Source organism: Exiguobacterium sp. R-17 (assembly GCF_049913315.1).
Lineage (GTDB): Bacteria > Bacillota > Bacilli > Exiguobacteriales > Exiguobacteriaceae > Exiguobacterium_A.
In genome coordinates this window covers 1,922,096-2,037,438 of record NZ_CP184372.1, presented here as the reverse complement: position 1 = coordinate 2,037,438, position 115,343 = coordinate 1,922,096, and the positions used below count along the sequence as shown (strand labels likewise).

General features: G+C 45.6%; 120 protein-coding genes and 2 other annotated features (2 of these 122 running past the window's edge). Of the genes, 97 read left to right on the top strand and 23 right to left on the bottom strand.

Annotated features, from left to right (window positions below):
- Positions 1-1,497 carry the 3' portion of a peptide ABC transporter substrate-binding protein gene (locus ACN9MT_RS10910; RefSeq protein WP_035406580.1) on the top strand. It extends 147 nt beyond the left edge of the window, so 1,497 of the gene's 1,644 nt are visible here — the last part of the coding sequence; the start codon falls outside the window, past its left edge; its stop codon occupies positions 1,495-1,497.
- Positions 1,498-1,595: 98 nt separating this feature from the next.
- On the opposite strand, the gene trpS is transcribed toward ACN9MT_RS10910, so the two are convergent.
- Positions 1,596-2,597, bottom strand: a complete 1,002-nt coding sequence (gene trpS, locus ACN9MT_RS10905) for a tryptophan--tRNA ligase (RefSeq protein WP_056062436.1) — start codon at positions 2,595-2,597, stop codon at positions 1,596-1,598.
- 51 nt (positions 2,598-2,648) lie between these two features.
- Positions 2,649-2,855: a binding site (T-box leader), on the bottom strand.
- Positions 2,856-2,911: 56 nt separating this feature from the next.
- A complete protein-coding gene (locus ACN9MT_RS10900) occupies positions 2,912-3,292 on the bottom strand; it encodes a DUF3899 domain-containing protein (RefSeq protein ID WP_214746455.1) in 381 nt (126 codons plus the stop codon).
- 272 nt (positions 3,293-3,564) lie between these two features.
- Between ACN9MT_RS10900 and ACN9MT_RS10895 the strand changes: the two genes are divergently transcribed.
- The 5 genes from ACN9MT_RS10895 (at position 3,565) to ACN9MT_RS10875 (ending at position 9,528) form a co-directional block, all read left to right on the top strand.
- Positions 3,565-5,178, top strand: coding sequence for a peptide ABC transporter substrate-binding protein (locus tag ACN9MT_RS10895; protein ID WP_426272162.1), 1,614 nt, complete (start codon positions 3,565-3,567; stop codon positions 5,176-5,178).
- A gap of 333 nt (positions 5,179-5,511) precedes the next feature.
- Positions 5,512-6,438, top strand: a complete 927-nt coding sequence (opp3b, locus tag ACN9MT_RS10890; RefSeq protein WP_035406592.1) for an oligopeptide ABC transporter permease — start codon at positions 5,512-5,514, stop codon at positions 6,436-6,438.
- Positions 6,438-7,469 carry an oligopeptide ABC transporter permease gene (gene opp3C, locus ACN9MT_RS10885; protein ID WP_035406596.1) on the top strand — a complete coding sequence of 344 codons (1,032 nt, stop codon included), beginning with the start codon at positions 6,438-6,440 and terminating at the stop codon, positions 7,467-7,469. Before opp3b ends, opp3C begins: the two co-directional genes overlap by 1 nt.
- 32 nt (positions 7,470-7,501) lie before the next feature.
- The gene (locus tag ACN9MT_RS10880; RefSeq protein WP_035406599.1) at positions 7,502-8,575 is read left to right on the top strand and encodes an ABC transporter ATP-binding protein; all 1,074 of its coding nucleotides are present in this window, start codon (positions 7,502-7,504) and stop codon (positions 8,573-8,575) included.
- Entirely contained in the window at positions 8,575-9,528 is a 954-nt protein-coding gene (locus tag ACN9MT_RS10875; RefSeq protein ID WP_035406602.1) for an ABC transporter ATP-binding protein, read from the top strand. Before ACN9MT_RS10880 ends, ACN9MT_RS10875 begins: the two co-directional genes overlap by 1 nt.
- Before the next feature lie 46 nt (positions 9,529-9,574).
- Here ACN9MT_RS10875 and ACN9MT_RS10870 read toward each other — a convergent pair whose 3' ends face one another.
- Complete coding sequence (locus tag ACN9MT_RS10870) at positions 9,575-10,108, bottom strand: HD domain-containing protein (protein ID WP_035406605.1); 534 nt, start codon at positions 10,106-10,108, stop codon at positions 9,575-9,577.
- A 223-nt stretch (positions 10,109-10,331) separates the two neighbouring features.
- Between ACN9MT_RS10870 and ACN9MT_RS10865 the strand changes: the two genes are divergently transcribed.
- The 3 genes from ACN9MT_RS10865 to mecA all read left to right on the top strand — a co-directional run bounded on the left by ACN9MT_RS10865 (position 10,332) and on the right by mecA (position 11,838).
- A complete protein-coding gene (locus ACN9MT_RS10865) occupies positions 10,332-10,469 on the top strand; it encodes a hypothetical protein (protein ID WP_023468890.1) in 138 nt (45 codons plus the stop codon).
- A gap of 172 nt (positions 10,470-10,641) precedes the next feature.
- Positions 10,642-11,040: a transcriptional regulator SpxA gene (gene spxA / locus ACN9MT_RS10860; protein WP_012370920.1), complete on the top strand. Its 399-nt coding sequence runs from the start codon at positions 10,642-10,644 to the stop codon at positions 11,038-11,040.
- Between the two features lie 171 nt (positions 11,041-11,211).
- On the top strand, positions 11,212-11,838 hold the full coding sequence (gene mecA, locus ACN9MT_RS10855) for an adaptor protein MecA (protein WP_035406608.1): 627 nt from the start codon (positions 11,212-11,214) through the stop codon (positions 11,836-11,838).
- 62 nt (positions 11,839-11,900) lie between these two features.
- On the opposite strand, the gene ACN9MT_RS10850 is transcribed toward mecA, so the two are convergent.
- A complete protein-coding gene (locus tag ACN9MT_RS10850; protein WP_290751705.1) occupies positions 11,901-12,623 on the bottom strand; it encodes an SDR family NAD(P)-dependent oxidoreductase in 723 nt (240 codons plus the stop codon).
- A gap of 70 nt (positions 12,624-12,693) precedes the next feature.
- On the opposite strand from ACN9MT_RS10850, the gene cls reads away from it, so the two are divergent.
- The 3 genes from cls (at position 12,694) to pepF (ending at position 17,041) form a co-directional block, all read left to right on the top strand.
- On the top strand, positions 12,694-14,205 hold the full coding sequence (gene cls / locus ACN9MT_RS10845; RefSeq protein WP_035406614.1) for a cardiolipin synthase: 1,512 nt from the start codon (positions 12,694-12,696) through the stop codon (positions 14,203-14,205).
- A gap of 18 nt (positions 14,206-14,223) precedes the next feature.
- Complete coding sequence (locus tag ACN9MT_RS10840) at positions 14,224-15,174, top strand: competence protein CoiA family protein (RefSeq protein WP_290751698.1); 951 nt, start codon at positions 14,224-14,226, stop codon at positions 15,172-15,174.
- A gap of 64 nt (positions 15,175-15,238) precedes the next feature.
- Positions 15,239-17,041, top strand: coding sequence for an oligoendopeptidase F (gene pepF, locus ACN9MT_RS10835; RefSeq protein WP_035406619.1), 1,803 nt, complete (start codon positions 15,239-15,241; stop codon positions 17,039-17,041).
- Between the two features lie 212 nt (positions 17,042-17,253).
- Here the strand turns inward: pepF and ACN9MT_RS10830 are convergent, their stop codons facing one another.
- Both ACN9MT_RS10830 and ACN9MT_RS10825 read right to left on the bottom strand, forming a co-directional pair.
- On the bottom strand, positions 17,254-18,045 hold the full coding sequence (locus tag ACN9MT_RS10830; RefSeq protein WP_035406622.1) for a DsbA family protein: 792 nt from the start codon (positions 18,043-18,045) through the stop codon (positions 17,254-17,256).
- Between the two features lie 94 nt (positions 18,046-18,139).
- Positions 18,140-18,721, bottom strand: coding sequence for a CYTH domain-containing protein (locus ACN9MT_RS10825; protein ID WP_231496835.1), 582 nt, complete (start codon positions 18,719-18,721; stop codon positions 18,140-18,142).
- A 96-nt stretch (positions 18,722-18,817) separates the two neighbouring features.
- Between ACN9MT_RS10825 and ACN9MT_RS10820 the strand changes: the two genes are divergently transcribed.
- The 3 genes from ACN9MT_RS10820 to ACN9MT_RS10810 are packed head-to-tail and all read left to right on the top strand — an operon-like array spanning position 18,818 to position 21,186.
- Entirely contained in the window at positions 18,818-19,462 is a 645-nt protein-coding gene (locus tag ACN9MT_RS10820; RefSeq protein WP_035396676.1) for a GTP pyrophosphokinase, read from the top strand.
- A gap of 10 nt (positions 19,463-19,472) precedes the next feature.
- Positions 19,473-20,276: an NAD kinase gene (locus ACN9MT_RS10815; RefSeq protein WP_035406625.1), complete on the top strand. Its 804-nt coding sequence runs from the start codon at positions 19,473-19,475 to the stop codon at positions 20,274-20,276.
- Between the two features lie 25 nt (positions 20,277-20,301).
- Positions 20,302-21,186, top strand: coding sequence for an RluA family pseudouridine synthase (locus ACN9MT_RS10810; protein ID WP_035406628.1), 885 nt, complete (start codon positions 20,302-20,304; stop codon positions 21,184-21,186).
- 54 nt (positions 21,187-21,240) lie between these two features.
- Here the strand turns inward: ACN9MT_RS10810 and ACN9MT_RS10805 are convergent, their stop codons facing one another.
- The gene (locus ACN9MT_RS10805) at positions 21,241-22,410 is read right to left on the bottom strand and encodes an FtsW/RodA/SpoVE family cell cycle protein (RefSeq protein WP_035406631.1); all 1,170 of its coding nucleotides are present in this window, start codon (positions 22,408-22,410) and stop codon (positions 21,241-21,243) included.
- 144 nt (positions 22,411-22,554) lie between these two features.
- Between ACN9MT_RS10805 and fabI the strand changes: the two genes are divergently transcribed.
- Positions 22,555-23,328 carry an enoyl-ACP reductase FabI gene (gene fabI / locus ACN9MT_RS10800; protein WP_029342212.1) on the top strand — a complete coding sequence of 258 codons (774 nt, stop codon included), beginning with the start codon at positions 22,555-22,557 and terminating at the stop codon, positions 23,326-23,328.
- Positions 23,329-23,447: 119 nt separating this feature from the next.
- Positions 23,448-23,666, top strand: a complete 219-nt coding sequence (locus tag ACN9MT_RS10795; protein ID WP_035406634.1) for a hypothetical protein — start codon at positions 23,448-23,450, stop codon at positions 23,664-23,666.
- 4 nt (positions 23,667-23,670) lie between these two features.
- Here ACN9MT_RS10795 and ACN9MT_RS10790 read toward each other — a convergent pair whose 3' ends face one another.
- A complete protein-coding gene (locus tag ACN9MT_RS10790) occupies positions 23,671-24,183 on the bottom strand; it encodes a YjcG family protein (RefSeq protein ID WP_035406637.1) in 513 nt (170 codons plus the stop codon).
- A gap of 145 nt (positions 24,184-24,328) precedes the next feature.
- On the opposite strand from ACN9MT_RS10790, the gene ACN9MT_RS10785 reads away from it, so the two are divergent.
- Genes ACN9MT_RS10785 through ACN9MT_RS10775 form a run of 3 tightly spaced genes read left to right on the top strand, consistent with a single transcriptional unit; the run spans position 24,329 to position 25,988 of the window.
- Positions 24,329-24,871, top strand: coding sequence for a phosphatidylglycerophosphatase A family protein (locus ACN9MT_RS10785; RefSeq protein ID WP_035406640.1), 543 nt, complete (start codon positions 24,329-24,331; stop codon positions 24,869-24,871).
- The gene (locus ACN9MT_RS10780; protein WP_052018989.1) at positions 24,871-25,491 is read left to right on the top strand and encodes a phosphatase PAP2 family protein; all 621 of its coding nucleotides are present in this window, start codon (positions 24,871-24,873) and stop codon (positions 25,489-25,491) included. Before ACN9MT_RS10785 ends, ACN9MT_RS10780 begins: the two co-directional genes overlap by 1 nt.
- Positions 25,491-25,988 carry a hypothetical protein gene (locus tag ACN9MT_RS10775; protein WP_035406643.1) on the top strand — a complete coding sequence of 166 codons (498 nt, stop codon included), beginning with the start codon at positions 25,491-25,493 and terminating at the stop codon, positions 25,986-25,988. Before ACN9MT_RS10780 ends, ACN9MT_RS10775 begins: the two co-directional genes overlap by 1 nt.
- A 56-nt stretch (positions 25,989-26,044) precedes the next feature.
- Here the strand turns inward: ACN9MT_RS10775 and ACN9MT_RS10770 are convergent, their stop codons facing one another.
- The 4 genes from ACN9MT_RS10770 to ACN9MT_RS10755 form a co-directional block, all read right to left on the bottom strand.
- Complete coding sequence (locus ACN9MT_RS10770) at positions 26,045-26,920, bottom strand: DegV family protein (protein WP_035406645.1); 876 nt, start codon at positions 26,918-26,920, stop codon at positions 26,045-26,047.
- A 65-nt stretch (positions 26,921-26,985) separates the two neighbouring features.
- Positions 26,986-28,311: a branched-chain amino acid transport system II carrier protein gene (gene brnQ, locus ACN9MT_RS10765; RefSeq protein ID WP_035406647.1), complete on the bottom strand. Its 1,326-nt coding sequence runs from the start codon at positions 28,309-28,311 to the stop codon at positions 26,986-26,988.
- A gap of 347 nt (positions 28,312-28,658) precedes the next feature.
- Positions 28,659-28,952 (bottom strand): hypothetical protein, encoded by a 294-nt coding sequence (locus ACN9MT_RS10760; protein ID WP_035406649.1) that lies wholly within the window; start codon positions 28,950-28,952, stop codon positions 28,659-28,661.
- A gap of 247 nt (positions 28,953-29,199) precedes the next feature.
- Entirely contained in the window at positions 29,200-29,931 is a 732-nt protein-coding gene (locus ACN9MT_RS10755; RefSeq protein WP_056062405.1) for a hypothetical protein, read from the bottom strand.
- Between the two features lie 132 nt (positions 29,932-30,063).
- Here ACN9MT_RS10755 and ACN9MT_RS10750 point away from each other — a divergent pair, with 132 nt between their 5' ends.
- From ACN9MT_RS10750 to ACN9MT_RS10720, 7 genes are all read left to right on the top strand, one after another.
- Entirely contained in the window at positions 30,064-30,621 is a 558-nt protein-coding gene (locus ACN9MT_RS10750; RefSeq protein ID WP_426272161.1) for a GNAT family N-acetyltransferase, read from the top strand.
- 8 nt (positions 30,622-30,629) lie between these two features.
- Positions 30,630-31,343, top strand: a complete 714-nt coding sequence (locus ACN9MT_RS10745; protein ID WP_426272160.1) for an alpha/beta fold hydrolase — start codon at positions 30,630-30,632, stop codon at positions 31,341-31,343.
- Positions 31,344-31,429: 86 nt separating this feature from the next.
- Positions 31,430-32,521 carry a conserved virulence factor C family protein gene (locus tag ACN9MT_RS10740; protein WP_056062400.1) on the top strand — a complete coding sequence of 364 codons (1,092 nt, stop codon included), beginning with the start codon at positions 31,430-31,432 and terminating at the stop codon, positions 32,519-32,521.
- Between the two features lie 359 nt (positions 32,522-32,880).
- Complete coding sequence (locus ACN9MT_RS10735) at positions 32,881-33,093, top strand: hypothetical protein (RefSeq protein ID WP_035406663.1); 213 nt, start codon at positions 32,881-32,883, stop codon at positions 33,091-33,093.
- Between the two features lie 78 nt (positions 33,094-33,171).
- Entirely contained in the window at positions 33,172-33,618 is a 447-nt protein-coding gene (locus ACN9MT_RS10730) for a BsuPI-related putative proteinase inhibitor (RefSeq protein WP_035406667.1), read from the top strand.
- A 33-nt stretch (positions 33,619-33,651) separates the two neighbouring features.
- Positions 33,652-34,470: an ammonia-dependent NAD(+) synthetase gene (nadE, locus tag ACN9MT_RS10725; RefSeq protein WP_035406669.1), complete on the top strand. Its 819-nt coding sequence runs from the start codon at positions 33,652-33,654 to the stop codon at positions 34,468-34,470.
- Positions 34,471-34,585: 115 nt separating this feature from the next.
- Positions 34,586-35,857 carry an FAD-dependent oxidoreductase gene (locus tag ACN9MT_RS10720; RefSeq protein WP_214854658.1) on the top strand — a complete coding sequence of 424 codons (1,272 nt, stop codon included), beginning with the start codon at positions 34,586-34,588 and terminating at the stop codon, positions 35,855-35,857.
- A 69-nt stretch (positions 35,858-35,926) separates the two neighbouring features.
- Here the strand turns inward: ACN9MT_RS10720 and ACN9MT_RS10715 are convergent, their stop codons facing one another.
- Positions 35,927-36,322 carry a disulfide bond formation protein B gene (locus ACN9MT_RS10715; RefSeq protein ID WP_035406674.1) on the bottom strand — a complete coding sequence of 132 codons (396 nt, stop codon included), beginning with the start codon at positions 36,320-36,322 and terminating at the stop codon, positions 35,927-35,929.
- Between the two features lie 65 nt (positions 36,323-36,387).
- On the opposite strand from ACN9MT_RS10715, the gene ACN9MT_RS10710 reads away from it, so the two are divergent.
- From ACN9MT_RS10710 to ACN9MT_RS10690, 5 genes are all read left to right on the top strand, one after another.
- A complete protein-coding gene (locus tag ACN9MT_RS10710) occupies positions 36,388-37,278 on the top strand; it encodes a LysR family transcriptional regulator (protein WP_023468861.1) in 891 nt (296 codons plus the stop codon).
- Positions 37,262-38,374, top strand: a complete 1,113-nt coding sequence (locus ACN9MT_RS10705; RefSeq protein ID WP_214854656.1) for an N-acetyldiaminopimelate deacetylase — start codon at positions 37,262-37,264, stop codon at positions 38,372-38,374. Before ACN9MT_RS10710 ends, ACN9MT_RS10705 begins: the two co-directional genes overlap by 17 nt.
- Positions 38,375-38,608: 234 nt before the next feature.
- The gene (locus ACN9MT_RS10700) at positions 38,609-40,006 is read left to right on the top strand and encodes a cytochrome ubiquinol oxidase subunit I (RefSeq protein ID WP_035406678.1); all 1,398 of its coding nucleotides are present in this window, start codon (positions 38,609-38,611) and stop codon (positions 40,004-40,006) included.
- Positions 40,007-40,018: 12 nt separating this feature from the next.
- Positions 40,019-41,041 carry a cytochrome d ubiquinol oxidase subunit II gene (locus ACN9MT_RS10695; RefSeq protein ID WP_035406681.1) on the top strand — a complete coding sequence of 341 codons (1,023 nt, stop codon included), beginning with the start codon at positions 40,019-40,021 and terminating at the stop codon, positions 41,039-41,041.
- Positions 41,042-41,145: 104 nt separating this feature from the next.
- The gene (locus ACN9MT_RS10690) at positions 41,146-41,814 is read left to right on the top strand and encodes a potassium channel family protein (RefSeq protein WP_035406684.1); all 669 of its coding nucleotides are present in this window, start codon (positions 41,146-41,148) and stop codon (positions 41,812-41,814) included.
- A 37-nt stretch (positions 41,815-41,851) separates the two neighbouring features.
- Here ACN9MT_RS10690 and ACN9MT_RS10685 read toward each other — a convergent pair whose 3' ends face one another.
- Positions 41,852-42,628, bottom strand: a complete 777-nt coding sequence (locus ACN9MT_RS10685; protein ID WP_035406686.1) for a Cof-type HAD-IIB family hydrolase — start codon at positions 42,626-42,628, stop codon at positions 41,852-41,854.
- A 173-nt stretch (positions 42,629-42,801) separates the two neighbouring features.
- Here ACN9MT_RS10685 and ACN9MT_RS10680 point away from each other — a divergent pair, with 173 nt between their 5' ends.
- Together ACN9MT_RS10680 and rnjA are read left to right on the top strand one after the other, a co-directional pair.
- Complete coding sequence (locus tag ACN9MT_RS10680) at positions 42,802-43,017, top strand: DNA-dependent RNA polymerase subunit epsilon (RefSeq protein WP_029342182.1); 216 nt, start codon at positions 42,802-42,804, stop codon at positions 43,015-43,017.
- Entirely contained in the window at positions 43,014-44,681 is a 1,668-nt protein-coding gene (gene rnjA / locus ACN9MT_RS10675; protein WP_035406688.1) for a ribonuclease J1, read from the top strand. Before ACN9MT_RS10680 ends, rnjA begins: the two co-directional genes overlap by 4 nt.
- A gap of 46 nt (positions 44,682-44,727) precedes the next feature.
- Here rnjA and def read toward each other — a convergent pair whose 3' ends face one another.
- Positions 44,728-45,267, bottom strand: coding sequence for a peptide deformylase (gene def / locus ACN9MT_RS10670; RefSeq protein WP_023468853.1), 540 nt, complete (start codon positions 45,265-45,267; stop codon positions 44,728-44,730).
- A gap of 377 nt (positions 45,268-45,644) precedes the next feature.
- Here def and pdhA point away from each other — a divergent pair, with 377 nt between their 5' ends.
- The 5 genes from pdhA to ACN9MT_RS10645 all read left to right on the top strand — a co-directional run bounded on the left by pdhA (position 45,645) and on the right by ACN9MT_RS10645 (position 50,925).
- Complete coding sequence (pdhA, locus tag ACN9MT_RS10665; RefSeq protein WP_426272159.1) at positions 45,645-46,727, top strand: pyruvate dehydrogenase (acetyl-transferring) E1 component subunit alpha; 1,083 nt, start codon at positions 45,645-45,647, stop codon at positions 46,725-46,727.
- A 3-nt stretch (positions 46,728-46,730) separates the two neighbouring features.
- Positions 46,731-47,708 carry an alpha-ketoacid dehydrogenase subunit beta gene (locus ACN9MT_RS10660; protein ID WP_035406692.1) on the top strand — a complete coding sequence of 326 codons (978 nt, stop codon included), beginning with the start codon at positions 46,731-46,733 and terminating at the stop codon, positions 47,706-47,708.
- A gap of 101 nt (positions 47,709-47,809) precedes the next feature.
- On the top strand, positions 47,810-49,096 hold the full coding sequence (locus ACN9MT_RS10655; protein WP_035406694.1) for a dihydrolipoamide acetyltransferase family protein: 1,287 nt from the start codon (positions 47,810-47,812) through the stop codon (positions 49,094-49,096).
- Positions 49,097-49,099: 3 nt separating this feature from the next.
- Complete coding sequence (gene lpdA / locus ACN9MT_RS10650) at positions 49,100-50,512, top strand: dihydrolipoyl dehydrogenase (protein ID WP_056062389.1); 1,413 nt, start codon at positions 49,100-49,102, stop codon at positions 50,510-50,512.
- Between the two features lie 107 nt (positions 50,513-50,619).
- Positions 50,620-50,925: an SAV0927 family protein gene (locus ACN9MT_RS10645; RefSeq protein ID WP_035406699.1), complete on the top strand. Its 306-nt coding sequence runs from the start codon at positions 50,620-50,622 to the stop codon at positions 50,923-50,925.
- Between the two features lie 61 nt (positions 50,926-50,986).
- On the opposite strand, the gene ACN9MT_RS10640 is transcribed toward ACN9MT_RS10645, so the two are convergent.
- A complete protein-coding gene (locus ACN9MT_RS10640; protein ID WP_035406702.1) occupies positions 50,987-52,474 on the bottom strand; it encodes an aminotransferase class I/II-fold pyridoxal phosphate-dependent enzyme in 1,488 nt (495 codons plus the stop codon).
- 133 nt (positions 52,475-52,607) lie between these two features.
- Here ACN9MT_RS10640 and ACN9MT_RS10635 point away from each other — a divergent pair, with 133 nt between their 5' ends.
- From ACN9MT_RS10635 to ACN9MT_RS10625, 3 genes are all read left to right on the top strand, one after another.
- Positions 52,608-52,880, top strand: coding sequence for a UPF0223 family protein (locus tag ACN9MT_RS10635; RefSeq protein WP_035406705.1), 273 nt, complete (start codon positions 52,608-52,610; stop codon positions 52,878-52,880).
- 283 nt (positions 52,881-53,163) lie between these two features.
- Positions 53,164-53,352: a hypothetical protein gene (locus ACN9MT_RS10630; protein WP_023468845.1), complete on the top strand. Its 189-nt coding sequence runs from the start codon at positions 53,164-53,166 to the stop codon at positions 53,350-53,352.
- A 124-nt stretch (positions 53,353-53,476) separates the two neighbouring features.
- Positions 53,477-54,262, top strand: a complete 786-nt coding sequence (locus ACN9MT_RS10625) for an inositol monophosphatase family protein (RefSeq protein ID WP_035406708.1) — start codon at positions 53,477-53,479, stop codon at positions 54,260-54,262.
- A gap of 40 nt (positions 54,263-54,302) precedes the next feature.
- Here the strand turns inward: ACN9MT_RS10625 and ACN9MT_RS10620 are convergent, their stop codons facing one another.
- Entirely contained in the window at positions 54,303-54,473 is a 171-nt protein-coding gene (locus ACN9MT_RS10620) for a DUF5325 family protein (protein WP_162236131.1), read from the bottom strand.
- Between the two features lie 184 nt (positions 54,474-54,657).
- Here ACN9MT_RS10620 and typA point away from each other — a divergent pair, with 184 nt between their 5' ends.
- The 3 genes from typA to ACN9MT_RS10605 all read left to right on the top strand — a co-directional run bounded on the left by typA (position 54,658) and on the right by ACN9MT_RS10605 (position 58,102).
- Complete coding sequence (gene typA, locus ACN9MT_RS10615; RefSeq protein ID WP_035406711.1) at positions 54,658-56,505, top strand: translational GTPase TypA; 1,848 nt, start codon at positions 54,658-54,660, stop codon at positions 56,503-56,505.
- 26 nt (positions 56,506-56,531) lie between these two features.
- Entirely contained in the window at positions 56,532-56,885 is a 354-nt protein-coding gene (locus ACN9MT_RS10610; protein ID WP_058264776.1) for a YlaH-like family protein, read from the top strand.
- Positions 56,886-57,007: 122 nt separating this feature from the next.
- On the top strand, positions 57,008-58,102 hold the full coding sequence (locus ACN9MT_RS10605; protein ID WP_375091913.1) for a PQQ-dependent sugar dehydrogenase: 1,095 nt from the start codon (positions 57,008-57,010) through the stop codon (positions 58,100-58,102).
- Between the two features lie 43 nt (positions 58,103-58,145).
- Here ACN9MT_RS10605 and ACN9MT_RS10600 read toward each other — a convergent pair whose 3' ends face one another.
- On the bottom strand, positions 58,146-58,349 hold the full coding sequence (locus ACN9MT_RS10600; RefSeq protein ID WP_035406716.1) for a YlaI family protein: 204 nt from the start codon (positions 58,347-58,349) through the stop codon (positions 58,146-58,148).
- A 117-nt stretch (positions 58,350-58,466) separates the two neighbouring features.
- Here ACN9MT_RS10600 and ACN9MT_RS10595 point away from each other — a divergent pair, with 117 nt between their 5' ends.
- Entirely contained in the window at positions 58,467-58,919 is a 453-nt protein-coding gene (locus tag ACN9MT_RS10595; RefSeq protein ID WP_290751608.1) for a hypothetical protein, read from the top strand.
- A 40-nt stretch (positions 58,920-58,959) separates the two neighbouring features.
- On the top strand, positions 58,960-60,276 hold the full coding sequence (locus ACN9MT_RS10590; protein WP_035406722.1) for a PhoH family protein: 1,317 nt from the start codon (positions 58,960-58,962) through the stop codon (positions 60,274-60,276).
- 38 nt (positions 60,277-60,314) lie between these two features.
- Here ACN9MT_RS10590 and ACN9MT_RS10585 read toward each other — a convergent pair whose 3' ends face one another.
- Positions 60,315-60,776, bottom strand: a complete 462-nt coding sequence (locus tag ACN9MT_RS10585; protein ID WP_056062372.1) for a hypothetical protein — start codon at positions 60,774-60,776, stop codon at positions 60,315-60,317.
- Positions 60,777-60,899: 123 nt separating this feature from the next.
- On the opposite strand from ACN9MT_RS10585, the gene ACN9MT_RS10580 reads away from it, so the two are divergent.
- The 4 genes from ACN9MT_RS10580 to ACN9MT_RS10565 all read left to right on the top strand — a co-directional run bounded on the left by ACN9MT_RS10580 (position 60,900) and on the right by ACN9MT_RS10565 (position 67,379).
- Complete coding sequence (locus ACN9MT_RS10580; RefSeq protein WP_023468835.1) at positions 60,900-61,178, top strand: YlaN family protein; 279 nt, start codon at positions 60,900-60,902, stop codon at positions 61,176-61,178.
- A 71-nt stretch (positions 61,179-61,249) separates the two neighbouring features.
- Positions 61,250-62,521, top strand: a complete 1,272-nt coding sequence (locus tag ACN9MT_RS10575; RefSeq protein ID WP_035406728.1) for an FtsW/RodA/SpoVE family cell cycle protein — start codon at positions 61,250-61,252, stop codon at positions 62,519-62,521.
- Positions 62,514-65,948, top strand: a complete 3,435-nt coding sequence (locus tag ACN9MT_RS10570; protein ID WP_056062369.1) for a pyruvate carboxylase — start codon at positions 62,514-62,516, stop codon at positions 65,946-65,948. The genes ACN9MT_RS10575 and ACN9MT_RS10570 overlap by 8 nt, the downstream gene beginning before the upstream one ends.
- A 75-nt stretch (positions 65,949-66,023) precedes the next feature.
- The gene (locus tag ACN9MT_RS10565) at positions 66,024-67,379 is read left to right on the top strand and encodes a deoxyribodipyrimidine photo-lyase (protein ID WP_329468794.1); all 1,356 of its coding nucleotides are present in this window, start codon (positions 66,024-66,026) and stop codon (positions 67,377-67,379) included.
- 48 nt (positions 67,380-67,427) lie between these two features.
- On the opposite strand, the gene ACN9MT_RS10560 is transcribed toward ACN9MT_RS10565, so the two are convergent.
- A complete protein-coding gene (locus ACN9MT_RS10560) occupies positions 67,428-68,321 on the bottom strand; it encodes a COX15/CtaA family protein (RefSeq protein WP_052018990.1) in 894 nt (297 codons plus the stop codon).
- Between the two features lie 324 nt (positions 68,322-68,645).
- On the opposite strand from ACN9MT_RS10560, the gene cyoE reads away from it, so the two are divergent.
- From cyoE to ACN9MT_RS10515, 9 genes are all read left to right on the top strand, one after another.
- Positions 68,646-69,578 (top strand): heme o synthase, encoded by a 933-nt coding sequence (gene cyoE / locus ACN9MT_RS10555; RefSeq protein ID WP_035406737.1) that lies wholly within the window; start codon positions 68,646-68,648, stop codon positions 69,576-69,578.
- Positions 69,579-69,642: 64 nt separating this feature from the next.
- Positions 69,643-70,674: a cytochrome c oxidase subunit II gene (coxB, locus tag ACN9MT_RS10550; protein WP_081780348.1), complete on the top strand. Its 1,032-nt coding sequence runs from the start codon at positions 69,643-69,645 to the stop codon at positions 70,672-70,674.
- A 35-nt stretch (positions 70,675-70,709) separates the two neighbouring features.
- Positions 70,710-72,578 (top strand): cytochrome c oxidase subunit I, encoded by a 1,869-nt coding sequence (ctaD, locus tag ACN9MT_RS10545; RefSeq protein ID WP_052018991.1) that lies wholly within the window; start codon positions 70,710-70,712, stop codon positions 72,576-72,578.
- Position 72,579: 1 nt separating this feature from the next.
- A complete protein-coding gene (locus ACN9MT_RS10540; RefSeq protein ID WP_035406743.1) occupies positions 72,580-73,209 on the top strand; it encodes a cytochrome c oxidase subunit 3 in 630 nt (209 codons plus the stop codon).
- Between the two features lies 1 nt (position 73,210).
- On the top strand, positions 73,211-73,540 hold the full coding sequence (locus ACN9MT_RS10535; protein WP_035406746.1) for a cytochrome C oxidase subunit IV family protein: 330 nt from the start codon (positions 73,211-73,213) through the stop codon (positions 73,538-73,540).
- 131 nt (positions 73,541-73,671) lie between these two features.
- On the top strand, positions 73,672-74,577 hold the full coding sequence (ctaG, locus tag ACN9MT_RS10530; protein WP_035406749.1) for a cytochrome c oxidase assembly factor CtaG: 906 nt from the start codon (positions 73,672-73,674) through the stop codon (positions 74,575-74,577).
- 18 nt (positions 74,578-74,595) lie between these two features.
- Positions 74,596-75,057: a DUF420 domain-containing protein gene (locus ACN9MT_RS10525; RefSeq protein WP_290751586.1), complete on the top strand. Its 462-nt coding sequence runs from the start codon at positions 74,596-74,598 to the stop codon at positions 75,055-75,057.
- A 12-nt stretch (positions 75,058-75,069) separates the two neighbouring features.
- The gene (locus ACN9MT_RS10520; RefSeq protein ID WP_035406755.1) at positions 75,070-75,675 is read left to right on the top strand and encodes an SCO family protein; all 606 of its coding nucleotides are present in this window, start codon (positions 75,070-75,072) and stop codon (positions 75,673-75,675) included.
- A 6-nt stretch (positions 75,676-75,681) separates the two neighbouring features.
- The gene (locus ACN9MT_RS10515) at positions 75,682-75,939 is read left to right on the top strand and encodes a hypothetical protein (protein ID WP_035406757.1); all 258 of its coding nucleotides are present in this window, start codon (positions 75,682-75,684) and stop codon (positions 75,937-75,939) included.
- A 143-nt stretch (positions 75,940-76,082) separates the two neighbouring features.
- On the opposite strand, the gene ACN9MT_RS10510 is transcribed toward ACN9MT_RS10515, so the two are convergent.
- Together ACN9MT_RS10510 and ACN9MT_RS10505 are read right to left on the bottom strand one after the other, a co-directional pair.
- Positions 76,083-76,433: a YugN family protein gene (locus tag ACN9MT_RS10510; RefSeq protein ID WP_035406760.1), complete on the bottom strand. Its 351-nt coding sequence runs from the start codon at positions 76,431-76,433 to the stop codon at positions 76,083-76,085.
- A 110-nt stretch (positions 76,434-76,543) separates the two neighbouring features.
- Complete coding sequence (locus tag ACN9MT_RS10505) at positions 76,544-77,320, bottom strand: ATP-grasp domain-containing protein (protein WP_035406763.1); 777 nt, start codon at positions 77,318-77,320, stop codon at positions 76,544-76,546.
- A gap of 92 nt (positions 77,321-77,412) precedes the next feature.
- On the opposite strand from ACN9MT_RS10505, the gene ACN9MT_RS10500 reads away from it, so the two are divergent.
- The 5 genes from ACN9MT_RS10500 to ACN9MT_RS10480 are packed head-to-tail and all read left to right on the top strand — an operon-like array spanning position 77,413 to position 80,249.
- A complete protein-coding gene (locus tag ACN9MT_RS10500; protein WP_035406766.1) occupies positions 77,413-77,853 on the top strand; it encodes a YlbF family regulator in 441 nt (146 codons plus the stop codon).
- A 24-nt stretch (positions 77,854-77,877) separates the two neighbouring features.
- Positions 77,878-78,135, top strand: coding sequence for a YlbG family protein (locus ACN9MT_RS10495; RefSeq protein ID WP_035406768.1), 258 nt, complete (start codon positions 77,878-77,880; stop codon positions 78,133-78,135).
- 46 nt (positions 78,136-78,181) lie between these two features.
- A complete protein-coding gene (gene rsmD / locus ACN9MT_RS10490) occupies positions 78,182-78,763 on the top strand; it encodes a 16S rRNA (guanine(966)-N(2))-methyltransferase RsmD (RefSeq protein WP_081780349.1) in 582 nt (193 codons plus the stop codon).
- Complete coding sequence (gene coaD, locus ACN9MT_RS10485) at positions 78,760-79,254, top strand: pantetheine-phosphate adenylyltransferase (protein ID WP_056062364.1); 495 nt, start codon at positions 78,760-78,762, stop codon at positions 79,252-79,254. Before rsmD ends, coaD begins: the two co-directional genes overlap by 4 nt.
- On the top strand, positions 79,251-80,249 hold the full coding sequence (locus ACN9MT_RS10480) for a SepM family pheromone-processing serine protease (RefSeq protein WP_426272158.1): 999 nt from the start codon (positions 79,251-79,253) through the stop codon (positions 80,247-80,249). Before coaD ends, ACN9MT_RS10480 begins: the two co-directional genes overlap by 4 nt.
- Here the strand turns inward: ACN9MT_RS10480 and ACN9MT_RS10475 are convergent.
- Positions 80,222-81,373, bottom strand: a complete 1,152-nt coding sequence (locus ACN9MT_RS10475) for a tRNA(Met) cytidine acetate ligase (RefSeq protein ID WP_290751567.1) — start codon at positions 81,371-81,373, stop codon at positions 80,222-80,224. The genes ACN9MT_RS10480 and ACN9MT_RS10475 overlap by 28 nt on opposite strands.
- A 156-nt stretch (positions 81,374-81,529) precedes the next feature.
- On the opposite strand from ACN9MT_RS10475, the gene ACN9MT_RS10470 reads away from it, so the two are divergent.
- From ACN9MT_RS10470 to ACN9MT_RS10315, 32 genes are all read left to right on the top strand, one after another.
- Entirely contained in the window at positions 81,530-82,054 is a 525-nt protein-coding gene (locus tag ACN9MT_RS10470; protein WP_023468813.1) for a YceD family protein, read from the top strand.
- 46 nt (positions 82,055-82,100) lie between these two features.
- The gene (rpmF, locus tag ACN9MT_RS10465; RefSeq protein WP_012370841.1) at positions 82,101-82,274 is read left to right on the top strand and encodes a 50S ribosomal protein L32; all 174 of its coding nucleotides are present in this window, start codon (positions 82,101-82,103) and stop codon (positions 82,272-82,274) included.
- Between the two features lie 84 nt (positions 82,275-82,358).
- The gene (locus ACN9MT_RS10460; RefSeq protein WP_035409503.1) at positions 82,359-83,168 is read left to right on the top strand and encodes a ketopantoate reductase family protein; all 810 of its coding nucleotides are present in this window, start codon (positions 82,359-82,361) and stop codon (positions 83,166-83,168) included.
- Complete coding sequence (locus ACN9MT_RS10455; protein ID WP_035406782.1) at positions 83,165-83,521, top strand: DUF3397 family protein; 357 nt, start codon at positions 83,165-83,167, stop codon at positions 83,519-83,521. The genes ACN9MT_RS10460 and ACN9MT_RS10455 overlap by 4 nt, the downstream gene beginning before the upstream one ends.
- 29 nt (positions 83,522-83,550) lie before the next feature.
- Positions 83,551-85,113, top strand: a complete 1,563-nt coding sequence (gene bshC / locus ACN9MT_RS10450) for a bacillithiol biosynthesis cysteine-adding enzyme BshC (RefSeq protein ID WP_290775301.1) — start codon at positions 83,551-83,553, stop codon at positions 85,111-85,113.
- 161 nt (positions 85,114-85,274) lie between these two features.
- Complete coding sequence (gene rsmH, locus ACN9MT_RS10445) at positions 85,275-86,213, top strand: 16S rRNA (cytosine(1402)-N(4))-methyltransferase RsmH (protein ID WP_056062348.1); 939 nt, start codon at positions 85,275-85,277, stop codon at positions 86,211-86,213.
- Between the two features lie 13 nt (positions 86,214-86,226).
- Positions 86,227-86,613: a cell division protein FtsL gene (gene ftsL / locus ACN9MT_RS10440; protein ID WP_023468808.1), complete on the top strand. Its 387-nt coding sequence runs from the start codon at positions 86,227-86,229 to the stop codon at positions 86,611-86,613.
- A 122-nt stretch (positions 86,614-86,735) separates the two neighbouring features.
- Positions 86,736-88,748, top strand: a complete 2,013-nt coding sequence (locus tag ACN9MT_RS10435) for a penicillin-binding protein (RefSeq protein ID WP_231496838.1) — start codon at positions 86,736-86,738, stop codon at positions 88,746-88,748.
- A 108-nt stretch (positions 88,749-88,856) separates the two neighbouring features.
- Positions 88,857-90,176 (top strand): UDP-N-acetylmuramoyl-tripeptide--D-alanyl-D-alanine ligase, encoded by a 1,320-nt coding sequence (locus tag ACN9MT_RS10430; protein ID WP_035406794.1) that lies wholly within the window; start codon positions 88,857-88,859, stop codon positions 90,174-90,176.
- A gap of 22 nt (positions 90,177-90,198) precedes the next feature.
- On the top strand, positions 90,199-91,161 hold the full coding sequence (gene mraY, locus ACN9MT_RS10425; RefSeq protein ID WP_035406797.1) for a phospho-N-acetylmuramoyl-pentapeptide-transferase: 963 nt from the start codon (positions 90,199-90,201) through the stop codon (positions 91,159-91,161).
- 33 nt (positions 91,162-91,194) lie between these two features.
- Complete coding sequence (murD, locus tag ACN9MT_RS10420; protein ID WP_426272157.1) at positions 91,195-92,541, top strand: UDP-N-acetylmuramoyl-L-alanine--D-glutamate ligase; 1,347 nt, start codon at positions 91,195-91,197, stop codon at positions 92,539-92,541.
- Positions 92,538-93,632 (top strand): undecaprenyldiphospho-muramoylpentapeptide beta-N-acetylglucosaminyltransferase, encoded by a 1,095-nt coding sequence (gene murG, locus ACN9MT_RS10415; protein WP_035406803.1) that lies wholly within the window; start codon positions 92,538-92,540, stop codon positions 93,630-93,632. Before murD ends, murG begins: the two co-directional genes overlap by 4 nt.
- A gap of 60 nt (positions 93,633-93,692) precedes the next feature.
- Positions 93,693-94,472 carry a cell division protein FtsQ/DivIB gene (locus tag ACN9MT_RS10410; RefSeq protein ID WP_035406806.1) on the top strand — a complete coding sequence of 260 codons (780 nt, stop codon included), beginning with the start codon at positions 93,693-93,695 and terminating at the stop codon, positions 94,470-94,472.
- Positions 94,473-94,701: 229 nt separating this feature from the next.
- Complete coding sequence (gene ftsA, locus ACN9MT_RS10405; RefSeq protein ID WP_035406809.1) at positions 94,702-96,006, top strand: cell division protein FtsA; 1,305 nt, start codon at positions 94,702-94,704, stop codon at positions 96,004-96,006.
- Positions 96,007-96,054: 48 nt separating this feature from the next.
- Entirely contained in the window at positions 96,055-97,209 is a 1,155-nt protein-coding gene (gene ftsZ / locus ACN9MT_RS10400) for a cell division protein FtsZ (protein ID WP_029342137.1), read from the top strand.
- Between the two features lie 84 nt (positions 97,210-97,293).
- Positions 97,294-98,070 (top strand): peptidoglycan editing factor PgeF, encoded by a 777-nt coding sequence (gene pgeF / locus ACN9MT_RS10395; RefSeq protein ID WP_035406811.1) that lies wholly within the window; start codon positions 97,294-97,296, stop codon positions 98,068-98,070.
- On the top strand, positions 98,057-98,728 hold the full coding sequence (locus tag ACN9MT_RS10390) for a YggS family pyridoxal phosphate-dependent enzyme (RefSeq protein WP_035406814.1): 672 nt from the start codon (positions 98,057-98,059) through the stop codon (positions 98,726-98,728). The genes pgeF and ACN9MT_RS10390 overlap by 14 nt, the downstream gene beginning before the upstream one ends.
- A gap of 22 nt (positions 98,729-98,750) precedes the next feature.
- Positions 98,751-99,248 (top strand): cell division protein SepF, encoded by a 498-nt coding sequence (locus ACN9MT_RS10385; protein ID WP_035406816.1) that lies wholly within the window; start codon positions 98,751-98,753, stop codon positions 99,246-99,248.
- 2 nt (positions 99,249-99,250) lie between these two features.
- Positions 99,251-99,526: a YggT family protein gene (locus tag ACN9MT_RS10380; RefSeq protein WP_035406819.1), complete on the top strand. Its 276-nt coding sequence runs from the start codon at positions 99,251-99,253 to the stop codon at positions 99,524-99,526.
- Positions 99,523-100,293: an RNA-binding protein gene (locus ACN9MT_RS10375; RefSeq protein ID WP_035406822.1), complete on the top strand. Its 771-nt coding sequence runs from the start codon at positions 99,523-99,525 to the stop codon at positions 100,291-100,293. The genes ACN9MT_RS10380 and ACN9MT_RS10375 overlap by 4 nt, the downstream gene beginning before the upstream one ends.
- Before the next feature lie 25 nt (positions 100,294-100,318).
- Positions 100,319-100,840, top strand: a complete 522-nt coding sequence (locus ACN9MT_RS10370; RefSeq protein WP_023468794.1) for a DivIVA domain-containing protein — start codon at positions 100,319-100,321, stop codon at positions 100,838-100,840.
- Positions 100,841-101,081, top strand: a binding site (T-box leader).
- 57 nt (positions 101,082-101,138) lie between these two features.
- A complete protein-coding gene (gene ileS, locus ACN9MT_RS10365) occupies positions 101,139-103,874 on the top strand; it encodes an isoleucine--tRNA ligase (protein WP_329468790.1) in 2,736 nt (911 codons plus the stop codon).
- A 72-nt stretch (positions 103,875-103,946) separates the two neighbouring features.
- Positions 103,947-104,423 (top strand): signal peptidase II, encoded by a 477-nt coding sequence (lspA, locus tag ACN9MT_RS10360; RefSeq protein WP_056062334.1) that lies wholly within the window; start codon positions 103,947-103,949, stop codon positions 104,421-104,423.
- A complete protein-coding gene (locus ACN9MT_RS10355) occupies positions 104,420-105,343 on the top strand; it encodes an RluA family pseudouridine synthase (RefSeq protein WP_426272156.1) in 924 nt (307 codons plus the stop codon). The genes lspA and ACN9MT_RS10355 overlap by 4 nt, the downstream gene beginning before the upstream one ends.
- Positions 105,344-105,591: 248 nt before the next feature.
- The gene (gene pyrR, locus ACN9MT_RS10350) at positions 105,592-106,122 is read left to right on the top strand and encodes a bifunctional pyr operon transcriptional regulator/uracil phosphoribosyltransferase PyrR (RefSeq protein WP_035409506.1); all 531 of its coding nucleotides are present in this window, start codon (positions 105,592-105,594) and stop codon (positions 106,120-106,122) included.
- 51 nt (positions 106,123-106,173) lie between these two features.
- Positions 106,174-107,496, top strand: coding sequence for a uracil-xanthine permease family protein (locus ACN9MT_RS10345; RefSeq protein ID WP_290785182.1), 1,323 nt, complete (start codon positions 106,174-106,176; stop codon positions 107,494-107,496).
- A 120-nt stretch (positions 107,497-107,616) separates the two neighbouring features.
- Complete coding sequence (locus ACN9MT_RS10340; protein ID WP_035406837.1) at positions 107,617-108,552, top strand: aspartate carbamoyltransferase catalytic subunit; 936 nt, start codon at positions 107,617-107,619, stop codon at positions 108,550-108,552.
- Positions 108,536-109,807: a dihydroorotase gene (locus ACN9MT_RS10335; protein WP_426272155.1), complete on the top strand. Its 1,272-nt coding sequence runs from the start codon at positions 108,536-108,538 to the stop codon at positions 109,805-109,807. The genes ACN9MT_RS10340 and ACN9MT_RS10335 overlap by 17 nt, the downstream gene beginning before the upstream one ends.
- Entirely contained in the window at positions 109,800-110,888 is a 1,089-nt protein-coding gene (locus ACN9MT_RS10330) for a carbamoyl phosphate synthase small subunit (RefSeq protein ID WP_035406843.1), read from the top strand. Before ACN9MT_RS10335 ends, ACN9MT_RS10330 begins: the two co-directional genes overlap by 8 nt.
- Entirely contained in the window at positions 110,881-114,090 is a 3,210-nt protein-coding gene (gene carB, locus ACN9MT_RS10325; RefSeq protein ID WP_426272154.1) for a carbamoyl-phosphate synthase large subunit, read from the top strand. Before ACN9MT_RS10330 ends, carB begins: the two co-directional genes overlap by 8 nt.
- Complete coding sequence (locus ACN9MT_RS10320) at positions 114,087-114,818, top strand: NAD-dependent dihydroorotate dehydrogenase B electron transfer subunit (RefSeq protein ID WP_308101770.1); 732 nt, start codon at positions 114,087-114,089, stop codon at positions 114,816-114,818. The genes carB and ACN9MT_RS10320 overlap by 4 nt, the downstream gene beginning before the upstream one ends.
- Positions 114,818-115,343 carry the 5' portion of a dihydroorotate dehydrogenase gene (locus ACN9MT_RS10315; protein ID WP_426273510.1) on the top strand. Its footprint extends 404 nt past the window's final position, so only the first 526 of its 930 coding nucleotides appear in the window; it begins with the start codon at positions 114,818-114,820; its stop codon lies off the right edge, out of view. The genes ACN9MT_RS10320 and ACN9MT_RS10315 overlap by 1 nt, the downstream gene beginning before the upstream one ends.

The window sequence follows — 115,343 nt, the reverse complement described above, 5'->3', positions numbered from 1 at the left end:
GAAGGTTCGGACATCCCGACACTCAACCCGACGACTTCAACAGATGCAGTGTCTTTCAACGTGTTGAACAACACGATGGAAGGTCTTTACCGTCTTGATGACAAGCAGCAGCCGACACCAGGTATCGCTGAAAGCCACACGGTTTCAGATGACAAATTAACATACACGTTCAAATTACGTGATGCGAAATGGTCTGATGGTACACCAATCACGGCAAAAGACTTTGAATATGCATGGAAAGAAGTTCTCAACCCGGAGAACGCTTCACAGTATGCATATGTCTTCTACAATATCGAAGGTGCAGAAGAGTACAACACGAAGAAAGGTGATCGTGATGCTGTCGGCGTTAAAGCGGTTGACGACAAAACGTTTGAAGTTAAATTAAAAGCCCCTGCAGATTACTTCCTCGGACTCACTGGATTCGGACCATTCATGCCGAAATCAGAAGAACTCTCGAAGAAAATCGGGAAAGACTTTGGTTCGACTGCAGACAAATCGCTGTACAACGGACCATTCAAGTTAACAGATTGGACACGTGAGCAAGGCTGGAAAATGGTTAAAAACGATAACTACTGGGATAAAGATGCCGTTAAACTCAAAACGATCAACGTTAAGGTCGTTAAAGAAGTTGCGACAGGCGTTAACTTGTATGAAAAAGGCGACATCGACCGTACAGGTCTAACTTCTGAGTTCGTTGCCCAGTACAAAGACAATAAAGAGTTCAAAACAAAAGGTGAATCAACGATTTTCTACCTTTACCTCAACACAAAGGTGAAAGCGCTTGATAATGAAAAAATCCGTCGCGCAATCGACATGGGTTACAACAAAAAAGGAATCACGGATGTCATCCTTGCAAACGGATCACTTCCAGCGAACTACCTCGTACCAAAAGATTTCGCAAAAGATGCTGACGGAAAAGATTTCCGCGACAAGTATCCGGCATTCAACGAATACAATGCCGATGAAGCGAAAAAACTTTGGGAAGAGGGTCTCAAAGAAATCGGTCAAAAATCGGTTGATCTTGAGCTCTTGAACTACGATAGCGACGATGCTAAGAAAATCGGTGAGTTCTTGAAAGGGGAACTTGAGAAAAACCTTCCAGGTATGAAGGTTACGATCAAACAACAACCATTCAAAAACAAACTTGATCTTGAAAACAAAGGTGACTTCCAGTTCTCATTCGCTGGCTGGGGTCCTGACTACCAAGATCCAATGACGTTCCTCGATCTCTTCGTCACGGGCGGACCATACAACCGTGGTAAATGGTCGGACAAAGAGTACGATAAACTCATTAAAGATGCACAAACTCAAACAGATGCAACAAAACGTTGGTCTGAACTACAAGAAGCTGAGAAAATCCTTCTTGATTCAGCAGCGATCTCACCTGTTTATCAGCGTGGACGCGCATTCCTCGTTAAACCATACGTTAAAGGAGTCGTCGAACATAACTTCGGCGCAGACTTCTCATACAAATGGGCTTCAATCGAAGGAAAATAAGCAAAATAAAAACGGCTTCCGATTTGATTCGGAAGCCGTTTTTTATCTGTAATATAAAAAAAGACCGGGACATCCCGGTCTTTCGCGTAGAGGACGAATTATTTTTTTACTTTCGCACGTTTCCGTTGTAAGCCCATTGCCTTTTCGATCTTCGCGAGTTTTTTGGCAGCAACTGCTTCTGCGCGATCACGTCCAGCGTCGAGAATTTGATCAAGCTCTTCAGAGTCAATCAATTCATAATAGCGCTGTTGAATCGGTTCGAGTTCCGCAATGATCGCTTCTGCGACATCTGCTTTGAATGTTCCATAATTCGAGCCCTCGTATTTTGCTTCAAGAGCTGGAATCGAGATACCAGCGAGTAGGGAATAGATCTCAAGTAAATTCGACACACCTGGTTTGTTTTCACGATCGAATTTTACGATGCCTTCTGAGTCTGTGACAGCTGATTTCACTTTTTTACGAATGACATCTGGTGCGTCAAGCATCGAGATGAAGCCTTTCGGATTTTGATCAGATTTTGACATCTTTTTATCTGGCGTCGTCAAACTCATGATCCGAGCACCTGATTCCGCAATGATCGGTTCTGGTAATGTGAACGTCTCATAATAGCGGCTATTAAATCGTTGGGCTAAATCGCGCGTTAACTCAATGTGTTGTTTTTGATCGTCACCGACCGGAACGAGTTCCGCGTCGTAGAGAAGGATATCAGCTGCCATGAGCGTCGGGTAGACGAACAACCCTGCACCAATCCGCTCTTTTCCTTGTGATTTATCTTTATATTGCGTCATACGTTCTAGTTCACCCATACCGGAAAGACATGTCAACATCCAGCCGAGTTGCGCATGCGCTTTGACTTCTGATTGAACGAAAATCGTTGATTTTTCTGGGTTCAGACCACTTGCGATATAAAGAGCAGCAAGGGCGCGTGTATTGTTCATCAGTTCGACACGATCGATATCGACCGTGATGGAGTGCAGATCGACGACGCAGTAATATGCATCATGACCGTCCTGTAAGTTCACGAAGTGTTTCATGGCACCTAAGTAATTTCCGAGTGTGACCGTTCCGGTTGGTTTGATACCTGAGAAAATCGTTTTCATAATGAAATCCCTCCAAATAATAAGATCAAAATAAAAAACGCCCCTTGAAAATCAAGGGACGAGTCATCGCGTTGCCACCCAAGTTGCTATTTACATAGCCGCTCAATTTGCTGTAATGGGCAAACCCATCTGACTCTACTTGTTTTCGAATCAGCCACTCGAAAGTCCATTCACTTAGGCATCACCTGTCCATTTTCAGCACCATGGACTCTCTGAGAGGAGTGGATCTAAGTTACTACTCTTTGTCGTCGTGTTTTCTTGTTTGATTAGCTTGAGTTTACCATACCTTAGGTAGAGCGTCACGTTGATTTCGTTTAAAAATATGAGATGATCAGTGAGACGACGATGAAGATGATACCGCTTGAGACATAGGGTTTCGTCCGTGCTGAAGCACGGCGTTGCTTTTTACGAAGCACTTCTTCCTCTTCGTCCTCGTCTTCGTAATAATCTCCGTCAATCTCTCGCAACTTTGCTTCCCGCTGCTTTTTGAATCCAGCTGTCATGCCGCGGAAGAAGCCGTTAGCAGACATGTTCGAGAAGAATCCTACTGCAATTAACAAGAATCCTGCTATGAATAAACCACCAGACAGATGATACAGGATACCGTGTGTCGAATCCGTCATAGTTGCCCAAATCGTATAAAGCAGAACAAGAATGACCGCAATGATGACCGGTCGGAAATACGTCGATCGCATGAAAATCCCCCTTTACGTACATAGATATTCTTAGTATACGAAACTTTTAACGCTGTTACGAATCGGTAACAAACGAATGATGCAAAATAGCAAATAGTGTGACTATTCACTTGACGTTAATGCTATTCTCACATAAAATCAATTTATCACTTCGTTTAAGTTTTTGAAACTAGGTCAATGCATTTTGGGGAATACATTGCAGTTTCGACGGGACGTTATTGATGTCATAGGCATTATGGCAACTTGGAAATTGAAAAGGAGATGACTTACCGATGAAGAAAAAAACAGTCGGTCTCGCTTTATCAGTCATGCTTGCAGGAAGCGCTGTGCTTGCTGGATGTTCGACAGGTGGCGGAGACAAAGATTCAGGATCGACAGACGGCAAAAAAAATCTACGTTTAACGGACACTTCGGATATTACGACAGTGGACCCAGCGAAAGCTACGGATTCCGTCGCTTTCAACATGATCGGAAACACGATGGAAGGTCTTTATCGTTTAGACAAGGACGGAAAAGCGATTCCAGCACTTGCAGAAAAAACGGATATCTCAAGCGACAATTTGACGTATACGTTCACACTTCGTGATTCGAAATGGTCAGACGGTTCACCTGTCAAAGCACAAGATTTTGAATTCGCTTGGAAACGTGCTGCTGATCCAAAAACAGGTTCTAGTTACTCATACATCTTTGACACGTTAAAAAACGGCTCTGATGTTACACAAGGTAAAAAGCCTGTTGATGAACTCGGCGTTAAAGCAATCGATGATAAAACGTTAGAAGTAAAACTCGAGCGTCCAGCTCCGTATTTCCTCTCACTGACATCGTTCGGTACGTATACACCAATCAGTGAAGACTTCTACAAGAAGAATGAAAAAGACTTCTCGCTTAAACCAGATAAATTGCTTTACAACGGTCCTTTCGTTTGGGAATCTTGGAAAACGGATTCAAAACGTGTTCTGAAGAAAAACGACAACTACTGGGATAAAGATGCTGTCAAACTCGACGAAGTCACGATTAGTGTCGTTAAAGATACGTCAACAGTCGCAAACTTGTATGATTCAAACGAAATCGATTACGCAGGTCTAACTTCAGAGCAAGTTGAAGCTTATAAATCGAAACCTGAATTCAAGACAGCGCTTCGCTCTTCGATCGCTTACTTGAAATTCAACAACGAAGATAAAACGATGAAAAATGTCGATGCGCGTAAAGCAATCGCTCGTGCGATCGATCCAAAAGGGATCACGGATACGCTTCTTGCGAACGGTTCGATTCCAACAACAAGCTTCATTCCAAAAGACTTCGTCAAAGATGCATCAGGCAAAGACTACACGAGCGACATCAACTGGTTCGACCGTGACGCGAAAGAAGCAGCAGATCTTTGGAAAAAAGCAAATGGCGATAAGAAAACGACGATTGAATTGCTTTCGTTCGATAGTGAAGATGCGAAGAAAATCGGTGAGTACATGAAAGGTCAAATCGAGAAGAATCTTCCGAACGTCACGGTTTCGATCAAACAACAGCCGTTCAAGAACAAACTCGATCTTGAAACAAAAGGAGATTATCAAATCTCTTACTCACTTTGGGGTCCAGATTATCAAGATCCAATGTCTAACCTGTCCATCTTCGAATCAACGAACAGCCAAAATGACGTGAAGTACAAATCAGCTGCGTATGATAAATTATTAAACGCGGCAAACGATGAGTCAGACTTGACGAAGCGTTTAGATTTGTTCAAACAAGCTGAGGCGCAATTGATTGAAAAAGATCAAGCCATCGCACCAATCTATCAAGCGGGTTCTGCATACTTGAGCCGTCCGACGGTCAAAGATTTCAACCGTCAATTGTTCGGAGCAGATTTCCAATACAAATATGTTGATGTGAAGTAATCGAGAACGGGAGCGTCCCTAAGTCAGTTCGGGTGCGCTCCTGTTTTATACTACTTTGAATGAACGGAAACTCATTTTTAGCGGAAATGTGAAATTTTCGTAAAAAAATGGTTCTAATTACTTTGTTAGCAAAGTATAATGGAATCAAACGAAAAATTCTGACTATTGGACGACATTAAAAAAAGCGTCTGATCGAACATCGAATCAAAGCACAATTAAAAAGAATTTTAAATTTTTATAACAAAATTCTTGAATGTTCCGACAATTGTGGGTCATACTGATTTTATTGATGTTTCGAAAAAAACAGAAAATCTTTATAGGGGGTGCCATCTTATGGGCCGTTATTTAGCTCAACGCCTGGTTTACGGCGTACTGACGTTTTTACTCATCGCTTCGTTCACTTTCTTCCTGATGGATCTGCTACCAGGTTCACCATTCCAGAACCAGGAGAAACTTTCTCCTGAACAGTTGAATATCCTTCGGGATAAGTACAATTTGAATGATCCACTACCACAACGCTATGCAGCGTACATGGTTAACTTATTCCAAGGAGACCTTGGTGTATCGTTCAAATATGACAGCCGTCCAGTTACAGATTTAATTTCTGAACGAATTGGACCATCGGCTCAACTTGGAGTTCAAGCACTCGTACTTGGTGTACTCTTAGGTCTCGTACTTGGTGTAGTTGCTGCACTTCGTCACAACACAGTTGTCGACTACGGAGCAATGTTCATCTCGGTTCTCGGGATTTCAGTACCATCTTTCGTATTCGCCTCACTCCTTCAGTATTATGTCGGCGTGAAATGGGGCGCTTTGCCAGTAGCGTTCTGGGAAAGTCCGGCGCATACGATTCTACCAACGATTTCGTTGTCTCTTGGGGTCACCGCCTCGATTGCCCGATTCGTAAGGACGGAAATGCTTGAGGTTACAGGTCAGGATTACGTCACGTTAGCTAAAGCAAAAGGCCTAGATGGTCAATCAATCACTTGGAAACACATGGTTCGGAATGCATTGATTCCTGCTATTACGATTCTTGGACCTATGACTGCTGCATTGATTACAGGTACATTTGTCATCGAAAAAATCTTTGCTGTACCTGGGCTTGGTGAGTTGTTCGTATCGTCAATCACACAAAATGACTATACAGTTATCATGGGTACGACGCTGTTCTTCTCGGCAATCTTCATTCTCATGATTTTAATCGTCGACTTGCTATACGGTGTCGTTGATCCACGGATTCGTTTGGGGGGTAGTAAATAATGGCTGAACAAAATTCAAATGCAAAAGCGGAACAGTTCGATTCATCGTTATTTCAACAAGTTGAGTTCAATGAACAAGCCGGTGAACGAATTGCCGGTAAAAGCTTAAACTTTTGGCAGGATGCTTGGATGCGCTTGCGTAAAAACAAAGCAGCGATCATTTCTCTTGTCTTGATCATCGTGATTGCCATCATGTCATTAGCGGGTCCTGCAATCTCTGGTAAAGATGCTTATACCCAAACAATCACTCAAGCTAAACTTCCACCTAAAGTAACAGGATTAGAGTGGGCTGGCTTTGATGGTATGGCAACACTTGGTGAGACACCAATCGATTTTTATAAACAAAAACAAGTAAAAGAAAATTATTGGTTTGGTACGGACCACCTTGGTCGTGATCTTTGGTCACGTGTCTGGGAAGGGACTAAAATTTCACTCTTCATCGGTTTGATGGCAGCGCTTATTGACGTTCTCGTCGGTGTCACATACGGTGGTATTTCAGCTTATTACGGCGGTCGCGTCGATAATATCATGCAACGGATCGCGGAAATCCTGACAGGGGTACCGAACTTAATCCTGATCATCCTCTTCATCTTGATTCTTGAACCAGGAATCACGACGATCATCCTCGCGATGACGATTACTGGTTGGATCGGGATGAGTCGACTCGTTCGTGGTCAGATCCTGAAACTAAAGAACCAAGAATTCGTTCTTGCAGCACGTACACTTGGTGCTTCTAGCGCACGTTTAGTCTTCAAACATTTGATTCCAAATACCTTGGGTACAATCATCATCTCGCTCATGTTCACGATTCCTGGGGCAATCTTCTTCGAAGCTTTCCTAAGCTTCATCGGTCTTGGGCTTGCACCACCGCAACCGTCGCTTGGTACACTGATCAATGAAGGGTACAAAGAACTTAAGACGTTTCCTTTCTTGCTCGTCGTTCCATCGACAGTGCTCGTACTCCTCATGATCAGCTTCAACATGTTGGCAGATGGATTACGTGATGCGTTCGATCCACGTCTACGTCGCTAACAAATATTAGATTAGAGAGGAGCTCATCCAAAATGGAAACAATCTTGTCAGTCCGCGACCTGAATGTCGCTTTCCATACGTACGCCGGGACGGTTCAAGCCGTCCGCGGAGTATCGTTCGATTTAAAAAAAGGTGAAACACTCGCAATCGTTGGTGAGTCCGGTTCTGGTAAATCGGTTACTTCAAAAGCCATCATGCGTCTGATTCCAAATCCGCCAGGTGAAATCACAAAAGGTGAGATCTTATTCGAAGGTCGCGATTTGGTTAAGCTTTCCGATAAAGAAATGCAAAAAGTACGCGGTCGTGATATCGCAATGATCTTCCAAGATCCAATGACATCACTTAACCCGACAATGACGATCTACAAACAGATTGCCGAAGGTTTAAAACGTCACCAAGGATTGACAGGTGATGCTGCTAAAAAACGTACGCTTGAATTACTGACGCTTGTAGGGATTCCAAACCCAGAAGCACGTCTGAAACAATATCCACACCAATTGTCTGGTGGGATGCGTCAACGGATCGTCATCGCAATCGCACTTGCTTGTAATCCGAAAGTCTTGATTGCCGATGAGCCGACGACAGCACTCGATGTTACGATTCAAGCGCAAATCCTCGAGTTGTTGAAAGACATTCAACAAAAAACGGGTACAGCGATCATCTTCATCACGCACGATTTAGGCGTCGTAGCGAACATGGCCGATCGTGTAGCGGTCATGTATGCAGGTAAATTGATTGAGAAGGGTACAGTCGATGAGATTTTCTACGAGCCACGTCATCCATATACTTGGGGACTCCTTGGTTCAATGCCACGTCCATCGGATGACCGTTCACAAGATTTACCGGCGATTCCAGGAACACCACCTAACTTACTTCATCCACCAGTCGGTGACGCGTTTGCACCACGAAATAAATATGCAATGAAGATTGATTTTGAAAAAGAACCTCCTTTCTTCAAAATTACAGATACTCACGAAGCGGCGACATGGTTGCTCCACCCACAAGCACCGTATGTTGAGCCACCACTTGCAATTCGGGATCTGGCGTTGAAATACCGCCCAGATAGCGTATTCGCGAAATCGCTTCTGAAAGGCGGTCTGAAATAATGGAAAACCGTAATAAATTACTTGAAGTAAAAAACTTGAAGCAACACTTCAACATTGGACGCGGACGTGTCGTTAAAGCGGTTGATGGTTTATCATTCGATATCTATGAGGGCGAAGTACTTGGTCTTGTAGGTGAATCGGGTTGTGGTAAATCAACGACTGGTCGCTCAATCATCGGATTGTATGAGGCGACAGACGGCGAAGTCATGTTCAAAGGTGAAAACGTTCATGGTAAAAAGTCGCGTAAAGATAAACTGAAGTTCAACCGTGCGATGCAAATGATTTTCCAAGACCCTTATGCGTCACTTAACCCACGTATGACAGTCGGTGATATCATCGCTGAGGGAATTGATATTCATGGTCTAGCAAAGTCGAAAGACGAGCGGAATAACCGTGTGTACGATTTACTCGAAACAGTTGGTTTGACGAAAGAACATGCAAGCCGTTACCCACACGAGTTCTCGGGTGGTCAGCGTCAACGGATTGGAATCGCGCGTGCGCTTGCTGTAGAACCGGACTTCATCATCGCGGATGAGCCAATCTCGGCACTTGACGTATCGATTCAAGCGCAGGTCGTCAACTTGATGAAAAAACTGCAACGTGACCGTAGTTTGACTTACTTGTTCATCGCCCACGACTTATCGATGGTAAAATATATCTCGGATCGTATCGGTGTTATGTACCAAGGTCACCTCGTTGAACTATGTAGTGCGGATCGCTTATATGAGAATCCGGTCCATGCTTATACGAAATCGCTCTTGTCTGCGATTCCTCTTCCGGATCCAGAGCACGAGCGTACACGTAAGCGGATCGTTTATGATCGTCCGACGAGTGGACCTGTTGGTAAATCAGATGAAGATTCAAGCATTCCACCACTTCGTGAAATCGAACCAGGTCATTTTGTTTCGATGACGGATGCAGAACTGGAAGCATATCAAGCGCAACTCGTATAATTGTTTAAAACAAAAGGCATTTCCACGATCAACGTGGAAATGCCTTTTAATTTTCTGATGCAATTCGTGGAAGATGCGCGAAGCGATGAACGACAGAATCAATCGCATCAAGACGGCGCATGGCTTCATCAAAATCGATTTTTTCATAGTGATGTAGTCCGCCTGGTTGTTCTTCCAGCGTATCCGCATCGTGCACAAGTTGTTGAAGTGGTGTCCGGTTGATTGCACCAGGTGGAAGATACGAATCCGTATGCAAGAGAACGGCAAGTGCGATTTCTTTGGCACGAGCTGGTTCTTCACCAAGGCGAATCAAAAGTTTATGAGCGCGTTCAGCCCCTTTAATGGCATGAATATCATTTTGACGATAGAGATCATAGTTCCAAGTGCCATCGGTATACCATTCGTAATGCCCGATGTCATGGAGGAGTGCAGCTTTCGTAGCTGTATCCGCATCTAAACCTCGCTTCGTAGCGAGCGTCAGTGCGCGTTCAGCTACTGAAATCGCATGATTCAAGCCAGAACGGGATAAATATTTTTGAGCGATCGGATGATCGAGAATAGTGACGAGTGTTAATGACATGAATGAAAAACTCCTTCCTGAGCGTTGATATTTCTATACACTCTACAGAAAATTGAAAGAAATTGCAACTATTTTTCATTACTTAATCGACAATCTCACATATTTAATTGTTTAAAGTAGGAATAGATTATTGTTATACGTGGTATAATTACTAATGTAGAAGATGATTATTTTGCTTTCGTAGGTTGTTAGTTCTGTTTCGGACCGATTGGGGTGTCGGAATATGAAAGAACGTGACAAAAAGAAAAAGCTGAAGAAGCGCCTTTTGCGGGATATTTTAGAGAAAAAACTAAAAGAAATGAAACTTCCTAAAGCAAAAGAAACGATTTCTCAGCCATTTGATCACACGCCAGCTTGTTAAAGCCACGTGGTGGCTTTAACAAGCTTTTTTACGAAAAGTTCTTTCATCTTTATAAAAAAGCTAGGTTTTCTGCTTTATTAGATGTAAACTGTCAAGTAATAGAACCATCATCGATATCTATGTATTCACTTAGGTGTTAAATGATGTTAAATCAGGGGGAGGATGTTTTTCAATGGTAACACTCTATACTTCACCAAGTTGTACTTCTTGTCGGAAAGCACGCGCGTGGCTTGAAGAACATGAAATCCCGTTCGTAGAACGTAATATTTTTTCAGAACCATTATCGCTCGATGAAATCAAACAGATTCTTCGAATGACGGAAGATGGAACGGACGAGATTATCTCAACGCGTTCAAAAGTCTTCTCGAAACTCGATGTTTCCGTTGAAAACTTATCGTTGCAGCACCTATACGATTTAATTCAAGAATATCCTGGATTATTGCGTCGTCCGATTTTGATTGACGAAAAACGTCTTCAAGTAGGATATAACGAGGATGAAATCCGTCGATTCTTACCACGCAAGGTGCGTACATTCCAACTTTTGGAAGCACAGCGTCTTGTAAACGAGTAATTTTAAAAAGCACGCTGCTTCGTGAGCAGTGTGCTTTTTGTTACCGATAAAAAAGGTTAAAATAAAGATAACAAAGGAATAGAAATATATCCTTCGGATTCGAAAGTATGAATCCAAGTCATGTCCTCGTTCGTATTCTAGATAAGGAACGAGAAGAAAGGAGTGGACAGATTGAAAATCGAACGCGTCAATGACAATACGGTCAAGTTCTTCATCACTTATACTGACATCGAACGCCGTGGTTTTGCCCGAGATGAGATTTGGTATAATCGGGAACGGGGAGAACAGTTATTCTGGCAGATGATGGACGAAGCGAATGAAAAAGAGTCCATCTCCTTCGAAGGTCCACTATGGATACAAGTGCAAGCTTTTGAAAAAGGTCTTGAAGTCACTGTAACGATCGCAAAAAATGCAGTCGATGGTGAGCAAGTCGATGAAGACGAACTCGATTCACTTTTACGATCAGCGATGTCTGAGACAGAAGATAAAGATACAGAATTAAGCCAGGATGTCTTATTCGAAACTCATGATTTCGAGCATATCATTGCGCTTAGTCAATATGCGAATGCTCCTGTCTTCGCAGAACTTGAAACAGCGCTTTACCAAAAGGATGGACTCTATCTACTACATGTTCATTTCGAAGATGATGTGAATGTAGAAGCACAAGAAAATGTCATGAGTTTAATTGCCGAATATCTTCATTTCAGCGAACAAACGATTCATCCTGTCGCTGAATATGGAAAACAAATCATTGCTTCAGACGTCTTTGCCTTTATTCGGAAATACTTTCCGAATTAAAGGAACTAAAAGTGCGAGTAAAAGGAGGATCACGAATCGTGATACCTCCTTTTATTCTGACATTAAGTGAGGGTATAACCACCGTCTACGATAAGGGCTTGCCCATTGATGTAACTCGCTTTATTCGAGAGTAAGAAACAAACGACTTCTGCGATTTCAGAAGGTTGTGCAGGTTCGCCACGAAGATGATGCTTCATCGCAAGATCAAACTTATCTTTCCCGCCATATAATGCGTGGCTCAATGATGTGTCGACCGGTCCCGGACAAATGGCATTAAAACGATACTTGCCATGGAAGCGGGCAGCGTATGTCTTTGTCAGTGTCAATAAAGCGCTCTTAGACGATGCATAGGGTAAGAGCATGGCGGGAAACTTGACGTGACCGACGATCGCGCTATTATTGACGATAGAGGCACCTTTTGAGAAACGTTTCGTCGCGAGCTGGATGATTCGTTCAGGGGCATGATAATTCACTTGGAACACTTCTTTTTGTTGATCGGAGATTCTCTCGGGTGCGACGGGTTTTCCAAATGTCCCTGCATTATTAAAAATCCCGTCGATTTCTGGAAAATCTTCGAGTGTTTCTTCAAAGAACCTGTCGATGGCAGAGGAATCAGTCAAGTCGACAGGGAAGAAATATAAACGTCCTTCTCCGCTAGATTCAAGAGAAGCTCCTTTGTCTTGATTACGACCAATGGCAAGAACGGTATGACCTTCTCGAATCAGTTGGAGGGCAGTGGCTTCTCCGATTCCACTTGTTGCACCAGTAATGATATACGTACCCATTTAAACGCTTCCTTTCTGTCATGAGTTCTTAACTACAATTTTTACAACATACATAAAAGGAGGGGGATTCATGCTACGACGTGTACAACTTCTCATGACCCTCATCTTGACCATCGGTTTAATCGCCTTTTTATCCTACTATTGGAGCGTCTATATGGTAGGCTGGCTGTCCATCGTCATCATTTTGGTCGTCATGAGCGTGTTCGTCATCATTTTGCTTGAAAATCGTAACCCAGAACGAACACTCGTCTGGGCACTTGTCATGATGGCACTACCTGTTGTCGGCGTGTTTGTTTATTTTACGTTTGGTCAGAACTACCGCCGGAAACGAATGTTTCGATTGAAAGCAATGCTTGATGAAGAGTCTTATATTAAATACCGTACCCAGTTTAAAACAGCAGTACACCAATCAGTGTTCCAAGAAGGACATTATGGAAAAGTTGTCACACTTATCGATTCGATCAGTCGACTTCCAATTTCGTATAATACACATACAAGAATTTTGACGAATGGTCAGGAGAAATTTCCGATTCTTTTAGAAGAGATTCGTCAAGCACAACATCATATCCATTTGGAATACTATATCGTACGGGATGACGAGCTCGCATTGCAGTTACAGGAAGTATTGATTGAAAAGGCACAACAAGGAATTGAAGTCCGTTTTCTTTATGATGCCGTCGGGTGTTTTTCGACAGATAAGCATTATTTCAAGAAGATGCAGGATGCAGGTGTTGAAGTTCGGGCATTTTTCCCTGTCGTATTACCGTTCATTTCGAGTAAGTCTAACTACCGAAATCATCGGAAGATCGTTGTCATTGATGGAACAGTTGCTTTTACGGGTGGAATTAACGTTGGGGACGAGTATATCGGTCGCGATCAGCATTTTGGATTTTGGCGTGATACGCATCTTCTTGTACGCGGAGAAGCTGTTTCTGAACTTCAATTGATTTTCCTCCAAGACTGGTACTATATGACGGGGGAACGCCTGTTTACACCGTTTTATATGGAACCACTGGAATATGTCGATGAAGCAACGGGAGGCGTTCAAATCATTGCCAGTGGACCTGATGAGCCACATGAGGCAATGAAGTCACTTTACTTCGGACTCATCACAGAAGCGCGTGAATCTGTTTACATTGCATCTCCATATTTAATACCAGATGAAGATTTGATGACAGCACTAAAGACAGCCGCTATGTCTGGAATTGATGTTCGTATTCTTCTGCCAAGCTTTCCGGATCATAAAATCGTATTTTATGCGAGTCGCTCTTACTTTGATGATTTACTCCAGGCTGGTGTGAAAATCTATGAGTATAACAAAGGATTCATGCATTCGAAAGTCATCGTCGTGGATGACGCCATCGCAACGATTGGAACAGCGAATATGGATTTACGGAGTTTTCATTTGAATTTCGAGGTAAATGCTTTTTTATACGGAACAAATTCGGTACATCAATTAACACGTGATTTTTATGAGGATTTTAGCCAGTCTACACAAGTTGATGCTGATTTGTTTCATCGTCGTCCATTACGCCGCCGTTTAGTTGAATCAATTTCACGCTTATTCTCACCGCTACTCTAGCAAAAGGGGACGATGCTGATGTTTGAAGCCATTGATGGGTCAGGTAAACGCATTCTGATTCATAGGTTTTCTGTCCATGAATTAAAAGCGATGTCCTTACGTTGTCCGTATTGTCTGAAGCCATTGCGCGTCAGGCAGGGACGACGACCACATTTTGCACATATCTCAGCATGTTCAGGAGAAAGTAGCTTACATGTATCTTGGAAACGACGAATTGCAGATTCGTTGATGAATGCAGGCGTTCGCGTCGAGACCGAATGGACGATTGGACAGCGACGCTTCGACCTGTGGATTCCGGAAAAAGAGATTGGGATTGAAATTCAGCGTTCTCCGATGTCGGCAGATGAATGGATTAGACGAGCAAGACTTGATGCGAAACAAGGACAAACGGTTCGTTGGATTGGGTTTCATCCGTCACATGGTGTCACATTTCGTTTACAAGGATGGATGCGTCAAGCCTTCTTAGAAAATGAGTATTTGGACTTGATTGTTGACAATCAAATCCGACGGTTTCGACATCCGCTCCCTTTTGCGAAACATTATGTCTATTGTACCGTTCAATCCCTTTCATTATCCGACTTCCTTTCGACGGAACTTCCGTCATTTCCTCGGAAATTTTCAATGGCTCGATGGCAAGGAATCGTCTTGCGCTATCGACAGCGACCTTTTTATCCTTCGTTACCTCCACGAATGCTTAAACTTCCATTATATGAGGCAGGGTTTCATCTTCTGAATCTGCCGTCATCGGTCTTTCTTCCGATCAGTCACTTATTATCGTATCCCGTTCATCCTTTTGAGTTTCAAATGGCAGTCTTTTTGCGGTTAAAAGGGGTTTATTCCTCTACTGCTTTAGAACAAGCCGTCTTTCATTTACTTCATCGATTGGATATCCCGTTTGAACGACCGATGATCGATTTACTTATCACGGAATGGTTAGAGCGGATCGAGGAGGCGAATCGGCTGTTTTAGCAGGAGCACTTCGATTGTTTGTCGAAAAGAAAACAGGTATAACTGAATTAAAGGAGTGAGGGAAATGGCAGAAGTATTAACACGTCAAGATGTTGACGTTTCAGAAACTTGGAATCTAGAATCGATTTATGCATCAAACGAAGCGTGGGAAGAAGAATTTGAATCGGTGAAAGCGATGCTTCCATTACTCGTCGAGTATAAGGGTCGTCTTGGACAGAGTGCGGACACACTCTATGAAGGGTTACAGTTACGAGACGAAGTCTCAAGACGTCTTTATAAGCTCTATACATACGCGCACATGCGTTACGACGAAAATACAGCGGATAGCTTCTATCAAGCCATGAACGACCGTGCTCGGACGCTTGCGTCACAAATCGGAGCCACACTTGCTTTCATGACACCGGAATTGTTAGCTGTACCTGAAACAACGATAGAAGCGTATCTTAATGAGAATGCAGACCTTGCGATGTACCGTCATGCATTTGATGAGTTGAACCAAGAACGCGAGCATGTGTTGACGGAAGCGGAAGAAGCGATTCTAGCGAAGGCGGGAGAAGTTCTCGGTCAATCCGGTACGACATTCGGTATGCTGAATAATGCAGATTTGACATTCCCGAAAATTAAGGGGGAAGACGGGGAAGAGACAGAATTGACACATGGTCGTTTCATCACATTCCTTGAATCATCTGATCGTTCGGTGCGTGAAGCCGCATTTAAAGCGATGTACGGAACGTATGCGAAATACACGAATACGCTCGCCTCAACTCTTGCTGGGTCAGTTAAGAAAGACAACTTCTATGCAGATGTTCGGAAGTTTCCTTCTGCACGCGCGGCAGCCTTACATGGTAATGCAATCCCTGAATCCGTTTATGATGGGTTGGTTGAAGCGGTGCATGAGCACTTACCATTGCTTCATCGCTATGTTGCCTTACGTAAACGGGTCCTCGGTCTTGATGAGTTACACATGTACGATATGTATACCCCCCTCGTTTCTGAGGTCGAGATGAAGGTCTCTTATGAAGAAGCGAAACAATTGATGGTCGAAGGGCTCGCGCCGCTTGGAGCAGAATATAAACATATTCTCGAAGAAGGGTTGTCTGAGCGCTGGGTTGATGTCCGGGAAACACGTGGTAAACGGAGTGGGGCATACTCTTCTGGTGCTTACGATACACAACCATTCATTTTGATGAACTGGCAAGATAACATCAATAATCTCTTTACGCTCGCACATGAATTCGGACATTCGGTTCATAGCTACTACACGCGGAAATCACAACCATACCCATACGGTGACTATTCGATTTTCGTCGCAGAAGTCGCTTCAACAACGAATGAAGCGCTGTTGAATGATTATCTATTGAAAAAAGTGACGGATCGTAAAGAAAAACTCTATCTGTTGAACAATCAACTTGAAACATTCCGTGGAACATTGTTCCGACAAACGATGTTCGCTGAGTTCGAACATGCGATTCATGATGCAGCGCGTCTTGGACAATCGTTGACACCAGAATTCTTGACGTCAACGTATTATGCCTTGAATCAAAAATACTTCGGAGAAGAGATTGTATTAGATGAAGAGATTGGTTTGGAGTGGGCTCGGATTCCACACTTCTATTACAATTACTATGTCTATCAGTATGCAACAGGCATTTCGGCGGCGGCTGCTTTGACGGATCAAATCCTAGAAGAAGGACAACCGGCTGTAGAACGTTACATCAATAATTTCTTAAAAGCGGGATCAAGCGATTATCCAATCGAAGTACTAAAAGCTGCTGGTGTTGATATGACAACAAAAGCACCAGTTGAAGCAGCACTTCGTCAATTTGAACGTGTCCTAGATGAATTCGAAGCGTTATTAGCAGAGTGACATCTTTGTGACAAAGTGAACAAAGTGTGGAAAAGAAAAAAGACTCACGGTATACTTATATTGTGAAGAGGGTCACATTCCCCAGTCGATTCTCTTTTTCCCCCATCCAATGGTCAAAAGAAGAAGTCCTTCTCGTCATGAAGGACTTCTTCTTTTTCTATGAGTGAATACCAAAAAAGGATAGTGAAGCTTGCTCCACTGTCCTTTTTGTATTAAGCATGTGCTGAATCTTTTAAATGACGCCATACTTTTCCATCACAGTACGATAGAGAAGCACATTTCTGTTGTAAGACCAGTTTTTTTAGTTCGTGTTCAACCTGGGATTCAGGAGCGTCATAAATAAAGGCAATTTCAGCCGTAGTTGCTGTTTCATACCGTCTCAAGAATTGTTCAAGTGGTGGCTTCGATTGTTTTTCAATCGTATGATCTAGCAGTTCACTTAAGATCGAAACATAGACCAAATACTCATAAGGTCCTTCTGCCTTAATGGCTTCCTCATCTCCAACGAAAGCGAGTGTCGGAAGAATTCGGACATCCCATTCCGTGACCAGTTCAGTCTCTTTCTCGAGCATTTGCTGAATCGTGTCCGACGAGACATCACGGTGGAATTCATCTAAATCCAGACCATACTCTGTCAATGCTTCGGCTAACCGCATCAATGATGGACGGCTGTAAGCACTCTCACCTTCGACATTATGAAGCATCCGAAGGCGTCGCATGAACCGCATACCAAACGTTTTTCCTTGAAGCTCGATTGCTTTTAGGATGACGAGTGGTGACATATCGCACGCGGAACGTGAAGGAGCACAAGGAATCGTAGCAATCGTGCGGAGACGAAAAAGATGACCATATTCTAGCTCTAATTTCTTGAGAACGGGTATCAACCGTAAACCGTCCGTTTGTGTCACATCTAAAAAATGATAGATTTCCAGAGGTTTCGTCGGTTGTTGAATCGATGGTTCGTCCAATGAACAATAAGATCCGTTACATTGTGCGTGTTCCATCCGTTCACCCCTTCCTGTTGTTATCGTTACCCTATTTTAGCAACGAAAAAAAAGAAAGAGCAAAGGTTTTGCTTGTTCATTCTTACACGAAAAATCAAGAAAGCGCTTTACGTTCCATGAAGCGAACGATTTTATTTTTTGTTTTGCGCTGTGGAATGTCGTGTTCTGAAAGAATTCGCTCGAAATCCTTTTGCCCTTGTTCGAAGTTGCTGACCTCAAACTCTAACTCATAATCGGTATGTCCGAGATAGCGACTTTTATCAAGGACGAGTAAGCCTTCTGGAAGCACCGTCTCGATGCGTTCGGTTTCTAAACGTCCTAAATGTTCCAACGAACCTTGCAAGTCAAAAGACGACAACTGGTGATTCATCTCTTCGGAGTGAATCAGACCGTATTTGAATAGATCTTCCGCTTCACTTGCTGATAGTGTGACATGTGTTTCAAGCAATCCATTTTCATGAGGTTGTTTTAAAGTAAGGACAAGTCCTTGTTTTTTTTCACGTATCCGTAAGGCAGCACCTTTTTTTCGAAGTTCGAAATCAGGCGTATCAAAATAATCATTTGCTTGCCAAATGGGTTGTTTAGTTGACGCATAATGGGTAAATAACGATAGATATTCTTGTTCAGACAATAAGTTCTTGAATTCGATTTCCAATTCTTGTCTAATCGGAATCACGCCTTTCTAGTTGAATGTCTGAAAATATGATAACATGAATGAGGTAGGAACAGGCACTGAACCAATACTATTCGATTAAAAGTGGTGACAAATCAGATGACAAAAGAAAATTGGGATTTATTTCTTGCGCCGTATCAAATCGCGGTCGATGAGTTGAAAGTAAAGCTAAAAGCGATTCGTAAACAATTTCAGCAACGGGGAGAGCATTCACCGATTGAATTTGTCACAGGACGGGTCAAACCTGTAAAAAGCATTCTTCAAAAAGCAGAACGAAAAGCAATTGCGCGTGAATCATTGGAACAAGATATGCAGGATATTGCCGGATTACGCATCATGTGTCAATTCGTCGATGATATCATTCATGTTCTTGAACTATTACGTTCGCGCGGTGATTTTAAAATCGTCGAGGAACGTAACTACATCACTCAAAAGAAGGATAGTGGTTATCGATCGTATCATGTCATCATTGCTTATCCAGTACAGACGATCGAAGGTGAAGTACCGACATTAGTCGAGATTCAAATTCGTACGCTTGCGATGAACTTTTGGGCGACGATCGAACACTCGTTAAATTACAAGTACCAGGGGAACATTCCGGAAGAAACACGGGAGCGCCTGCGGCGTGCGGCAGAAGCGGCATTTTTGCTTGACGCGGAGATGAGTCAATTGAAAGTAGAAATTCAAGACGCGCAACTCGTCTTTCAACGCGACGCTAAGGCGTCGGAACGATTAAAAGAGTAGGGGGATGACCATGCGTTTTGCAATCACGGCTCGTGATGATGAGCGTTCTCATGCGCTAAAACAACAACTCGAGCAGGCGTTGACGGAGCGGGGATGTGTGCTTGATGTCAGTCAACCGGAAATCGTCGTTTCAATCGGGGGAGACGGGACAATGTTACAAGCGTTCCATTCGTATCTCGATCAAGTAGAGACGATTACCCTTGTAGGGATTCATACAGGGCACCTTGGTTTTTATGCGGATTGGCGTCCTGAAGAGATGGATGAGTTGATTGATCATATCGCGAAGCAGGATTTAGCGACGGTCGAATACCCGCTGCTTGAACTATCAATTGACTATGCGGATGGCTCACATAATCAACTGCTTGCTTTGAACGAGTGTACGATCAAAAGTTTCAATCAAACACTCGTTTGCGATTTATCGATTCGAGGCGACTATTTTGAGACGTTTCGAGGTGACGGGTTATGTATATCGACACCCTCTGGTTCGACGGCATATAACAAGGCGCTCGGCGGTGCGATTGTCCACCCGGCACTCGAAGCGATCCAAATTACAGAAATGGCTTCGATCAATAATCGTGTTTACCGGACGATCGGCTCACCGATGTTGTTACCGAAACATCATGATGTCGAAATTCGTCCCGTCAATCCGATTGATTTTCAGATGACCTATGACCACTATGCTTCGATTGTCCATCAAAATGTGACATCGATCCGGTGTCGAGTATCAGATAAAAAAGTGAAATTTGCTCGTTTTCGTTCTTTCCCGTTTTGGCAACGGGTGCGGGAATCTTTCCTGGCAGACGAAAGACGTTGACGCAGTATGTAAAGGAAATGGAAACATGAATGGATTTCAGCTACAACAGACGGTTACTGATATCGAGGATGGCTGGCGCGTCAGTCATTTTTGTACGACCCGTCTAGGTATCTCACGAAAAATGTTAGTATCAATCAAAAATCATGGAGATATCACGCGGAACGGTCATCATGTCAACGTCCACGACGTCTTGTGCGCGGGTGACCGTGTCCACGTCTTCTTCCCGGAAGAAACACCAGCACCGGACATGGTAGCGACAGAAGGGGAACTCGATATTTTGTTTGAAGATGATTGGTTACTCGTCGTCAATAAACCACCGGGGATGGCATCGATTCCGTCACGATTGCATCCGGAACACTCATTGTCGAATTATGTTCTTGGTTATTATCGAAAACAAGGGATTCCGTATGCGATCCATATCGTCAATCGACTCGATCGAGACACGAGTGGTCTCGTTTTATTCGCGAAACACGGACTCGCCCATCACCGAATGAGTCTCATGCAACGATCAAACGAATTAGAGCGGCATTATTTAGCCTATGCACCCGGACATGTACCGGTACAAACGATTGATCAGCCGATTGGTCAAACCGATCATTCCTTCATGGAACGAATGGTACGACCGGATGGTCAACGGGCCATTACGCATATTTTAAATAGTCGACGGGTCCAAGCTTTGGATCGAGAGTTTTCCTTACTGGATATTCGACTAGAGACGGGACGGACGCATCAAATTCGTGTCCATCTTGCCTTTTTAGGACATCCTTTGATTGGTGATACGATGTATCAGGGTGAACCATTGCTCCCGCGTCAAGCACTCCATAGCGCGTCAGCGACGTTCCTTCACCCTGCGACAGGAGAACGTGTCCGATTTGAAGCGCCGCTTCCCGAGGATCTTCGATTGGAATAATGAACATACGATAAAAGGCAGTGGACTTAATCCACTGCCTTTTATCGTATGCGATTAATCTTCATCAAACATGGAAATCCGAGACTGAGAAGCGATTGCCATAATTAATCCTAGACCGACGAGGTTTACGATCATCGTTGATCCACCATAACTGATGAATGGTAATGGAAGACCTGTGATCGGTAAGACACCGATCGTCATCCCGATGTTCTGGAAGATTTGGAACGTGAACATGGCGACATATCCTGTCACGATATAGGTACCAAATGGATCCGCCGTCTCAAGAGCAATTTGAATCAAGCGATAGACGAACAGGAATAAGACGATCAATACGATGGCAGCCCCGATGAAACCATAGTGTGAGGCAATCGTCGTAAAGATGAAGTCCGTATGCAGTTCCGGAACGAATACCTGCAGTTTTCCGTATCCAACCCCGAACATTTGACCAGAACCTGTTGCATTGATTGCTTGGACGAGCTGATACGAGAGATCATCCGCATATTCAAAAGGTTGCAACCAAGCCATGATCCGGTTCATCGCGTGACCTGGGAAAAACGTTGCGAGTAAGTCGTTGTGGAAATAAAACAGGTAAAAGAAGATGATGACAGAACCTGCGAACAGGGCAAACATCGTCAAGAGCCATTTCCAGTTCAGTCCAGATAACAACATGGCACATGCAAGAATGACACATAAGATCAAACCGATTCCTAAATCGGGTTGGATGATAATGAGACCAAGTGGCAAAGCCGTGACAGCAACCATTTTAACGAGCAATAAGAAGTCGCGTTCGTGTTGAACATAACGGGCATTGTGTTCGGTGATGACGGCAGCGAGCGAAACAATCAAAAAGAATTTCATGAACTCAGCCGGTTGAACTGTCCCAATGACCGGGAATTGATACCACCCATACGCTCCTTTGATTTCAGTAACGATTGGTGTACCACGGAAAATAACAAGACCAATCAATGACAGGATACCAGCTCCGTATAAAAACCAGTGGAATCGCTTCAGCTGTTCATAGTCGATGAAAATGACGACGGATAACGCTATGAAACCGATGACATACCACTGAATTTGTTTGGCGGAGAAGTTGATGGCACTGATAGCACCTTTAAGCGAAGGTTGGGCCGTATAGATGGCGATGACGCTGATGACCATCAGACAGGCGAGTAAAAACAACAACGTATGATCATAACGTTGTGTAAATGATTTGAATCGATTCATTTCATCCCTACTTTCTATCACTTTCTATATTACCGTAATTTATCAAATCCGCAATATCAAGAGCGATGGTTGACAGAAGCGTTACGTTTTTGTAACCTGAAGATAGGTTTTATTACCAGGTACTAATTCAAGGGGGACTTTATCATGAATATTTATCCTTCACTCGAAGGCAAGACGTACGTCGTCATGGGCGTCATCAACCAACGTTCGATTGCATGGGGCATCGCACGTGCACTCGACGCTGCTGGAGCAAGCCTCGCATTTACATATGTCGGGGAACGTTTCAAAGCACCACTTGAAAAATTAGGACAGGAATTATCACGTCCGGCTTCTTATTATACGTGTGATGTCACGAGTGATGAAGAAATCGAACAGGTCTTCCAGACGATCCATGCAGATCACGGTAAGATTTCAGGAATTGCTCACTCGATCGCATTCGCGGATAAAGAAGCACTTCGTGGTGAATTTTCTGGTGTGACACGTGAACAGTTCGCGCAAGCACTTGATATCTCTGCCTACAGTTTGACGGCAGTCGTCAAGGCAGCGAAAGATTTCTTCACAGAAGACGCATCTGTCATCACATTGACTTACCTTGGTGGTGAGAAGATGGTTCCGAACTACAACGTCATGGGTGTTGCGAAAGCAGCATTAGATGCTAGCGTTCGTTATCTCGCTGCTGAATACGGACAGCAAGGTGTTCGTGTCAATGCGATCTCTGCTGGTCCGATCCGGACAGTTTCAGCAAAAGGTGTTGGCGATTTCAACTCAATCCTTGATAGCATCGAAGAACGCGCGCCACTTCACCGTAACGTTACGACGGAACAAATCGGTCAGAGTGGATTATTCTTACTTTCGCAAATGTCGAGTGGTGTAACAGGAGAAATCCTTCACGTCGATAGTGGATTCCACATTCTGTAATAGGTGATTTAGTGAACCGGGCTTCCCTTAGGAGGGGAGCTTGGTTTTTTTTGTGCTTAATCGGGGAAGTGTCAATTATGAACAACGTTAGAATTAGAAGGGGAGAGGAAGTGCAGAGGATGAACGCAATCGATTTTACGGTCGTACAATATGTGAATCGTCAAGTACGAGTCGACCCACAACTGAAAACTGAACCGGTCGCAAGGGTTCAACCGATACGCCCAGTCGATCCTTATCGAGAACATGAAACGCAAGATTTTTTAGAAGAACAGGCGAATGCATATGGAGTGTTACCAGAACTAAAACTTCCCGGTCGAAGCTTCGACCGGGAAGTTTAATCATTCATTGACCTGTAAAGCGGAATGTCTCGTAGACACTCCAAGCTCCATTTTCCAGTTCATACAATAAAGCCATTTTCGTGACATCTTCTTGGAAACGGATATCTTCCATCTTGAGACGTTCTAGTACATCGAACAATTCGACATCCGACAGTTCTTGACCAATCGTGATATGTGGCAAGAAATCGTATTTCGGATTATGTGCGAGTGGTCCTGTATGCAAGGCACGATGTAATTGTTCTAACTCATCCGATGGCATTACTTTAAGGAACAAGACATTGTTCGTCGGATGGAACGACCGGGCTCCTTGGATGTGCAGATTGACCGGTTTCGTTTCGGACGCGATTCGATTTAACTCTGTCACGATGTGATTTAATTCTGTCTCATCGACTCCCATCCGCTCCCGTAACGTGATGTGCGGTGTGATCAGTGAATACTTCGAGTCATATCTCTTTCGGTATGAATTGGCAAAATCTTGAACGCGTTTCGATGGAAACAATACAACCCCGATGTTCATCGAAAATCCCCTACTTTCCCCTGAAATGATAACGCTTTACAAAATAATCATGACGGATTCTGGCGTCGATGTCAAAGAAGTTTGAGAGGAGCTTTAGAATCCGTGTATACTAATGAAGTACTTTGTTGGAGAGGTGGATACAGTCATGAAGAAAACACATTCAAAAGAGGTCAAACAAGCAGCAATTGACAAGTTACATGAACGCGGGGTGACGATTCATGCGATTGCTGAGATCGTTTACCAAATGCAAGCACCATACACAGTGGATCTGACAGTAGAAACATGTGTCAGTTCGGTTGAACGAGTTCTTGAAAAGCGTGAATTACAACATGCGATCCTTGTCGGGGCAGAATTAGATATTCTTGCTGAAAAAGGATTATTATCAGAACCACTCTTGTCCATCATCCAAAGCGATGAAGGATTATTTGGCGTAGATGAAACGATCGCGATTGGTGCTGTCAATACGTACGGTTCTATCGCTGTTACGACATTCGGATATTTGGATAAGGCGAAGGTTGGGATCATCAAAGAACTGGATACGAAGCTCGGAGACGGAAAAGTCAATACGTTCATGGACGATATCGTTGCAGCCATCGCAGCAAATGCATCAGGGCGTTTGGCACATCGTTTGCGGGATAAGGAAGATTATTCAGCAGAAGAATTAGAAGAACGTAAGGGGACATACTAATGCGGGGGGCAAGAGCGGCGTGGGTGGGTGCATCCATCGCTGTCGTCTTGTTCGTGATCATCGCCGTCTCGATTCGAATGACGGGCTATTTTTTATTTGACGCTCAATTATCGTCGTACATGTCTCAACATGTTCCAGGGGACTATGTCTCTTGGTTCACTCAACTAGGCTCTGGTCCTGGGGCGATGACAATGACGGTGTTACTTGGAGTAGTGAGTTATGTCTTGTGGCGAGATCGTATCGCAAGTATTTGGTATGTATTGATGGCGATCTCTGTAGGAGCATTGAATCAAGTCGTCAAATTTGCCTTCGTACGAGAACGTCCTTCATTGAATGAGTTAGTTGGTGGTGTTGGCTATAGTTTTCCAAGTGGTCATTCCGCGATGGCATTCGCTGTATATGTAGGATTTCTTGTCGTCGCTTTCCGGCATTTAAAAACGACTGGCAAAGTAATCGTATCGGTGTTGACGATTGGGTTATTTCTTGCCATGGGAGCTTCCCGCATCATTTTAAACGTTCATTATTTTTCAGACGTCATCGGTGGTTATTGTTTTGCAGCGATTCTTTTATGTAGCTCCTATGCATTCATCGTCTCCCGCAGAAAAAAAGGAGTGTCTTAATGCTAGTATTAGATGTAGATCATAGTTTATTATTTGATGAAGAAACGATGCGTTCTATTGATAAACCGACCTTGCTTGTTGAGCGAGTCGCCGGACGACCGCGATTCATGACGATGCGAGCGCATCTTAGATTAAAACGATTGGTCTCAATCAACGGTGTCATTCCGGTGACGAAACGAACGATGGAAGAATATCAGCAGTTGGAACTTTTCCAAATCGATGCGCCGCCTAAATGGGCAATCATTGCTAGTGGAGAGATATTGCTGAAAGAAGGAAAAGTAGATCGTCGATATGAAAACTGGCTTCGTCAATTTAAAAAGGAAAGCTCACTTGATTCTATCCTTGAGTATCTTATTGAGATGGAACAAGTGTCGTTTGATGTATATCCTTCCGACACATTATCGAATCAAATCGCACTTCCGCACGAACCGATTCATCGTACGTTGGACGAAGCGATGTTGCTAGAAGAATTATTTCGTAAATACGAAACAAAATAAAGAACCGGACGGTCTTTTTTAAGACCGTCCGGTTCTTTATTTTTTAATGTTAGGTATCAAGTTGTAGGTAGAGAAATGTCGTCGAACCAGAACACGCCGACCGTCTCAGCACCAGCATGTGCCAAGATGGAAGGACCGAATTGCGTGATACGAACGTTGATTTCAGGATGTTCCGTTACAATCAAACGTTTTAATTCTTCAGCAGCAGTATGAGCGAGCGTATGACCGATATATAGTGTTCGATCGTAGACTCCTTGTGCTGTCACTTTAGAAGTGATCTCGGTTACCATTTCCTTAAATGCTTTTTTGATCGAGCGTACCTTCTTGAAAGGAACAAGCTGTCCTTCTTCATTAAATTGAACGATCGGCTTGATGTTGAGCATATTCGCTAATAAAAATTGACTTCCTGAAACTCGACCACTACGTCGCATCGTCTCCATATTTCCAATAATCAGATAAAAATGCGATTTGTGTTTAAACGTTTCAAGTGTCGACATGACTTCCTTTGGATCGTTACCAGCAGCTACTAGTCGCTGTGCGATCCGGACAAGTTCTTGTTGATTGGCAGCACCCGTGTATGAATCAATCGCATACAGCGGGAAACCGACAGCCTCAGCTGCAGCGACCGAACTGGAGTAGGTACCACTTAAGCCACTCGTGATGTGAATCGCATATCCGTAATCATAACCGTCTTCGAGTAACTGTTCGTATAGAGTTACGAAGTCACCAAAAGACGGTTGCGAAGTCGTAGGTGAGATTTTCGAATCGTCCTGCATTTTTTGATTCAATTGTTCAATCGAGATATCGACATACTCCCGGTAAGACTCCCCGTTCAAGATGAGTAATGTCGGTATCACATGGACTCCGATTTTTTCAGCCTCTCCTGGCTCGAAAAAAGCCATGCTGTCGGTAATCCAAGCAATCTTATCCATGTATATGACGCCTCCATTAATATAACCATTTTGTTCATCATACCATAGCTATGAAAACGGAATCACTAGCTAGCGCGTTTTTGTATGACGGAAGGGGTGGAAACGTGTCCAAACCATGAACTGAGACCAAAGGCGATAAGTGTCGGAAACAACCATTCTAAACTTTGATCCACTAAAGGAAGTGATTGATAGAAGGTTTTGAGATTTCCCGGGAAAAGAGAAAGTTGGTTTAACGCACTACAAAGTGAGAAGAAAATCGTTACTCCAAGAGTGAACTGATAAACGACCGACTTACGACGGAACAGATGACGCATGAATGTTAATGCGATTAAGACGATGACGATTGGATAAAGGAACATCAACACGGGAACAGCGATTGATAACAATGTCTGTAATCCGACAATAGATACCGTGAGACCAAGAACAGTCGTGAAGATACTTGCTGTTTTTAATGTGACACGTGTTGAAAGAGTCATCATATATTCTGCAAATGCAGTGACGAGACCAACTGAAGTCGTCAAGCAGGCAAGTAGGATCGCAAGACCAAGTACAGCTAAACCAATTGAACCGAATGCTGTATTCGCATAATGCTGAAGAAGGGTCGGACCATCGACTTTTCCGATTGCGGCAAATGTATTACGTCCGATCATTCCGAGTCCGATATAGACGAGAGTCAAAGCAACCGCAGCAATCGTTCCAGCACGAGTGACGACTTTAAATTGTGCTGTTCGTTCATGAACGCCTCGGCTTTTTAATGTATGAAGTACCACGACACCGAAGACTAAGGCGCCGAGTGCATCAAGCGTTAAGTATCCTTGAAGAAAACCTTGGATGAATGCTTGACCTGTCGTCTCATAGGCTTTGCTTGGTGAAGCGACACTTGAAAGTGGTGAGACGATGCTACTGATGCTTAACGCAGCAAGTGCAATCAGCAATAAAGGTGTGATGAAACGTCCGATGATTTCAAGTAATTTACCAGGACGCAATACGAGGTAAAGCGTAGCAATGAAAAAGAGACTTGATGAGAGAACTAATGTCATTTGTGAAGGCGCACCGAGAAATGGTACAACACCGAGCTCATACGTGACAACCGATGTCCGAGGGATTCCGAAGAAAGGTCCAATGGCAACGTAGAGAGCAAACGTCAAGGCAGCACCTACAAAACGAGGGAGAGGAGCAGCAAGCGTTTTGATACCGCCTCCGATAGATGCGACAGCAAGTAAGCCGAGCAACGGAAGACCCACACCTGTCACGATAAAGCCGAGGATGGCTGGGAGGAATTGTTTACCTGCAAGGGCGCCGAGTTCTGGTGGGAAGATTAGGTTACCCGCACCGAAAAATAATGCGAAGATCATAAATCCTAAAGCGAACGTATCTTTTGTCTTAAACATGTGTTGTCCTCCATTCCTTCTAATTTCAATAAAAAAAGCCTCATCCACGATGTGCGTGGATAGGCGTCGTGTGATCAGACGCCTTGTCGAAATGACGAAAAGGGCCTGGTCTTCATCTTCTCAATCGAGAAATGAATCTTCAGTCCCTGGTCCTAATCACAATCAGTCGTACTGGGATAAGCGATGTATATGTCATGTTTAAAACCTCCTGTTTGAATTTTTCTAAGGATAACATGAAGAATCTAAGAAAACAATATTTTCTGAAAATTTATCACCGAGACTTTTAAACAGAAAAAAACCCTTAACTCATGAATGGAAGTCTTGAGTTAAGGATTTTCATACAAATGTCAGCTTGTCGCAATCGAGCGTATTTTTTTATGGCGTTTCAATTTATGGAGGAGCCAAGCGTGAACGACCTCACAGGATTGACGTGGTAACGTCAGTTCAACAAGCGATTCCTGCTGTTGCCCTTTAATGACGAAAAGTCCATTTTCTTCATCGACAGGGGCGATGGTCATTGAACTCGCTTCATTCAGCGACAGTTTCACTTCACCGAGTGTCGCATCCTTTAATTTGAGGATGTTCCCGTTCGTCGCAAATTTCGTGAATGAGCCAATTCCGTTCACTTTTAACTGATCCATATTGAATTCCTCCTTCTGCTGATTCCAGTACCATCCCTACAAAAAAACAGGTCTAACTTCTATCTTAAAAAGGTTATCCTCATTATAGCGAAGTCCTCACAAGATGCTAGTCTTATTTTGTGTGAAAATTCGAAAAATTTTTTAACGATATTGTCACATTGTCCATAATAACCGTAAAGAAGGAATCATCATTTAAAATTCAAATAGAACAAAAGCATCCTTTTCTAAAAGAAAAAGATGCTAAAGGTCAATCTAACTCAAAACTCCATTTCTTTTTTCGACACACAAGCGTTCCACGTCTAAGAATCGATTCTTTCTCGGCTTCAAAATCTTCATGTAATACGCTCATGTCTTCATAACGGCCAGCCACGTAGACAGGAATCGTAATATTTCTTGAAAAAACAGATCGCTTTGCGCTTTCGAAATCAATCAGGACCCCTTCTCCGAGAAAATGACGGATATGGATCATGATTTCAGCTGTTAAAGCAATAGAGGCAACGGATCGTGCGTGCTGTCGGAATTTTCGTTGCACAAGATCAGCAATCAATTGTTCGACGCGTGCCCAGTCTTTTAAGTAAACGGAAGCATGAAGTCCGTCATGCTCGCTAAAATAGACCAATTCATTTTCAATCGAATCAAGGAAGGGAAGTGGCATTCCACGTTTCATATGCATTAAAAATAACAACTCTGCGATCTCGACATCCGTTAATACGTCGAGTGAATGGGAGGAACGAATATCGATAGCGATCAATGGATGACGCTGCACATCCGTGGATTGTGAAAACTGTTCGATTTCATGCGCTTCGATATAATGTAGCATTGTCCGAAACGATTGTTTCGTCTGCTTGAAATCACTTCCTGAAATAAGCAAAGGACGCTTCAAATCGACGGCTGCGGCGAAATCAGAGAAATGCACCCCTGACATCGTCAAGCGTTGATTTTCCTCGTCCTCATATAAGTAAAGTAACGCACTTGACATACCACTTCGCTTCCTTTCCGTGACTAACTCCTTCATAATTCAATAGTAGCAAAACTTCGAATTGCCTGAAAGGATATTTACTCCTGAAAACGGGCATACTACATAGAGAAGCATAAAGAGAGGTGATGGAGCATGTGGGGCTTGCGAAAGCCATTCCCGGAATTGCGAACCGAGCGCTTCGTATTACGTGAGCTCGAAAACCGTGACGCACGTGAATTGTTTAAAATCCTATCAGATGATGAAGTCATGTACTATTACGGATCAGATCCGCTTGTGACAGTCTATGAAGCAAAAAATGTCATCAGTTACTTCAAGGAACAGTTTACACAAGGTAAAGCGATTCGCTGGGCAATTGCTGATGCAGAAACGAATCAATTGATCGGTACGATTGGTTTTCATAACTGGCTCTCCCAATACCATCGAGCTGAAATTGGCTTTGAAGTCAGTCAAGAGTATTGGCAACGCGGAGTGGCTTCCGAAGCGGCTCGAGCTGTTCTGACTTACGGATTTGATGAATTCGCTCTCCATCGCATCAGTGCTCTCGTAGCACCTGAGAATCTTGCTTCCAATGCATTGGTGCAAAAATTAGGGTTTCAAGCAGAAGGATTATTAGAAGATTATGCATATAGTCATGGTCGTTTCATGAACTTGACGATGTACCGTATGCTCGCATCTGAGTGGAAGGGATGAGGTAGTCAATGGAAAAACAAACACTTGTACTCCTACATGGATTTACAGGAGGGACAGATTATTTTAATCGGGTAGAGGCAAATTTACGACATTCTTTTGAAGTTTTACCGTTGAGTTTACCAGGACATGAAGGACTGGATGTCGGACCTGATACGATTGAGGGATTCGCAGAATGGGTCATGGATGATCTAGAGCGACGTGGTGTTCAAAAGCCAATCATCGTTGGTCACTCTTTTGGCGGGTACATCACGGCTGCAATCGTGGAAAGGTATGCCGAACAAATCAGTGGATATGGTCTCGTTTACTCAACGGCGAAAGCAGATGATGAACAAGCGAAACAAAAACGAAATCAAAATATCACGCGCGTCGAAGAAGTTGGTGTAAGAGAATTTGTCAATGGTCTTGTTCCGTCCTTATTTGCGGAAGGAGCCGATGAATTCGCTGTTGCTGAAGCACTTGAAATTGGGTATATGATGACCGTCGAAGGAGCCATCCGTGCACTCTCTGCGATGCGAGATCGTCGGGATATGACGAAAGCTTTAACGAAAGCAAACGTAAAAGGTGTCATCATTCATGGTACGAAGGATCCATTGATCTCAGAGGAAAGTGCGTTTGCACCAACAAATGATCATCTCATACATCGGTCAACAGACAGTGGACACATGGGGATGCTTGAGACACCGGATGCTTTCGTTGCAATTATCGAAGAAGCATTCAAGTAAGTTTTTGCCCTACGGTCATGTCTGTAGGGCATTTGCTTTGCATTTCAGATTAGATATCTGAAATGATAGAAGTGGAGGGGATACACATGAAAATCGTAGCGATTGAACCAACACCAAGTCCAAATAACATGAAAGTCATCGTTGATGAGGTCTTTTCGGAAAAGGGGCAGACATTCGAGCATGCCTTTGGCGCACCGGAACACATTCAGCGATTACTTGAAATACCTGGCGTTAAGTTTGTTTATCAGGTCAGTGACTTTTTATCGATCGAGCGTTATCCGAAATATGATTGGCGTTCGCTTGTCATCGATATACGACGTGCGTTCGGTGAAACGTTAAATGACGTTGAACAGCACGAGACAGATGCTGAGTATGAGCCAGTCCATTTATTTGTACAGTTCATTTTAGGCGTACCAATGCAAATCAAAGGTGTGAAAGGATTAGAAGAAAAACGAGAAGGGTTGCCAGAACGATTCCGAGAAGCAGCGCTATTCGTCCAACCATTCGTTCAGAATGTCATTAGCGATCGACGCTGGGTGGAACAAGCACCTCGATACGGTGACCTTGACGAAAGTTTGCGTGAAGTAGCGAATGAGATTGAGATCGCATATCCAGTCGAACGTATCGAACGTCTCAAGTCGCTCGCAGCAGGGGAAGATATTGCCTTTAGTGGTCAAGCTATTCGTTCGTCTGATTGGAAAGAACGATTTGCGGCGCTTGATGAACTGCCTGTTGAAATGGAATGGGTTCCGGCGTATGCACGATTATTACAGGATGAAAAAATGCAAATTCGTCGTCAAGCAATCGTAAAGCTTGGGATGTTCGAAGAACATCGGGAAGAATTATTAGAGTATCTGACAAGTGCACTCCATGATCCATCAGGTATCGTACGACGAACAGCAGGTGATACGATTTCGGATTGGGCGATGCCAGAGGCTGAACCAATGATGATGGAGGCTTTGACGGATAAAAATAAACTAGTACGTTGGCGGGCTGCTCGATTCCTGTTCGATGTTGGAACAGAACAGTCGATTCCAAGACTGCGTGAAGCGAGTCGAGACCGAGAATACGAAGTCGCTTTACAGGCGGAACTCGCCTTGACTCGAATCGAAAGTGGGGAAGAAGCACTAGGGACGGTCTGGCAACAAATGAATCGAATGATAGATGAAAGTTCATGAGAACTCAAAATAATATTGTGTGAAAGAATCATTCGACAAAATGAGCCATCGATTGTCTAGGTATATTTTCCCTGTTATCTAAAAATGATGGTAAAATAATCAAAATTATGTTGTCATCTTTTTGAAATCGAAATGAAATGTGTTGGAAACGCTCGTAAAAACGCTTGCATGCAACAACTATATAGATTATTCCAAAATATCCCTATTTGAACTGGAATATTGTTTTGAAATGAAATGTCGAATGACTATTCTCTTCTTTTTTCATCTCTTTGATACAGTAAACCTACAATAACGAATTCGAAGCATGTAGGTCATCTTTTGGCTTGGCATATGAATGAGAAAAGGGGAGAATCGGGGATATGTTACTTTTCGCTGAAACTGATTTAGCAGTAGGATACAAGGAACGGACAACAACAGGGGTATATGTCACGATCGAAACAATTGACAGTCGTACGATTACATTGGTTGCACCAGCAAACGCGGCAGAAGATATTTGTGACGAACTGTTTGCGACAGGTTTAGAGCAATTGTTTTCATTCAAGATGAATCCATCTACTTTACCTGTAGCATAAGAGATGAAATGTGCGAGAGAGGAAATCCTCTCTCGCTTTTTTTTGTGATAAAATTGATTAGATAAAAGGAGGGATGAAATGAAACGTCTCGTTTTCATTCTGTTGCTGCTTACTGTTTGTTTAGCAGGTTGCCAAGAAAAGAAACAACAGGCAACAAAAACCATGAACGAACCGATTCAGATTGCAGTCAAAACGACAAAGCAAGACAGTATGATGCAATTAGACATTTCCTTAACGAATCCAAATGATCACAGTGTAAACGTGACATATCCTTCCTCGCAACGATTTCAGGCTCAATTGATTGATGCGAAACAACACGTAACGTATGATTTTGAGAAAGAGCAAGTATTCACGCAAGCGATTGAGAAGGATACGTTCACAAAACGCGAAACGAAACAGTACACGGTTGAATTACCGATCTCCTCTTTAGGTGATAGCAAGGAAGTTCGCGTATCGACAATCCGCCAGTTCAAAGGAGCAAATGCAAAACAAACGACGGATCACCAAATGATTGATTCAAAATGACGATCAAAACGATGTGAAGGAGTGAATTTATTCATGCAACAAGAAATCATCCAAGTAACAGGCGTTAAACCTATCATTGATCCAGCCCAAGAAGTAAACGAGCGGGTAGCCTTCTTGAAGGCGTATCTCAAGCATACAGGGGCGAAGGGATTCGTATTAGGCATCTCCGGGGGACAAGATTCAACGCTCGCAGGTCGTCTATGCCAACTAGCAGTTGAAGAGTTGCGAAAAGAAGAGGGACAAGATGTCTCATTTTATGCGGTCCGCTTGCCTTACGGTGAACAACAAGATGAAGCAGACGCACAGGCAGCCTTGACTTTTATTCAACCGGATCATTCGCTTCGTGTGAATATCAAACCAGCGGTCGAAGCATCGATGCGGGCATTCGAAGAGGCGACAGGTGCAGAACTTTCAGACTTTAGCAAAGGAAATACGAAAGCGCGAGAACGAATGAAGAGTCAATATGATTTAGCCGCTCATTATGGCTGTTTAGTCGTTGGAACGGATCATGCAGCCGAATTCGTGACGGGATTCTACACGAAACATGGGGATGGTGCATGTGATTTAACACCATTAACGGGACTGAATAAACGGCAAGGGAAACAACTCTTACGTTACTTGAACGCCCCAGAAGTCTTGATTGAAAAAGTTCCGACAGCAGACCTTGAAGAAAATCGTCCGGCACTACCAGACGAAGTGGCACTCGGAATGACATACGAAGAAATTGATGATTATTTGGAAGGTAAGTCGATTTCAGAAGCAAGTCAAGAAAAGTTAGAGACGCAGTATAAACGTGTTGGACATAAGCATCATATGCCCGTCTCACCACTTGATGAATGGTGGAAAGCATAATCAAAAATAAGGAGATATGATTTCATGATTGAAATCATGTCTTTTTTCATGTTCTTCGATTCTTCTCCGGTCGTTATGGGAAAAGAAGAGAAACGATGGTTGAGGAGGCGAGAGTATGACGATTGGGATCATAGGTGGAGGGTTATCCGGATTGACAGCAGCGGCGTTATTTGCAAAACAAGGAACACCGGTCACGCTCTGGGATGCTGGATTACTCGGAGGACGTGCCACCTCTCAAACCGTAAAGGGCTTTACATTTAATTACGGTGCCCATGCGATTTATGGACGCGATCAATCAATTCTTCGCAAATTAACGAAACAACTCGGTATCGAAGTGACGTGGCTTGATTTTTCAGCGAGTCGTGCGAAATATGAGTTTTCAGGTCATTTGACGGCTGTTCCTGCGAATGCCTGGGGACTACTGAAAACAGAAGTCATCGAAGGAACGAACAAAGTACGTTTTACATGGGAGATTATTAAAACGATTTTACGAGTCGAACGAGGGAATCCGCAACAATCCATCGGGCAATGGTTAAAAACAGAACGCGTCGATGAACAAGTGGCACAGTTGATGCTTGATTTGGCATCAACGAATTTTTTTACGGCAGAACCAGAAAAAATTCCATCAGATGTCTATTTCGAGTATTATCAAAAGCTTTTTCGGACGCGAAAGCCTGTCTCATACATCGAAGGGGGTTGGCAAGGGTTAGTACAGGAATTGGAACGGATCATCCTAGAGAACCGCGGAGAGATCTTGAAAAAAACAAAAATAACAGCAGTCGAATTGACTACGACAGGATTCTTGGTACGTGATCGAAAAAAACAAGAATGGAATGTGGAACGGATCATCTTTGCCGTACCACCACGTGAAATCTTAAAAATGGCGACTCCAACGACGATCCAAAAATTCGTGACACCGCATGCGAGTCATGAACCCGTCGAAGTTTTCGTGTATGATCTCGGACTTCAGCCTTATATCCAAACACCGTATTCATACATCTACGACCGTTCGCATCGAGCGTTCATCACGGATTTATCGCATTATGATGCAAGCCTCGCACCAAAGGATGGTCAAGTCCTTCAAGCAATCGCTTATCTTGAACACGATCGACTTGAGGATCCTGATTATATCGGACATGTTCGAAAGGGAATCGAACAGATGCTTGACGTTCATTTCACAGACTGGAGAGAACGTATCGTTGCAGAACGAACGATTAAACGAGCAGTCGTACAAGAAATCAAATGGAAAATGGGGCAAGGTCCTCTTGCGACTCAAATTCCGGGACATGCAGGTGTCGCTTTCGTCGGAGACTGGTGTGAAGGGACGGGACAACTCTCAGAGCTTGCGTTCTCAAGCGCCGTAAGTGTTTTCAATCGATGGACGTGATGTAAAATGACGAAAGAAGGAGAAGCCGAATTGACTTCTCCTTCTTTGTATTGACCAAAGATTCATATCTTACGCTTCATTGTTCGAACGTGCTGGATAGAACGCCAGAATTAATAGTAATGTAAAGGCAATGAGACTCATCATCGGAATCGTCAAGAAACCGAAATAGTTGACCCATTTGATGAGACAGCCACTCGAACATAACGCTTCGCCATCGGGTAAACGCTCAAGGATGACATGGTACAAGGCGACACCAAAGCCGGCAAGCACATATAGGCGTACAAAGAGTGGATCGATCGTTTTTGACCGGAACAAGGATATGAGCAAATAAAAGGCTGTCGTATACATGAATAGTCGTTGCCACCAACAGAGAGGGCAGGGAATGAATCCACGAATTTCACTAAAATAGAGACTGCCAAGCGTTGCAATCGTTGAGATGATGAACATAAAATGATAGCGTGTCATATGTATCGTCCTTTCTAACGTGTTAAACTAATGCCATCTTATATCATGAGGAGTCGAATCTCACATTGCAAGTGTCGGAAATGGAAATGTTGATCACTTTATCGGAAGAATTGAATATGAGGCGAGCTGCTGAACGATTATTCGTTTCACAACCTGCGCTTAGTCAACGTCTTGTTGCGATTGAGAGACGCTGGGGAACCAAACTATTCATTCGTTCATCGCGTGGCTTAAGCATCACACCGCAAGGAGAAAAAGTGATTGGTCTCGCAAAAGAGATGAATCGGAAGGAACTCGAACTAAAAAGTGAATTGACGGCAGAAGAGGGTGCCGTTTACGGAACGCTTCGGATTGCTGTCGCCTCCATCATGGGACAATACTGGCTCCCGCGTGTCTTAAAACGATTCGTCGAGCGTTATCCGCATGTGCGTGTCCAGTTGGTCACCGGATGGTCAAGTGAGATGATGCGTCATATGTTAGAGGAACACTTTCATATCGGGATCATTCGTGGAAACCCGGACTGGAAAGGTGTTAAAGAGCGCCTTTTCTCAGACCCGCTCTATCTAGTTGATAGTGAGTTGACGTCGATTGAACAATTGCGTGTGACGGATCGCCCGTTCATCCAGTTCAAAAGTGATTCGACGTACTATCAAGAAATTTTAGAGTGGTGGCAAGATCGGTTCGCAAGTCCACCCTCTCGGACTTTGGTCGTCGACCAAATCGAGACATGCAAACAGATGGCGTTACATGGCATCGGTTTTGCTATCTTACCTGAGTCGACGATTCAGCAATCGAATGAAGTCATGCAGCTTCCGTTGAAGACATCATCCGGAAAAGTACTGAAGCGAGATACTTGGATCTTGTCCACGGAATCGATGCTTGAATTAAAACAAGTCCAAGCTTTTTGGGACATCGTAAAAGAAGAAGGAGGAAGTCAGTCAGATGGAATACGCCATTGAGATGCGGCGCGCGCTTCATAAAATACCGGAACCAGGGTTCAAGGAATTTAAGACGCAAGCTTTTATATTGGAACAAATTCGTGCATATCCGCCAGATCGTGTCACATATGACACATTTGAAACAGGTGTTTTCGTTCGAGTGAAAGGATTGACTGGAAACCGAACGATCGGGTATCGCGCAGATATTGATGGGTTACCGATTGAAGAAGCGACAGGGCTTCCGTATTGCTCAGAACACCCAGGGTTCATGCATGCGTGTGGTCATGACATGCATGCCTCGATTGCTTTAGGGTTGATGAAACGGATCGTTGAACTACCAGTCATGGATGATGTCGTCTTTTTATTCCAACCGGCAGAAGAAGGACCGGGCGGGGCGGAGCCGATGATTAAAAGTCCATTGTTTGAAAAATATCGTCCGAGTGAGATGTATGGTCTTCACGTTGCACCGGAATATCCAGTCGGTACGATTGCTAGTCGTCCAGGCGTACTGTTCGCGAGTGCTCGAGAAGTTCATATCACGATCTATGGTCAAAGTGGTCATGCGGCTTTTCCTCATTTGACGATTGATACAGTTGTTGCGCAAGCAGCCTTGATCATGCAATTGCAAACGATCGTCAGTCGATCCATTAATCCGATGAATTGTAGTGTCATCACGATTGGGAAAGTGGATGCAGGTATTCGTGAGAATGTCATTGCCGGTAGAGCGGTTCTTGACGGAACGATGCGTGCGCTAAACGGCGAAGACATGGAAAAACTCGAACGTCGTGTCCGTGACATCATTCGAGGAATCGAAGCTTCGTTTGGTGTTAAAATCGATCTGCAATTCGGTAATCGCTATTATGAAGTCGTCAACGACCGGCAAATCGTGGATAAATTCTCATCATTCGTAAAGATGAATGCCAACTATATCGAATGTGACGCGGCGATGACAGGGGAAGATTTTGGTTTCATGCTGAAAGAGATCCCAGGGATGATGTTCTGGCTCGGCGTCGATAATCCGACATCTGGTTTGCATCAACCAACATTAAACCCGGATGAATCAGCCATTTCTTTTGTCATTGATTTACTTGACCATTATTTCCGAGAGTATGTTTAAAAATTTTTATGAAATAATAAAGGATATAAAGCTTTCCCTTTCGAATTCAGGAATGGGAAAGTTTTTAATATATGTAGGAATAAGAGTTTTCGAACATTTTGTGAAAAAAATCACGTGTATATGTGAACAATTTGTTACATCAAACATTATAAACAGACACAAAGGGTTATGTTCTCTATGATACGGTTATAGACCATATAGAGAAGTATGTTTTAGGAAGAGGGGGCTAAATACATGTTCAATGATCCCGTAGTGCTCAGTCGATTATTGACAGGGCTCACACTAGCGTTTCATATTATTTTCGCGACGATTGGTGTCGGAGTACCGCTCATGGTACTGGCAGCTGAATTCATCGGTCTGAAACGCAAAGATCCAGATTATATCTTATTAGCAAGACGGTGGACGCGTGGATACGTCGTTACCGTAGCAGTCGGTGTCGTAACAGGGACGGCAATCGGCTTGCAACTATCATTACTTTGGCCGTCACTCATGCAAGTAGCGGGTCAAACAATTGCTTTGCCACTATTTATGGAAACGTTCGCGTTCTTCTTTGAAGCGATTTTCCTTGGTATTTACTTGTATACGTGGGACCGGTTCAAAAATCCATGGTTGCACTGGTTGATTGGGATTCCAGTCGTCATTGGTGCGACAGCATCAGCGTTCTTCATCACGACAGTCAACTCCTTCATGAACTCACCAGAAGGATTTAAGATCGTCAATGGTACGTTAACGCAAATCGAACCATTAAAAGCAATGTTTAATACAGCGACACCGACGAAGGCGACACACGTCATCGTTTCAGCTTACTTGACTGTTGCCTTTATCTTGGCAGCAATCGCGGCGTTCCATTTGCTTCGCAAAAAGACACTCTCAGCAGCAGAGACGGCATATCATAAGAAAGCTCTTCGTCTCACTGTCATGGCTGGTCTGATTTTCGCGTTCTCGACAGCACTTGTCGGTGACTTCTCAGGGAAATATTTAGCGAAATACCAGCCAGAAAAACTAGCAGCTGCGGAATGGCATTTTGATACGACAAATGAAGCAGAATTGATTTTTGGTGGGATACTTGATCAGCAAGAAGACGGCAGTTATGAAATCAAAGGAGCCGTCAAAATCCCATATGCGCTCTCAATTCTTGCAGGTGGGGCTCCGAATACGGAAGTCATCGGTTTAAACGAATTCGCAAAAGAAGATCAAGCACCACTGATCGTCCACTATTTCTTTGATATCATGGTATCGATCGGGATGTACTTGACTGCTATCTCTGCTTTGTTCATCTTGGCATTCCGATTGAAAAAATTGAATCCATATAATAAGTGGATTTTACGAGGGGTGTTCATCGGTGGTCCGTTAGCGATGATTTCAATCGAAGCGGGATGGATGTACGCTGAGATTGGTCGTCAACCTTGGACGCTTTACGGTATCATGCGAACAGCGGACGCGGCGACGACTTCAACAGCGGTTGGTCCGATGCTCATTTTATTCAGTGCATTGTACTTGTTGCTTGGTACGATTTGTACGGTCGTCTTATTACGCATGTTTAAGAAAAACACGGTTGGAAAAGAACTTCAAGAACTTGCTGAAAACCACCATGCACGCGGTGAAGCAATGTTCGTGGATGATAACAAGTAAGGAGGGAACGATTTGGACGTTCAAACACTAGGGATCACGGTCCTTTGGACTTTCCTGTACGGATATCTCATCGTTGCCTCAATTGACTTCGGTGCTGGATTTTACGCCTTTTATTCAAAATATACGAAGCGGGATCATCTGACGAATCGATTGATTCTTCGTTACCTCTCTCCTGTTTGGGAGGTAACGAATGTCTTCTTCGTATTCTTCTTCGTAGGACTAGTTGGGTTCTTCCCAGACTCCGCTTATTATTTCGGTACGGCACTACTCGTACCAGCGTCAATTGTTCTTGTCTTGATTGCGATTCGTGGTAGCTTTTATGCGTTCGCCAATTATGGATCAAACGACAGCATGTTCTACACATTTTTATATGGAGCGACAGGGTTGCTGATTCCTGCTGCGATGTCGACGACATTGACAATCAGTCAAGGTGGTTTCATCCGCAAAACGAATGATACAGTTGAGTTTTTAGGAACGAAATTATTTTCGAACTTTTACTCGTGGACGGTCGTAGCGCTCGCTATCGTATCTGTCTTATACATCAGCGCGATGTTCCTCTTATTCTACGCGGATAAAGCGAAAGATGAGGGAGCTACGCCGCTTATTCGGAAATGGGCACTCTTTTGGAGTGGACCAACAATCCTCGTCTGTGCGCTCGTCTTCTTTGGACTGAAGAACCAAGCGGCATGGCATTATGAAAATATCCTAAACGGCAACTGGTGGTGGTTCGCTGCTAGTTTCTTATTTTTCCTCATTGCCGTGACACTCGTCTATATGAAGAAAAACTATGGCATCGCGTTCGTCGCGGTCATGTTACAGTATGCAGTCGCGTGGTTTGGTTACGGATATACACACTTGCCGTATATCTTGTATCCATATATCGATATCAACAAAGCAGTCGTAAACGAAACGATGGCTTCCGCACTCGTCGTCGTTTTCATCTTCGGACTTTTACTCTTAATTCCGGCGTTGTATTTGATTTTACGGCTCTTCTTGTTCGATAACGATTATGTACGTGGAAAATCATCAAAATAATGAATGGATAAACGCCTCTGCGATTCGCAGAGGCGTTTATAGTATTTTTAAATTGAATCGGGTACACTACTAATGAAGAGCGATTGTGAAGGAGAGTTGTGAAAATGAATGGAGAGTTTGCAGTAATCGGACTAGGGCGTTTTGGTGGCTCGATTGTCCGCGAATTATCGAAAAACGGCTATGATGTCTTGGCAATTGATTCCGATGAGGAACGTGTCAACGAATTCATGGGGATTGCGACACATTCTGTCATTGCCGATACGACCGATGAGAACGTTTTAAAAAGTTTGGGGATTCGAAACTTTGATCATGTCATCGTCGCTATTGGGGAAAACATTCAAGCGTCTATCTTGACGACGTTGATTTTAAAAGAGCTCGGTGTGCAATCGATCACCGTCAAAGCAACGAATGATTACCATGAAAAAGTATTGCGAAAAATTGGAGCGGATTTCATCGTTCACCCTGAGCGGGATATGGGGGTTCGGATTGCGAACGGATTGATGAGTTCGAATATCCTTGACTACTTAGACTTATCACAAGAATTCTCAATCGTTGAGATTAAAGTCAGTGATCGGATGGCAAAACAAACCTTGATTGATCTCGACTTACGAAGTAAATATGGAGCAAATGTTGTCGCCATCAAACGGGGTGAAAATGTCATGATCTCCTTGCAGGCAGATGAAGTCATCGAAAAAGGCGATTATCTCGTCGTCATTGGTGAGAACGAAGATCTTGATCGCTTAGAACGCGCGATTCATAAAGTAAAGAACTAAAAAAAGCTGAGGCATGCCTCAGCTTTACATCTATCTATTAGATGAGTTGGAATTCTTTAAGTCCATGTGCGATACCGTCTTCAAGAATAGGTTTCGTGACATAATCGGCAGCGGCTTTTGTTTCCGGAAGTCCGTTGCCCATTGCAATACCGGTTCCGACATAGCGTAGCATTTCAAGGTCATTGAGAGCATCTCCAAAAGCGAAGGTATCCTCGCGGCGAATGTTTGTCAATTTCAAGAACTGTTTGATGCCTTCTGCTTTCGAGGACCCGACGTTGATGACATCCATCGCATGGGGATGCCAGCGAATGAAATCAAAAGCATCGTAACGTTTGATGTAATCTGCTTCTTCTTCTGCCGTGCAGTAGACAAGCGTTTGAAACACATCGTGAGACAAGAAGGCTTCTTCATCGTGAAGCGGTAACGGCATGTCGAGATCTCCGAGCGAATCAACGACATGAAAATCATTTGATTTCGTTGTAAAACCTTTTGTTTCGCCAAGATAGACAAGCGTATGTCCGTTTTCCTTTGCTTGTTGCGTCAAATGTGTCAGATCGACTTTAGGTTGTGGACGTTTGTAGATGATTTCGTTTTGATGAACGACAATTTGCCCGTTGTAACCGATGATCGTATCAATGTTGAGCAACTCACGAATCCCAGATAACATTGCGGGACCGCGTCCAGTCGCGAGCGCTACATATACACCGTTTTCTTGAAGTTGACGAATTGCCTGTTTTGTTGATTCCGGAACGAAATGACCATCATGCAATAAGGTTCCGTCGATATCGAAAAAGACGACTTTCTGATTTGCCATGGTTTCACCTTCTCTTTTTAATTGGTCGAAATGACCTGTTCATGTGAAAGTATAGCATAACCAAAAGCGTGTTGCCGGAAGGGAACATGCGGAATAAGGATGAAAAATAGTCCATGTATCGTGTATACTGTACTAAGGACAAAAAACAATGTACTGATAAGGAGTTGCTAGACATGATTTTTAAAGTATTTTACCAACCGCTTCGTTCGGAAGCACCTGTTCGTGAACGGACAGAAACGATGTATGTAGAAGGGGAAAGCATTCGTGACGTGCGATCAACGATTGACCACCTCAAAGAGATCAACATTGAGTTCATCCGCGAAGTTAGTGGAGAATTTTTGACATACGAACAACAACATCCTGACTTCAAGGTTGCGACGTTCGAATGAAGTTCGTCAAAAACCATCAAGCCGCCGTCTTCGCACTCGGTGGACTCGGGGAAATCGGAAAGAACACGTATGTCGTTCAATTCCAAGATGAAATCATCGTCATCGACGCAGGTGTCATGTTCCCTGAGGATGAATTACTCGGAATCGACTATGTCATTCCGGACTACACTTATTTAATCAAGAACAAAGATAAGGTCAAAGGGGTCTTCATCACGCACGGTCACGAAGACCATATTGGCGGTCTTCCTTTCTTGCTTAAACAAGTAAACTTACCGATTTACGCTGGAAAAATTGCAATGGGTCTCATTAAAGTCAAACTAGAAGAACACGGTTTGCTTCGGAATGCAGAACTTCATGAAATCGATGAAGATTCGATCATCAAGTTTCGGAAGACGAGTATCTCGTTCTTCCGTACGACACACTCGATTCCGAACTCGTTCGGTGTCGTCGTCAAGACACCACAAGGCAATATCGTGCATACAGGGGACTTTAAGTTCGATTTCACACCGGTCGGAGAACCTGCTGATTTAGCGAAAATGGCTGAACTTGGTAAGGAAGGCGTCTTGTGCCTCTTATCGGATTCTACGAACGCTGAAGTGGAAGGTTTTACGATGAGCGAACGTGTCGTTGGGGAAACGATTTCAGACATCTTCCGTAAGGCGGAAGGACGAATCATTTTCGCGACATTCGCATCGAACATCTATCGTCTCCAACAAGTCGTCAATGCTTCTGTTGAAGCAGGACGAAAAATCGTCGTTTTCGGACGTAGCATGGATAAGGTCATGATGATTGGTCAAGAACTTGACTTCATCAAGGCGCCGAAGGGTACGATCATCGAGCCGAACGAGATGAAGCGTTATAAATCAAACGAGTTGACGATCCTTTGTACCGGTTCACAAGGAGAACCGATGGCGGCCCTTAGCCGTATCGCAAACGGAACACACCGTCAAATTTCAATCATTCCAGATGATCTCGTCATCTTCTCTTCGTCACCTATCCCGGGGAACGTCGTCTCAGTCGGAAAGACGATCAACCAGTTGTACAAAGCTGGCGCGGATGTCATGTACGGTAAATTAAATGACATCCATACATCAGGTCACGGTAGTCAACAAGAGCAGTTGCTCATGTTACGTCTATTGAATCCGAAATACTTCATGCCGATTCACGGGGAATACCGGATGCTGAAGAAGCATATGTCGCTTGCGATGGACGCTGGTGTACCGGAAGAGAACTGCTTCGTCATGGATAACGGTGAAGTACTGGCATTAGATGCGAATGCAGCCGCTATCACTGGGAAGATTCAAGCGAATGCCGTTTATGTCGATGGAAAAGGAATCGGTGATATCGGTAACATCGTCTTACGAGACCGCCGTATTCTCTCAGAAGAGGGACTTGTCGTCGTTGTCGTGACGCTTGACTCTAAAACGAATCGTCTCGTCTCAGGACCGGATATCATCTCGCGTGGTTTCGTCTACATGCGTGAGTCAGGTAATTTGATTAAAGATGCTGAACGTCTACTTAAGCGTTCGCTTGATCAATCGCTTGCGAACCGTAACACGAAATGGACGGACATCAAACAAGTCATCAATGATACGCTCACACCGTATTTAACTGAAAAAACACAACGTCATCCGATGGTCATGCCGATCATCATGGAAGTCTGATTCGAAAAAATCCTCGTTTCCGGAAACGGAAACGAGGATTTTTGTATTATGTGGCAGGACCATATTCCTTGAATGGTTCTTTTTTATCGATCCGATCATAGAACATGACACCATCTAAATGATCATATTCGTGTTGACAGACGATTGCTTTCATCCCTTTTAAACGTAATTTTACCGGATTTCCGTTATGATCGATGCCAGTTAGGGTAATACGCATATAGCGCGGTACATGTCCTTCGACTTCACGGTCGACGGACAAACATCCTTCGCCGCCTGTTAAATACGTCTGCTCGACGGAATGACTGATGATTTTTGGATTATAAATACCGAATTCCAATAAATCGTCACCATCCGGTAAGCGGATCGCGAACATGCGCTTGTTGACACCGATTTGTGGTGCTGCAAGTCCAATGCCGCTTCGTAGGTCATATTTCTTCGCAATTTCATCATCTTGACTGTTGGCGAGGAACTCGCGCATGAGTCGCATCGTTTCCTTATCCTCGTCGCTGAGAGGGAAGGTCACTTCTACTGACCGTTCGTGAAGAGCAGGAACGTCTTCGCGTACGATTTCATTCATGGTGATCATGAACAACACTCCTTTCGTCTACAAAAAGTATAGCATAGGAAAGTGGGGAATGATGACAACTAACACAGTAGGAAAATATCGAATGATACAGAAGATGGAATATTCTAGTTTTGTGATTGAATTCACAATGTGAAACGCGAAAAAAATAAAACATTTCCTTTGATTTTAAGGTGTTACAGATTTATACTTGTAACGTAATGAACAAGACACTATAACGTGTCGATTCATGATAATACAGTTTACTCAACTGAATAGGTACACAGACACATGTTCAAAGGATAGTCACACGGGACTTCGTTTTTTGGACACTATTGTCATGTGGGCAAATCAGTCAGAGGAATATTTCGCTGAACGCAGTGAAAGGATGAGGTGAAAAGATGAACGTAAACATGTTTAAAAACGTGGAAGAAAACTTTGAAACGTTCCGCATTCTTGACGAGAAAGGTGAAGTCGTCAATAAAGACGCTATGCCAGACCTCTCGGATGAAGAGCTTACGGAATTAATGCGCCGTCTCGTATACACACGTATCTGGGACCAACGTGCAATCTCACTTAACCGTCAAGGACGTCTTGGTTTCTACGCTCCAGTAGCTGGACAAGAAGCGTCAATGATCGGTACGCAATTCGCTTTGGATAAAGATGACTGGATTCTTCCTGGATACCGTGATATTCCACAAATGGTCTTCCATGGCTTCCCACTTTACAAAGCATTCTTGTTCTCACGTGGTCACATCACAGGTGGTAAGATCCCTGAAGGTGTTAACGTCTTAATGCCACAAATCATCATCGGTGCGCAGATCGTTCAAGCGGCTGGTGTTGCTCTCGGTCTTAAGAAAAGCGGTAAAGAACAAGTAGCGATCACTTACACAGGTGATGGTGGTTCTTCACAAGGGGACTTCTATGAAGGTATGAACTTCGCTGGAGCTTTCAAAGCACCTGCAATCTTCGTCGTTCAAAACAACCGTTTCGCAATCTCGACACCTGTCGAAAAACAATCTATGGCGAAAACAATCGCTCAAAAAGCTGTCGCTGCTGGTATCAATGGTATCCAAGTCGACGGTATGGACGTTCTTGCTGTATACGCAGCTACGAAACAAGCACGCGTAGAAGCACTTAACGGTGTTCCGACATTGATTGAAACATTGACTTACCGTTATGGACCACACACACTCGCTGGTGATGATCCAACACGTTACCGTACAAAAGACATGGATGATGAGTATCAAGCACAAGATCCACTCGTCCGTTTCCGTGCTTTCATGGAAGCAAAAGGTCTTTGGAACGAAGATAAAGAGAACGAAGTCATCGAGCAAGCTAAAGCTGACGTTAAGGAAGCACTTGCACAAGCTGACAAAGAACCAAAACAAAAAGTTACAGATTTCATCAACGTGATGGCTGAAAAGCTTCCACTAAACCTGCAAGAGCAGCTTGATGAGTATACAGCAAAGGAGTCGAAATAACCCATGGCACAAATGACGATGATCCAAGCGATCACTGACGCAATGCGCGTCGAGATGAAACGCGACGAACAAGTTCTCTTGTTCGGTGAAGACGTCGGTAAAAACGGTGGGGTATTCCGTGCGACAGAAGGTCTTCAAGATGAGCTCGGCGAAGACCGTGTCTTCGATACACCACTTGCGGAATCAGGTATTGGTGGTCTTGCTGTCGGATTCAGTCTGACAGGATTCCGTCCAATCATGGAAATCCAATTCTTCGGATTCGTATTCGAAGTATTCGATTCAGTTGCAGCACAACTCGCGCGTCTCCGTTACCGTTCAGGTGGCACATACAATGCACCTGTAACAATCCGTTCACCATTCGGTGGCGGTGTTAAAACACCGGAACTTCACGCAGATAACCTCGAAGGACTCATGGCTCAGTCACCAGGACTTAAAGTTGTCATTCCTTCAACACCATACGATGCAAAAGGTCTCTTGATCGCGTCAATCCGTGATAACGACCCAGTCGTATTCCTCGAGCACATGAAACTCTACCGTTCATTCCGCGGTGAAGTGCCAGAGGGCGATTACACGATCGAACTCGGAAAAGCTGATGTAAAACGTGAAGGTACAGATGTAACAATCGTCACTTACGGTGCGATGGTGCACGCTTCACTTAAAGCAGCAGAAGAGCTCGAAAAAGAAAACATCAGCGTCGAAATCATCGACTTGATGACGATCAGCCCGATCGATATCGATACGATTCTTGCTTCTGTCAAGAAAACAAACCGTGTCGTCGTCGTTCAAGAAGCACAAAAACAAGCGGGTATCGCTGCAATGGTTGCAACTGAAATCCAAGAACGTGCAATCCTTGACCTCGAAGCACCGATTCTTCGTGTTGCTGCTCCAGATACGATCTTCCCATTCGCACAAGGTGAAGACGTCTGGATCCCGGATCACAAAGATATCGTCGAGAAAGTCAAGACTGTCTACAATTTCTAAGAGCATTTCGGAAAATAAGGAGAGGGGTACATTCTCTCCTTGCTTCCGTTTTTACAGATAACAATCGACTAGAAGAGTGAACTAAAAGGAGGCATATTCAAATGGGTTTATTTGAATTCAAATTGCCGGATATCGGTGAGGGTATTCATGAAGGTGAAATCGTAAAGTGGTTCGTAAAAGCGGGCGACACTGTCAAAGAAGATGATGTTCTTCTTGAAGTACAAAACGATAAAGCAGTCGTTGAAATTCCATCGCCAGTTGATGGTACTGTTAAAGAAGTAAAAGTTGACGAAGGTGTCGTAGCTGTCGTTGGCGACGTCCTCATCACTTTCGAAGTCGAAGGCGAAGGTTCTGCTCCTTCTGAAGAAGCAGAGCAACCAAAAGCTGAAGAAAATGCGAAAGACGTTCAAGATACGGATCAAAAAGTGGAAGACAAACCAAACGAGGTTCAAATCCATAAATCAGAACGCGTCATCGCGATGCCATCTGTCCGTAAATATGCACGTGAAAAAGGTGTCGACATCCGTGAAGTCCAAGGTTCTGGAGACAACGGTCGTGTCGTTAAAGAAGACATCGATGCATTCGCAAACGGTGGACAAACTTCTGATGCACCAGCAACTGAAGAAAAAGCACCAGCTGCTTCTGCACCAAAAACAGAAGTGAAGCCATACGTTGCTGCTCAACCTGAACTTGAAACACGCGAGAAAATCAAAGGAATCCGTAAAGCGATTTCGAAAGCAATGGTTAATTCGAAACATACAGCTCCACACGTAACACTCATGGACGAAGTGGACGTTACGAACCTCGTTGCACTCCGTAAAAACTTCAAAGAAGTTGCGGCTGCTCAAGGTACGAAATTGACTTACCTTCCGTTCGTCGTAAAAGCATTGACTGCTGCTGCTAAAAAATACCCGGCAATCAACGCATCAATCGACGATGTAAACGAAGAAATCGTCTACAAAAACTACTTCAACATCGGTATTGCTGCTGATACAGACAACGGTCTTGTCGTACCAGTCGTCAAAGATGCAGATCGTAAATCGATCTTCGCACTTGCTGACAACATCAATGACCTTGCTGGTAAAGCACGTGACGGAAAACTTTCTGGAGACGAGATGAAAGGCGGATCAATCACGATCACTAACATCGGTTCTGCTGGCGGTCAATGGTTCACACCAGTCATCAACCACCCAGAAGTTGCAATCCTCGGTATCGGTCGTATCGCTGAAAAAGCGGTCGTCAAAAACGGCGAAATCGTTGCTGCACCAGTTCTTGCACTTTCATTCAGCTTCGACCACCGTCTCATCGATGGTGCAACTGCACAAAACGCGCTTAACTTAGTTAAACGCCTATTGAACGACCCACAACTTCTCATCATGGAGGGATAAGCAATGGTAGTAGGTGAATTCGCACAAGAAACAGATTTACTCGTAATCGGGGCTGGCCCTGGTGGTTACGTTGCTGCAATCCGCGGCGCGCAACTTGGTATGAAAGTAACAATCGTTGAACGTGAAAACGTCGGCGGTGTCTGCTTAAACGTAGGATGTATCCCATCAAAAGCCTTGATCACTGCAGGACATAACTTCCAGCACGCTAAAGGTTCAAGCGATATGGGGATCACTTCTGAGAATGCAACTGTCGATTTCTCGAAAGTTCAATCTTGGAAACAATCTGTCGTCAACAAATTGACTGGCGGCGTTAGTGGTCTTCTTAAAGGCAACAAAGTCGAGACTGTCGTTGGGGAAGCTTACTTCCAATCAGAAGATACAGTTCGTATCATCAACGAAGATTCTTCGACTCCTTACAAATTCAAGAAATGTATCATCGCGACTGGTTCGACTCCAATCGAACTTCCAGCTTTCAAATGGTCAAAACGCGTTCTTTCTTCAACAGGCGCATTGAACCTTCCTGAAATCCCGAAAAAACTCATCGTCATCGGTGGCGGATACATCGGGATGGAGCTTGGTACAGCGTATGCGAACTTCGATACAGAAGTCGTCATTCTTGAAGGAACAAAAGACATCCTTTCTGGTTTCGAGCCTGCTATGACACAAGTCGTCAAGAAAAAGCTCAAACAAAAAGGTAACATCACGATCCACAACGAAGCACTTGCACAAAGTGTGGAAGAGTCAGAAGATGGTGTTAAAGTAACATTCGAAGTCAACGGTGAAGCACAAACAGTTGAAGCGGACTACGTCCTCGTCACTGTTGGTCGTCGTCCTAACACAAGTGATCTTGGTCTTGAAATGGCAGAAGTCAAAGTCAGCGACCGTGGTCTTGTTGAAATCGACGATCAGTGCCGTACTTCAAACGAAAACATTTACGCAATCGGTGATATCGTTCCAGGACCACCACTTGCGCACAAAGCTTCATTCGAAGCTAAAATCGCTGCTGAAGCAGCTGCAGGACACCCTGCATACCTCGACTACAGCGCGATTCCAGCGGTCGTCTTCACAGACCCAGAACTCGCTACAGTCGGTTACACGGAAGCACAAGCGAAAGAAGAAGGACTCGACTATGTCGCGTCTAAATTCCCTTACGCTGCGAATGGTCGTGCACTTGCACTCAACGAGCCAGACGGCTTCTTGAAAATGATTACTCGTAAATCAGATGGTCTCTTGATCGGCGCGCAAATCGCTGGTACAGGCGCTTCTGATATGATCGCTGAAATGGGACTCGCAATCGAGTCTGGTATGACAGCTGAAGATATCGCACTCACAATCCACGCGCACCCATCACTTGGTGAAATCGCAATGGAAACTGCTGAAGTTGCAATCGGTAGCCCGATCCATATCATTAAATAATTCCGAAACACCTCATGCACGGGGAGCCGACCGTGTATGAGGTGTTTTTTTTGTTTTGTCTTGATTCAAAAAAGGAAAAGAATAAAAAATGGAGAGGGTGGACGCATATGGAATCCGTGACTGCCTTAGAGGAGCTGTATTACGTATCAGAGATGGATAAGGTTCGCTTTGTAGGCTGGACGACCGCATTCGCTCGCTATGATTTCGCTGTCATCTGTACAGGACAATTTTTTGGGAAAGTACTCGTCGTTAGTTTAACCGGTGGTCAGTCAGCGTTATTTGATCAACAGGATGTGTTAAATGGAGAAGTTTTAGCTCGTACTTTTGCAATTGAGCAAGAGGATGTTGCATTAATTGGTGAAGCATTAGCGGCATTCATTCCTTGTTCGCCAAACGATGAATATGCAGAATGAAACGATCCAATTAAAAAAGCAGTAATCCTCATCTAGTAAGGATTACTGCTTTGTTTTGTCTTCACCGAATTGCATTCGATTGCTGAATGACTTTGATCGTCTCGAGCGAATGATCCTCAAGACCTTGAACCGGAAGACCAGCTTCAATGTTTTCTTTAATATAGGCAAGATTGTCTGCCGTGATCATTTCGCCAGGAATAAAGATGGGAATACCAGGAGGATACACCATCATGAATTCAGCTGAAATCCGTCCGACCGCATCGACTAACGGAATTGTCTCTGTTTCTTCATAGAAAGCATCACGTGGGCTGAGAGCGAGCGCTGGAATGTCTGGAAGGACGATTGAGTGATCAGTCGTTTCAGCGCCATTATTCTGATAGCGTGCAACAAGTAAAGACATCGCATGTAGGAATGCATCGATTGTCTCTTCCGAGTCACCAGAAGTGATGATGACAAGGATATTATTTAAATCAGAAAGTTCAACTTCGATCCGATGTTCTTCACGCAAAAACTCTTCGACAAGGTGACCAGAAATACCAAGTCCCTTAACGGAAACGAGCACTTTCGTTGGATCAAAAGCGAACGTCGCACTTGAATGAAGATCGGATTCGCCGAAAACGGCGAGATAAGGAAGCTTCGCTAATCCGAAACGCATCCGTGTCGCGAGTTCGAGTGCCCGACGATTCATCGCTTCACCGTTGATTGCAAGATGGCGCCGTGCGCAGTCAAGAGAAGCAAGCAGTAGATAGGATGTTGAAGTCGTCGTCAACATCGAGAGTACCGCTTGAACCTTATCCGGAGAGACAAGACCCCGGCGAACGTTTAAAACAGAGCTTCCAGTGAGTGATCCACCGAGTTTATGGACACTCGTTGCTGCGAGATCAGCTCCTGCTTGCATTGCAGATAATGGCATATCTTCGTGGAAGGCGATATGGACGCCGTGTGCTTCGTCGACGAGTACCGGAATACCCTTACTATGGGAAAGTTTGACGATGCTCTCCAAGTCGCCAGCAACGCCGAAATAGGTCGGGTTGATGACGAGCACTGCCTTTGTATCAGGATGAAGTGCAAGGGCACGTTCTACCGCGCTTGGTGTGATACCGTGTGCGATACCAAATGTCTCATCGAATTCAGGATGAATGAAAATCGGGTGCGCACCAGAAAGAACGATAGCTGACATCACCGATTTATGAACATTTCGAGGAACGAGAATTTTATCATCAGGTCCGACGACGCTCATGATCATTGCCATGATTGCGGTTGACGTTCCTTGTACGGAAAAGAACGTTTCGTCGGCATGGAAGGCTTGAGCTGCCAATTGATGAGCTTCCTTAATGATTGCCTTTGGATGATGAAGATCATCAAGGGGAGCGATATTGATTAAATCGATATCGAGCGCATTCTGACCGATGAACGATCGAAAGGCTGGATCCATTCCTTGACCATTTTTATGACCGGGAATATGAAATTGAATTGGTTGACGTTTCGCATGCGCGAGTAGCGCATCGAATAAAGGTGTATCGAGCTGTGTTAAGCTTTTTGTTTGCACCAGATTTCCCCCCCTTAAAACCGAATAAAAATACAATCAAACAAGCTAACTATAACAAGTTTTCGGACGGTTGCAACTGTTTTATGCTTCTTTTCCGTGTAAAATAGAAAAGTGCAGAAAGGAAGTGGGAATGATGGCATTGAATTATCCGCTCAATTCCGATTGGTCGACGGAAGAAATTGTGAAAGTCATCGACTTTTTCAATTTAGTCGAACAAGCGTATGAATCAGGTGTAGAACGACAACGTTTGCTCGAGGCATATCGGGAATTTAAGCAAATCGTCACCTCGAAATCCGAGGAAAAACAGTGGGATCAGTTTTATATGGAAGAGACAGGTTGCTCAAGTTATCGGACGATGCAACAGGCAAAACGCCAAGAAGATCCAATCGTGCGCATGAAAAAATAATGACATCATAAAAGATAAGACTCCTATGCGATCGTATAGGAGTCTTATCTTTTATACGGACTGGAAATGTGCGGAAAATGATCATCATTTGTTTAAAGTGGAAGGGAAGCGGCTATATACTACATACAAGACGTTATCCTTACAAATATGTGAAACTGTATTTTTTAAAATTAGATGCTTTACATCTAAGTTGAATCGTACTATTATTGATTCAATCCACTGATAAGTCGCAATTGTCTGACAAATTAAACTTCTGTTTATCCCGCGAAGGAGTGTGGTTACTGTGAAACAAGTGATAGAAGCATACAAGAGAAAAGATGCAGAAAAACGCATTCCTGTATTGCGTCTCGAAATCGACTATGAGCTTGCTACATTACATGATGCGATGGTGGCAAGTGACGCAGAAGCTGTTGGTGCAAGTAAAGAGCGCCTCGAAAAATATCGTCAAGAGATGGTACGTCTTGAAGCTTGATTTCAACGTCCTTTTCTCTACCTTATAATAAAATATCACCACTTCAACCAGCGAATCGTTCGCTGGTTTTCTTTTTTTGTTACTATAGAAGAAGCTGGAAACGATGATGAAGGAGTGAAGGAAGATGCAAATCGAGTTGGATGCGATAGACTTGATCAAGCGAGCAGGGAAATACATTCGCGAAAAGATTGATGTGTCGTATCACATTGAACAGAAAACCGGAAAAAGTGATTTAGTGACGGAGATTGATCAAGCCGTCGAGGATTTATTGATTAAAGGTATTCTAGATCGCTATCCGGATCATCATATTTATGGTGAAGAGGGGCGCATCGCTCGACCCGATACACTCGAAGGTACGATTTGGTTCGTTGATCCGATCGACGGAACGATGAACTTCATCCGTCAAAAGCGAATGTTCGCCATCTCAATTGCGATCATGATGGAAGGGGAATTACGGTACGGATTTGTTTATGATGTCATGGCTGACGAGCTATTTCATGTTATCAAAGGACAAGGGGCTTATCAAAACGGTATTCGGTTACCTCAACTGACAGAACGGAGCGTTAAGGAAGCGATCATCTGTATGAATGCTACCTGGGTGACGCCGAACCGTCGAATTAACACGGATCGTCTTGCTCCGCTCGTGCGACACGCAGTAGGTGTACGAGCGATTGGTGCAGCTTCCCTTGAACTCGCATGGACGGCTGCCGGACGCGTTGATGGATATATCACGATGCGTAACATGCCTTGGGATTATGCAGCCGGTCAATTATTGATTGAAGAGCTTGGTGGACGTGTCGGGACGATTACCGGAGAGCCGATGTCGTTTCTCGAGCAAACGAGTGTATTAGCAGGGAGCCAGACATTTGTTGAAGATGTATTGACGTTCGTACAAACACAAGAGGATTGAAAAAAGGTCCTTTCGTTTTAAACGAAAGGAACCTTCTCAGTCATGTTTGTTTGCGCAAACGTGCCTTTAAAACGAATCCGGCACCCATCGCAACTATCATCAAGACGACAGAGGCGATCGTCATCGGTACGTTTTGTTCCGCGATGAAAATGCCGATGCCTGCCATGGATCCTACTGCAAGCATGGCAAGTAACAAAAATAGTAGACGCATGTTTTTTCCCCCTCTACCCGTGAGTACGTTAACAGTGTAGCGTGAATGAAGAATAATGAAAAGGCTTTCGAGATGATGTCGAATCTTAGTCATTGCCAATTAGGACTCTACCTGTGCTATACTCTTAAAGTTGACCGAAAGTATGATAAGATTTATTTAAATGAATAGAAAGAGGTACACACCTATGACAACATTAGTACGAAATGATTTACGCAACGTTGCGATCATCGCTCACGTTGACCATGGTAAAACAACATTAGTCGATGAGCTTTTAAAACAGTCTGGTACGTTCCGTACGAACGAACAAGTCGAAGAACGCGCAATGGACTCAAATGACATCGAGCGGGAACGTGGAATCACGATTCTTGCGAAAAACACTGCAATCGACTACAAAAACACACGCATCAACATCGTTGATACGCCAGGACACGCCGATTTCGGTGGAGAAGTTGAGCGAATCATGCGTATGGTGGATGGCGTCATCCTCGTTGTCGATGCACGTGAAGGCTGTATGCCACAAACACGTTTCGTTTTGAAAAAAGCACTCGAGCAAGGACTTCAACCAATTGTCGTCGTCAACAAAATCGACAAACCGATGGTCCGTCCTCTTGAAGTCGTCGACGAAGTCGTGGATCTCTTGATCGACCTCGGAGCTGACGAAGATCAACTCGAATTCCCAGTCGTTTATGCATCGGCAGTCAACGGCTCAAGTTCATTCGAACCTGAATTAGATAAACAAGAAGATACAATCACGAACGTTCTTGATTTAATTCTTGAGCATACACCAGCACCTGTCGATAACACAATGGAGCCACTTCAGTTCCAAGTTACGATGCTTGACTATGATAACTACCTCGGACGGATCGGTGTTGGTCGTGTCTTCCGTGGCGAAATCAAAGTTGGCGATAGCGTTTCACTTTCAAAACTTGACGGTTCAACGAAGAACTTCCGTGTCACGAAGTTGTTCGGTTACTTCGGTCTAAAACGTGTCGAAATCGAAACTGCAAAAGCAGGAGACTTGATTGCGATCGCTGGTATGGAAGACATCAATGTCGGTGAAACAGTTTGCCCAACTTCACACGTTGATCCACTCCCATTATTACGTATCGATGAGCCAACGCTTCAAATGACATTCATCGTCAATAACTCGCCATTCGCTGGTCGTGAAGGGGATCTTGTTACTTCACGTAAAATCGAAGAGCGTCTTGAAAAAGAACTTGAGACGGATGTTTCACTCCGTATCGAAAACACGGATTCACCGGACCGCTGGATCGTTTCTGGTCGTGGGGAGCTTCACCTCGGGATCTTGATCGAGAACATGCGCCGTGAAGGATACGAAATCCAAGTATCTAAACCGCAAGTTATCATCAAAGAAGAAGAAGGTGTCAAAGTCGAGCCATTCGAACGCGTCGTCATCGATACACCAGAAGAGTACACAGGTTCTGTCATGGAATCGATTGGTCTCCGTAAAGGTGAATTGACGAACATGCAAACAATGGACAACGGTCAAACGAAAATGGAATTCATCGTTCCTTCACGTGGTTTGATTGGTTACCGTAACGAATTCCTTTCTGCTACACGCGGATACGGAATCATGAACCACACGTTCGAAGAATACCGTCCGTTCATCCAAGCGGATATCGGTGGACGTCGTAGTGGTGTTATGGTCTCAATCGAAACGGGTAAAGCAACTGCTTACGCGATCTCAGCTCTTGAAGACCGCGGAACGATCTTCATCGAGCCTGGTATTGAAGTATACGAAGGTATGATCATCGGCGAATGTAACCGTGATGTCGATCTCGCTGTCAACGTCGTTAAAGCAAAACAATTAACGAACATGCGTGCATCTGCAAAAGACTCAACGAACGTTCTTAAACGTCCACGTGTCTTCTCACTTGAAGAGTCGTTGACATTCTTGAATGAAGATGAGTACTGTGAAATCACACCACAATCGGTTCGTCTCCGTAAACAAGTCTTGAACAAAAACGAACGTGAAAAGCAAGAAAAACGTCGTCGTCTAGGTAAAGATTGAGTCTTGAACGAATAGGGGGATTGGCAATGAATGCACAAGCTGCCGTTGCTTCTGATTTTCCGAAATACGATATTCCGTTCATCGCGAAACTTCTCGGTGTCGGAAGTGATCCGAATAACATCGAAACGGGATTTTATCCTTTAATGATCACCGTCGTCATCTTGACGCTTGTCGTCTTTAAGTTAGGATTTGCTAAGGAACTAGCATGGTGGAAATCACTGATCGTCTATCTGTTGCTCGCTGTCTTCTCGGCAGCATTGACGCTTGTCTTCTGGACATGGCCGATTCCTGAAGTACTCCTTGCGATGGTCTTCGTACTTGGTATTTATCGCTTCCGGATGTGGATGGTCAAGCGTGAACGTGAACGGACAGCTTCTTGACGGAAGCATGTCATGAATCAAAAGAACGAATCTCTTCGGAGGTTCGTTCTTTTTTTGTGCTAATTCAGATGCATGATTTAAAGCGTAGCGGGAACAGGGATACTAAAAGGGGGGAGAAAACAGTGAAAATAAGGTATGTCATACCCCTGCTGTTAGCGGGTATTCTGATCGGCTGTACACAAACGTCAGAAGAATCGTCAACAAAGGAAACCAATCAGAAGACACAAAAAAACAATCAACAGGATTCAGGTAATCAAGAAGATACGCAATCATCACAAACGCAAGAAGGAGTCGTATTTAAAGAGCTAAACGCCCCATGGAATATCGTTCGCGAAGGAGAGACTTTTTATATTACAGAGCGCGAAGGAACAATCGTCAAAGGAAAACAAGGTGATTATGAGAGGATGCGCTTGCAACTGAAGAAAGATGTAATTGCTGAAGGAGAAAGTGGATTACTCGGTATGGTACTTGACCCTGATTTTAAGAACAATAAGACGGCATACGTCTATCATACGTATGCAAAACAAAATCAAGCGACCAATCGTGTCATTGCAATCAAAGAGGAAGGCCATCAGTGGGTCGAAGAGCGTGTGTTACTCGACGATATTCCGGGAGCGACGATTCACAACGGAGGACGACTTGAGTGGGGTCCAGAAGGTGCACTCTACGTCACAGCAGGAGACGCAGCAAATCCTGAACTGGCGCAAGACATCGATTCACTTGCAGGAAAAATTTTACGCATCACACCTGAAGGAAAACCGTTCAAGGGGAATCAAAAAGGCTATGTCTATAGTCTTGGTCACCGAAATCCACAAGGGCTTGTTTTCGTCGATGACCAACTGTATGCAAGTGAGCACGGACAAAGTGGACACGATGAAATTAATCGAATTGAACAAAAAAATTATGGATGGCCAACGATTGAAGGAACAGAGAAAGCAGAGGGACTCGTGACACCGTGGTACGAAGTGGGAGAGCGATCCGTTGCACCAAGTGGGATTGCAGAAGCGGATGATACGTTGTATTTTGCAACACTTGTAGGTCAACGATTACAAGCGATTAATCTAAAGACGAAACAGGTCAAAACGATTGTCGAAAATCAAGGGCGGATTCGCGATGTGTGGATTGATGAGACGTCAATTTATTATATTACGAACAATACAGATGGTAGAGGGACTCCGTCGACCGAGGATGATCGATTGGTTCGAATCAAGCGGTGAACAAAAAAAGGTCTGCCAGGGAAGTTTCCCACAGACCTTTTATTTACCAGTGTTTTCGTTTTGTTTCCCAAGTAGGGTATAAATGAAATTGTCCAGAGGCATGGCGTTCGAGTGTCCGTTCTTCTACGCGAGATCGACACTCATCACATAGATGGACACGAACTGGTTTATTGCGTAATCGCTTCGCCGTGAAGGACCAATCATCAATCGTCTCACGCTTATCGCAAATCGTACATTTCACTCGCATGTCGGGTCCTCCCTTTTTTTCTTAGTATATCATATTAGAAGATTATTCAGATGTAAAAAAGGGAATCGAGAAGTATATCTCGAAATATCATCACTAAGTCATAGAGGAGGTGATGTCATGGCAAATAAAGTAGAGCAACATCTCAGCTCACATCAACTAGATGCGTTATCACAATTACCACTTGTTTTTTTGATCACGCATGATCAATCCAAACATTGGCCGATCACACATGCAATTAGTTGGGTATATGCGAAGGATTCACAAACGGTTCGTTTTGCGATCGAAGCAGATTCTCATCTCGTCAAAACGTTACGAGAACATCCGGTTTTCACCTTGATCTTCTTTGCAGAGCAGTCGACACACAGCTTAACGTGTACGGACGTCAAGGTGTTTACGCCGCAAGAACCACTTCCACTTTCGCTCTCTTTTTATGAGGGGCGCGTCGAAGAGGTACGTGACATCTTATTTTACGGAGCAGCTGTCACACAACGACCGACCATTGAAAAAACATACGATGAACAGGCAGCTGAACGGTTGGATCAACTTGTTCATCGCATCCTAAAAGCGTAACATTCATCACAAACTCGACTCTAAAGGGGCGAACGATGGAATGAAAAAAATATACGTACTTGATACCAATGTCATGCTGCACGATCCACTTTCTCTCTTTCAGTTTCAAGAGCATGATGTCGTCATACCAGCGATCGTACTAGAAGAACTGGATGGAAAAAAACGCAACATGGATGAGGTGGGGCGCAACGCCCGAGAAACAGCTCGCATTTTAGACCAATTGCGGGAAACCGGTCAGCTTCATGCGGGAGTTCCGCTTGGTAACGGTGGCATTCTTCGCGTCGATATCGGTGACTCCATTTACGAGGGCTCGCCGTTTATCCATGAATCGAACGATAATAAGATTATCGAGCTCGCATGGTCGATTCATCGTGAACAACAAACTGAAGCGACGCCACGAGATGTCATTCTCGTCTCAAAAGATATCTTAGTCCGCGTTAAAGCGGATGCGTATGGATTAGTCGCTGAGGACTATATGACGGATCATATCGCTGACTTGACTGGTCTTTATACAGGATTCATCGAAGTGACCGTCGATCAGGAATATATCGATGCTTTCTATCAGGATAAACGACTTTCAGTTGATGTATTGCCGGAAAAAGTGCAACCGAATGAATTCATCATTCTAAAAAGTAATATGTCAAAAGCCTCTGCCATTGCTGTCGTTGATCAGAATTTGCCGATCATCCGGGCACTTTCGATCGATGTCGATCAAGTCTGGGGTGTTATTCCCCGAAACGTTCAACAACGGATGGCGTTTGAGTTATTACTTCGAGACGATGTACCGCTCGTTACACTCGTTGGGAAGGCAGGTACCGGAAAGACATTACTTGCACTCGCTGCGGGGCTCCTGCAAGTAGAAGACGAGCATAAATATAAAAAACTTGTCGTTGCTCGTCCAGTCGTGCCGATGGGAAATGATATTGGCTACTTGCCAGGTGAGATGGAGGAAAAGCTTCGTCCGTGGATGCAACCGATCTACGATAATCTCGAACATCTCTTTAATACGGGATCAGGAGACGAACTTGGTAACATTCTCGCGGGAATGAAGACGATTCAACTGGAAGCGTTGACATATATTCGAGGACGGAGCATGCCGGGGCAATTCATCATCATCGATGAAGCGCAGAATTTGACGAAACACGAAGTCAAGACGATTTTAACACGTGTCGGTGAAAACTCAAAAATCGTGTTAGTGGGTGATCCGCAACAGATCGATCACCCGTATTTAGATGAATATTCGAACGGTTTATCCTACGCCGTAGAACGCCTTAAAAATGAGAAAATGACGGGACACGTCAAACTCGTCAAAGGGGAACGCTCGAATCTGGCGCGCCTCGCAGCCGATTTATTATAAAAAACGTGGTGCGTCTATTCAGGCGCACCACGTTTTCCTTATATGACGGTAACCGTGTGAACAGATTTGACGATCCGTTGTCCGTGCAACAGGTGAACGGGTCCATCTGCTAACACTTTGCCGTCTTGTGAGAACTGCAGGTATACTTCGTCGAGTTGCTCAAGTGGAAGTTCGACCGTTTCTTCACCTTCGAAACGAATAGCGGTCGCTTCCGGTAAGAGTTCAGCATTCCGGATGAACGGTGCGAGCGCCATGGCGAATGACCCTTGAAGCGCGGCTTCTTTTTCAGCGCGTGTCATCGGACGATTATGATCCGTACGACTGCCTTCCATGATGCCTTTATCCCACGCTGCCCCCATTTTCGCGTAGTACGCCTCTTGTTCGCTCGTATCTGCTGGTTGGCCAATCTTCTCGATCGCAACCTTTCGTTCATCAAAGATCCAAACTGTCGGATCAATCGTCAACTGGTGCCGTACTTTACCGTTAATCGGAAAAATCATTTGTTATACCCCCTAAATGTGTAAGTCCAACAAATCCATTATACCGAAACGTTGAATTGTTGGCGAAAGTAAGGTAAAGTTTAGCTATAACAGGAACGCGTCATTTGATGAGGAGGGATTGGATTGTCAACTGAAATCGAGACAGTTCATCGCCAGCGCGCTCTTGAGCTACTAGAAGCGGATGCACAAAAAATCCGCCGGTTGATCGAGGTCCAGCTTGCGAATTTAACGATGCCACAATGTCCTCTTTACGAGGAAGTATTGGATACACAAATGTTCGGATTGTCCCGTCAGATTGATTTTGCGGTACGTCTTGAACTGATTGATGCGGGTGAAGGGAAACAGTTGCTCGAATCACTTGAACAGCAATTATCTGATTTACATGATGCGGAGACGTGCTGATTTTCTACTCAAACGTGAAATGCGGCGTTTGGGTATTTTTTTTTAGAAAACGAAAAAAAGGACGTGTACATATGTTAGCGAAGTTTAAAGAAAAACGAGCATTTTTTGACTACGGTCTCTTCTTTACGATGCTCATCCTCATGGCGATCAGTACAGTCATGGTCTATAGTGCCAGCGTTTGGAACGGTGGCGATTATGCGAATACGTCCTTCTTTGAGAAGCAGTTGATGTTCGATGCGATGGCCATCGTGCTGTTCCTTTTAGTTTCGCAAGTGAATCATGAAGTATTTCGTGGACCAGTCATTCGTTTACTCTTGTACGCGATTACATGGTTGATGCTGATGGCAACACTATTTTCGGCTCCCCTAAACGGAGCTCGCGCCTGGTTGAACTTCGGTATCTTCTTAATTCAACCAATCGAGCTTTGTAAATTCGTGCTCGTCGTCGGGCTTGCCAGTTATTTTGATCAAAAGCACAAAGGAAAGATGGATGGCGTGATTGGGATTGTCCATCACTTCATCCATCGTCAAATTCCAGCGACGTCCCCCGGAAAACGGATTTTACTTAGTTTCTCGGACTGGATCTTGATTCCAATGCTTGTGTTACTTGCACCTTACGCGATCATCATTCGTATGCAACCGGATGACGGCGGATTATTCATTCTGTTACTCATCACGGCGATGATTTTATTTGCAGTAGGATTACCGAGTGGTTACATCATGTTATGTGTCGTTACCGTTCCGATCATCTTCTTGTACGCATGGAACAATTTTTCGGATAATCAGATGCAACGGATTCAAGCGAGTTTGAATCCCTTTCTTGACGCAGAAGGTAAGGGATATCAGCTCATCAACTCCGTCATATCGATTGCCCATGGGGGATTGTTCGGAGTGGGTCTTGGGAATAGTTTTCAAAAGTATGGTTATCTGCCAGAGCCTGAAACCGACTACATCATGTCGATCATCTCGGAAGAACTCGGCTTCATCGGGGTCCTTGTCGTACTCGGTCTATTGTTTTACCTGATGATTCAAGGGGCGATCATCGCTAACCGGTGTGTCTCACTTTATTCGAGCATGCTCGCACTTGGGATTTCCGGTATTATTTTCATCCAGACATGTATCAATATTGCAGCCATGTCTGGTCTGTTTCCAGGTACAGGTGTCACCTTGCCATTCATCAGTTACGGTGGGTCATCGTTACTCGTCATGAGTACGATGCTTGGTGTAATGGCAAACATTTCTATGCAAAACAAATATCGGGTGGCTTATCATAAAGAAGTGCAAACTGCACGTTCGATGAGTGCCACGAGCTCATTAACTAAAGGGGGAGCATCAGTTGACTAAAATCCAGAAGATTCTCGTAGCAAACCGCGGGGAGATCGCGATTCGCGTTTTCCGTGCAGCGACAGAACTCGGTATTCGTACCGTTGCTATTTATTCACGAGAGGACATGGGTTCTCTTCATCGTTATAAAGCCGATGAAGCGTACCGGATCGGAGAAGGAAAAAAACCGATCGAAGCCTACCTCGACATTGAAGATATCATCGCAACAGCGAAAAAAGCCGAATGTGATGCGATCCATCCTGGTTATGGATTCCTCTCTGAGAATATTGAGCTAGCCAAACGTTGCCGCGAAGAAGGAATCATCTTCATCGGGCCGCAAGAAGATCACCTGTATAAGTTCGGAGATAAGGTACGGGCACGGACGACTGCAATTGAAGCGGGTCTTCCTGTCATTCCAGGAACAGATGGTCCGATCTCATCAATTGATGAAGCGTATGCGTTCGCAAAAGAAGCAGGCTATCCACTCATGGTCAAAGCATCGCTTGGTGGTGGTGGACGTGGTATGCGTGTCGTCCGGACAGAAGAAGAGCTTCCAGACATGATTGAACGAGCGAAATCTGAAGCTTTAAAAGCATTCGGTTCGGATGAAATTTACGTTGAAAAATTAATCGAACGACCAAAACATATTGAAGTCCAAATCATAGGGGATGCACATGGAAACATCATTCATTTGTTTGAACGAGACTGTTCCGTACAACGACGTCACCAAAAAGTCGTCGAAGTGGCGCCATGTGTCACGCTTTCAGAAGAAGGGCGTAAAAAGATCTGTGACGCGGCTGTCACGTTGATGAAACATGTCGGATACGAAAATGCGGGTACGGTCGAATTTCTCGTCACACAAGATGAATCGTTCTATTTCATCGAAGTCAACCCACGTGTACAAGTCGAGCATACGATTACGGAGATGATCACAGGCGTTGACATCGTTCAGACTCAAATCCGTGTTGCTGAAGGCGAATCGTTACATAGCGACCTTGTCGGCATTCCACAACAAGAAGAGATTAAGATGCTTGGTTTTGCGATCCAGAGCCGAATTACTTCAGAGGACCCAGAGAACGGCTTCTTGCCGGATACAGGTAAGATTAAAGCGTATCGTTCACCAGGCGGCTTTGGTGTACGTCTCGATGGTGGGAATGCCTATGTCGGAGCAGAAATTTCACCGTATTATGACTCGTTGCTCGTTAAAATCTCGACGCACGGTTTGACGTATGACCAAGCGGTCGCGAAAATGCGTCGAAACTTAAGTGAATTCCGGATTCGTGGTATTAAGACGAACATCCCATTCTTGAGCAATGTCTTGAAACACCACGCGTTCGTCAGCGGCGATTACAATACATCGTTTATCGATGATACACAAGAATTATTCATCTTCCCAAAACGTCAAGACCGGGGAACGAAGCTGTTGACGTACATCGGAGAGGTTTCCGTCAATGGATTCCCGGGAATCGGAAAACTGGACAAGCCACTTGCGCGTGACGTCCGAATTCCAAAAAATCTTCCGGCAGACTACACGCCAGGCGCAAAAGCGATCCTTGATGCAGAAGGACCGGAAGCTGTCGCGAAATGGTTGAAAGCACAAGACAACGTTTTGTTAACGGATACGACATTCCGTGACGCTCATCAATCGTTACTTGCGACACGAATGCGGACGAAGGATCTCGTTGCGATCGCAGAGGCGGAAGCGAAACTGCTTCCTGAATTGTTCTCAGTCGAGGCATGGGGAGGGGCAACGTTTGATGTCGCGTATCGATTCTTATCAGAGGATCCATGGGTTCGTCTGATGAAATTGCGTGAAAAGATGCCGAACGTCCTGATTCAGATGTTACTTCGCGGTGCGAACGGCGTTGGTTACAAGAACTATCCAGACAATGTCATCCATACCTTCGTCAAGGAAGCGGCGCAAGCGGGAGTCGATGTCTTCCGGATTTTCGACAGCTTGAACAACCCGGAATCAATTCAACTCGCCATCGATGCGGTCTTGCCAACAGGTAAAATCGCGGAAGCAGCTGTCTGTTACACAGGGGATCTGTTCGATGCGAATCGTCCGAAATATCATCTGCCGTATTACGTCAATCTGGCGAAACAACTGGAAGAGAGCGGTGCTCACATCATTGCCATCAAGGATATGGCGGGTCTCTTGAAACCGGAAGCAGCCTATGCGCTTGTATCGGCACTTAAAGATGCAGTATCGTTACCAATCCATCTTCACACCCATGATGCGAGTGGAAACGGGATTTATACGTATGCGCGTGCGATCGATGCCGGGGTCGACGTCGTTGACGTCGCGGCATCAAGTATGTCAGGACTGACGAGTCAGCCAGCGGGTGGTAGCTTGATTCATGCCCTAAGTGGTCATCCACGTCAACCACTCGTCTCAGCACAGAAGTTCGAACAGATTTCGGACTATTGGCAGGACGTGCGTCATTTGTATCAAGCATTCGAACTTGATATGATCGCACCAAATCCAACCGTCTACGATCATGAGATGCCGGGTGGGCAATATTCGAACTTACAGCAACAAGCAAAAGCGGTCGGGCTTGCGGATCGTTGGTCTGAAGTCAAAGAAATGTATGCGCGTGTCAACATGTTGTTTGGCGATATCGTTAAAGTCACACCGTCGTCGAAAGTCGTTGGAGACATGGCGCTCTTCATGGTCCAACATCATCTGACGGAAGAAGACGTACTGCACCGAGCAAGTGGACTTGATTTCCCGGATTCAGTCGTTGAACTGATGAAGGGCGAACTCGGAACTCCGCCGGACGGTTTCCCGCAAGAAGTACAACGTGCCATCTTGAAGGGAGCTGCTCCGTTGACGGAACGTCCTGGTAAGATGATGCAACCACTCAACTTTGATGCAATAAAAAATGAGTTGTTTGAGAAACTTGAACGACCAGTCACTGAATTTGATGCTCTCGCTTACGCGCTCTATCCAAAAGTCTTCATGGACTACAGTTCGTATGTCGCGCGATATGGCGATATCTCGGTTCTTGATACGAATACATTCTTCCACGGTATGCGCCTAGGCGAAACGATCGAGGTCGAAATTGAACGAGGGAAGACACTATATCTCAAGTTGATTCAAATCGGCCAGCCAGACGATCACGGGATGCGGACAATCTATTATGAGATGAATGGTGTTCCTCGTGAAGTCGAAGTCAAGGACATCAGTATTAAGGAAAGTTCATCAAGCCGTCCAAAAGCAGATCGAAGTAACGCAAAACAGATCGGTGCGTCGATGCCGGGTAGTGTGCTGAAGGTACTCGTTGAGACAGGCACTCGTGTCCGTAAAGGAGAACAACTTCTCGTTACGGAAGCGATGAAGATGGAAACGACGATCCAAGCACCAGAAGACGGTGAGATCAAAGCCGTCCATGTTAAAGAAGGCGAAGCTATTGCGAGTCAAGACTTATTGATTGAATTCGTATAAGGTCACAATGAAAAACAGGCGCACGCTCGGCGGGCTGCCTGTTTTTCATTCAATATGTAATGGGAGAGGATACGGTTGAACATTATTTGTTGGATTCGAAGCGATTTTCGATTACAAGACAACCACATGTTGGCACGTGCGATTGAATTACTGAAGGAAAATCCAAAAGCGACAGTCGAGTTCGTCTTTTGGCTCAATCCAGATTACATTGGAGAATATGAAGCGCGGCAACAATATTTCTTTCAAGCGCTCGAATTGTTTTCAGATGATTGTAAAGAAAAAGAGATGCCGATTCGCTTCATCGAAGGCGATGAACAAGCTTTCTTAGATGCAACCAATGATGCGGACGTTCTGTTATTCAACGCGGAATATGTCGAACCATTCAAGGCGCGGGATGAGGGAATCATCAAAAAACGTAAGGAACGACAAACGGAGCGCTTGTTAGACCGGCATCTGCTCCATCCACATGACATTAAAAAGCAGGATGGAAAGTTCTATAAAGTATTCACGCCATATAAGAATGCATTCATGAAAAAAGAAATTCCAACACCCTATGATGTGAAGTGGCAAACGCTACGGGATCATTATCATAAGCGCCAGCACACTAATAGTTTCATTGATGCCTATTTTAAAAAGGCACAGTCTGATGCGGCATTTCATCCGGGTGAGAAGCAAGCGAAACAACGCTTAAAGAAATTCATCGAGCAATCGCTTGAAAACTACGAAGAGAATCGTGATCTTCCAGCGATGGACGGTACGAGTTTACTCTCACGTTATCTACGGACCGGTGAGATCGGGATTCGAACGGTCTATGCAGCTATTCAAGATGCAAAAGAGTCGAAAGGGAAGCAGACGTTCATCACCGAACTCATCTGGCGTGAGTTCTATTACATGATTTTAATGCACTTCCCGGAATCGAAACGACAAGCGGTCAACACCCAGTACCGAGAAATCGATTGGGAAGAAAACGAGGACGGATTCAAGGCTTGGTGTGAAGGGAAAACCGGCTATCCGATCGTCGATGCAGCGATGCGTCAATTGAACCAAACCGGTTGGATGCATAATCGTCTGCGGATGATCGTCGCGTCGTTCCTGACAAAAGATCTATTGATCGATTGGCAAAAAGGGGAACGTTATTTCCAACAGAAACTCGTCGATTATGAAGCGGCTTCGAACATCGGTGGTTGGCAATGGGCGGCATCGGTCGGGACGGATGCCGTACCGTACTTCCGAGTCTTCAATCCGACGACACAATCAAAGAAGTTCGATAAGGACGGAGAGTTCATTCGGCAGTATGTCACGGAAATCAAAGATCTGTCGAAGCAATATATTCATGAACCGACGCAGCAACAACGAGAAGACTCTGGATACCCAGAACCAATCGTTGCACATGATGAAGCGCGAAAGCGTGCAATCGCTCGATTCAAATAATGAAAAAAGGATATTCCTCAGCGGAGGAACATCCTTTTTTTTACGACCTTATTGAAGACGGCTATTTGCTTTACGTGTTCGGAATGCATGATACGTCAAGTAGGATAAGACACCGAAATAACACGTAATCAAGAAGGCGTGCAGTAACGGTACATATGTTGCATGTCCACCGAGAACGATCCAAGCACCTGTAGCAACTTGACACGAGATGAAGAACGTCGCGAATGCCATGCCGATTGTCGTCGTCCGGTGTTTTAAGCGAATGGCTGTAATATGAACGAACAACGTATAGAGGAATAATAGCCCAGCCATGATTCGGTGAATCATTTGGACCCAGGCTTCGAACGTCATCGACGGTTGGGAACAAACGGGCCAACCCACACACGCATATGTAGCGCCAACATGGCGAACGTAAGCACCAGTATAGACGACGATCAGCGTGTAGACGAGCAGACCGTACAAGAGCTTCCGCAAGAATGCTGGGACAGATTCCCTGAATTCCTGACCAGGACGCTCCATGATCAATATCGTTAAAATCAATAAGGCAGCAAAGGAAATCAAGGAGATACCAAAATGTAACGCCATGACGAGATCTGATTGTTGCCAAACGACAGCTCCTGCTCCGACGATGGATTGAATCAACATGAAGATGAAGGCAAGAAATGCAAAAATCTTCGTATCTAATCGATCCTTAAAGGCAACGAGCGTCCAGAGACATAAGGCGATGATTAGGAGTCCAACGACTCCGGTCACAGCGCGGTGACTATATTCAATCATCGTTTCAACACTTGGGTTTGTCGGGATGAGTTCCCCATGACAGAGTGGCCAATCTGTTCCGCAGCCATCTCCCGAGTCCGTTTTTGTGACTGTCCCACCCATCAGCAAGACGATCATCATCGTAAACGTGACGAAGGCTGAAAACATCGAAAGCTTTCGATTCAAGATTTGGACACCACCTTTCTAAAAAATACGAAATACATGGATTTCCATAGGACTAGTATCGCATAAAAAGTCTCGAAACGCTTGCAATCTTTTAGAACAACGCTATTCTAGTATTAGGTAAATATGGTGAACTGTGATGAAAATCACATAGATTTCACATTTTGTTCATTATGTCGAAAGTATTTTCATACGTCACGGTCCTAAATATGTGGTATCTTTTATAGAGAAAAGGACGTTTCGTGGCATGTCTGTGTTATTTCTGTGAAGAAATTACGTGAAGCCTAGGTGCTACACGGAAGCAGATGGTGAAAAGGAGGGAACAGCATGGCGAAAGTTACTGGAGAGGCACTGGATATGGCAATCGAGCAGGCGGATCAGCCCACATTCAAGGACTATATCACCCTAGCAAAAATGGGGATCGTCCGTGCCAATCTGATTACGGTCTTCGCAGGGTATGTCGTAGCGGCATCGTACATAACGGATGATGTCCTATTGTATCTATGGCAAACCAAGTGGATGTTACTGTGGACGCTTCTCGGGAGTGGATTAGTCATTGCCGGAAGTTGCTACCTCAATAACTACATTGACCGGGACATCGATTATAAGATGGAACGGACGATGGGAAGACCAAGCGTTACTGGGAAGATGGATGGACAGCGAATACTCGCGCTAGGACTCGGGATTCTTGCGACCGGTACGGTATTGTTGTTGATCGTCAACCATGTGGCGGCAGTGTTCGGATTGATCGGATCATTCGTTTACGTCGTGATTTATACGATGTGGTTAAAGCGAACACACACGATCAATACAGTCGTAGGTGGTATATCAGGAGCTGTGCCACCAATCATTGGATTTGCGGCAGTCACTCCGACGCTTCACATTGATGCGTGGATTTTATTCCTCATCATGTTCGTGTGGCAACCACCACATTTCCTCGCACTCGCGATGCGACGGACAGAGGAGTATCGGGCAGCAGGTATCCCGATGTTACCTGTCGTAAACGGATTCGCGATCACGAAACGACAAATTGTATGGTGGATTGCAGTACTTATTCCATCATCACTCCTCTTAGCACACTATGGCATCATCTACATGATCGTCATGGCATTGCTCGGTGGATATTGGCTCTATATGGGACTGAAAGGTCTGAAGATCCAAGATGAACAAGCCGAAATCAAATGGGCGTCGAAGATGTTCTTCTTCTCACTGTTTTATTTCACGGCTTGGATCGTGACGGTCGTACTCGTTTCTTTCTAAAACGATTTGACATAATTCACGTACACCATTACGAAAGACAAAATTGGGGACAAAGAAAGTGGGGATGGTTGTGAAAAAATCAGTAAAAATGCTCTTCCGGCTTCTTCCAATCGGCTTGATGGCACTCATGTTATCAGGTTGTGGAATTCCGGAATTGTCTGCGCTACAGCCTCGCGGAGAAGGCGCTGAAATGCAACTTGAGATCATCAAGCTTAGCTTGTGGGTCATGTTGTTCGTCCTTGCGATCGTAGCCGTCATTTATATTTACGTACTTATGAAATTCCGTCGTAAATCAGGTGATAACACGGTTCCGAAGCAAGTCGAAGGGAACCACACGCTTGAAATCATCTGGACAGTTATTCCGATCCTTCTCTTGATCGTTCTTGCAATTCCGACGATCAAAACAACGGTTGAACTTGCGGATGCAAAAGAAGCGAAGAAAAACGAACAAATCAACGTTACAGCGAACCTTTACTGGTGGGAATTCGAATATCCAGACAAAGGTGTTTCGACAGGACAAGAACTTGTCATCCCAGTCGGTAAACGTGTTGCGGTTAACTTGACGTCTAAAGACGTCATTCACTCATTCTGGGTACCGGCTCTTTCTGGTAAGACAGATACAAACCCAGGTCTTGATAACGAAATGTGGTTACAAGCAAAAGAAGCAGGCACGTACTACGGTAAATGTGCCGAGTTGTGTGGTCCTTCTCACGCATTGATGGACTTTAAAGTCGTTGCGATGGAGCAGGATGACTACGACAAATGGTTGAAAGACATGAAATCTGCAAAAGAAGCAGAAACAAAACAGCTTGATAAAAAGAATGAAAAGAACTGGACGACTGGTGAGCAAGTCTACGCCCAGAACTGTCTCAGCTGTCATGGCGGCGGGAAAGTCGCACCTAGCTTGACGAACTTCGGTGATCGTCAGCGTATCGCGGGTTACCTCAAGCATGATAAAGAAAACCTCGAAAAATGGATTCGCGATCCACAAAAAGAGAAACAAGGTACAAAAATGCCTGGATTCTCTGAAGATAAGATCAGCGATGAAGAATTGAGCGAATTGGCAGATTATCTATTGGACAAAAAGCTCCAATAATTTTTTAAGGGGGAATCATAGTGGGGACACATACTATGGGTATGCCGCAGAAAAAAAGCGGCATCATGGACTGGCTAACGACAGTCGACCATAAGAAAATCGGGATTCTCTACATCATCTCTGGATTGTTCTTCCTTCTAGTTGGTGGCGTAGAAGCCCTAATGATTCGTTTTCAATTGATTAAACCGATGAACGATTTCGTCAGCGGTGAACTTTTTAACCAATTGATCACGATGCACGGTACGACGATGATCTTCTTGGCAGCGATGCCGATGTTGATCGGTTACATGAACGCAGCAGTACCGCTTCAAATCGGAGCACGCGATGTTGCGTTCCCATTCTTAAATGCACTTGGTTTTTGGTTGTTCTTCTTTGGTGGAGTCTTACTGAACCTTTCATGGTTCTTCGGCGCTGCGCCAAACGCAGGTTGGACAGCTTACGCACCACTCTCGACAGTACCAGAGTCGCTTGGTGTTGACTTCTACTCACTCGGGTTACAGATTTCTGGTTTCGGTACACTCATGGGGGGGATCAACTTCCTCGTTACGATTTTGAACATGCGTGCACCAGGTATGAAACTGATGCGGATGCCGCTCTTCACATGGACAGCATTCGTTGCTTCTGCCTTGATCGTTTTCGCATTCCCACCACTTACGGTTGGATTGTTCCTCTTGACGTTCGAGCGACTCTTCGGAGCGCATTTCTTTGACCCGGCAGCGGGCGGGAACATCGTCATCTGGGAACACCTCTTCTGGATCTTCGGTCACCCGGAAGTTTACATCTTGATTTTACCGGCATTCGGTATCTTCTCTGAAATCATCCCTACGTTTGCTCGTAAACGTCTCTTCGGATACACGACGATGGTCTTTGCGACGATGTTGATCGGTTTCCTCGGATTCATGGTATGGGTTCACCACATGTTCACAGTCGGTCTCGGTCCGGTTGCGAACGCGATCTTCGCAGTAGCGACGATGGCGATCGCTGTACCGACAGGGGTCAAGATCTTCAACTGGCTCTTTACGCTATGGGGCGGGAAGTTGACGTTCCCAGTCGCGATGCTTTATTCGGTCGCCTTCATTCCATCATTCCTTGTTGGTGGTATGACAGGGGTCATGCTTTCAGTAGCACCTGCCGATTATCAGTACCACGACAGTTATTTCGTCGTTGCCCACTTCCACTACGTTATCGTTGGTGGGGTCGTCTTTGGTCTCTTCGCAGGTCTTTACTACTGGTTCCCACTCATGTTCGGGAAACAACTCAACGAGTTCTGGGGTAAAATTCAATTCTGGTTGTTCTTCATCGGCTTCCATTTGACATTCTTCCCACAACATATTCTTGGTCTTACAGGTATGCCACGTCGTGTCTTCACGTACTTGCCAAACCAAGGCTGGGAAACAATGAACTTACTTTCTTCAATCGGTGCAGCCTTCATGGGTGTGTCGACGATCATTCTCGTCATCTCGATCGTTGCCGCATTGATGTCAAAAGAATATGTAAAACGCGACGTATGGGGCGATGGACGTACGCTTGAGTGGACACTTCCTGTTCCAACTCCAGAATACAACTTCGCACAAATTCCACTCGTCAAAGGTTTAGATACGTACTGGCTCGAAAAAATGGCAGGTAACAAAACAGTCTCTGTTTCGGAAGAAGTCGGTGATATCCACATGCCGAACAACTCGATCTTGCCGTTCGTTATGTCAGTCGGTCTGTTCCTTGCAGGTCTTGGATTCATTCTTCGCCTAGATTACGGTACTGTCGGTCTGGTCATTGCCTTGATCGGTCTTGCGATGACATTCATCGCGATGTTCTTCCGTTCTTGGATCGACGATGAAGGATACTACATCCCGAAATCAGTCGTCGAAGAAGATCTACGCCTTGAAGCAGAAAAGGAGGCGAAGTAAGATGGGTCATCATTCAGTACCAAACAACCCGATCACGGGTATTCCGGATCATGTTGAAAAAGCAACACTTGAGGGTAAGAATAAATATGTAGCCTTCTGGTTCTTCCTTGGAGGAGAGACGACTTTGTTCGCCTCTCTCTTCGGAACATACATCGGACTTCATAACTCCGGTGCTAAAGAAGGTCTACGCAGTTATGACATCTTCGAAATGGGTCTCGTCTTCATCATGACGATGCTCCTCTTGACAAGTTCGTTGACAAGCGTTCTTGCAATGATGGCAATGAAACGTAACGATGTGAAAAAGATGAAGCTTTGGCTCATCATCACATTGCTTCTCGGTCTTGGATTCTTAAGTGGTGAGATCTATGAGTTCAATCACTACTACCACATCGGTCATACGTTTACGTCGAGTGCATTTGGTTCTGCCTTCTATACACTCGTTGGGTTCCACGGTGGACACGTCTTATTTGGTCTTCTTTGGATCTCGACATTGTTGATCCGGAACTGGAATCGTGGCATTACAGTCGTGAACGCGCCGAAGTATTATGTTTCAAGTCTTTACTGGCACTTCATTGACGTCGTCTGGGTCTTTATCTTCTCAGTCGTCTACCTCATGGGGATGGTGAAATAAGATGGAAAAACACGAACCGCAATTAACACGCAATCAAGTCGAACTCGAAATGAAAGCAGAACGTGGTCGTGAGACTCAACTGCAACTCATCAGTTTCGCACTCATGATTTTCTTGACGCTCATCGCTTTCGGTGCAGTCATGGCAGATCTCATGCCTCACTGGGCAGCTGGTGGATTCTTGATCATCATGGCAATCGTTCAAGTTTATCTCCAGCTTTATATGTTCATGCACATGAACAATAAAGGCAACACATGGATCAAAGTTATGATGGGTCTCGGTATATTCGTCGCCTTGACGATCGTCGCAACGCTCCGTCTGTTAATCTGGTAAGAAATGTGACCATTCTGCTAACGTTTAGCAGGATGGTCTTTTATTTTGGAATCGTTTTATGAGAAACCTTTACAATGAAATAGGGGAACGGTAATCTTAGTTTGTAAGAGAAAGGAACGGGGTGAAGAAATATGTTAGGCAATTTAAGGGGAGCACTTTCGCAATTCGAATGGACTGTCTTATGGAGTCCATATTATGCGTTGATACTCGTTGGATTGTATATCCTATATGCTGTCGTGACAGAAAAGCTGCGTCGTCCGGACGAGCCGGAAACAACGCTCGGACAAAAATTTTCGATGCTCGCGGCATTGGTCGTTTTTTACATCGGTTTTGGAAGTCCGTTAGACCTGCTAGCGCATATCACCTTCTCTGCACATATGTTGCAGATGGTATTCGTCTATATGGTCGCACCGCCGCTCTTGTTGATTGCACTACCAGAGTGGCTTTATAAGCGCTTGTTCAATATACCGTATCTTGGGAAGATTCTTCGTTTCTTCGTCAAGCCGTTGATTGCGCTCGTCGTCTTTAATGCCTTGTTTACGTTTTATCATATGCCATTTATTTTTGATTATGTCCTGACGAACTATACCGTTCACCGTCTGTTCCATGGAACACTTATTTTCTTGAGCATGACGATGTGGTATCCGATCATTGCACCCGTCAACGAAAACGATAGTTTGTCTGACCTGAAGAAGATGGTCTATATCGTCGCGAACGGTGTCTTATTGACACCTGCTTGTGCGTTCATGATCTTTAGTCAAAGTTTCCAGTATCAAGCGTATCAGGATCCAGCGACGTTCGCGAAAGTACTCGCTTACTGTATGCCGAACAATGATTTGAGCGGGTTGAATCTGGAACGATTGCTTGGAACGACTGATGACTTACTAGAGGATCAACGCTTCGGTGGTGTCCTGATGAAGCTCGGTCAAGAACTCGTATACGGTCTATTCTTCGGATTGACCTTCTTTACATGGGTACGCCGTTCGAAAAGTACTGCCGTAGATGAAGGCATGTCCTTCACACCAAAAGCGGATTAAATTGGAGGAAGTTGGAACATGAGTTATTTGCCGTTGATTTGTGTATCGCTGATTGTCATCAGTGCGATTTTCGTAGCGATTGGCTGGTTCTTGATTGCTCAGACACGTCGCAACATGAAAGCTCACCAAACCGTGATGACAATCGCTGCTGCACTCGCTTTACTGTTTTTCATTATGTACGCCTTACGGACGATTCTACTTGGTAATACCGCTTTTGGTGGTCCTGCATCCGTCAAGCCATATTACACAGGATTCTTGATTTTCCACATCCTACTTGCGACATCCGGTGGGGTGCTTGGATTGATGGCGCTCTATCATGCCTATAAGAAGAACTTTGCGCGTCATCGTAAAATCGGACCAGTTGCTTCGATCATTTGGTTTTTGACGGCAATCACCGGCGTCATTGTCTATTGTCTATTATATGTCGTCTACGATCCTGGTGAGACGACGAACGTATTCCGGGCGATCTGGAGTCATTAAGGGGGAGCCAACTTGAAAAAAAATAGTTACTTGACGGTTGCTGCCGTTGTCCTCATCTTAGTTGCGGCAGCCGGGGGATATTATTATTTCTTCATGAAAGAAAAATTGCCTGTTATCGCTGAGCCGACACCATTTGAATTAACGAACGCCGTGAACGGTAAGTCGTTTAACTCGGAAGATGGAAAGGTCAAGGTATTGACATTCTTCTATTCGAACTGTCCTGATATTTGTCCGTTGACGCTAAATGATTATCGGAAACTAGAGAAAAAGCTTCGTAGCGAAGAGCTATATGGAAGTGACGTCGAGCTCGTTGCAGTGACAGTCGATCCGAAAGTCGATACACCGAAAGTCTTAAAAACGTATGCTTCCAACTTCGAAGCAGATGCTGAAGGATGGAGAGTACTGACAGGAGACCCAGTCGTCATCGATCGTCTGACACGTCAGTTGAACTTCTATTATTCAAAAGCAGAAAGCGGCTTAGTGACACACGGGACGCAAATGTTTATTTTAGACCGTGAGAACAAAGTTCGGGCAATCTCTTCGATGGCGAAGACACCGGACGAACCAGTCGACTTGGAAGAAGTCATGTCTTCAGTCACACAACTAGCAAAGGAGTGAAGGAAGATGACTTATGAAGATTACATGCAAGGAGATGTGATCGTCTCTGTTCAAGCAATCGAGGAGTTACTCGCTTGTACGATCGAAGATTACGGGGTTCGACACTATCGGATTAAACGGATGGACTGGGAAGAGATTGCTTTTAGTGTAAAAGTGGATGTCTCAGCGACGTCACTGCATGCGCTCTATCAACATGTACGTCAACAACTTAAGATTCAACTCGGCGATGACGTCGTATCTTACGTACAATTCGTCACGCGCTAAGATAAAACACACGAACGCTGCGCAATCACTATACAGATAGGTAATGAGCCGATGACTTCATAAGTAGTACGAAGTCATCGGCTTTTTTATTGGAAAAAAGACCGAAAAAAATAGAGGTCCCGATTGGAACCTCTACGTGTAGCTTATTTTTCAAGTGTTTCAAGCAGTGCTGCTAAACGACGTTCGCAGTCCTTGACGATTTCCGGTGGGAACGTCTCATCATACTCGACGCCGTGTGGATAGTAATGTTTCCCTAAAAGTGGTGTCATCATACGGACGACAGCGTGACGGTCTTCGATCTCACCTTGGATCGCATAGACTGGAACACGGAGATAGAATACTTCGCCTGTTGATTGTTTTTCGTATTTCATGTCGTACATCGCACGTTCGTAATCCCATTGTCCTTCGCGAACGAAACGGTGATGATCCATAATTGTTTCAAGAAGACCGAACTTCAGTTCCTTGCCTTCGATGCCATATTGTTCAAACTTCATGTTTGAATCCCCCTATACCCCAGTTTGCTAGTAGATACTAGTCTTTCCAAACTATCATACCATAATGAATGAAACGATGACGTAAAAGTTGTGAAGTCATTTTGAAGAATTCATGAACTTCCGTATTTTCGTTCAACGTACTCAAGGATCGTATCTGGTGCATGAATACCGAGATGATTGAGTCCTTCACCACCAAAGAAGACGTTGAACTCGAGAACGTACCATTGTCCGTCGCGGATGATAAGATCAAAACCAGCGTGATCGATATCAAGCTGTTTCGCAAGCGCGAGCACGAAATCAATTGCACCTTGAGGCACATCATCGAAATCAAGGACGCCACCTTGAGCGACGTTATTTAAGAACTGTGCACCACCGACGCGCCAATATGCCGCGAGGACTTGATCACCGACAACGACGACACGTAAATCCTTTTCGTTCGGAATGTACTCTTGGATGTAGAACGTCTCGTGTGTATCCGTGTATTTCTTCCAGTCCGCTTCATTTTTGATGAGATGAACACCTTGCCCCATCGAGCTACGGACTGTCTTAGCGACGAACGGAAACGAAAATTCACGTAAGACTCGATCGACCGTGAACTCATTTTTCCCGTAGATGCCTGTCCGAGGGATATTGTCCGGAATGACGGTCTGAAAAATCCGAGTCATCTCGATTTTGTCATGACCTAGGTGGAACGTAGCGGCAGATGGAAAAATCGGCTTCTTCATTCCATAGATGATCGAGTGGATTTGCCAGTATTCCGGGAACAAGACGACGTCCGCCTGTTCAATCTTTTTCAAGGAATCAAAGTGATAATCTGATTTGGCATGTTCCGTCTTGATTCCAATCGTCCGGAACATATTAAAAGAGAGCAGTTGCATAAAGTTCATTCCTTCCTTCTGAACAAATTATACACAATTCAACGGGCTAGGAGGGAGAGAAATGTTATGATAAGATGGTAAAGTTAAGGAGGAGATTCGTTGTGATATATACCGATAAGACGATTGACCTCATCAACGCAGCGGAAGACCTCATTCGATCTCTCGCTCAAAGTGAAACGGGGCAAGCATATAGATGTGCGAAACAAGCACAGCAAGAGTCAGTGGAGGCACAGTCCGTCATTCGAGACTTTCATCAAGTCAAAGAAGATTACGAACTCGTGCAACGATTTGGACGGTACCATCCGGACTATCAGACGATCACAAAAAAGGTCCATGAAGTCAAACGTCGACTTGATCTACAAGAGGAAGTCGCGCAGTTTAAAAAAGCAGAAAAACAACTCGAGACGCTACTTGGACAAATTAGTCTGAAACTCGCTGGTGAAGTATCACCGCAAATCAAAGTACCAACGGGGAATCCATTCTTTGACCAAGGATGTGCCGGAGGCTGTTCGACCGGTGGAAGTTGCAGTTGTAGCGGATAATGAAGATGAAGGGGGTAGGCTGGCGTGATCAAGGAACGAGTGGGACTCATCGTCTATGTCAATGCGATGAAAGCATCCCGTCAATTACGCCGTTACGGGAACGTCTACTTTACGTCTAAACGTGAACGATACGTGCATCTGTATGTCGATTTAGATCAGCATGAACAGGTGATGGAAGTCATTTCGACTCTTCCGTTCGTCGAATCGATCAAACGTTCAGAACGACCGTTCATCACGGAGACGTTCGCGAATAAAAAAGGTAAAATGCAAGAAGAAGCATAATCCAAGGAGCGATGAGGACATCCTCGTCGCTTCTTTGTTGAAAGGAATGAAGGAAATGCGAGTCATTTCAGGGGAACGGAAAGGAACGCGGCTAAAAGCAGTACCAGGGGATCAGACACGACCGACGACGGATAAAGTAAAAGAATCGTTGTTCAACGTCATCGGTCCCTATTTCAATGGAGGACGAGCGCTTGATCTGTTTGCGGGTAGTGGTGGTCTTGGCATCGAGTCTCTTTCGAGAGGATGCGATGAGGCGGTATTCGTCGACCAACACCATAAAGCCATTCAGACCATTCAAGATAACTTGCAGACGACGCACTATACGGATCAAGCACGTGTGTTGAAAAAAGACGTTACGATCGCCTTGACGGAACTAGCCTCCGAAAAGCCATTTAAATTAATTTATTTAGACCCTCCCTATGCAAAAGAACGACTGACGGAACACGTCACGTACATAGAGCAACACGACATGCTGACAGACAATGGTGTCATCGTGTGTGAACATGACTCTGCTGTTGTATTACCGGACCGGATCGGACGGCTAGAGGTCGTTCGTCGACTTCGTTATTCCGCTGTCATCTCAATCACGTTATATGAATTTATGGAAGCGGAGGAAGACCACGTATGAAACGAATCGCCATTTGCCCAGGGAGCTTTGATCCAATCACGAACGGACATTTAGACATCATTGAACGGGCTGTTCCGATTTTTGATGAGATCATCGTTGCCGTATTGAACAATTCTTCGAAGCAACCGCTCTTTTCTGTTGAGGAACGGATGGAGTTGATTGCAGATGTGACGTCGCATCTACCACATATCAAGGTCGATTCCTTCAATGGTTTGCTCGTCGATTACGCAGCGGAAGTCGGCGCAACCGCGATCGTCCGTGGTCTACGGGCGGTCTCGGACTTTGAGTATGAAATGCAGGTCGCATCCATCAACAAAAAGATGAACGATCAAATTGAGACACTGTTCATGATGACGAATAACCAGTATTCCTTCTTAAGTTCTTCGATCGTCAAGGAAGCGGCCAAATACGGTGCTTCCGTCGTTGATCTCGTGCCATCTTCCGTCGAAGAGGCGCTACGTCAGAGATATACGAGAGGAGAACTGCGATGAAAGCTTGGAAACCCGCCTTAGCAGCGGTCATTGCTGCCTTGCTCGTGTTTTTCGTGCCACTTCCGTATTTTATCTCCTATCCAGGTGATGCGACATCGACTGAAGATTTGATTGATGTGTCTGGGGGTGACAAGGAGCCAGGCGATTTGATGATGCTGACGATCGCCCAACGTCGAGCAACCCCTTACTTCCTCGTAGAAAGCCTCTTCCTACCGTTTTCCGAAACGTCGAGCGTAAGTGATTATTTGTACGACGGAGAGTCAGATGCACAGTATGAAACACGTCAGAAACTATACATGGAAGAAGCACAACATAATGCGACGATCGAGGCCTATGAATTAGCTGATAAAAAGGTCGATATCGACTTTAAAGGGGTCTATGTGTCCGGTGTCATTCCAGGTGGTCCAGCCGAAGGGAAACTGAAAGCTGGAGACCGGATCACGGGCGTCGATGGGAAATCGATTACGTCATTTGATGGCTTCATGAAGACGATTCAATCGAAAAAAGCAAAAACAGTCGTTCCAATTCAGTTCACGCGTAAATCGGAAGTCAAGAAGACGACGATTCGAGTGGATCAGTTGTCGAAAGAAGTCAAACGTGTCGGACTTGGTATTTATGAACCATTACCGATCTCAAACGTAACGACAGACCCCGCTATTAAGTTTCAGATCGAGGATGTCGGTGGTCCTTCTGCAGGAATGATGTTCACGCTTGAAATCTATGATCAATTGACGCCGGGTGATTTGGCGAAAGGACATAAGATTGCCGGTACAGGAACGATTGAAGAAGGCGGTAAAGTTGGACCGATCGGTGGTGCGTGGCAAAAGGTAGTCGCTGCTGACGAGGCAGAAGCAGAAATCATGTTCGTACCAGCAGGAGAGAACTACAAAGAAGCAAAACCATCCATTAAAAAACTCGGAACGAACATGAAGCTCGTTCCGATCAAGACAGTTGAAGATGCGATTGATTATTTGGAAGAACTTCCAGCGAAATAAGGAAAACGACGGTGTTCGAGCAACGCGTCGTAGCGAGCCAAGGGCAGTGCGTATGCAGCTGTCACTTGGCTTTCTTTTGTTAGCCAAGGATGGCTCGTGAACGTACTTAAAACAGGGACACGCGTTTTGATACTCTTAAGTGCCAGTCGTCCTTGTTCTGAAAAAGCGAGGGGGCGAACGAAATCAACATGATCATAATCAATCCGTGCGACCTCTTCCGTTGTCGTTGAAGTCAACAGATAGACAATGGCACGCTGCAGGCTTGTACGCGTATAACGACGTGTTTTGACGTGATTTAAAAAGAAATCGAACGTCTCTGCTTGTTTGGCACCTTCGATGAGACGAGGAGCTAGTGAAGCATCAATTCCGGCGATTCGTATCAACTCAGATACGGGAGTCGTCAATAGGCGTTGTCGAATCCATGGATAATAGTGCGAAAAATGAGCGAAAGAAGCGTTTGTAAGGACGTCCTCCGTCTGTTCGGGAAGTGCGAGCAGCTGACCGTGCGTCTGGTAATGGGCGCGTATCGCAGTGGCGCTCATGATAGCTCCGGTTGATAGGTCATGATAGCCACTTCCAATTCGTTTTGTCGTATGAAGCGAAACGGTCTTCGCGGCGCGAGCATAATAATAACCAAGTGTATTGTTCGGTTGTGTCAAATCAAGCGTCTGTGAGACACTCTTGAACGCTTGACTAGCAGCGTGAGCAGAAGAAAGACCAGCTGTTAATCCGTCACGTAACGCTTGCTTATATGCAAGAGTCTCTTCAATTTGTTCCGATGCCGCATGCAAAAAGGGATGGATGTCTCCACATTCGCTTCCGAACGAAAGTGACTCACAACCAATCGTCTCAGCGATCGTCACCCCACCGAGCGCAAACCGATCTGCGCGTTGGACGGCAAAATAAAAGGGGAGTTCAAGAACGAGATCAACGGCACCACTTGCGACTGCTGCTTGAGCACGTGTCCATTTGTCTGTAAAAGCGGGCTCACCACGTTGCATGAACGTCCCGCTCATGATGGCGACGATGACGTCGGCATCCGTTTCCCGTCGTGCTGTCGTCGCTTGATAATAGTGTCCATTATGAAACGGATTGTACTCTGAAATGATAGCTGTCATCCTCATGAAAACTTTCTCCTTTGCAAACCGAATTAAGTGCGGTAATATGGATAAAGACGTCCAAAAGTGTTCGTTCTCTAGCGATTTCAGTGTAAAGAAAAAACATTGACAAAACAAGATGTCCTCTCTATAATTCATATTGTTGCAATTGAGGTGATTCGGATGAAATGGTCCCTGATGCAATTGAATAAATTGCGCAATCTGGGTCAACTTCAGGTTAACGAGACGATCGAGCTCAATGAGCTAGTCGCCCTCCATCCGGATATCCGGGCGGTGCAACCTGTGCACGTTCGTGCAAATGCATCGTTTACATCGAATCAATTAATATTCAATCTCCGGATTACCGGCGAAATGACGCTTCCGGATGCCCGGACGCTAAATGACGTCGCTTATCCATTCGAGATTGAATCCATCGAGCCATTCCTGCTCGAGGTTGATGCTGTTTCGAACGAAGCAGATGACATCAACGTGCCGATCGGGAATACGGTCGATCTTCGACCGCTCGTGCAAGAATTGATTTTACTTCATGTGCCAGTGCAAGTGCATGGGGATGATGAAGAGAATCAGTTGGTTGAGGGGGAAGGCTGGACGATTCTTTCTGAAGAGGATCCAGAGGAAACCGAACCAAAAATCGATCCGCGACTCGCGGGTCTCGCTCAGTTCTTTAAAAAAGATCAGGATTCCTGATTTCTGAAGTAAAGGCGAGTGTATTTTTTCAAGGAGGTGGACAACGATGGCAGTACCATTCCGCAGAACGTCGAAAACACGCAAACGTCTTCGCCGTACTCATTTCAAACTCCGTGTACCAGGTATGGTCGAGTGCCCAAACTGTGGTGAAATGAAACTTTCACACCGTGTTTGTAAAGCATGTGGCTCGTACAAAGGTAAAGAAATCGTCAGCAAGTAAGCTGATTGATCGGTATAAAAGCGACCTTCGAATCGAGAAATCGGTTTTGGGGTCGCTTTTTTCATGAAAGGGGAAATGATGAAGATGAACGTTGGAATCATTGGCGCGGGAGCCATCGGTTTATTGCTTGCCTCTTATTTATCGGAAGAGCATGCAGTCACGCTCTATACTCGACAAGAACAAGAAGAGGAACGTTCGATCATTCGCGATGGACAGGCAAGTCGACTTGTACGAATCCGGAAGATTGATCGACTCGAGTCAGAAGACTTGGTGTTTGTAGCGACAAAGTCGTATGATATAAAAAGTGTGATTCCATTCCTCAAACGGCTGACGTGTCCCGTCATGTTCCTGCAAAATGGAATGGATCATTTGAAATGGAAAGAGCAATTGCCGCAAGTCTTATTCGGTGTCGTCGAACATGGAGCCATGCGCACTGCGCCGTTTGAAGTCAGGCATACTGGACAAGGACGTATTCGATATGGAAATCAAGAAATTTCGAACTTGTCGTCAATACAGCTCCGTTTTGAATTCGAGTCGGATATGGAAGCGGTCTTATTGACGAAACTGTTCATCAACGTCGTCATCAATCCAGTGACGGCATATTACGGTGTTGAGAATGGATCCTTGTTAGAAATGCCTTATCGACAAGAAGCACGTCAATTATTTGACGAAATGCAGACGATTTTTCCGAATCATAGCATTACTTATTCCGAAATCGAGCGAATCATGGAGAACACGAGTAAAAATCGTTCTTCGATGTTACGAGATCTTGAGCAAGGACGCCAAACAGAAGTGGAACCGATACTTGGATACGCGTTACGTCAGGCGACGACTGCGACGCCACGTTTATCTTTTTATTATGAACAGATCAAACAGAGGGAGGGTCCGCAGTGACGGTTTTCATCATTTTTCCTTTATTCAGCCTACTTGCGTTGTATCTCATCTTTTTACTTCTGTTTCGAAAACACGGGAAGGCAGTCCGATTCGCACTCGACGTTGGGACATTCATTGTTCTATATGCCATTCATGTCGCATTGATTGCCTTGACCGGAACAAATTACTTAGGATGGATCGTCATCGTCGTGTTGGTAGTGTTTGCGTTGAACGCGCTCTGGCAACGGATTCGGCAACTTGATGTCGATTTAAGACAAATGATTCGGCACAGTTGGCGGATCATCATCTTGCTAGCGTTACCCGTTCATTTCGTGTTATTCGTGCTCGGTATACGTCAACTGTTCATCAGCTGACGAGTTAGGTAAGAAAGAAGGGATTTTGTTTGAAGGTACAACCATTTGAAGCCTTATATGATGACAACTCGCTGATGCATCGTGCTTCACGAGAAGAATTCTTAACATATGTCGATCACCTCGGAACGAGTGGTTTAGCGTCGAGAAGCCGCTTACTTGAAGAGCGTCACTATCCGCATCTTGCGGCGCTAACGGACGAACTCGAACGCCAAAATCCAAATATGACGGAGCGATTGCGGGAGCGTGTCGCGAAACTTCGTACAGGTGAGGCACAAGCTGTGGTCACAGGGCAACAAACCGGCATCTTTGGCGGACCATTATATGCCATCTATAAACTGTTGACCTGTCTTAAGGTCGCGCAGCAGGCGGAAGCGACACTTGATCGCCCTGTCGTTCCGATTTTTTGGCTCGCGACCGAAGATCACGATTTTGATGAGATCAATCATGTTTATGTTCCGACAGCAGATTTTCAAACGCGAAAAATCGCAGTCGCCCCTGCGGAAACGATTGCCCGCTCGGTCAGTCGCTTGTCTTTTGATCAGCCGGCACTTCTAGAAATCATTGAAGAAACGTTCCGGGCAATGCCGGAGACGATCCACACGAAACGATTAGTTGCGCGGCTGAAACAACTCGTTGAAGAATGTACATCGTATGGCATGTTTTTCTCACAATTAATCGGCGAATTGATCGATTTCGATATCGTCTTCTTTGATGCTGATACACACCCTGTCCGTGAACTCGAGATTCCGTTTTTTGAACGATTGATTCAAGACAATGCGGAATTCAGACAGGCATTGACGGACGGAATAACACAGACGAAAGAATTACCCGACACATTCTTGAACGAGGAGGCCGCGCATCTTTTCATCGATGATCACGGTCGTCAGTTGCTTTATCCGACAGCAAGCGGATTTGAGACGAAACAAGGGAAGCGGTATACAGAACTTGAATTGATCGCGTTACTGTACGCCAGTCCGGAACGATTCTCAAACAGTGTCGTGACCCGACCATTGATGCAGGATTATCTGTTCCCGACGCTTGCCTACATTGGTGGACCGGGAGAATTAGCTTACTGGACGCGCTTACGCCCACTGTTTCACCATCTGAAGTGGACGATGCCGTTATTAATCCCTCGTATGGGCGGATTACTCGTGCGTCATAGCGATGAAAAACGGCTTATGAAACTCGACGTATCACTCGAAGAGATCGTCCGGTCAGGCGTTCCGATTCCCGTCTATTCGGAAGAGCAGATGACAGGGCGCCTGCAGACGGCAGCGATGCTGAAAGATAGCTTCGTCTCCGAGTTTCTTTCGCTCGAACATCAGCTACTGCGAACTTCGAGTAAGAGTGAGAAAATCAAGAAACAACTCGAACAATCGATTGCTAGTTTGTTAGCAGAAGATCGACGTCAATTTGATCGACAGACGCGACAGTATAAAGAAACGGCCTATCATTTGCTACCGGATGGAGCGCCACAAGAAAGGATTCACTCCATCTTACCGTGGTTGAATCATCATGGTCCTGATTTTGTTCGGGACTTAAGGAACGCTTATGAGGCAAATGCGGCTGAACAACTGAAAATTTTCCTTTAAACCTGCTGAAACAAGCAGGTTTTTTTGATTTTTTAGCGAAAATTACACAAAAGTTAAATAAATCAAGGAAACTGTCTCATTTTCGTAACGTTTTCATGAGAGAATGTGATACATTGAAAAAGAGTAACGTCCTTCAAGGACAGTGAAAGGTGAGGCAGGACATGTTTGAGCATGAAACGGTATTGAAATGGGAGTCAATCGAAGGACTCGCGATTAAACCCGACGGTATTTACGTCGATTGTACATTAGGTGGAGCAGGACATAGCGAAGAGATCGTCAAACAACTGACGACAGGTCATCTATACGCATTTGATCAAGATGATGTCGCCCTTGCTCATGCAGCAGAACGTCTCGCGGCGTATGAAGGTCGCTTTACTTTAATAAAGAGTAATTTTGCTTATCTAAAAGAGCAATTAGCAGCACATGGCGTCGAGAAAGTAGACGGCATCTTATTCGATCTCGGTGTCTCTTCACCACAATTAGACGAAGGGGAACGGGGATTTAGTTACAATCACGATGCACGTCTCGACATGCGCATGGATCAATCTTCTCCACTTTCTGCCTACGAAGTCGTCAATGAATGGTCTTACAATGATCTCGTACGTATCTTCTTTACATACGGGGAAGAGAAGTTCTCAAAACAAATTGCACGCAAAATCGAAAAAGCGCGGGAAGAGCAACCGATTGAGACGACGTTCGAACTCGTCGAATTGATCAAGGATGCGATTCCAGCACCAGCACGACGTAAAGGTGGTCACCCTGCGAAACGGACGTTCCAAGCGATCCGAATTGCCGTCAATGACGAATTGAACGTCTTTGACCGTGCGGTACACCAAGCAATTGATGTATTACGGGTTGGTGGACGTTTATGTGTCATTACGTTTCATTCACTTGAAGATCGTATGTGTAAACAGGCGATCAAAGAAAAATCATCACTACCCGAGCTTCCACCGGGATTGCCGATGATACCGGTCGAGATGGAGCCCGAACTCCGACTCGTCACACGCAAGCCGATTACAGCTGGTGTCGAAGAGCTGGATGATAATCGTCGCGCTCGATCGGCAAAATTACGAATCGCTGAAAAAATGAAAGAATCTTGAGAGGAGCATTCCAATGGCAGAACCACTTCGTAAATCGGTCCAAACGGTTCAACCCGTTCGTCAACAACCTGTTCAGGAACCACGGAAGACGGAAGATATCGCACGTCGCGTCGCCGTCCGTCCGAAGTATCGCTTGTATCCCTTTGAAAAATTCTTATACAGTGCGATGATTGGTGGTCTTGTGTTATTTGGGAGTTTGACGATCAGTACGCACAACGAGGCGTACAATGTCAGTCGTGACTTAGCGAAAGAAAACCAAGTCACACAGTCACTCAAAAAAGAAAATGAACGTTTACAACTAGAGGTCACGAACTTAAGCTCTCCGGAACGGATTTATAAGATTGCAAAAGAACAGGGTCTTGATATGCGTAAAGGGAACATCAAGGTGATTCCTAAATGAATCCACTGAAAAAATCCCGTTGGAGAGTAGCCTTTATCATGGTGATATTTGCTACTCTCTTTTTTGTGTTTATTGGCAGATTTTTATACTTAGCGACAACTAAACAATTCCATGGGGAAGATATGATTGCCTATGCTGAGAAAAAGCGATGGGAGTCCCAGGAGACGCTTGGAGCAGAACGCGGTGAAATTTTTGACCGTCTCGGTTCTCCAATCGCCATTAATGTTCCGTCGTATCACCTGATTGGTATTTACCGACTAGGTGGCGTCAAGGATCCGGATGAGACGATCGTCGACTTCAAAAAGACGGCTGAAGGTCTTGCACCGATACTTGGAATGACGACGAAAGAACTGGAAACCTATTTGATTGAGAACAAAGAACGTTCGCAAATCGAATTCGGAAAAAAGGGAAATGACTTAACACTCGATCAAAAAGAGAAGATCGACAAGTTAAAACTCCCTGGAATCCGGATGATCGAAGAGCCAAAACGATACTATCCGAACGGTATCTTCTTGTCCGATACACTCGGATTCGTCCAAAAGATCACCGAGGAGAATGGTCGTGTCGCGTTACAGGGACAAATGGGGATCGAAAAACAGTATGATAATGCCTTGAGTGAGTCTTACGGTGCACGCGTCTTCGAGAAAGACCGGAGTGGTAATCCGTTGATCCAAGGTTCTTCACGTGTCTCGAATGAACCGAAGGACGGATCGAATCTGTACTTGACAATCGATCATCGCATTCAACAGTCGCTTGAGAAACAGATGCAAAAAATGTACAACACGTATAAGCCGAAAAACGCAACGGGTATCGTCATGGATGCGAAGACTGGTGAAATCCTTGCCATGGCGGATCGGCCATCGTTCAACCCGAATTTACGTGACATGAAAGATTTTACGAACTTCGCCGTATCCTCACGATTCGAACCGGGTTCAACGATGAAGATTTTTACGCTCGCAGCAGCGATTGATGCGGGAGTCTTCCGTCCGAACGAGAAGTATAAATCGGGTAGCTATAATTACAAAGGAACGGTCATCAAGGATTATAATGATGTTGGTTGGGGCACAATTCCGATGATCGAGGGCGTCTATCACTCCTCGAACGTCATGTTCTCGAAGTTGACAGCAGAAAAACTTGGGATCGAACGGTATAAAGAATACTTTAAGAAGTTTCATTTTGACCAACGAACGGGTATAGACATCTCGGGAGAAGTAAACAGTCAGTCTGATTTGTCAAAACCGCTGAATGCGCTCATCACTTCATGGGGACAATCGACTGCAGTCACACCAATGCAATTGCTCCAAGGGGCAACAGCAATTGCTGGTGACGGTGAAATGGTCAAACCGCATATCATACAAAAAGCTGATCATACGGATAAAGCACCGTACCGAGCGAAAACAGAAGTCGTCGGTAAGCCAATTTCGGCAGAGGCGGCCAAAGCGACGCGGGATGCACTGGACGGTGTCGTCAACAGTAAAATCGGAACGGGTCAAATGTACAAGTTGAAAGACTACCGTGTCATCGGTAAGACCGGTACAGCTCAAATTTCTGAGAACGGAAAATACATTCAAGGAAAATTCATTCACTCGTTCATCGGCATGGCACCAAAAGATGATCCGGAATTGATCATGTACATCGCGGTCGATCGTCCGTCAAAAAATGAATCATCGGTTTCAGGACCACTCATCATGAGTCCGGTGTTCAAAAGTGTCATGAATACAGCATTACAGTACCGGAGCATTCAACCGGAAACGCAAAAAGATTCGGTGGATGTCAAAGCGAAGATTACGCCGAGCTATATCAAGAAGAGCGCTCGACAAGCAACGGATTTGGCGAAAGAACAAGAAGCTGTTCCAATCATCCTTGGGGATGGAGCGGAGGTCGTTTCGCAGATTCCGTCTCGTGGTCAAGAATTCGTCAGTGGAGAACGTGTCTTGCTGAAGACGGCGAACACATTTAAGATGCCGAATCTGACGGGGTGGTCGCAGCGAGACGTCAAAAAGCTCGTCAGCTTATATGACTTGAAGCTCGATGTCATCGGTAAAGGTTTTGTAACCAAACAATCAGCTCGAACTGGTACACTAGTGAAGGAAAATGGAAAGTTGACGGTCGAACTAGCTGAACCTAAAGAATAACGGTGGGGCAAGTTTCCTGATTTCTACAGGAAGACGAGGACGAACAGGAGTCATTCGTTGACTTTTGCATTCGTCCTCTTTTGCTGTCATCGAATGGAGGTATATATCATGTTAACAATTACGCAAATTGCTGAGTGGCTGCATCTTGATGTCAGAGACGACCGGGTCGTCCGCCACTTCGCAACGGATTCACGCGCACATCTTGAAGATGGTCTCTATGTTCCAATTCAAGGAGCACGCGTCGATGGTCATCGCTTCCTGGAAGGCGCAAAAAATCAAGGAGCGATCGTCACCTTATGGAAGAGAGGGATTGATCGACCGGACATCGATGTCGTTTTCTTAGAAGTCGATGAACCACTGGTTGCCTTGCAAGAGATCGCTAAACAATACTTAATGCGGATTGCGCCAAAAATCGTTGCCATCACTGGATCGAATGGCAAGACATCGACGAAAGACATGGTCGAAAGTGTACTCAAGACAACGTTCAAGACACATAAGACACAAGGGAACTTCAATTCGGATATCGGGATGCCGTTAACGATTCTCATGATGCCGGCTGACACGGAAGTCGCCGTACTGGAAATGGGGATGAACGGTTTTGGCGATATCGAATTCTTATCGAATCTTGCTGAACCAGATATTGCGCTCGTCACGAACATCGGTGAATCCCATGCGGAGCAAGTCGGTGGACGTAGTGGAATCGCCAAAGCAAAGCTTGAGATTCGGTCTGGTCTTAAACCAGGAGGTCATCTGTTCGTTGATGGGGATGAACCACTTCTAGCAGAAGTCGAAGCGGAGAAAATCGGTTATCAGATTGGGAATACGTACCGGATCGAGACGACAGAAGCAACATTTTTCGGAACAGCCTTTGCTTACGATGGTACTGCCTTTCATCTGCCTGTGTTAGGAAAACACCAAGTCCGAAATGCAGCGTACGCGATTGCGACAGCGCGCGCGCTTGGCGTGACGGATGCCCGGATCCAAGAAGGATTCGACGCGGTTGAACTGACACCAATGCGGATGGAACGACTGCTCTTTGAGGAGACGGCGGTCATCAACGATGCGTATAACGCAAGTCCGACATCGATGAATGCAGCGATTGAGACAATCACTGCATTAGAAGGGTATACGACGCGCGTCCTCGTGCTCGGCGATATGTATGAACTAGGAGACCAGGAACGCTTGTTACATGCCTCGGTCGGAAAGCGGATTACGTTACCGGTCTCGCATGCTATTCTAGTAGGGGAGAAAGGCGCGTGGATTGCTGAAGGAATCAGCGACCCATCCGTCCAAATCCAATTTGCGGCAACTGTTGAGGATGCTGCTGAACAATTGCGTTCGCTGCTTGGAGAACGAACAATCGTTTTATTGAAAGCGTCACGTGGGATGGCGCTCGAACGGATATTGACCTATCTGAACGAAAACTAATTTTTGAAAAAGGGTGTCTGCTATGATCACATTATTCATCAGTCTTATTCTTGCATTTCTTGTTGTACTACTTGTTATGCCAAAGGCAATTCCGTTTCTACACCGATTGAAGTTCGGTCAGGAAATTCGGGAAGAAGGACCTCAATGGCATCAGGTCAAATCGGGAACGCCAACGATGGGCGGGATCGTCATTCTCGTCGCGATGATCGTCAGTGTTCTTGGAGCAATCGTCATGGGTGATTTATCAACGACACAGTTATCGTTACTCTTTTTAACACTTGCATATGGTGCGATTGGTTTCATCGATGACTACATCAAAGTCGTCAAGAAGCGTAATCTCGGCTTGAATTCGAAGCAAAAACTGATTGGGCAAATCGTCGTCGGATTGTTATTCGTTTGGTTGAGTGGTGGATTTACGAGTGACGCGACGTATCTGTCGATTCCCTTCACAGACTTCAAACTTGATTTTGGTATCATCTATCCGTTCGTTGCCTTGTTCTGGTTAGTCGGATTCTCGAATGCTGTCAACTTGACAGACGGGTTAGACGGTCTCGTATCGTTTACGGCGATTCCGACATTCCTCTTCTTCGGTTTGTACAGTTGGTTCATCGCGGATGAAGTGGGTGCTGCTTGTTTTGCCTTCTCAGCAGTTGGTGCCCTAATTGGATTCCTTTTATTCAATGCTCATCCAGCAAAAATCTTCATGGGCGACACAGGGTCCCTTGCACTCGGTGCCGCACTAGCAGGTCTATCGATTGTCCTAAAACTAGAACTTCTCCTTGTCTTGATCGGCATTGTCTTCGTTGTAGAGACACTATCTGTCATTCTACAAGTCATCTCATTTAAGACGACAGGGAAACGTATCTTTAAAATGAGTCCGATTCATCACCATTTTGAAATGGTTGGTTGGAGCGAATGGCGGATTGTCGGTACATTCGCAGGAATCAGCTGTTTGATGGCATTCATCGCCTACGTATTTATGTGATAAAAACGAAGAGAGAAAGTGAGCGATTCAACAATGGAACAACGACAATGGAATGATCAAAAGGTGCTCGTTCTCGGAACGGCGAAAAGTGGAATCGCAGCCGCTCGTTATTTAGCGAGCGTAGGTGCAGAAGTGACAGTGAATGACGGGAAAACACCGTCCGAGAGTGATCAAGCAGTGCTTGCATCACTCGATGTCCAAACGGTTTATGGTGGGCATCCGCTTACACTACTCGATGACATCGATTTGATCGTCAAGAATCCAGGGATTCCGTATCAGATCGAATTGTTACAAGAAGCATTACGACGCAACATTCCCGTTTGGACAGAGGTGGAACTGGCGTATCACGCAACAGATGCGACGTGGATTGCTATCACAGGATCAAACGGGAAAACGACGACGACGACACTCGTTCATGAATTGTTGAAAACAGGGTCTCGACGTGTGCATTTGGCAGGAAACATTGGATTCCCGGCAATTGAAATCGCACGTCAGGCGAAACGAGATGACATCATCGTCATTGAATTATCGAGTTTTCAATTGATGGGGATCGATCAGTTCCGACCATACACAGCAGCCTTTTTAAATCTATCACCGGCACATCTCGATTATCATGGTGATTTTGAATCATACGGAGAAGCAAAAGCTCGGATTTTCAAAAACATGGCATCTTCGGATCGGCTTATCTTGAACGCTGATGATGCATCGGTCAACGAGCTCAGTAAGACAGCAAATGTGACGCCGCTCCTATTCTCACGTCGTCAATCTGCTTATGCAGAAATAGTGAATGATGTGTTGACGATCAATGGATCGAGTATTCTACCCGTCAAAGAACTCGCTCTCGGTGGTGGTCACAATGTTGAGAACGTCCTCGCGGCCTTAGCGCTCGTCGAACCATTCGACTTACCATTAGCGAATGTCCAGCATGTGCTACGGACATTCGGAGGAGTAGAGCACCGGACACAGTTCGTCGGTGAAATTGCTGGTCGAAAAGTTTATAACGATTCGAAAGCGACGAATAACGTCGCGACAGAAGCAGCCCTATCTGGATTCACGACAAACATCATCTGGTTATGTGGTGGGCTCGAGCGTGGAGCGGATTTGACACCGCTACTCGATGCGATGAAGCACGTCAAACATGTCATCGGACTGGGAGAAACCGGACATCGCTTCGGAACGCTTGCATCTGAAAACGGCTATTCATCAACGGTCGTCAAGACGATGGATGAAGCCGTGAAAGTAGCGTTTGAAGTATCACAACCTGGAGACATCATTCTTTTATCACCAGCATCCGCAAGTTGGGATCAGTATAAGACATATGAAGAGCGCGGCGATCATTTCGTTCGTGCCGTACATGAAGTAGGGGGAACAACAGTATGAAAATCGTCGTCTCTGGTGGCGGTACAGGTGGTCACATCTATCCGGCACTTGCCATGATCCGAGAGCTCGAAGAACGCATGCCGTGTGAGGTCCTCTATATCGGAACAGAAAACGGTCTCGAAGCGGATATCGTCCGTCGGGCAGGAATTCCATTTGAATCGATTGAGATCTCTGGCATCCGTCGTTCGCTGTCGTTCGAGAACGTCAAGACGGGTATCCGGTTCGTCAAGAGTGTCCGACGGGTTCGCCGACTACTGCGCCAGTTCCAACCGGATATTGTCGTCGGTACAGGTGGGTTCGTCTGTGGACCTGTTCTGTACACGGCAGCAAAAATGGGTTTTAAGACACTCGTTCATGAACAAAACAGTCTTCCCGGTATCACCAATAAATTTTTAGCGCGTTATGTGGACCGTGTCGCATTATCCTTCAAAGGATCCGGTCATCACTTCGGTAAAAACGAAACAAAGACGGTTCTGATCGGAAACCCACGCGCTTCTGAAGTAGCGGAGTTACAAATCAACCCAACGGAAGAGCGTCAACGTTTCGGTTTCGAGGAAGGGCGTCCACTCGTCGTCATCTATGGTGGTAGTCGTGGTGCGCCTGCCATCAATGAAGCAGTCGTCGACATGATGCCGAAAGTTGAACAAGCCGGATGGTCGCTCCTCTTCGTTACGGGTCAGATTCATTACGATACGATTGTTTCACGCGTTGGCTCAGTACCTGAACGCATTCAACTGCGTCCATTTGTATATGATTTACCGAACATCCTAAAAGCAAGTCAACTTGTCATTTCGCGTTCGGGAGCAAGTACATTAGCAGAACTGACGACGCTTGGGTTACCGAGTGTCCTCATTCCAAGTCCTTACGTGACGGAAAACCATCAAGAAGTCAATGCCTCATCGCTCGTCGAGACAGGTGCGAGTCTATTGATTCGTGAACAAGAACTGACAGGTGAACGGTTATTTGATGCATGTGAAAAAGCATTGGCGCAACAACAAAAGATGTCTGAAGCAGCACTTGCGCTTGGTATGCCGAATGCATCACGAGACTTAGTTGATGAATTGTTACGACTAACAGGACAAAAAAACTAAACTATTGCAGGAAAAGACCGATAGGGAAATGAACTGTTACGTATAGAGGAGGAATGAGACGTGAGGGAACGGAGAGCGGTCGAACGACCGCAAGAGGACAAGAACGTCCGCAGTCTCGAGGATAAGATACCTTATATCCGTGAACAACGTCGCAAAAAAGCTAACCGAAGACTCATTTATGTCCTGATTTTGATTGGTCTATTGGTCGGTGTCGTCTTTTATCTGCAGTCAAGCTATTCCCGGGTCGCTCGATTTGATGTTGATGGTAACGTCAATGTGAAATCAGAGGATATTTTGCAAGCATCCGGGATCAAGGTGAAAGAGACACATGCCTTTAATGTGTCAGAGGAAGACGTTCTTGAACGGATTGAGAAGGTCCCAGGTATTCAAGAAGCAACGATGCAAAAGCAATTTTTGCACCAATATCGCGTGACGGTGACGGAAGAGAAAGAGATTGCCTATGCGAAAGATAAACCGGGAGACCGGATCGTCCTTGCGGATGGAACGATCATTCCCGGTAAGTCGAAGGAAGAATTGTTTGACGCTCCGATCCTGACTGGCTTCACCGATCAATCTCTAAATCGATTGACGAAGGAGCTTGTTAAAATCGAGCCGAAAGTACGGAGCCGGATATCCGAGATCGTCGCTAATGATAAGACTGACAAAGGTGGTCTGAAGTTGTTCATGACGGATGGGAATACGGTTTTGCTCAGTACTTCTGCCTTTTCCAATTCATTGAATGAATATGTAAAGGTCATTTCTGCCTTACCAAAAGGAAAGACAGGAACAATTACAATTGATGGTGGTATCTATTTCAAACCATATAAAGGGAAAAAATAGAAGATTCGTAAAGGGCTGACGAACAAAAAAACAAACATGTGTTTTCATTCGTCGACCTTTATTTGAATCGTCATCAAATCGTAATCTATTAGGACGCTAAGACGGGCAATAACTTCTTTTCGTAAGTATTTATATAGTGTAGACTTAAACGAGAAGAAGCCTGATCTATTCCTAGAATATAATTAGGAATAAAAAGGATTAGTATTATGAAAGTGGAGGTGTCACTCCCATGGAAACGAAAGGTACGATTGCCGCACTCGACATTGGGACATCGGAGGTGAAGCTCATCGTCGGTGAACTACTTGGTGGAACGCTGAACGTTCTTGCTGAAGGTTCTGCACCATCCGCGGGTGTTAAACGAGGTGTCATCGTTGACATCGATCAAACGGTACATGCCATTAAACAAGCGGTCACAGAAGTGGAACGTACACTTGGTGAACCAATTGGTGAAGTATATGTCGCTATTTCGGGCGAGCACATTCAAGTCAAGGATTGCCAGGGGATGACGTCAATCAAAGGTGAGGACAATGAAATCACGGATGATGATGTGAAAGATGTCTTGCATTCTGCGATGGTCATGCGAATTCCAAATGAACTCAGTGTAGTTGATGTCTTGCCGAAGACGTTTACGGTTGATCAGCAAACAGAAATCACTGATCCAAGAGGAATGATTGGTTATCGTCTCGAAGTAACAGGGAAGCTCATCATCGGAGCGAAGACGATCCTACATAGCATTAAACGTTCCATTGAACGGGCTGGTTTAGAGCTTGCTGGATATGTGCTGGAGAGTTTAGCGGTATCTAGAATCGCAGCATCGATTGATGAACTAGAACTCGGTGTTGGGATCATCGATATCGGACATGAGACGACGACGCTTTCCATCTATGAAAAGAACGATCTCGTCTACTCGACGACGTTGCCTTACGGTGGAGATCATCTGACACGTGATTTGACGTACAAGATGAACTGCAAATACCAAGATGCGAAACTCGCTAAAGAAGAATACGGCGTTGCACTCGAAGCACTCGGTGATCCGGAGGAGAAAGTCTCATACGTCACGATCAACGGGGAACATCGTTTCGAACCACAATCAGAGATCGGATTCGTTTTAGAAGCGCGACTTGAGGAAATCTTCGAGATGATTCAAAAACGAATGACGCAAGCGGGATACGCTCACATGAATAGCGGCTTGATCTTATGTGGTGGAAGTTCTTCACTACCTGGCATCGATCAGCTCGGAAAACGGATTTTCAAGCAGAGCGTCAATGTTTATCAGCCTGCTAGTCTTGGTATTCGTCATCCGAAGTATGCCGTTGCAGCTGGTATGTTACGTTATGTACTCTCAAGAAGCGCCGTATCGAAATCAGGTTTCGACCGGGCAGAAGAGAAAGAAGTCGTAGCATCTGGACGTGAGCAGGATGCACTGCTCATGAACGAACAGGCATCACCTGCTCGTGAAGAACGACCAACGCGTGAACAGCCTCCAAAAGAGAAAAAGTCATTCAGTAGTTTCTTTGAGAAATTCTTTGGTTAATGCCTACAAAAAAATCCAATGAGTAAAAAATATTAGGGGGCCCTTTTTATGTTGCATTTTGATGAAATGATGGACCAAGTAGCAAAAATCAAGGTCATCGGTGTAGGCGGTGGCGGTTCGAACGCCGTCAACCGAATGATTGAACACGGTGTCCAAGGCGTAGAGTTCATCGCTGTAAACACAGACGCTCAGGCATTGAACATGTCACAAGCTGACGTGAAATTACAACTCGGCGCAAAATTGACACGTGGTCTCGGTGCGGGTGCAAATCCGGAAATCGGTAAAAAAGCGGCAGAAGAGAGCCGTGAACAATTAACAGAAATCCTTTCAGGAGCTGACATGGTCTTCGTCACAGCCGGTATGGGTGGCGGAACTGGAACAGGAGCTGCTCCAGTCATCGCTGAGATTTCAAAAGAAATTGGCGCATTGACAGTCGGTGTCGTGACAAAGCCATTCATGTTCGAAGGACGTAAACGGATGCAACATGCTGTTTCTGGTGTCCAGAACTTCAAAGAAAAAGTCGATACGTTGATCGTCATCCCGAATGATAAGTTGCTTGAAATCGTCGATCGGAACACACCGATGCTTGAAGCGTTCAAAGAAGCGGATAACGTCTTACGTCAAGGTGTACAGGGTATCACGGACTTGATTGCCGTTCCTGGTCTAATCAACCTCGACTTCGCCGATGTGAAGACGATCATGACTGAAAAAGGTTCTGCTTTGATGGGTGTAGGTGTCGCAACAGGTGAACATCGCGCGACGGAAGCCGCTAAAAAAGCGATTTCAAGTCCATTGCTTGAAACATCAATCGAAGGCGCGAAAGGTGTTCTAATGAACATCACGGGTAGTGCGAACCTCAGCTTGTATGAAGTAACGGAAGCCGCACAGATCGTTCAAAGTGCAGCAGATGAGGAAGTTAACTTGATCTTCGGTTCGGTCATCAATGATAACCTAGAAGATGAAATCATCGTCACAGTCATCGCGACAGAATTCGAAAACGAACCACTCGACTTCGAAATTCCATCCGCACAAGAGATGATGAAAAACCTATTGAAGAAAAAACAAGCGACTCCACCACCAACAGAGGAGTCTAAACCACAAGTCGAAGAGACGCCTGTCAGCTCAAATCCTGAACCAGCTAAAGCGCCAGATGTCGAAGAAACGATGGACATCCCATCTTTCCTTCGCCGGAATAATCGTTGATCGATGTTCCAGTGACACGACTGCTAAACCAAGAGGTGTCGCGAAAGCGGCGCCTCTTTTTTTAAAATCGAAGGAGGCATCAACATGTTTGGACAATGGATCAAATGGGATACACCAACAGGTACCGTACGTGCCGCCTTTACGACGAAGTTTGCAGCACCACATGGAAACGGTAACTTAGGATTACATGTCAACGATGATCGTGACGGCGTCATCCAGAACCGACAAGTCATTGCTCGACAGCTTGATCTATCTCTTGAGAACTCAATTTGGGCGCAGCAAATCCATGGGAATCAGGTTGAACAGGTGACGACACTTGACTCCGGACGCGGCGCTCTGGATTACGAAACAGCGATTCCGGGTACAGATGGATTGGTGACGACTGATTCGAATGTCTTACTGATGATGCTCTTCGCTGATTGTGTTCCGCTTGTCTTCTGTGATCCGACGACAGGAATCATCGCGAATACGCACGCCGGATGGCGGGGGACTGTTGGCAATATCGTTGAAGAGACAGTCAAACAAATGGAGCGTGCAGGTGCGAGTCGCTCATCGATTCAGATGGTCATTGGTCCATCGATTCGTGATTGTTGTTACGAAGTCGATCAACCCGTTATCGATGCGATCGACGCACTTGAACTCGATGAGTCTCCTTACATACGCAAGGAAGATGGAAAAGCGATGTTATCGCTACAAAAAACAAATGCTGCGCTTGCTGAGCGTTGTGGAGTGGGTGATGTCCTTGACTCAGGTCTATGTACACATTGTCAGGCGGAAGATTACTTCTCTTATCGCCACGGCGACCACGGCGGTCGGTTCGCGAGTTTGATCGTAAAGGAGTCATTGGATGTCAATTCTTGAAAATGTACAAGAGGTTACACGACGGATAAAACAAGCGAGTGAAAAGAGTTCATCCAAAAAGCAGGTACAGTTGATTGGCGTGACGAAATCAGTCTCAAGTCAAGTTGCTTCTGAATTATTAGAGGCCGGTGTAACGCATCTTGGAGAAAATCGTCCGGATGGACTGCTCGAAAAACAAGCAGAACTTGGACGTACAGCCTGTACATGGCACTTCATCGGCACGTTACAGACGCGTAAAGTTCGTCAGATCATCGATGCCATTGATGTGCTGCATTCGCTCGATCGTCTTCATTTGGCAGAAGAGATCAATAAACGAACGAACCGAATCATTGATTGTTTCATTCAAGTCAATATCTCGGGAGAAGAATCGAAGCAAGGTATTGCACCGGAGGATGTACCGTCGTTCTTACACGAAATCGGTCAGTATCCCGCGATTCGTGTCATCGGACTGATGACGATGGCACCGTTGACGGAAGACACGACGCGTATACGTGAGGTATTCCGGTCATTAAAAACATTGCAAGAAGAGGTCAAGGCAAAAAAATTGTCGTATGCTCCATGTACAGAGTTATCCATGGGGATGTCATCGGATTTTGAGATTGCCATCGAAGAAGGGGCGACGTTCGTCCGAGTCGGGACGACGCTCGTTCACACCTAAACGAGAAGAAGGGAGAATGGATATGGGTTTCAAATCAAAAATGCAAAATCTATTTCTCGGCAACAGCGATGATTTAGATGAACTCGAATATGAAAATGATGCTACAATAAATAAAGGTAGAGGTGCTTCACAACAAGAGTACGAAGAGTATTACGAGGAATCTACCCCAAGTGTTACTCAAAAGGAGGACAGCGTGAGACAATCGAATATCGTGCCGCTACATGCGACGAAAAAAACGAAATCGCAGGTCATCTTGAGTGAACCACGTGTCTTTAACGAAGCCCAAGAGATTGGAGAACATCTTCGTCAGAACCGTGCTGTCATCGTCAATATGCAACGTATGTCAAAAGATCAATCACGACAGATGATCAACTTCTTATCTGGTGTCGTTTTCGCTCTCGATGGAACGATCACGACGATCAGTCAGAATACCCTCCTCTGTGTTCCAAACAATGTCGAGTTGGCTGGTAGCATCTCGAATCTTCTAGGAGAAGATGATATTAATCATAAGGGGTGGTAAGTATGGATTCACAAGTGATGTACGCGATTGGTCGTACATTAAGTACGTTATTACAATATTATAGTTATGTCATGATTGTGTACATTCTGCTATCTTGGTTCCCGAATGCCCGTGATTCGAAATTCGGACAAGTGCTCGCGATGTTGGTCGAGCCATTCCTAGCACCCTTCCGTCGTATTATCCCGCCTATCGGAGGCATGCTAGATATCTCGCCGATTGTTGCCTTTCTCGTCTTGAACTTGGCACAATCCGGTATCCGAGCTATCTTCTTCGTATGAGTGTATATGATCATTATCGTGGAAGCGAGCGGGAATTCGTCGATTCGGTCTTGAACTGGATTGATCACGTGGAAGCGACGTATACGTTTAAATTAACGGATTTTCTAGACCCTCGTGAACAGCAAATCACACAAGAACTCGTCGGTTCGAAATGCGCCCTCTTTTTTGAGGGCGGTTTCGAAGGCGCCGAACGTAAACGAGCAATCCTCGCACCAGACTATTATGAATACAACGCGGATGACTTTGACATTTCCATTTATCGCATTCATTATCCTACTAAATTCGTTGAACTATCTCATCGTCAAGTCACCGGTACATTATTGAACGTCGGATTGAAGCGTGCCAAGTTCGGCGACGTCATCATCCAGGATCAAGTGCAATTTGCTGTCGCGGACGAAGTTGCGACATATATCGAAGCAAACGTCGAACGCGCAGGTAAGACGAAGATTCGTCTTTCGCGCGTAGACGCAGAAGATCGCTTGAAAGTGAAGGAACAAGAGTGGGAAGAGACGCTCGGGTTCGTCAGCTCACTTCGGTTCGATACGGTCGTCAGTGAAATTCTCGGCTTCTCCCGTCAAAAGGCACAGACGCTCATTAAACAGGGTGAAAGTAAAGTGAATTATAAGGTAGTCGATGACGTGAGTTTCATGCTTGAAGAAGGGGATCTGCTTTCCTTACGTGGAACGGGACGCGTTAAACTGATTGCAATTCTCGGATCAACGAAACGGGATCGAATCAAACTACAATACGGTATTTTAAAAGGATAAAAAAAATGCGGAGGAGGAATTCATCATGCCATTAACGCCACTCGATATTCATAATAAGGAGTTCACACGAAAGTTTCGCGGCTATGACGAGGATGAAGTGAACGAATTCCTAGATCAGGTCATCAAGGATTTTGAGTTGTTGTTACGTGAGAACCGTCAACAACAGGAAGTCATCCAAAACATGCAAGCGCGTGTCGATTACTTTAGTTCGATGGAAGAAACATTAAATAAATCGATTATTGTCGCACAGGAAGCGGCAGAAGAAGTGAAAGCGAATGCTTCAAAAGAAGCAAGCTTGATCTTGAAACAGGCAGAACGCGAAGCAGAGCAATTGCAAGATGCGGCACAACGCCGGGCACAACGGACGGACTTCGAAGTGGAACAGATGCGTAAGAAAATCGAGCTCTATCGCAATCGCTTCAAAGTGTTGATCGATGCTCAAATGGAATTATTGACGAGCCACGACTGGGATGCATTTGATTTCTCTTCTCGTGGAGCGCTTGACGATGTTCCAGCAGTTGCGTATAATGACGACGATGTCGTATAAATAAAATCAATGATAAGGACACGTCGCATCTTGGACAGTTGACAGCGAATCGGGAAATGGTGGAAGCCCGAGCAACGAAAGAGATGGGATATCCCCTTAGAGTGTATGACTGAACGTTCTCCGAACAGTAAGTCATGCCGGTTCACTCCCGTTAGCGAGTTCTTAAGCGGTCCTGCGTCGTCGAACAGACGAGCAGGATTAGTAGGGTGGTACCGCGAGTTCAGCCAAGCTCGTCCCTATCTCAGGGATGAGCTTGGCTTTTTTTGTACTTTTAAAGCGAAAGGTGAGAGATGGTCAGATGGATTACAAAGAAACCTTATTGATGATGAAAACGGAGTTTTTAATGCGAGGCAACTTGCCAAAACGTGAGCCGGATATGCAAGCACGATGGGAAGAGATGAATCTCTATGCTGCGGTCCAAGAAAAGAATGCTGGAAAACCGACGTTCATTCTTCACGATGGTCCTCCTTATGCGAACGGTGACATCCACATGGGTCACGGATTAAACAAAGTCTTAAAAGACATCATCGTCCGTTACAAATCGATGAATGGCTTCCAGTCCCCTTACGTACCAGGTTGGGACACACATGGCTTGCCTATCGAGACAGCACTTCAAAAAGCAGGTGTTGACCGCAAATCGATGACGGTCGCGGAATTCCGTGAGTTATGTGCGAAATATGCGCTCGAACAAGTCGATCACCAACGTGATCAATTCAAACGTCTCGGTGTTCTCGGTGACTATGACAATCCATATATCACGCTTCAACCAGAATTTGAAGCAGCTCAAATTCGTTTGTTCGGGGACATGGCGAACAAAGGCTATATCTATAAAGGGAAAAAGCCGGTCTATTGGTCACCGTCTTCTGAATCAGCACTAGCTGAAGCAGAAATCGAATATCAAGACAAACGGTCAGCTGCGATCTATGTCGCATTCCAAGTCATGGATGGAAAAAACATCCTTGAGCCGACGGATCATTTCGTCATCTGGACGACCACTCCATGGACGATCCCAGCGAACCTTGGAATCTCTGTCAGTGCGGAATTGACGTATGCGCGGATCGAGTATCAAGGAAAAGGATATATCGTAGCGGAAACACTTGTTCCAGAAGTCATCGAAGCGCTCGGATGGGAAGACGCGACAATTGGACGTGTCTTCAACGGTGCGGACTTCGAGTACGTGAAAGCGAAACATCCGCTTTATGACCGTGAATCACTCGTCATGCTTGGCGACCACGTTACAGCTGAAGCGACGGGTGTCGTTCATACAGCTCCAGGACACGGGGAAGATGACTTCCGTATTGGTCAAGCATACGGGCTTGACGTTCTCTGCCCAGTTGACGATAAAGGTGTCATGACGGCAGAAGCTCCTGGATTCGAAGGCATGTTCTATGAAGATGCGAACAAAGAAATCGGTCTCGCACTCGAAGAAGCAGGCGCTCTCTTAAAACTGTCATTCATCAAACACTCGTATCCACACGACTGGCGGACGAAAAAACCGGTCATCTTCCGGGCAACGCCACAGTGGTTCGCTTCAATCAAAGACTTCCGTGCGGAAATCCTTGATGAGATCAAAGGCGTCCAGTGGGTACCAGAGTGGGGTGAAACACGTCTCCACAACATGTTCAAAGACCGCGGCGACTGGGTCATCTCCCGTCAACGTGCTTGGGGCGTTCCACTTCCAATCTTCTACGCTGAAGATGGAACGGAAATCGTCACACCAGAAACGATTGATCATATCGCGAATCTATTTGCAACTCACGGATCAAATGTCTGGTATGAGCGCGAAGCAGTCGACTTGCTTCCTGAAGGATTCACACATCCAGCAAGTCCGAACGGTATCTTCAAAAAAGAAACGGACATCATGGATGTCTGGTTCGATTCTGGTTCATCACATGCCGGTGTCCTTGCGACACGTCCTGAATTGACACGTCCAGCGGATCTCTATCTTGAAGGTTCTGACCAATACCGTGGTTGGTTTAACTCGTCGCTATCGACAGCCGTCGCAACGACTGGGAAAGCACCATACAAAGCGGTCGTCAGTCACGGATTCGTTCTGGATGGTCAAGGTCGCAAGATGTCGAAATCGATTGGTAACACGATTGCACCAATCCAAGTCATGCAACAATTCGGAGCAGAGATCCTTCGTTTGTGGGTGGCATCTGTCGATTATCAAGCTGATGTTCGGGCATCGATGGATAACTTCAAACAAGTCTCAGAATCATATCGTAAAATCCGGAACACGGTTCGTTTCCTTCTCGGAAACTTGGATCAATTCGATCCTGCGACGCACCGAGTCGCATTTGAAGACTTACCAGAGTCAGACCGTTTCATGCGTACGAAACTGGACCAACTTGTTGGAAAAGTAAAAGCGGCTTATGATGCGTACGACTTCATGTCGGTCTATCAATTGCTCCACAACTTCTGTGTCCTTGATTTGTCGTCGTTCTACCTCGATTACACGAAAGATATCCTGTATATCGAAAAAGCAGACGCGACATCGCGTCGTGCGGTTCAGACGGTCATGTATGATACAGTCGTCGCCTTGTTGCAATTGATGGCACCTGTCTTGCCACACACGGCAGACGAAGCATGGGAATTCGTACCAGCTGTTGAGACGAAGAGCATCTTCTTGACGGACCTTCCAGAAACGGTCGAAGTCTCAGAAGAAGGACTTGCTCTCATCGAGAAATGGAACGCGTTCCTGACATTCCGTGATGATGTCTTAAAAGCACTCGAGGAAGCACGCGTCGAGAAACTCGTCGGTAAGACACTCGAAGCAAAACTCTTGCTTGCACCGAAGGAAGAAACAAAAGCATTGCTTAAAACGATTGATCATCTTGAGCAGTTGCTCCAAGTCTCACAACTCGAATTCGTGGATACAACGAATAAGATGTATGAGACGACTGGTATTACAGTTCAAAAAGCTGACGGTGAAAAATGTGAACGTTGTTGGACATATTCGACAGAACTCGGACAAGATCCGGCTCATCCGACGCTTTGCCCACGTTGTACTGAAGTCGTCAATTCTTTATAATGATACAAAGGGAGGGGCGACTGCGACTTCGCAGGACGTCCCTCATTATTTTTGGATGCGGAGGACAATAGGATGTGGCTTTACTTAGGGATTGCTGCTTTACTCGTTGGAATCGACCAGTTGACGAAATGGATCGTCGTTCAAAATATGACGATCGGTCAAGCGATCACAGTCATTCCGGATTTCTTTTATCTCAACTCGTATCGGAACCGTGGCGCCGCATGGGGAATGCTCGAAGGTAAATTCGGCTTCTTCTTCTTCGTCACGATTATCGTCGTCATTGGATTGATTTACTTCCTCTACAAGGAAGGCACGAAAAATAAGGTATTTGCTTGGAGTATCTCGCTACTACTTAGTGGTGCGATCGGAAATTTCATTGATCGAATGGTTCGAGGAGAAGTCGTTGATTTCTTCCACTTCTTCCCGTTCGGCTATAATTTCCCGATCTTTAATGTCGCAGACGTCTGTTTGACGTTTGGTGTCATCACGATGCTGATTAGCGTCATGTTCGAAGAACGGTTGACTAAGAAAGGAACGATGGATAAATGAATGAAGTAGAAACATGGTCCGTACAAGCGGATGGAGCGACAGGGCGCATTGATAAGTGGCTCGCAGATCAAAATGAATGGTCGCGTTCGCAAGTACAGGAATGGTTAAAAGCGGGACGCGTCGAAGTCGATGGTCGTGTCGTTAAACCAAACTATAAATTATCGGGAACAGAATCGATTGCCGTTCATATCCCGGAAGCGGTAGAACTTGAGATTTTACCAGAAGATATCCCGCTTGAGGTCGTCTACGAGGACTCAGATGTCATTGTCGTCAACAAACCAAAAGGAATGGTCGTCCACCCAGCTGCAGGTCATGTCTCAGGGACCCTAGTCAATGCCTTATTACATCATTGTCAAGATCTCTCGGGCATTAATGGTGTCAAACGTCCAGGAATCGTTCACCGAATCGATAAGGACACGTCTGGTCTGTTGATGGTTGCTAAGAACGACTTAGCGCATGAATCACTCGCGCATCAGTTGAAAGAGAAAACGACGGAACGTCTCTACATTGCGCTCGTACACGGTGAGATTCCGCACGAGCTCGGAACGATTGAAGCACCGATCGGACGCGATAAGAACGATCGTCAACGGATGACGGTAACGGATAAGAATTCAAAATCTGCCGTAACCCATTTCCGTGTTCTCGATCGGTACGAAGGGTTTACAGTCGTGGAATGTAAACTCGAAACAGGGCGGACACACCAAATCCGTGTCCACATGCGTTATATCGGTTTCCCGCTTGCCGGTGACCCGAAATATGGTCCACGTAAGACGATGAAAATGAATGGTCAAGCCTTGCATGCTGCGGTTCTCGGCTTCGAACATCCACGGACAGGCGAATGGATGCGTTTTGAAGCACCACTCCCAGAAGAGATGACATTCGAGATTGGTCAACTGAAAAAACTTGAATTAGAGTCTTGACGTTTTTCTAATAAAACGGTAGAGTATCACCTAGAGAGCGATGCGAGACATCCTCTACTGACACTTCGGTCGTCCGAGCGATGATCCTACCAAACTAGTATCACCTTTAATCGAGTCCGGAGAGGCTGCGAAAGGGAGAACCTACCACAAACGTGCGTAGGCATGCATACAAGACGTATGCCATGATTCTGTCTTCGATGACCTTCTGCGGATTTCCGCAGAAGGTCTTTTGTATGAAAGGAGAAACTATGAAACCAGCCGTCATCTTAGATGAAGCCGCGATTGGACGCGCACTGACACGGATCGCCCATGAAATCATCGAACGTAACAAAGGCATTGCTGATTTAATGATCGTCGGAATCAAGACGCGTGGTGAGACACTCGCGCGCCGCCTTGCGAAGCGGATCGAACAGATCGAAGGAAAGCCGGTCTTACTCGGTGTCGTCGACATCTCAATGTACCGAGATGACTTGTCAAAGCGAAGTTTAGAGCCAGAAATAAAAGGATCTGATCTACCGGAAGACATTACCGGAAAAATCGTCGTCCTCGTTGACGATGTGCTCTACACAGGACGCACCGTCCGTGCCGCGATGGACGCACTCGTCGACCACGGAAGACCGAGTATGATTCAACTCGCTGTCCTCGTCGATCGTGGGCATCGAGAGTTACCGATCCGTCCAGATTTCATCGGCAAGAACGTTCCGACGTCACGTGACGAGCAAGTCGTCGTCGCGCTCGCTGAAGTCGACGAAGCCGATCAAGTATTCATTAAACGCTAAAAATCAAAACCTTTAAGGTGGTCCAGAGAGACCAGAAAGGGAGTCATCCATATGGCAAAACATGCCGCAGTACTTGATGTACAAGAAGTACCTACTCACCCTCTAAATTGGCTGATGCTCAGCCTACAACACGTCTTCGCGATGTTTGGTGCGACCGTGCTCGTCCCACTCTTAACGGGACTCAACACATCGGTTGCACTCGTCGCAAGCGGAGTCGGCACACTGATTTTCCTCGCCGTCACTCGCTTCAAAGTACCCACATATCTTGGTTCTAGTTTTGCCTACATCGCCCCGATCATCGCCGTCAGTGAACGGTGGGGTGTCGAGGACGCCTTAATCGGCGGAATGGTCGCTGGACTCGTCTACGGACTTGTCTCACTTCTCATCCGTTACACGGGGGCTGCTTGGTTGCTTCGCTTACTCCCGCCTGTCGTCATCGGTCCGGTCATCATGGTTATCGGGTTATCGCTTGCCCCGACCGCTGTCAACATGGCGATGAACGGAGCGGACGGTAAGTACAACGGACTTTACTTCCTCGTCGCGATGGTCACGCTCGGTGTCACACTTCTCGCAATGACGTATTTAAAAGGAATGTGGAGCACGATTCCGATCCTGTTCGGAATCACGGTCGGTTATCTCGTTGCGGCATCGGTCGGAATCATTGACTTCAAACCACTTCAACAGGCAACGTTCTTCCACGTGCCGGACTTCACGATTCCGTTCTTGAATTACACACCATCATGGAATACAGCTGCCTTGCTTCTGATCGTTCCCGTGACGCTCGTCACACTGACGGAGCACATCGGCGAACAAAAAGTGACATCACGGATCATTGGGCGCGAGACGCTCCTTGATCCAGGGATGCACCGGACAGTACTTGGCGACGGAATCGCGAAGACAGTCGCTTCGATGCTTGGTGGACCACCGGTTACGACGTACGGTGAGAACAACGGCGTCATGTCGATCACACGGGTCTACAGTGTCTTCGTCCTAGGTGGGGCAGCGGTTCTTGCTATCAGCTTCGGATTCCTCGGATATGTCGAAGGATTCATCAAGACGATTCCTACACCAGTCATGGGTGGCATCAGTATTCTCTTATTCGGAGTCATCGCGTCAAACGGTCTCCGGACACTGACGGAAAGTAAGATCGACCTTGCTGATAAACGGAACTTGACGATCACAGCTGTCATTCTTGTCACGGGAATCGGAGGGGCCGCCTTGAAAATCGGGAACTTCTCCCTCGAAGGTATGGCACTGGCGACGATCCTTGGGATCATCCTGAATCTGATCCTTCCGAAAACGACGGAACAGGTCGAAGAAACAGTTGAAACAACGGAAAACTCTACAACTCAATCTGTAGCGAACAACTTTTAAGACGTTCCGAGAGAACGATAAAGTGAAGGCCATGAAAAGATGCAGGGACTCCTCTGTCTTCTTTCGGCGCACCTTCACTTAGAAGGTGCGCCTTTTTCATGACCTGAAGGAGTGAAATACATGAAAACGATCTTGCAAACCCGACATTTCGTCAATTTAGAAAGCTTATCCATAACGGAGATCAATTCGTTGATTGAACGTAGTCTCGCTTTTAAACAAGGCGAACCGGCACCAGACTTTTCCGACAAGACACTCGTCAATCTGTTTTTTGAAAACTCGACGCGGACACGCTCTTCCTTTGAAATGGCAGAGCATCGTTTGAACATGCATCTACTGCCGTTTGAAACAGCGACGTCATCCGTGCAAAAAGGGGAGACGTTACACGATACGTGCAAAACACTCGAAGCGATTGGCGCCGATGGATTGGTCATTCGTCACGGTGACACCGGTTATTATGAAGAATTGATTCAGACACTCGATATTCCGATCATCAATGCAGGAGACGGGAGCGGACAGCATCCATCGCAGTCCTTGCTTGATTTGATGACAATGGTCGAGACGTTTGGAACGATTGTAGGAAAAGTAGTCGTCATCTGTGGGGATTTACAACATAGTCGTGTCGCTCGGTCGAATGCCGATATCTTAAAACGACTTGGCGCCATCGTCTATGGATCAGGGCCACGCGAATGGTATGACGAAGCGATGGGAATACCGTATCTTTCAATGGACGAAGCAGTTGAACAGTGTGACATCTTGATGTTGCTTCGAGTCCAGCACGAACGGCATGACGGAACGACACGGTTTGATCCAGATGTCTATCACGTCACACATGGATTGACGCATGAGCGGATGAATCGACTGAAACCTTCAGCGATCGTCCTACATCCGGCACCGGTCAATCGCGGAGTCGAGATTGCCGACGAACTCGTCGAACACCCGCAATCGCGGATTTTTGAACAGATGAAAAATGGTGTCTTTGCGCGAATGGCGATTCTGGAATGGTGCTTTTCGATGAAAACAATCAAAGGAGACGATGCAGATGACAACACGAATTGAAAATGCGAGATGGTACGAGGCTGGAAAAGTTCGAACAGGGGATATTCGAATCGAAGCTGGAAAAATCACGGACTTAGCAGCAATACCGCAAGTTGGGGAAACGGTCATTGATGCTTCCGGATTATTCGTTGCACCAGGATTCGTCGACATCCATGTCCACCTGCGGGAACCGGGCGGCGAACATAAGGAGACAATTGCGACAGGTACGGCAGCTGCGGCAGCTGGTGGATTTACGACGATTTGTCCGATGCCGAATACGCGTCCCGTACCGGACGATCGTCAAACACTTGATGCATTGTTCCAAAAGATTGAAGAGACGGCATCTGTCCGGGTTTTGCCTTACGCGGCGATTTCAAAAAATCAACTCGGACAAGAACTCGTCGCGTTCGATCAATTAACGGATGCCGTGGCATTCACGGATGATGGTGTCGGGGTCCAGACGGCAGCCGTCATGCGAACGGCAATGCAACATGCAGCACGGCTCGGGAAGACGATTGTTGCCCACTGCGAAGATGATTCGTTAAAAGCAGGATGTGTGCACGAAGGAAACTACAGTCGACGGGAAGGTTTGCAAGGTATTCCATCGCTTTCTGAGAGTATCCACATCGCACGTGATGTCCTGATTGCAGAAGAAACCGGCTGTCATTATCACGTCTGTCATGTCTCGACGAAAGAATCCGTTCGCGTCATTCGTGACGCCAAACGAGCAGGGATCCGAGTGACAGCAGAAGTCACACCGCACCATCTTGTATTGATCGATGAAGACATATCGAATCAGGATCCGAACTTTAAAATGAATCCACCACTGCGGAGTGAGGCAGATCGCCAAGCATTGCTCGAAGGATTAGCAGACGGAACGATTGATTGCATCGCAACGGATCACGCTCCTCATGCAGCAGAAGAGAAGGCACTCGGTATCGAACGCGCCCCGTTTGGCATCACAGGATTCGAGACAGCATTCCCGCTCCTCTATACGAAGCTTGTCGCTGAAGACAAGATGACACTTGAGACACTGATTCGGAATTTGACGGACAAGGCAGCAGCGATTTTTGAACTACCTTACGGGAAACTCGAAGTGGGAGCGGAAGCAGACTTAGTCCTGCTTGATCTAGAGACGGAGCGGACGGTTTCACCGGAACGGTTCCGTTCAAAAGGTAAGAACACACCGTTCGCAGGAGAACGGTTAAAAGGATTCCCGGTCATGACGCTCGTCAAGGGAGAAATCGTATTCAAGGAGGACATAGCACATGCGTAAACGGACACTGGTGTTAGAGGATGGTATGACGTTTGAAGGAACGGCGTTTGGATCGGACACGACAACAACAGGAGAGGTCGTCTTCCAAACCGGAATGACTGGTTATCAAGAGATGCTATCGGATCCATCTTACTGTGATCAGATGATCGTGCTGACGAATCCGTTGATCGGCAATTACGGAGTCAATCGAGAAGACTATGAAACGACGCGTCCACTCGCTAAAGCATTGATTGTCCGCGAACATTGCCAAACACCGTCGAACTTCCGGAGTGAGATGTCGCTCGATGCAGCTCTTCGAGATCTTGATATTCCAGGATTAAGTGGAATCGATACGCGACAGTTAACACGACATATCCGCTCGAAAGGCGTCATGCGCGGCCGACTCGTTGATGGAGAGTTCGACCTAGAAGAGGAATTAAGCCACCTGCAAGATGCACCAATCGAGACGAATCAAGTCAAACGTGCTTCAACGGAACGGGCGTATATCATCCCAGGAGCTGGACCACGAATCGTTCTCGTCGACTTCGGAGCGAAGCTCGGAATCGTCCGCGAACTTGTCAAACGCGGCTGTGAAGTTGTCGTCGTACCATACGACGTGAGCGCAACGGAAGTCTTACGCTATCGTCCAGACGGTGTGATGCTGTCGAACGGACCAGGGAACCCAAAGGATGTCCCGACAGCGATTCCGCTGATTCAAGAATTGACAGGGAAAGTCGTCATCTTCGGAATTTGTCTTGGGCACCAGTTGATTGCACTAGCACATGGCGCGGATACGTTCAAACTGCCATTCGGTCACCGGGGTGCGAATCATCCCGTCCAAGATATCCGGACAGGTCGCGTCGACATCACGTCGCAAAACCATGGATATGCCGTCGATGAACAATCATTGCAACATACAGTGCTTGAAGTAACGCATCTCGCAATCAACGATGGAACGGTCGAAGGCATCCGTCATACGTCAGCATCCGTCTTCTCCGTCCAGTATCATCCGGAAGCATCACCCGGTCCAATGGATGCGAACGGTCTATTCCAACAGTTTTTAGAAGAAATCACGAAACAACAGGAGGTCTCTCATGCCTAAACGTCAAGATATCCAGAAGATTCTCGTTATCGGGTCCGGTCCAATCGTAATCGGACAAGCCGCTGAATTCGACTACGCAGGAACACAAGCGTGTCAAGCCTTAAAGGAAGAAGGATATGAAGTCATCCTCGTCAACTCGAATCCAGCGACAATCATGACAGATCCAACAGTTGCTGATCGTGTCTACATCGAGCCTCTTCAAGCAGAGTTCGTTTCGCGGATCATCCGGAAGGAACGACCAGACGCCTTACTTGCGACACTTGGCGGTCAGACGGGTCTGAACTTGGCTGTTGAACTAGATCGTCTTGGTGTCCTAGCTGAATACAATGTCGAGTTGCTCGGAACGAAATTATCAGCAATCGAAGAGGCAGAAGATCGTGATTTGTTCCGTCAACTGATGTTTAGACGCGGACATGGCGTACCGGATAGTGAAATCGTGCATTCGCTCGAAGAAGCACAACAATTCCGACAACAGATTGGTCTACCAATCATCATCCGTCCAGCATATACACTCGGAGGAACGGGTGGTGGAATCGCCCATACACCGGAAGAGTTCACGCGAATCGTCGAAGGGGGACTCAAGGCAAGTCCGGCAACACAAGTACTCCTTGAAAAATCAATTGCTGGGATGAAAGAGGTCGAATTTGAAGTCATGCGTGATGCAACGAACCAAGCCATCATCGTCTGTGCGATGGAAAACTTCGATCCGGTCGGTGTTCATACCGGAGACTCGATCGTCTTTGCTCCGACGCAAACGTTATCGGATCGCGATTATCAACTGCTACGTAACGTCTCGCTCGATATCATTCGCGCACTCGGTATCGAAGGTGGATGTAACATCCAGTTCGCGCTAGATCCGACGAGCTTTGACTACTATGTCATCGAAGTCAATCCACGTGTTTCCCGCTCGTCCGCACTTGCTTCAAAAGCGACCGGTTATCCGATCGCAAAACTTGCTGCAAAGATTGCCGTCGGGTATGCCTTATCTGAATTAAAGAACCCGATCACCGAGACGAGCTTTGCTTCGTTCGAACCGGCACTCGATTATGTTGTCGCCAAAATTCCGCGCTGGCCGTTCGATAAATTCGAAACGGCAGATCGGACGCTCGGGACACAGATGAAGGCGACCGGTGAGGTTATGGCAATGGGGCGGACGATGGAAGAGGCATTACTGAAAGCCGTTCGTTCGCTTGAAATCGGTACAGCGGATTTGTACATGCCACGCTTCATCGAAATGGCAGATGATGCTTTGCAACAAGCGATTCGCCAGGCGACAGATGATCGACTTTTCGCCTTATACGCTGGTTTTGTCCGCGGCTATAGCGTCGAACAGATTCATGCTTGGACGGCAATTGATCGCTTATTCCTCGAAAAGCTACAGCACATTTGGCAACTTGAGCAATCGGTCGCTACCGGTTTGACACCTGAACTGCTACTTCATGTGAAGCGGTATGGATTCAGTGACCCAATGCTCGCTCGGATCACAGGACAAACGGAAACAGAGATTCGCCGGATGCGTGAAGCGCAAGCGATTCATCCTGTGTATAAAATGGTCGATACGTGTGCGGCAGAGTTCGCTTCTGATACACCGTACTACTATGGAACATACGAACGCGAAAATGAGGCAATCGCGACGAATCGTTCTTCGATCCTCGTCTTAGGATCGGGTCCGATCCGGATTGGTCAAGGAGTCGAGTTCGACTATGCGACAGTCCATTCGATTCAAGCGATTCGTCAAGCTGGCTATGAAGCAATTATCGTCAACAACAATCCGGAAACCGTGTCGACCGACTTCTCGATTTCCGATCGACTCTACTTTGAACCATTAACGACGGAGGATGTCCTCGAAGTCATCCGAAATGAACGTCCGCTCGGTGTCATCGTCCAGTTCGGTGGCCAGACAGCAATCAACTTAGCTGAGTCATTAGCAGCAGAAGGTGTAAAAATCCTCGGGACATCGCTTGAGGATTTAGACCGGGCAGAGGACCGAAAACAGTTCGAAGCAGCGTTGACGGCGCTCGACATTCCACAGCCACCAGGTAAAACGGCCGTCACGGTCGAAGAAGCGGTCACGGCAGCAGCGTCACTCGGTTACCCGGTCCTCGTTCGTCCATCGTATGTCCTCGGCGGTCGGGCAATGGAAATCGTCTATGCACAAGAAGAACTGGAACATTACATGAAACACGCGGTCATCGCCTCACCGGAACGACCGGTCCTCGTCGACCGTTACCTGACAGGAATCGAACTCGAAGTCGACGCGATCTGTGATGGAACAGATGTCGTCATTCCAGGCATCATGGAGCATATCGAACGTGCCGGTGTTCACTCAGGTGACTCGATTGGAGTTTATCCGCCACAACGTGTCTCCCAAGACATCAAGGACCGGATCGTCGACTACACGACACGAATCGCCAAAGCATTCGGCATCAAAGGATTGCTCAACATCCAGTTCGTCTATGCGGACGGCGCACTCTATGTTCTTGAAGTCAATCCGCGTGCCAGCCGGACGGTGCCATTCATCTCGAAAGTGACGGGACTTCCGGTCGCGCGGCTCGCGACGGACATCATTCTCGGTGAAACGCTCGCTTCTTACGGGTTAACAAGTGGTGTCCTACCGGAAGAATCGCTCGTCTCGGTCAAAGTACCGGTCTTCTCGTTTGCGAAGCTTAAAGAAGTCGACCCGACGCTCGGACCGGAAATGAAATCGACCGGAGAAGTCATTGGAACAGACCGAACACTTGAAAAAGCACTCTACAAAGGATTGCTTGCTTCGGGGATAGCGATTCCAGAACACGGTCGTGTTCTCTTGACGGTCGCAGACCCGGACAAAGCAGAAATGACGGATCTCGCACGACGCTTTGCCTCACTTGGATTCACGTTGCTTGCGACGGAAGGAACGGCAGCGTACTTGACGGAGCAAGGGTTACCGGTTCAGACGGTCGGTAAAATCGACTCGTCTTCCGAATCGATGCTCGACGTGATTGAAAAAGGGGAGATCGAGTATGTCATCAATACGATGAGTCGCGACTCACAAGTCACGAAAGACGGCTTCATCATTCGCCGGGCAGCAGCGGAGAATCAAGTCGTTTGTCTAACATCACTCGATACGGCGGAAGCGATTCTACGCGTCATCGAGAGTCGCTCGTTCGAAGCGAGTGCGATTCAAGCCTTCACACACGAAAAGAAAGTGGTGATCCAATGAAGCAACTCTTGACGGTCGTCTCTCGACGAACGGTAGCTCAAGGCGCGACAGAACTCGTCTGTCGCCTCGAGCAACCGCAGGACATTGCGCCGGGGCGATTCATGCATCTACGCGTCGGTCCACTCTTACGCCGACCGATCTCGATTGCTCGGGTCGATCGTGATCTGATTACGTTTCTTTTTAAAGAAATCGGACAAGGGACAGCAGAACTAGCTTCCTTGCGTCCCGACGACAAAATCGATGCCCTCGGACCACTCGGAAACGGTTTTCCGATCGACGCCATCAACCGAGATCAACGGGTCGTTCTCGTTGGTGGAGGGATTGGGGTACCGCCGCTGTATGAGACGATGCGCCAACTTGTCGCGCGTGGTGTGACGTGTGAAGCGATTCTAGGATTTGATACGGCAACGAGTGTCTTTTACGAAGCGGAATTCCAAGCACTTGGTAAGACGACGGTCTCGACGGTTGATGGAACGCATGGAATGAAAGGGTTCGTTACGGTTGCCTTACATCCGGAAAGCTATGATGTGTTACTCGCTTGCGGACCAGAGCCGATGTTGCGGTCACTCCAGCAACAACCGATTGAGCATAAGTATCTCTCCATCGAAAATCGAATGGGGTGCGGCATCGGTGCTTGTTTTGCCTGTGTCTGTAAAACACCAACAGGCGGGTACGTCAAGACTTGTTCCGATGGTCCAGTCTTTCGGGCAGAGGAGGTCGTATTATGATGGAACGATTACGTGTCGAGTTGCCAGGACTTTCCTTGAAAAACCCGATCATGCCGGCATCTGGATGTTTTGGATTCGGTGAGGAATACGCGAAGTTATATGATCTATCAGAGCTTGGGGCAATCATGATTAAAGCAGCGACGGGCGAAGAACGTTACGGAAATCCGACGCCGCGTGTCGCGGAGAGTGGAATGGGGATGTTGAATGCAATCGGTCTCCAAAATCCGGGTGTCGATGGTATCTTAACGAAAAAACTACCGTTCCTTGAGACGTTTGATACAGCAATCATTGCGAATGTCGCCGGATCGACACCAGAAGAGTATGAGCTTGTCGCAGAAAAAATGAGCCGTCACCTTGGCATTCATGCATTGGAATTAAATATCTCCTGTCCGAACGTCAAATCAGGTGGAATCCAGTTCGGAACGGATCCGTTGCTTGCCGCTGAATTAACGCGTCGAGTCAAACAGGTCTCGACCAAACCGGTTTACGTTAAGCTTTCACCGAATGTCACTTCAATCGTCGAGA

What these genes read in the sequence shown, in the direction of transcription:
- ACN9MT_RS10330 (WP_035406843.1), top strand. Translation starts at nt 109,800, where the DNA reads ATGCGTAAACGGACACTGGTGTTAGAGGATGGTATGACGTTTGAAGGA.
- ACN9MT_RS10760 (WP_035406649.1), bottom strand. Translation starts at nt 28,952, where the DNA reads ATGGATCAGTTAAAAGTGAACGGAATTGGCTCATTCACGAAATTTGCG.
- ACN9MT_RS10610 (WP_058264776.1), top strand. Translation starts at nt 56,532, where the DNA reads ATGAATGCACAAGCTGCCGTTGCTTCTGATTTTCCGAAATACGATATT.
- ACN9MT_RS10775 (WP_035406643.1), top strand. Translation starts at nt 25,491, where the DNA reads ATGCTAGTATTAGATGTAGATCATAGTTTATTATTTGATGAAGAAACG.
- trpS (WP_056062436.1), bottom strand. Translation starts at nt 2,597, where the DNA reads ATGAAAACGATTTTCTCAGGTATCAAACCAACCGGAACGGTCACACTC.
- carB (WP_426272154.1), top strand. Translation starts at nt 110,881, where the DNA reads ATGCCTAAACGTCAAGATATCCAGAAGATTCTCGTTATCGGGTCCGGT.
- ACN9MT_RS10655 (WP_035406694.1), top strand. Translation starts at nt 47,810, where the DNA reads ATGGGTTTATTTGAATTCAAATTGCCGGATATCGGTGAGGGTATTCAT.
- ACN9MT_RS10335 (WP_426272155.1), top strand. Translation starts at nt 108,536, where the DNA reads ATGACAACACGAATTGAAAATGCGAGATGGTACGAGGCTGGAAAAGTT.
- pdhA (WP_426272159.1), top strand. Translation starts at nt 45,645, where the DNA reads ATGAACGTAAACATGTTTAAAAACGTGGAAGAAAACTTTGAAACGTTC.
- ACN9MT_RS10900 (WP_214746455.1), bottom strand. Translation starts at nt 3,292, where the DNA reads ATGCGATCGACGTATTTCCGACCGGTCATCATTGCGGTCATTCTTGTT.
- ACN9MT_RS10720 (WP_214854658.1), top strand. Translation starts at nt 34,586, where the DNA reads ATGACGATTGGGATCATAGGTGGAGGGTTATCCGGATTGACAGCAGCG.
- ACN9MT_RS10600 (WP_035406716.1), bottom strand. Translation starts at nt 58,349, where the DNA reads ATGCGAGTGAAATGTACGATTTGCGATAAGCGTGAGACGATTGATGAT.
- ACN9MT_RS10385 (WP_035406816.1), top strand. Translation starts at nt 98,751, where the DNA reads ATGGGTTTCAAATCAAAAATGCAAAATCTATTTCTCGGCAACAGCGAT.
- murD (WP_426272157.1), top strand. Translation starts at nt 91,195, where the DNA reads ATGGAACAACGACAATGGAATGATCAAAAGGTGCTCGTTCTCGGAACG.
- ACN9MT_RS10750 (WP_426272161.1), top strand. Translation starts at nt 30,064, where the DNA reads ATGTGGGGCTTGCGAAAGCCATTCCCGGAATTGCGAACCGAGCGCTTC.
- ACN9MT_RS10635 (WP_035406705.1), top strand. Translation starts at nt 52,608, where the DNA reads ATGGCATTGAATTATCCGCTCAATTCCGATTGGTCGACGGAAGAAATT.
- ACN9MT_RS10820 (WP_035396676.1), top strand. Translation starts at nt 18,818, where the DNA reads ATGACAAAAGAAAATTGGGATTTATTTCTTGCGCCGTATCAAATCGCG.
- ACN9MT_RS10805 (WP_035406631.1), bottom strand. Translation starts at nt 22,410, where the DNA reads ATGAATCGATTCAAATCATTTACACAACGTTATGATCATACGTTGTTG.
- ACN9MT_RS10870 (WP_035406605.1), bottom strand. Translation starts at nt 10,108, where the DNA reads ATGTCATTAACACTCGTCACTATTCTCGATCATCCGATCGCTCAAAAA.
- cls (WP_035406614.1), top strand. Translation starts at nt 12,694, where the DNA reads ATGCTACGACGTGTACAACTTCTCATGACCCTCATCTTGACCATCGGT.
- rsmH (WP_056062348.1), top strand. Translation starts at nt 85,275, where the DNA reads ATGTTTGAGCATGAAACGGTATTGAAATGGGAGTCAATCGAAGGACTC.
- ctaG (WP_035406749.1), top strand. Translation starts at nt 73,672, where the DNA reads ATGTTAGGCAATTTAAGGGGAGCACTTTCGCAATTCGAATGGACTGTC.
- ACN9MT_RS10435 (WP_231496838.1), top strand. Translation starts at nt 86,736, where the DNA reads ATGATTGCCTATGCTGAGAAAAAGCGATGGGAGTCCCAGGAGACGCTT.
- ACN9MT_RS10345 (WP_290785182.1), top strand. Translation starts at nt 106,174, where the DNA reads ATGGCAAAACATGCCGCAGTACTTGATGTACAAGAAGTACCTACTCAC.
- coaD (WP_056062364.1), top strand. Translation starts at nt 78,760, where the DNA reads ATGAAACGAATCGCCATTTGCCCAGGGAGCTTTGATCCAATCACGAAC.
- ACN9MT_RS10380 (WP_035406819.1), top strand. Translation starts at nt 99,251, where the DNA reads ATGGATTCACAAGTGATGTACGCGATTGGTCGTACATTAAGTACGTTA.
- ACN9MT_RS10745 (WP_426272160.1), top strand. Translation starts at nt 30,630, where the DNA reads ATGGAAAAACAAACACTTGTACTCCTACATGGATTTACAGGAGGGACA.
- pepF (WP_035406619.1), top strand. Translation starts at nt 15,239, where the DNA reads ATGGCAGAAGTATTAACACGTCAAGATGTTGACGTTTCAGAAACTTGG.
- murG (WP_035406803.1), top strand. Translation starts at nt 92,538, where the DNA reads ATGAAAATCGTCGTCTCTGGTGGCGGTACAGGTGGTCACATCTATCCG.
- brnQ (WP_035406647.1), bottom strand. Translation starts at nt 28,311, where the DNA reads ATGTTTAAGACAAAAGATACGTTCGCTTTAGGATTTATGATCTTCGCA.
- ACN9MT_RS10735 (WP_035406663.1), top strand. Translation starts at nt 32,881, where the DNA reads ATGTTACTTTTCGCTGAAACTGATTTAGCAGTAGGATACAAGGAACGG.
- ACN9MT_RS10595 (WP_290751608.1), top strand. Translation starts at nt 58,467, where the DNA reads ATGGCAAATAAAGTAGAGCAACATCTCAGCTCACATCAACTAGATGCG.
- ACN9MT_RS10790 (WP_035406637.1), bottom strand. Translation starts at nt 24,183, where the DNA reads ATGAACATCGGGGTTGTATTGTTTCCATCGAAACGCGTTCAAGATTTT.
- ACN9MT_RS10460 (WP_035409503.1), top strand. Translation starts at nt 82,359, where the DNA reads ATGAACGTTGGAATCATTGGCGCGGGAGCCATCGGTTTATTGCTTGCC.
- ACN9MT_RS10680 (WP_029342182.1), top strand. Translation starts at nt 42,802, where the DNA reads ATGATTTTTAAAGTATTTTACCAACCGCTTCGTTCGGAAGCACCTGTT.
- ACN9MT_RS10510 (WP_035406760.1), bottom strand. Translation starts at nt 76,433, where the DNA reads ATGAAGTTTGAACAATATGGCATCGAAGGCAAGGAACTGAAGTTCGGT.
- ACN9MT_RS10770 (WP_035406645.1), bottom strand. Translation starts at nt 26,920, where the DNA reads ATGGATAAGATTGCTTGGATTACCGACAGCATGGCTTTTTTCGAGCCA.
- opp3b (WP_035406592.1), top strand. Translation starts at nt 5,512, where the DNA reads ATGGGCCGTTATTTAGCTCAACGCCTGGTTTACGGCGTACTGACGTTT.
- ACN9MT_RS10715 (WP_035406674.1), bottom strand. Translation starts at nt 36,322, where the DNA reads ATGACACGCTATCATTTTATGTTCATCATCTCAACGATTGCAACGCTT.
- ACN9MT_RS10375 (WP_035406822.1), top strand. Translation starts at nt 99,523, where the DNA reads ATGAGTGTATATGATCATTATCGTGGAAGCGAGCGGGAATTCGTCGAT.
- ACN9MT_RS10625 (WP_035406708.1), top strand. Translation starts at nt 53,477, where the DNA reads ATGCAAATCGAGTTGGATGCGATAGACTTGATCAAGCGAGCAGGGAAA.
- ACN9MT_RS10355 (WP_426272156.1), top strand. Translation starts at nt 104,420, where the DNA reads ATGAATGAAGTAGAAACATGGTCCGTACAAGCGGATGGAGCGACAGGG.
- ACN9MT_RS10880 (WP_035406599.1), top strand. Translation starts at nt 7,502, where the DNA reads ATGGAAACAATCTTGTCAGTCCGCGACCTGAATGTCGCTTTCCATACG.
- mraY (WP_035406797.1), top strand. Translation starts at nt 90,199, where the DNA reads ATGATCACATTATTCATCAGTCTTATTCTTGCATTTCTTGTTGTACTA.
- ACN9MT_RS10505 (WP_035406763.1), bottom strand. Translation starts at nt 77,320, where the DNA reads ATGAACTTTATGCAACTGCTCTCTTTTAATATGTTCCGGACGATTGGA.
- cyoE (WP_035406737.1), top strand. Translation starts at nt 68,646, where the DNA reads ATGGCGAAAGTTACTGGAGAGGCACTGGATATGGCAATCGAGCAGGCG.
- ACN9MT_RS10810 (WP_035406628.1), top strand. Translation starts at nt 20,302, where the DNA reads ATGAATGGATTTCAGCTACAACAGACGGTTACTGATATCGAGGATGGC.
- ACN9MT_RS10840 (WP_290751698.1), top strand. Translation starts at nt 14,224, where the DNA reads ATGTTTGAAGCCATTGATGGGTCAGGTAAACGCATTCTGATTCATAGG.
- typA (WP_035406711.1), top strand. Translation starts at nt 54,658, where the DNA reads ATGACAACATTAGTACGAAATGATTTACGCAACGTTGCGATCATCGCT.
- ileS (WP_329468790.1), top strand. Translation starts at nt 101,139, where the DNA reads ATGGATTACAAAGAAACCTTATTGATGATGAAAACGGAGTTTTTAATG.
- ACN9MT_RS10370 (WP_023468794.1), top strand. Translation starts at nt 100,319, where the DNA reads ATGCCATTAACGCCACTCGATATTCATAATAAGGAGTTCACACGAAAG.
- ACN9MT_RS10620 (WP_162236131.1), bottom strand. Translation starts at nt 54,473, where the DNA reads ATGCGTCTACTATTTTTGTTACTTGCCATGCTTGCAGTAGGATCCATG.
- ACN9MT_RS10815 (WP_035406625.1), top strand. Translation starts at nt 19,473, where the DNA reads ATGCGTTTTGCAATCACGGCTCGTGATGATGAGCGTTCTCATGCGCTA.
- def (WP_023468853.1), bottom strand. Translation starts at nt 45,267, where the DNA reads ATGATCACCATGAATGAAATCGTACGCGAAGACGTTCCTGCTCTTCAC.
- ACN9MT_RS10535 (WP_035406746.1), top strand. Translation starts at nt 73,211, where the DNA reads ATGGAAAAACACGAACCGCAATTAACACGCAATCAAGTCGAACTCGAA.
- pgeF (WP_035406811.1), top strand. Translation starts at nt 97,294, where the DNA reads ATGTTTGGACAATGGATCAAATGGGATACACCAACAGGTACCGTACGT.
- coxB (WP_081780348.1), top strand. Translation starts at nt 69,643, where the DNA reads ATGGTTGTGAAAAAATCAGTAAAAATGCTCTTCCGGCTTCTTCCAATC.
- ACN9MT_RS10540 (WP_035406743.1), top strand. Translation starts at nt 72,580, where the DNA reads ATGGGTCATCATTCAGTACCAAACAACCCGATCACGGGTATTCCGGAT.
- ACN9MT_RS10690 (WP_035406684.1), top strand. Translation starts at nt 41,146, where the DNA reads ATGAATGGAGAGTTTGCAGTAATCGGACTAGGGCGTTTTGGTGGCTCG.
- ACN9MT_RS10475 (WP_290751567.1), bottom strand. Translation starts at nt 81,373, where the DNA reads ATGAGGATGACAGCTATCATTTCAGAGTACAATCCGTTTCATAATGGA.
- ACN9MT_RS10755 (WP_056062405.1), bottom strand. Translation starts at nt 29,931, where the DNA reads ATGTCAAGTGCGTTACTTTACTTATATGAGGACGAGGAAAATCAACGC.
- ACN9MT_RS10470 (WP_023468813.1), top strand. Translation starts at nt 81,530, where the DNA reads ATGAAATGGTCCCTGATGCAATTGAATAAATTGCGCAATCTGGGTCAA.
- nadE (WP_035406669.1), top strand. Translation starts at nt 33,652, where the DNA reads ATGCAACAAGAAATCATCCAAGTAACAGGCGTTAAACCTATCATTGAT.
- ACN9MT_RS10795 (WP_035406634.1), top strand. Translation starts at nt 23,448, where the DNA reads ATGAACGCAATCGATTTTACGGTCGTACAATATGTGAATCGTCAAGTA.
- lspA (WP_056062334.1), top strand. Translation starts at nt 103,947, where the DNA reads ATGTGGCTTTACTTAGGGATTGCTGCTTTACTCGTTGGAATCGACCAG.
- ftsL (WP_023468808.1), top strand. Translation starts at nt 86,227, where the DNA reads ATGGCAGAACCACTTCGTAAATCGGTCCAAACGGTTCAACCCGTTCGT.
- lpdA (WP_056062389.1), top strand. Translation starts at nt 49,100, where the DNA reads ATGGTAGTAGGTGAATTCGCACAAGAAACAGATTTACTCGTAATCGGG.
- ACN9MT_RS10390 (WP_035406814.1), top strand. Translation starts at nt 98,057, where the DNA reads ATGTCAATTCTTGAAAATGTACAAGAGGTTACACGACGGATAAAACAA.
- opp3C (WP_035406596.1), top strand. Translation starts at nt 6,438, where the DNA reads ATGGCTGAACAAAATTCAAATGCAAAAGCGGAACAGTTCGATTCATCG.
- ACN9MT_RS10585 (WP_056062372.1), bottom strand. Translation starts at nt 60,776, where the DNA reads ATGATTTTTCCGATTAACGGTAAAGTACGGCACCAGTTGACGATTGAT.
- ACN9MT_RS10645 (WP_035406699.1), top strand. Translation starts at nt 50,620, where the DNA reads ATGGAATCCGTGACTGCCTTAGAGGAGCTGTATTACGTATCAGAGATG.
- ACN9MT_RS10430 (WP_035406794.1), top strand. Translation starts at nt 88,857, where the DNA reads ATGTTAACAATTACGCAAATTGCTGAGTGGCTGCATCTTGATGTCAGA.
- rnjA (WP_035406688.1), top strand. Translation starts at nt 43,014, where the DNA reads ATGAAGTTCGTCAAAAACCATCAAGCCGCCGTCTTCGCACTCGGTGGA.
- rsmD (WP_081780349.1), top strand. Translation starts at nt 78,182, where the DNA reads ATGAAGGAAATGCGAGTCATTTCAGGGGAACGGAAAGGAACGCGGCTA.
- ACN9MT_RS10590 (WP_035406722.1), top strand. Translation starts at nt 58,960, where the DNA reads ATGAAAAAAATATACGTACTTGATACCAATGTCATGCTGCACGATCCA.
- pyrR (WP_035409506.1), top strand. Translation starts at nt 105,592, where the DNA reads ATGAAACCAGCCGTCATCTTAGATGAAGCCGCGATTGGACGCGCACTG.
- ACN9MT_RS10850 (WP_290751705.1), bottom strand. Translation starts at nt 12,623, where the DNA reads ATGGGTACGTATATCATTACTGGTGCAACAAGTGGAATCGGAGAAGCC.
- ACN9MT_RS10730 (WP_035406667.1), top strand. Translation starts at nt 33,172, where the DNA reads ATGAAACGTCTCGTTTTCATTCTGTTGCTGCTTACTGTTTGTTTAGCA.
- ACN9MT_RS10875 (WP_035406602.1), top strand. Translation starts at nt 8,575, where the DNA reads ATGGAAAACCGTAATAAATTACTTGAAGTAAAAAACTTGAAGCAACAC.
- ACN9MT_RS10320 (WP_308101770.1), top strand. Translation starts at nt 114,087, where the DNA reads ATGAAGCAACTCTTGACGGTCGTCTCTCGACGAACGGTAGCTCAAGGC.
- ACN9MT_RS10700 (WP_035406678.1), top strand. Translation starts at nt 38,609, where the DNA reads ATGTTCAATGATCCCGTAGTGCTCAGTCGATTATTGACAGGGCTCACA.
- ACN9MT_RS10785 (WP_035406640.1), top strand. Translation starts at nt 24,329, where the DNA reads ATGAAGAAAACACATTCAAAAGAGGTCAAACAAGCAGCAATTGACAAG.
- ACN9MT_RS10780 (WP_052018989.1), top strand. Translation starts at nt 24,871, where the DNA reads ATGCGGGGGGCAAGAGCGGCGTGGGTGGGTGCATCCATCGCTGTCGTC.
- ftsA (WP_035406809.1), top strand. Translation starts at nt 94,702, where the DNA reads ATGGAAACGAAAGGTACGATTGCCGCACTCGACATTGGGACATCGGAG.
- ACN9MT_RS10340 (WP_035406837.1), top strand. Translation starts at nt 107,617, where the DNA reads ATGAAAACGATCTTGCAAACCCGACATTTCGTCAATTTAGAAAGCTTA.
- rpmF (WP_012370841.1), top strand. Translation starts at nt 82,101, where the DNA reads ATGGCAGTACCATTCCGCAGAACGTCGAAAACACGCAAACGTCTTCGC.
- spxA (WP_012370920.1), top strand. Translation starts at nt 10,642, where the DNA reads ATGGTAACACTCTATACTTCACCAAGTTGTACTTCTTGTCGGAAAGCA.
- ACN9MT_RS10685 (WP_035406686.1), bottom strand. Translation starts at nt 42,628, where the DNA reads ATGGCAAATCAGAAAGTCGTCTTTTTCGATATCGACGGAACCTTATTG.
- ACN9MT_RS10740 (WP_056062400.1), top strand. Translation starts at nt 31,430, where the DNA reads ATGAAAATCGTAGCGATTGAACCAACACCAAGTCCAAATAACATGAAA.
- ACN9MT_RS10575 (WP_035406728.1), top strand. Translation starts at nt 61,250, where the DNA reads ATGTTAGCGAAGTTTAAAGAAAAACGAGCATTTTTTGACTACGGTCTC.
- ACN9MT_RS10515 (WP_035406757.1), top strand. Translation starts at nt 75,682, where the DNA reads ATGACTTATGAAGATTACATGCAAGGAGATGTGATCGTCTCTGTTCAA.
- ACN9MT_RS10525 (WP_290751586.1), top strand. Translation starts at nt 74,596, where the DNA reads ATGAGTTATTTGCCGTTGATTTGTGTATCGCTGATTGTCATCAGTGCG.
- ACN9MT_RS10660 (WP_035406692.1), top strand. Translation starts at nt 46,731, where the DNA reads ATGGCACAAATGACGATGATCCAAGCGATCACTGACGCAATGCGCGTC.
- ACN9MT_RS10705 (WP_214854656.1), top strand. Translation starts at nt 37,262, where the DNA reads ATGGAATACGCCATTGAGATGCGGCGCGCGCTTCATAAAATACCGGAA.
- ftsZ (WP_029342137.1), top strand. Translation starts at nt 96,055, where the DNA reads ATGTTGCATTTTGATGAAATGATGGACCAAGTAGCAAAAATCAAGGTC.
- ACN9MT_RS10895 (WP_426272162.1), top strand. Translation starts at nt 3,565, where the DNA reads ATGAAGAAAAAAACAGTCGGTCTCGCTTTATCAGTCATGCTTGCAGGA.
- fabI (WP_029342212.1), top strand. Translation starts at nt 22,555, where the DNA reads ATGAATATTTATCCTTCACTCGAAGGCAAGACGTACGTCGTCATGGGC.
- ACN9MT_RS10865 (WP_023468890.1), top strand. Translation starts at nt 10,332, where the DNA reads ATGAAAGAACGTGACAAAAAGAAAAAGCTGAAGAAGCGCCTTTTGCGG.
- ACN9MT_RS10480 (WP_426272158.1), top strand. Translation starts at nt 79,251, where the DNA reads ATGAAAGCTTGGAAACCCGCCTTAGCAGCGGTCATTGCTGCCTTGCTC.
- ctaD (WP_052018991.1), top strand. Translation starts at nt 70,710, where the DNA reads ATGGGTATGCCGCAGAAAAAAAGCGGCATCATGGACTGGCTAACGACA.
- ACN9MT_RS10830 (WP_035406622.1), bottom strand. Translation starts at nt 18,045, where the DNA reads ATGGAACACGCACAATGTAACGGATCTTATTGTTCATTGGACGAACCA.